The organism is Viridibacillus sp. FSL H8-0110 (genome assembly GCF_038003565.1).
Lineage (GTDB): Bacteria > Bacillota > Bacilli > Bacillales_A > Planococcaceae > Viridibacillus > Viridibacillus arenosi.
The window spans coordinates 2,710,560-2,825,902 of sequence record NZ_JBBOPJ010000001.1; the positions used below are offsets into that span (position 1 = coordinate 2,710,560).

General features: G+C 34.4%; 103 protein-coding genes, 4 tRNA genes, 3 pseudogenes and 1 riboswitch (2 of these 111 cut by a window edge). Of the genes and pseudogenes, 21 read left to right on the forward strand and 89 right to left on the reverse strand.

Annotated features, from left to right (window positions below; all coding sequences use genetic code 11):
• The 6 genes from MHH98_RS13615 to MHH98_RS13640 form a co-directional block, all read right to left on the reverse strand.
• Positions 1 to 721 carry the 5' portion of an ABC transporter ATP-binding protein gene (locus tag MHH98_RS13615; protein ID WP_038189413.1) on the reverse strand. Its footprint begins 293 nt before the window's first position, so only the first 721 of its 1,014 coding nucleotides appear in the window; the start codon lies at positions 719 to 721; the stop codon falls past the left edge of the window.
• An 18-nt stretch (positions 722 to 739) separates the two neighbouring features.
• Entirely contained in the window at positions 740 to 1,648 is a 909-nt protein-coding gene (locus MHH98_RS13620; protein ID WP_038189416.1) for an ABC transporter permease, read from the reverse strand.
• Between the two features lie 8 nt (positions 1,649 to 1,656).
• Positions 1,657 to 2,574: an ABC transporter permease gene (locus MHH98_RS13625; RefSeq protein ID WP_076035109.1), complete on the reverse strand. Its 918-nt coding sequence runs from the start codon at positions 2,572 to 2,574 to the stop codon at positions 1,657 to 1,659.
• Positions 2,575 to 2,673: 99 nt separating this feature from the next.
• Positions 2,674 to 4,224 carry an ABC transporter substrate-binding protein gene (locus tag MHH98_RS13630; protein ID WP_038189423.1) on the reverse strand — a complete coding sequence of 517 codons (1,551 nt, stop codon included), beginning with the start codon at positions 4,222 to 4,224 and terminating at the stop codon, positions 2,674 to 2,676.
• A gap of 16 nt (positions 4,225 to 4,240) precedes the next feature.
• Positions 4,241 to 4,675 (reverse strand): MarR family winged helix-turn-helix transcriptional regulator, encoded by a 435-nt coding sequence (locus MHH98_RS13635; protein WP_038189426.1) that lies wholly within the window; start codon positions 4,673 to 4,675, stop codon positions 4,241 to 4,243.
• A gap of 404 nt (positions 4,676 to 5,079) precedes the next feature.
• Entirely contained in the window at positions 5,080 to 6,549 is a 1,470-nt protein-coding gene (locus MHH98_RS13640; protein ID WP_038189430.1) for a UDP-N-acetylmuramoyl-L-alanyl-D-glutamate--2,6-diaminopimelate ligase, read from the reverse strand.
• Between the two features lie 281 nt (positions 6,550 to 6,830).
• Between MHH98_RS13640 and MHH98_RS13645 the strand changes: the two genes are divergently transcribed.
• From MHH98_RS13645 to MHH98_RS13660, 4 genes are all read left to right on the forward strand, one after another.
• Positions 6,831 to 7,361 carry a GNAT family N-acetyltransferase gene (locus MHH98_RS13645; protein ID WP_038189433.1) on the forward strand — a complete coding sequence of 177 codons (531 nt, stop codon included), beginning with the start codon at positions 6,831 to 6,833 and terminating at the stop codon, positions 7,359 to 7,361.
• A 278-nt stretch (positions 7,362 to 7,639) separates the two neighbouring features.
• Positions 7,640 to 8,626, forward strand: coding sequence for an alpha/beta fold hydrolase (locus MHH98_RS13650; protein WP_340713086.1), 987 nt, complete (start codon positions 7,640 to 7,642; stop codon positions 8,624 to 8,626).
• A 38-nt stretch (positions 8,627 to 8,664) separates the two neighbouring features.
• Entirely contained in the window at positions 8,665 to 9,336 is a 672-nt protein-coding gene (locus MHH98_RS13655; protein ID WP_038189438.1) for a response regulator transcription factor, read from the forward strand.
• Positions 9,333 to 10,331 carry a sensor histidine kinase gene (locus MHH98_RS13660; protein ID WP_038189441.1) on the forward strand — a complete coding sequence of 333 codons (999 nt, stop codon included), beginning with the start codon at positions 9,333 to 9,335 and terminating at the stop codon, positions 10,329 to 10,331. The genes MHH98_RS13655 and MHH98_RS13660 overlap by 4 nt, the downstream gene beginning before the upstream one ends.
• Before the next feature lie 87 nt (positions 10,332 to 10,418).
• Here the strand turns inward: MHH98_RS13660 and MHH98_RS13665 are convergent, their stop codons facing one another.
• From MHH98_RS13665 to MHH98_RS13675, 3 genes are all read right to left on the reverse strand, one after another.
• A complete protein-coding gene (locus tag MHH98_RS13665; protein WP_038189444.1) occupies positions 10,419 to 10,613 on the reverse strand; it encodes a YwbE family protein in 195 nt (64 codons plus the stop codon).
• Between the two features lie 117 nt (positions 10,614 to 10,730).
• Positions 10,731 to 10,970, reverse strand: a complete 240-nt coding sequence (locus tag MHH98_RS13670) for a DUF3784 domain-containing protein (protein ID WP_051448822.1) — start codon at positions 10,968 to 10,970, stop codon at positions 10,731 to 10,733.
• A gap of 273 nt (positions 10,971 to 11,243) precedes the next feature.
• A complete protein-coding gene (locus MHH98_RS13675) occupies positions 11,244 to 11,765 on the reverse strand; it encodes a dihydrofolate reductase family protein (protein WP_038189446.1) in 522 nt (173 codons plus the stop codon).
• 116 nt (positions 11,766 to 11,881) lie between these two features.
• Between MHH98_RS13675 and MHH98_RS22120 the strand changes: the two are divergent.
• A pseudogene (locus MHH98_RS22120) lies at positions 11,882 to 12,824 on the forward strand (WYL domain-containing protein).
• A gap of 141 nt (positions 12,825 to 12,965) precedes the next feature.
• On the opposite strand, the gene MHH98_RS13690 reads toward MHH98_RS22120, so the two are convergent.
• The 9 genes from MHH98_RS13690 to MHH98_RS13730 form a co-directional block, all read right to left on the reverse strand.
• Positions 12,966 to 14,384 carry an amidase gene (locus MHH98_RS13690; protein ID WP_143691074.1) on the reverse strand — a complete coding sequence of 473 codons (1,419 nt, stop codon included), beginning with the start codon at positions 14,382 to 14,384 and terminating at the stop codon, positions 12,966 to 12,968.
• A complete protein-coding gene (locus MHH98_RS13695) occupies positions 14,374 to 14,559 on the reverse strand; it encodes a hypothetical protein (protein WP_038189452.1) in 186 nt (61 codons plus the stop codon). Before MHH98_RS13695 ends, MHH98_RS13690 begins: the two co-directional genes overlap by 11 nt.
• 432 nt (positions 14,560 to 14,991) lie before the next feature.
• Entirely contained in the window at positions 14,992 to 15,861 is an 870-nt protein-coding gene (locus MHH98_RS13700; RefSeq protein ID WP_038189454.1) for a DUF4097 family beta strand repeat-containing protein, read from the reverse strand.
• A gap of 18 nt (positions 15,862 to 15,879) precedes the next feature.
• On the reverse strand, positions 15,880 to 16,584 hold the full coding sequence (locus MHH98_RS13705; protein ID WP_038189456.1) for an ABC transporter permease: 705 nt from the start codon (positions 16,582 to 16,584) through the stop codon (positions 15,880 to 15,882).
• Between the two features lie 78 nt (positions 16,585 to 16,662).
• On the reverse strand, positions 16,663 to 17,355 hold the full coding sequence (locus MHH98_RS13710) for an ABC transporter permease (protein WP_038189459.1): 693 nt from the start codon (positions 17,353 to 17,355) through the stop codon (positions 16,663 to 16,665).
• Positions 17,348 to 18,271, reverse strand: coding sequence for an ABC transporter ATP-binding protein (locus MHH98_RS13715; protein ID WP_038189462.1), 924 nt, complete (start codon positions 18,269 to 18,271; stop codon positions 17,348 to 17,350). The genes MHH98_RS13710 and MHH98_RS13715 overlap by 8 nt, the downstream gene beginning before the upstream one ends.
• 158 nt (positions 18,272 to 18,429) lie before the next feature.
• Positions 18,430 to 19,365 carry a sensor histidine kinase gene (locus MHH98_RS13720; RefSeq protein WP_038189466.1) on the reverse strand — a complete coding sequence of 312 codons (936 nt, stop codon included), beginning with the start codon at positions 19,363 to 19,365 and terminating at the stop codon, positions 18,430 to 18,432.
• A gap of 1 nt (position 19,366) precedes the next feature.
• On the reverse strand, positions 19,367 to 20,062 hold the full coding sequence (locus MHH98_RS13725) for a response regulator transcription factor (RefSeq protein ID WP_038189469.1): 696 nt from the start codon (positions 20,060 to 20,062) through the stop codon (positions 19,367 to 19,369).
• 434 nt (positions 20,063 to 20,496) lie between these two features.
• The gene (locus tag MHH98_RS13730; protein ID WP_143691536.1) at positions 20,497 to 20,859 is read right to left on the reverse strand and encodes a hypothetical protein; all 363 of its coding nucleotides are present in this window, start codon (positions 20,857 to 20,859) and stop codon (positions 20,497 to 20,499) included.
• A 349-nt stretch (positions 20,860 to 21,208) separates the two neighbouring features.
• Between MHH98_RS13730 and MHH98_RS13735 the strand changes: the two genes are divergently transcribed.
• Positions 21,209 to 21,661, forward strand: coding sequence for a hypothetical protein (locus MHH98_RS13735; protein ID WP_051448823.1), 453 nt, complete (start codon positions 21,209 to 21,211; stop codon positions 21,659 to 21,661).
• Between the two features lie 166 nt (positions 21,662 to 21,827).
• Here the strand turns inward: MHH98_RS13735 and MHH98_RS13740 are convergent, their stop codons facing one another.
• The 5 genes from MHH98_RS13740 to MHH98_RS13760 all read right to left on the reverse strand — a co-directional run bounded on the left by MHH98_RS13740 (position 21,828) and on the right by MHH98_RS13760 (position 26,821).
• The gene (locus MHH98_RS13740; RefSeq protein WP_038189473.1) at positions 21,828 to 22,760 is read right to left on the reverse strand and encodes an aldo/keto reductase; all 933 of its coding nucleotides are present in this window, start codon (positions 22,758 to 22,760) and stop codon (positions 21,828 to 21,830) included.
• Between the two features lie 21 nt (positions 22,761 to 22,781).
• Complete coding sequence (locus MHH98_RS13745; protein WP_038189474.1) at positions 22,782 to 23,531, reverse strand: IclR family transcriptional regulator; 750 nt, start codon at positions 23,529 to 23,531, stop codon at positions 22,782 to 22,784.
• A gap of 232 nt (positions 23,532 to 23,763) precedes the next feature.
• Positions 23,764 to 25,662, reverse strand: a complete 1,899-nt coding sequence (locus tag MHH98_RS13750; protein ID WP_076065841.1) for a vWA domain-containing protein — start codon at positions 25,660 to 25,662, stop codon at positions 23,764 to 23,766.
• A gap of 10 nt (positions 25,663 to 25,672) precedes the next feature.
• Positions 25,673 to 26,536 (reverse strand): ATP-binding protein, encoded by an 864-nt coding sequence (locus tag MHH98_RS13755; RefSeq protein ID WP_038189480.1) that lies wholly within the window; start codon positions 26,534 to 26,536, stop codon positions 25,673 to 25,675.
• Positions 26,537 to 26,623: 87 nt separating this feature from the next.
• Complete coding sequence (locus MHH98_RS13760) at positions 26,624 to 26,821, reverse strand: DUF6501 family protein (protein WP_038189483.1); 198 nt, start codon at positions 26,819 to 26,821, stop codon at positions 26,624 to 26,626.
• A 395-nt stretch (positions 26,822 to 27,216) separates the two neighbouring features.
• Here MHH98_RS13760 and MHH98_RS13765 point away from each other — a divergent pair, with 395 nt between their 5' ends.
• Positions 27,217 to 27,627 (forward strand): GNAT family N-acetyltransferase, encoded by a 411-nt coding sequence (locus tag MHH98_RS13765; RefSeq protein ID WP_038189486.1) that lies wholly within the window; start codon positions 27,217 to 27,219, stop codon positions 27,625 to 27,627.
• A 351-nt stretch (positions 27,628 to 27,978) separates the two neighbouring features.
• Here MHH98_RS13765 and MHH98_RS13770 read toward each other — a convergent pair whose 3' ends face one another.
• The 12 genes from MHH98_RS13770 to recQ all read right to left on the reverse strand — a co-directional run bounded on the left by MHH98_RS13770 (position 27,979) and on the right by recQ (position 41,543).
• Entirely contained in the window at positions 27,979 to 28,995 is a 1,017-nt protein-coding gene (locus MHH98_RS13770) for an asparaginase (RefSeq protein WP_340713087.1), read from the reverse strand.
• A 35-nt stretch (positions 28,996 to 29,030) separates the two neighbouring features.
• Positions 29,031 to 30,182: an ROK family transcriptional regulator gene (locus MHH98_RS13775; RefSeq protein ID WP_076065840.1), complete on the reverse strand. Its 1,152-nt coding sequence runs from the start codon at positions 30,180 to 30,182 to the stop codon at positions 29,031 to 29,033.
• 84 nt (positions 30,183 to 30,266) lie between these two features.
• A complete protein-coding gene (locus MHH98_RS13780; RefSeq protein ID WP_038189505.1) occupies positions 30,267 to 31,160 on the reverse strand; it encodes a sugar phosphate isomerase/epimerase family protein in 894 nt (297 codons plus the stop codon).
• Position 31,161: 1 nt separating this feature from the next.
• On the reverse strand, positions 31,162 to 32,220 hold the full coding sequence (locus MHH98_RS13785; RefSeq protein WP_340713088.1) for a Gfo/Idh/MocA family protein: 1,059 nt from the start codon (positions 32,218 to 32,220) through the stop codon (positions 31,162 to 31,164).
• 31 nt (positions 32,221 to 32,251) lie between these two features.
• Positions 32,252 to 33,130 carry a sugar phosphate isomerase/epimerase family protein gene (locus tag MHH98_RS13790; protein ID WP_340711372.1) on the reverse strand — a complete coding sequence of 293 codons (879 nt, stop codon included), beginning with the start codon at positions 33,128 to 33,130 and terminating at the stop codon, positions 32,252 to 32,254.
• 18 nt (positions 33,131 to 33,148) lie between these two features.
• Positions 33,149 to 34,120 carry an ABC transporter ATP-binding protein gene (locus tag MHH98_RS13795; protein ID WP_076065836.1) on the reverse strand — a complete coding sequence of 324 codons (972 nt, stop codon included), beginning with the start codon at positions 34,118 to 34,120 and terminating at the stop codon, positions 33,149 to 33,151.
• A 5-nt stretch (positions 34,121 to 34,125) separates the two neighbouring features.
• On the reverse strand, positions 34,126 to 35,106 hold the full coding sequence (locus MHH98_RS13800; RefSeq protein ID WP_076065835.1) for an ABC transporter ATP-binding protein: 981 nt from the start codon (positions 35,104 to 35,106) through the stop codon (positions 34,126 to 34,128).
• Positions 35,107 to 35,119: 13 nt separating this feature from the next.
• Positions 35,120 to 35,974: an ABC transporter permease subunit gene (locus MHH98_RS13805; protein WP_076065862.1), complete on the reverse strand. Its 855-nt coding sequence runs from the start codon at positions 35,972 to 35,974 to the stop codon at positions 35,120 to 35,122.
• 54 nt (positions 35,975 to 36,028) lie between these two features.
• Complete coding sequence (gene nikB, locus MHH98_RS13810; protein ID WP_038189530.1) at positions 36,029 to 36,952, reverse strand: nickel ABC transporter permease; 924 nt, start codon at positions 36,950 to 36,952, stop codon at positions 36,029 to 36,031.
• 121 nt (positions 36,953 to 37,073) lie between these two features.
• Positions 37,074 to 38,660: a glutathione ABC transporter substrate-binding protein gene (locus tag MHH98_RS13815; RefSeq protein WP_038189534.1), complete on the reverse strand. Its 1,587-nt coding sequence runs from the start codon at positions 38,658 to 38,660 to the stop codon at positions 37,074 to 37,076.
• Between the two features lie 688 nt (positions 38,661 to 39,348).
• Positions 39,349 to 39,534 (reverse strand): hypothetical protein, encoded by a 186-nt coding sequence (locus MHH98_RS13820; RefSeq protein ID WP_083669704.1) that lies wholly within the window; start codon positions 39,532 to 39,534, stop codon positions 39,349 to 39,351.
• A 239-nt stretch (positions 39,535 to 39,773) separates the two neighbouring features.
• Positions 39,774 to 41,543: a DNA helicase RecQ gene (recQ, locus tag MHH98_RS13825; protein ID WP_340713089.1), complete on the reverse strand. Its 1,770-nt coding sequence runs from the start codon at positions 41,541 to 41,543 to the stop codon at positions 39,774 to 39,776.
• 172 nt (positions 41,544 to 41,715) lie between these two features.
• Between recQ and MHH98_RS13830 the strand changes: the two genes are divergently transcribed.
• Both MHH98_RS13830 and MHH98_RS13835 read left to right on the forward strand, forming a co-directional pair.
• Entirely contained in the window at positions 41,716 to 42,747 is a 1,032-nt protein-coding gene (locus tag MHH98_RS13830; RefSeq protein ID WP_076065833.1) for a C40 family peptidase, read from the forward strand.
• Between the two features lie 58 nt (positions 42,748 to 42,805).
• A pseudogene (locus MHH98_RS13835) lies at positions 42,806 to 43,319 on the forward strand (DUF3916 domain-containing protein).
• Between the two features lie 189 nt (positions 43,320 to 43,508).
• On the opposite strand, the gene MHH98_RS13840 reads toward MHH98_RS13835, so the two are convergent.
• The 3 genes from MHH98_RS13840 to MHH98_RS13850 form a co-directional block, all read right to left on the reverse strand.
• On the reverse strand, positions 43,509 to 43,784 hold the full coding sequence (locus MHH98_RS13840; protein ID WP_076035104.1) for an FtsX-like permease family protein: 276 nt from the start codon (positions 43,782 to 43,784) through the stop codon (positions 43,509 to 43,511).
• A 208-nt stretch (positions 43,785 to 43,992) separates the two neighbouring features.
• The gene (locus MHH98_RS13845) at positions 43,993 to 44,427 is read right to left on the reverse strand and encodes a hypothetical protein (RefSeq protein WP_038189549.1); all 435 of its coding nucleotides are present in this window, start codon (positions 44,425 to 44,427) and stop codon (positions 43,993 to 43,995) included.
• 329 nt (positions 44,428 to 44,756) lie between these two features.
• The gene (locus MHH98_RS13850; RefSeq protein WP_340713090.1) at positions 44,757 to 44,912 is read right to left on the reverse strand and encodes a hypothetical protein; all 156 of its coding nucleotides are present in this window, start codon (positions 44,910 to 44,912) and stop codon (positions 44,757 to 44,759) included.
• Between the two features lie 447 nt (positions 44,913 to 45,359).
• On the opposite strand from MHH98_RS13850, the gene MHH98_RS13855 reads away from it, so the two are divergent.
• Together MHH98_RS13855 and MHH98_RS13860 are read left to right on the forward strand one after the other, a co-directional pair.
• Complete coding sequence (locus tag MHH98_RS13855; RefSeq protein WP_076035103.1) at positions 45,360 to 45,875, forward strand: nucleoside 2-deoxyribosyltransferase; 516 nt, start codon at positions 45,360 to 45,362, stop codon at positions 45,873 to 45,875.
• A 103-nt stretch (positions 45,876 to 45,978) separates the two neighbouring features.
• A complete protein-coding gene (locus MHH98_RS13860) occupies positions 45,979 to 46,425 on the forward strand; it encodes a DinB family protein (protein ID WP_076035102.1) in 447 nt (148 codons plus the stop codon).
• Positions 46,426 to 46,509: 84 nt separating this feature from the next.
• On the opposite strand, the gene uvrA is transcribed toward MHH98_RS13860, so the two are convergent.
• Positions 46,510 to 49,014, reverse strand: coding sequence for an excinuclease ABC subunit UvrA (uvrA, locus tag MHH98_RS13865; RefSeq protein WP_340713091.1), 2,505 nt, complete (start codon positions 49,012 to 49,014; stop codon positions 46,510 to 46,512).
• Between the two features lie 100 nt (positions 49,015 to 49,114).
• Positions 49,115 to 50,638, reverse strand: a complete 1,524-nt coding sequence (locus MHH98_RS13870; protein ID WP_340713092.1) for an MDR family MFS transporter — start codon at positions 50,636 to 50,638, stop codon at positions 49,115 to 49,117.
• A gap of 190 nt (positions 50,639 to 50,828) precedes the next feature.
• Between MHH98_RS13870 and MHH98_RS13875 the strand changes: the two genes are divergently transcribed.
• Entirely contained in the window at positions 50,829 to 51,275 is a 447-nt protein-coding gene (locus tag MHH98_RS13875) for a MarR family winged helix-turn-helix transcriptional regulator (RefSeq protein ID WP_168170731.1), read from the forward strand.
• 148 nt (positions 51,276 to 51,423) lie between these two features.
• Here the strand turns inward: MHH98_RS13875 and MHH98_RS13880 are convergent, their stop codons facing one another.
• Positions 51,424 to 51,786 (reverse strand): hypothetical protein, encoded by a 363-nt coding sequence (locus tag MHH98_RS13880; protein ID WP_143691075.1) that lies wholly within the window; start codon positions 51,784 to 51,786, stop codon positions 51,424 to 51,426.
• A 230-nt stretch (positions 51,787 to 52,016) separates the two neighbouring features.
• Here MHH98_RS13880 and MHH98_RS13885 point away from each other — a divergent pair, with 230 nt between their 5' ends.
• Positions 52,017 to 52,922, forward strand: a complete 906-nt coding sequence (locus MHH98_RS13885) for an EamA family transporter (protein ID WP_076065830.1) — start codon at positions 52,017 to 52,019, stop codon at positions 52,920 to 52,922.
• Between the two features lie 57 nt (positions 52,923 to 52,979).
• Here the strand turns inward: MHH98_RS13885 and MHH98_RS13890 are convergent, their stop codons facing one another.
• On the reverse strand, positions 52,980 to 53,420 hold the full coding sequence (locus MHH98_RS13890; protein WP_076035097.1) for a hypothetical protein: 441 nt from the start codon (positions 53,418 to 53,420) through the stop codon (positions 52,980 to 52,982).
• 206 nt (positions 53,421 to 53,626) lie between these two features.
• Here MHH98_RS13890 and MHH98_RS13895 point away from each other — a divergent pair, with 206 nt between their 5' ends.
• Entirely contained in the window at positions 53,627 to 54,661 is a 1,035-nt protein-coding gene (locus MHH98_RS13895; protein WP_076035096.1) for a PTS transporter subunit IIC, read from the forward strand.
• A gap of 193 nt (positions 54,662 to 54,854) precedes the next feature.
• Here the strand turns inward: MHH98_RS13895 and MHH98_RS13900 are convergent, their stop codons facing one another.
• The 3 genes from MHH98_RS13900 to MHH98_RS13910 are packed head-to-tail and all read right to left on the reverse strand — an operon-like array spanning position 54,855 to position 58,091.
• Complete coding sequence (locus tag MHH98_RS13900) at positions 54,855 to 55,199, reverse strand: hypothetical protein (RefSeq protein ID WP_340713094.1); 345 nt, start codon at positions 55,197 to 55,199, stop codon at positions 54,855 to 54,857.
• A 46-nt stretch (positions 55,200 to 55,245) separates the two neighbouring features.
• On the reverse strand, positions 55,246 to 56,604 hold the full coding sequence (locus MHH98_RS13905; protein ID WP_076035094.1) for an aspartate aminotransferase family protein: 1,359 nt from the start codon (positions 56,602 to 56,604) through the stop codon (positions 55,246 to 55,248).
• 20 nt (positions 56,605 to 56,624) lie between these two features.
• Complete coding sequence (locus MHH98_RS13910) at positions 56,625 to 58,091, reverse strand: CoA-acylating methylmalonate-semialdehyde dehydrogenase (RefSeq protein ID WP_340711387.1); 1,467 nt, start codon at positions 58,089 to 58,091, stop codon at positions 56,625 to 56,627.
• Positions 58,092 to 58,238: 147 nt separating this feature from the next.
• On the opposite strand from MHH98_RS13910, the gene MHH98_RS13915 reads away from it, so the two are divergent.
• Positions 58,239 to 59,894, forward strand: a complete 1,656-nt coding sequence (locus MHH98_RS13915) for a PucR family transcriptional regulator (protein WP_340713095.1) — start codon at positions 58,239 to 58,241, stop codon at positions 59,892 to 59,894.
• 29 nt (positions 59,895 to 59,923) lie between these two features.
• On the opposite strand, the gene MHH98_RS13920 is transcribed toward MHH98_RS13915, so the two are convergent.
• From MHH98_RS13920 to MHH98_RS13970, 11 genes are all read right to left on the reverse strand, one after another.
• Positions 59,924 to 60,748: an ABC transporter permease gene (locus MHH98_RS13920; RefSeq protein WP_076035092.1), complete on the reverse strand. Its 825-nt coding sequence runs from the start codon at positions 60,746 to 60,748 to the stop codon at positions 59,924 to 59,926.
• 10 nt (positions 60,749 to 60,758) lie between these two features.
• Positions 60,759 to 61,700: an ABC transporter permease gene (locus MHH98_RS13925; RefSeq protein WP_038189613.1), complete on the reverse strand. Its 942-nt coding sequence runs from the start codon at positions 61,698 to 61,700 to the stop codon at positions 60,759 to 60,761.
• Between the two features lie 15 nt (positions 61,701 to 61,715).
• Positions 61,716 to 63,254, reverse strand: a complete 1,539-nt coding sequence (locus tag MHH98_RS13930; protein WP_340713096.1) for an ABC transporter substrate-binding protein — start codon at positions 63,252 to 63,254, stop codon at positions 61,716 to 61,718.
• A gap of 33 nt (positions 63,255 to 63,287) precedes the next feature.
• Positions 63,288 to 64,277: a P1 family peptidase gene (locus MHH98_RS13935; RefSeq protein ID WP_340713097.1), complete on the reverse strand. Its 990-nt coding sequence runs from the start codon at positions 64,275 to 64,277 to the stop codon at positions 63,288 to 63,290.
• Positions 64,278 to 64,313: 36 nt separating this feature from the next.
• Entirely contained in the window at positions 64,314 to 65,351 is a 1,038-nt protein-coding gene (locus tag MHH98_RS13940; protein ID WP_038189620.1) for an ABC transporter ATP-binding protein, read from the reverse strand.
• Positions 65,348 to 66,379 carry an ABC transporter ATP-binding protein gene (locus tag MHH98_RS13945; RefSeq protein ID WP_051448824.1) on the reverse strand — a complete coding sequence of 344 codons (1,032 nt, stop codon included), beginning with the start codon at positions 66,377 to 66,379 and terminating at the stop codon, positions 65,348 to 65,350. The genes MHH98_RS13940 and MHH98_RS13945 overlap by 4 nt, the downstream gene beginning before the upstream one ends.
• A 21-nt stretch (positions 66,380 to 66,400) precedes the next feature.
• Complete coding sequence (locus tag MHH98_RS13950; RefSeq protein ID WP_340713098.1) at positions 66,401 to 67,846, reverse strand: aldehyde dehydrogenase family protein; 1,446 nt, start codon at positions 67,844 to 67,846, stop codon at positions 66,401 to 66,403.
• 21 nt (positions 67,847 to 67,867) lie between these two features.
• Positions 67,868 to 68,614, reverse strand: coding sequence for an SDR family NAD(P)-dependent oxidoreductase (locus MHH98_RS13955; RefSeq protein WP_076035089.1), 747 nt, complete (start codon positions 68,612 to 68,614; stop codon positions 67,868 to 67,870).
• Complete coding sequence (locus MHH98_RS13960) at positions 68,605 to 69,711, reverse strand: tartrate dehydrogenase (RefSeq protein WP_076035088.1); 1,107 nt, start codon at positions 69,709 to 69,711, stop codon at positions 68,605 to 68,607. The genes MHH98_RS13955 and MHH98_RS13960 overlap by 10 nt, the downstream gene beginning before the upstream one ends.
• The gene (locus MHH98_RS13965; protein ID WP_076035087.1) at positions 69,704 to 70,939 is read right to left on the reverse strand and encodes a M20 family metallopeptidase; all 1,236 of its coding nucleotides are present in this window, start codon (positions 70,937 to 70,939) and stop codon (positions 69,704 to 69,706) included. Before MHH98_RS13965 ends, MHH98_RS13960 begins: the two co-directional genes overlap by 8 nt.
• A gap of 300 nt (positions 70,940 to 71,239) precedes the next feature.
• A complete protein-coding gene (locus tag MHH98_RS13970; RefSeq protein WP_038189645.1) occupies positions 71,240 to 71,890 on the reverse strand; it encodes a TetR/AcrR family transcriptional regulator in 651 nt (216 codons plus the stop codon).
• Between the two features lie 213 nt (positions 71,891 to 72,103).
• Between MHH98_RS13970 and MHH98_RS13975 the strand changes: the two genes are divergently transcribed.
• The gene (locus MHH98_RS13975) at positions 72,104 to 73,339 is read left to right on the forward strand and encodes a YhgE/Pip domain-containing protein (protein ID WP_038189648.1); all 1,236 of its coding nucleotides are present in this window, start codon (positions 72,104 to 72,106) and stop codon (positions 73,337 to 73,339) included.
• Positions 73,340 to 73,524: 185 nt separating this feature from the next.
• Here MHH98_RS13975 and MHH98_RS13980 read toward each other — a convergent pair whose 3' ends face one another.
• The 5 genes from MHH98_RS13980 to MHH98_RS14000 form a co-directional block, all read right to left on the reverse strand.
• The gene (locus MHH98_RS13980; protein ID WP_340713099.1) at positions 73,525 to 74,358 is read right to left on the reverse strand and encodes a CPBP family intramembrane glutamic endopeptidase; all 834 of its coding nucleotides are present in this window, start codon (positions 74,356 to 74,358) and stop codon (positions 73,525 to 73,527) included.
• A gap of 109 nt (positions 74,359 to 74,467) precedes the next feature.
• On the reverse strand, positions 74,468 to 75,262 hold the full coding sequence (locus MHH98_RS13985) for a MerR family transcriptional regulator (protein WP_340713100.1): 795 nt from the start codon (positions 75,260 to 75,262) through the stop codon (positions 74,468 to 74,470).
• 305 nt (positions 75,263 to 75,567) lie between these two features.
• On the reverse strand, positions 75,568 to 77,277 hold the full coding sequence (locus MHH98_RS13990) for a methyl-accepting chemotaxis protein (protein ID WP_340713101.1): 1,710 nt from the start codon (positions 77,275 to 77,277) through the stop codon (positions 75,568 to 75,570).
• A 372-nt stretch (positions 77,278 to 77,649) separates the two neighbouring features.
• On the reverse strand, positions 77,650 to 79,752 hold the full coding sequence (locus MHH98_RS13995; protein ID WP_340713102.1) for a DUF2339 domain-containing protein: 2,103 nt from the start codon (positions 79,750 to 79,752) through the stop codon (positions 77,650 to 77,652).
• A gap of 261 nt (positions 79,753 to 80,013) precedes the next feature.
• The gene (locus tag MHH98_RS14000; RefSeq protein ID WP_246832150.1) at positions 80,014 to 80,220 is read right to left on the reverse strand and encodes a hypothetical protein; all 207 of its coding nucleotides are present in this window, start codon (positions 80,218 to 80,220) and stop codon (positions 80,014 to 80,016) included.
• Between MHH98_RS14000 and MHH98_RS14005 the strand changes: the two genes are divergently transcribed.
• Positions 80,219 to 80,314: a hypothetical protein gene (locus tag MHH98_RS14005; protein ID WP_235175772.1), complete on the forward strand. Its 96-nt coding sequence runs from the start codon at positions 80,219 to 80,221 to the stop codon at positions 80,312 to 80,314. The two genes, MHH98_RS14000 and MHH98_RS14005, sit on opposite strands and share 2 nt — an antisense overlap.
• 128 nt (positions 80,315 to 80,442) lie before the next feature.
• On the opposite strand, the gene MHH98_RS14010 is transcribed toward MHH98_RS14005, so the two are convergent.
• The 9 genes from MHH98_RS14010 to MHH98_RS14050 form a co-directional block, all read right to left on the reverse strand.
• Positions 80,443 to 80,515 (reverse strand) — tRNA-Phe (locus tag MHH98_RS14010).
• Between the two features lie 3 nt (positions 80,516 to 80,518).
• Positions 80,519 to 80,595: transfer RNA gene (locus MHH98_RS14015), tRNA-Met, on the reverse strand.
• Positions 80,596 to 80,627: 32 nt separating this feature from the next.
• Positions 80,628 to 80,720, reverse strand: a tRNA-Ser gene (locus MHH98_RS14020).
• 6 nt (positions 80,721 to 80,726) lie between these two features.
• A tRNA-Gly gene (locus tag MHH98_RS14025) sits at positions 80,727 to 80,801 on the reverse strand.
• A gap of 462 nt (positions 80,802 to 81,263) precedes the next feature.
• The gene (locus MHH98_RS14030) at positions 81,264 to 81,443 is read right to left on the reverse strand and encodes a hypothetical protein (RefSeq protein WP_340711396.1); all 180 of its coding nucleotides are present in this window, start codon (positions 81,441 to 81,443) and stop codon (positions 81,264 to 81,266) included.
• A 23-nt stretch (positions 81,444 to 81,466) separates the two neighbouring features.
• Positions 81,467 to 83,071, reverse strand: coding sequence for a M20/M25/M40 family metallo-hydrolase (locus MHH98_RS14035; RefSeq protein WP_340713104.1), 1,605 nt, complete (start codon positions 83,069 to 83,071; stop codon positions 81,467 to 81,469).
• Positions 83,071 to 84,501: an amino acid permease gene (locus tag MHH98_RS14040; RefSeq protein WP_076035083.1), complete on the reverse strand. Its 1,431-nt coding sequence runs from the start codon at positions 84,499 to 84,501 to the stop codon at positions 83,071 to 83,073. Before MHH98_RS14040 ends, MHH98_RS14035 begins: the two co-directional genes overlap by 1 nt.
• Before the next feature lie 24 nt (positions 84,502 to 84,525).
• A complete protein-coding gene (locus tag MHH98_RS14045; protein ID WP_076035082.1) occupies positions 84,526 to 85,287 on the reverse strand; it encodes a dimethylarginine dimethylaminohydrolase family protein in 762 nt (253 codons plus the stop codon).
• A 13-nt stretch (positions 85,288 to 85,300) separates the two neighbouring features.
• Positions 85,301 to 86,170 (reverse strand): dimethylarginine dimethylaminohydrolase family protein, encoded by an 870-nt coding sequence (locus MHH98_RS14050; protein ID WP_038189725.1) that lies wholly within the window; start codon positions 86,168 to 86,170, stop codon positions 85,301 to 85,303.
• A 135-nt stretch (positions 86,171 to 86,305) separates the two neighbouring features.
• Between MHH98_RS14050 and MHH98_RS14055 the strand changes: the two genes are divergently transcribed.
• Positions 86,306 to 87,037 carry an IclR family transcriptional regulator gene (locus MHH98_RS14055; RefSeq protein WP_038189727.1) on the forward strand — a complete coding sequence of 244 codons (732 nt, stop codon included), beginning with the start codon at positions 86,306 to 86,308 and terminating at the stop codon, positions 87,035 to 87,037.
• Positions 87,038 to 87,205: 168 nt separating this feature from the next.
• On the opposite strand, the gene MHH98_RS14060 is transcribed toward MHH98_RS14055, so the two are convergent.
• A complete protein-coding gene (locus tag MHH98_RS14060) occupies positions 87,206 to 87,505 on the reverse strand; it encodes a DUF3817 domain-containing protein (RefSeq protein WP_038189729.1) in 300 nt (99 codons plus the stop codon).
• A gap of 343 nt (positions 87,506 to 87,848) precedes the next feature.
• The gene (locus MHH98_RS14065) at positions 87,849 to 88,175 is read right to left on the reverse strand and encodes a nucleoside triphosphate pyrophosphohydrolase (RefSeq protein ID WP_340713106.1); all 327 of its coding nucleotides are present in this window, start codon (positions 88,173 to 88,175) and stop codon (positions 87,849 to 87,851) included.
• A gap of 280 nt (positions 88,176 to 88,455) precedes the next feature.
• Between MHH98_RS14065 and MHH98_RS22125 the strand changes: the two are divergent.
• Positions 88,456 to 88,703, forward strand: a pseudogene (locus tag MHH98_RS22125) (IS3 family transposase); the annotation flags it as partial.
• A 76-nt stretch (positions 88,704 to 88,779) separates the two neighbouring features.
• Here MHH98_RS22125 and MHH98_RS14075 read toward each other — a convergent pair.
• From MHH98_RS14075 to MHH98_RS14145, 15 genes are all read right to left on the reverse strand, one after another.
• Positions 88,780 to 90,429 carry a pyridoxal phosphate-dependent decarboxylase family protein gene (locus MHH98_RS14075; RefSeq protein ID WP_038189734.1) on the reverse strand — a complete coding sequence of 550 codons (1,650 nt, stop codon included), beginning with the start codon at positions 90,427 to 90,429 and terminating at the stop codon, positions 88,780 to 88,782.
• A 170-nt stretch (positions 90,430 to 90,599) separates the two neighbouring features.
• A complete protein-coding gene (locus MHH98_RS14080) occupies positions 90,600 to 90,848 on the reverse strand; it encodes a hypothetical protein (RefSeq protein ID WP_038189737.1) in 249 nt (82 codons plus the stop codon).
• Between the two features lie 200 nt (positions 90,849 to 91,048).
• Positions 91,049 to 92,170 carry a methyl-accepting chemotaxis protein gene (locus tag MHH98_RS14085; protein WP_235175773.1) on the reverse strand — a complete coding sequence of 374 codons (1,122 nt, stop codon included), beginning with the start codon at positions 92,168 to 92,170 and terminating at the stop codon, positions 91,049 to 91,051.
• A gap of 57 nt (positions 92,171 to 92,227) precedes the next feature.
• Positions 92,228 to 92,938, reverse strand: a complete 711-nt coding sequence (locus tag MHH98_RS14090; protein WP_340713107.1) for a hypothetical protein — start codon at positions 92,936 to 92,938, stop codon at positions 92,228 to 92,230.
• Positions 92,939 to 92,995: 57 nt separating this feature from the next.
• Positions 92,996 to 93,364, reverse strand: coding sequence for a hypothetical protein (locus MHH98_RS14095; RefSeq protein WP_038189755.1), 369 nt, complete (start codon positions 93,362 to 93,364; stop codon positions 92,996 to 92,998).
• A 128-nt stretch (positions 93,365 to 93,492) separates the two neighbouring features.
• Positions 93,493 to 93,579, reverse strand: a riboswitch (cyclic di-GMP riboswitch).
• A 659-nt stretch (positions 93,580 to 94,238) separates the two neighbouring features.
• Entirely contained in the window at positions 94,239 to 94,418 is a 180-nt protein-coding gene (locus MHH98_RS14100) for a MarR family transcriptional regulator (RefSeq protein WP_076035079.1), read from the reverse strand.
• A 260-nt stretch (positions 94,419 to 94,678) separates the two neighbouring features.
• Positions 94,679 to 95,125 (reverse strand): YfmQ family protein, encoded by a 447-nt coding sequence (locus MHH98_RS14105; protein ID WP_076035078.1) that lies wholly within the window; start codon positions 95,123 to 95,125, stop codon positions 94,679 to 94,681.
• Between the two features lie 395 nt (positions 95,126 to 95,520).
• Positions 95,521 to 96,951 (reverse strand): MocR-like pyridoxine biosynthesis transcription factor PdxR, encoded by a 1,431-nt coding sequence (gene pdxR, locus MHH98_RS14110; RefSeq protein WP_038189763.1) that lies wholly within the window; start codon positions 96,949 to 96,951, stop codon positions 95,521 to 95,523.
• A gap of 690 nt (positions 96,952 to 97,641) precedes the next feature.
• Complete coding sequence (locus tag MHH98_RS14115; protein ID WP_038189766.1) at positions 97,642 to 97,791, reverse strand: hypothetical protein; 150 nt, start codon at positions 97,789 to 97,791, stop codon at positions 97,642 to 97,644.
• Positions 97,792 to 98,163: 372 nt separating this feature from the next.
• Entirely contained in the window at positions 98,164 to 100,305 is a 2,142-nt protein-coding gene (locus tag MHH98_RS14120; protein WP_340713109.1) for a penicillin-binding protein, read from the reverse strand.
• A gap of 843 nt (positions 100,306 to 101,148) precedes the next feature.
• Positions 101,149 to 106,428 carry a DNA phosphorothioation-dependent restriction protein DptH gene (gene dptH / locus MHH98_RS14125; RefSeq protein ID WP_076065967.1) on the reverse strand — a complete coding sequence of 1,760 codons (5,280 nt, stop codon included), beginning with the start codon at positions 106,426 to 106,428 and terminating at the stop codon, positions 101,149 to 101,151.
• Positions 106,409 to 107,785 carry a DNA phosphorothioation-dependent restriction protein DptG gene (dptG, locus tag MHH98_RS14130; protein WP_076065966.1) on the reverse strand — a complete coding sequence of 459 codons (1,377 nt, stop codon included), beginning with the start codon at positions 107,783 to 107,785 and terminating at the stop codon, positions 106,409 to 106,411. The genes dptH and dptG overlap by 20 nt, the downstream gene beginning before the upstream one ends.
• Position 107,786: 1 nt before the next feature.
• On the reverse strand, positions 107,787 to 110,246 hold the full coding sequence (dptF, locus tag MHH98_RS14135; protein WP_340713111.1) for a DNA phosphorothioation-dependent restriction protein DptF: 2,460 nt from the start codon (positions 110,244 to 110,246) through the stop codon (positions 107,787 to 107,789).
• Between the two features lie 250 nt (positions 110,247 to 110,496).
• The gene (locus MHH98_RS14140) at positions 110,497 to 110,685 is read right to left on the reverse strand and encodes a hypothetical protein (RefSeq protein ID WP_038189771.1); all 189 of its coding nucleotides are present in this window, start codon (positions 110,683 to 110,685) and stop codon (positions 110,497 to 110,499) included.
• Between the two features lie 775 nt (positions 110,686 to 111,460).
• Entirely contained in the window at positions 111,461 to 112,204 is a 744-nt protein-coding gene (locus tag MHH98_RS14145) for an SDR family NAD(P)-dependent oxidoreductase (RefSeq protein WP_038189773.1), read from the reverse strand.
• 123 nt (positions 112,205 to 112,327) lie between these two features.
• Between MHH98_RS14145 and MHH98_RS14150 the strand changes: the two genes are divergently transcribed.
• Positions 112,328 to 113,218: a LysR family transcriptional regulator gene (locus MHH98_RS14150; protein WP_076035430.1), complete on the forward strand. Its 891-nt coding sequence runs from the start codon at positions 112,328 to 112,330 to the stop codon at positions 113,216 to 113,218.
• Between the two features lie 106 nt (positions 113,219 to 113,324).
• Here the strand turns inward: MHH98_RS14150 and MHH98_RS14155 are convergent, their stop codons facing one another.
• Entirely contained in the window at positions 113,325 to 114,017 is a 693-nt protein-coding gene (locus MHH98_RS14155) for a DUF3298 and DUF4163 domain-containing protein (RefSeq protein WP_038189778.1), read from the reverse strand.
• A 102-nt stretch (positions 114,018 to 114,119) separates the two neighbouring features.
• Positions 114,120 to 114,686, reverse strand: coding sequence for a helix-turn-helix domain-containing protein (locus MHH98_RS14160; RefSeq protein ID WP_038189780.1), 567 nt, complete (start codon positions 114,684 to 114,686; stop codon positions 114,120 to 114,122).
• A 170-nt stretch (positions 114,687 to 114,856) separates the two neighbouring features.
• On the opposite strand from MHH98_RS14160, the gene MHH98_RS14165 reads away from it, so the two are divergent.
• On the forward strand, positions 114,857 to 115,343 hold the 5' portion of the coding sequence (locus tag MHH98_RS14165; RefSeq protein WP_038189782.1) for a DMT family transporter. Its footprint extends 479 nt past the window's final position; only the first 487 of its 966 coding nucleotides appear in the window; it begins with the start codon at positions 114,857 to 114,859; its stop codon lies beyond the right edge, outside the window.

Below are 115,343 nucleotides of genomic sequence, written 5' to 3' on the forward strand. Positions count from 1 at the left end.
TTACTTCTGCCTCCTCTACTACTTCACCAGCATACATTACGACTACACGATCACACATTTCTGCAACAACACTTAAATCATGTGTAATCAGTATTAAACTCATATCATTCTTTCTTTTAATATTTTTTAGCAACTCTAATATCTGGGCTTGTATCGTAACATCTAAGGCTGTTGTAGGTTCATCTGCAATCATGAGCTTAGGCTGACACAACAAAGCAAGTGAAATCATCACCCTTTGTCTCATCCCTCCAGACAATTGATGTGGATATTCATCGATAATCTGCTCAGCTCTCGGAAGACCAACCTGCTTTAAAACTGCAATAATCGTTTCCCGTATTTTAGATTTAGACATCTTCTTATGTTGCCTTAAAGGTTCGCTCAGTTGTTTACCAATAGTAAATACAGGATTCAAGGAAGTCATGGGTTCTTGGAATATCATTGAAATCTCATTCCCGCGTAGTTTGCGAAACTCTCTTTCAGTTAATTTCGATAAATCTCTATCATTGAATAGAATTTCTCCAGAAACAATTTCGCTCGTTTTTTGCGGGAGAAGTCCCATAACAGATAGGGATGTCACACTTTTCCCGCATCCTGACTCACCTACAATGCCGAGGGTTTCTCCTTTATTCACATGAAAATATACCCCTCTTATAGGTTGGATTTTCTCTTTGCCATTATTAAATTGAATACGTAAGTCTTTTACTTGCAAGATTTTTTCCATTACAATCGTCCCTCCTCGCTATTCACCTTTCAATTCCGTATCCAATGTATCACGGAGCCAATCTCCAAAAAGGTTAACACCCAGAGCAGTAATCATAATGGCGATTCCGGGAAATGTGATTAGCCACCACGAACTGAAAATATAATCCTTACCTTCATTCAACATATTGCCCCATGCTGGTTCTGGAGGTTGAACACCAAAACCCAAGAAACTTACAGAGGCTTCTGCAATAATATAAGTCCCAATTTGAAGGGAAGACAGGATAATAATTGGTGTAAATAAGTTAGGAAGAATGTGTTTGAACAATATCCCAAATTTTGAAACACCTGTTGCCACACATGCAGTTATAAATTCTTGTTCACGTAATGCAAGAACTTCGCTCCGAATGACACGGGCAAAAATAACCCAGCCTCCAATAGCAAGTGAGATAATGATATTTCGAAGACCTGATCCTATAATAGCGTTAATTACTAAAACCAATAGAATAAAAGGAAAGCTTAATTGGACATCAACAATACGCATTAATACGACATCAACCCATCCCCTAAAGTAGCCTGAGATGATTCCAACAATTGTTCCAAATGTACCAGCAAGAAGCACAGTACTTAAACCTATAATCACGGATATTTTTGCTCCCATAATTATTCTAGAAAATATATCTCTTCCTAACTGATCCGTTCCTAACAGATGACCCCCAGTCATAGGAGGTAACAACTTTTTACTGAAATCTGCAAGAAGAGGATCAAAAGGAACAATCCATTGACCGAAAATGCTTATTAATAGCAAGATTAGTATGATAATAAATCCAATAATTCCTGTCCAACTTCTCATTAGATTTAAGAAAAAAGTAGTTATTGCCGATTGTCTATTTTTTCTAACACTCAGTAGCTTTGTTGTATGAGGTACTTTTGGAAAATTTACTGTCATTCACTCACCTACTTTACTCGAATTTGCGGATTAACATATGCGTACAATATATCCGCAATGAAATTAATCACTGCATAAATTAGGGCTACGATAAATACACCAGCAAGTACGATTGGAAAATCTCTATTCATAAGGGATTGCATTAATAACCTTCCAACCCCTGGCCATGCAAAAACGACTTCTGTAATAACAGCACCTCCGAGTAAGGTACCTAAATCAAGTGCTACCAACGTGATAATTGGAATAAGTGAATTTTTAAGTGCGTATCGCCCCACTAATCGAATAGTTGGCACCCCTGAAGCCTTCGCGGTTCGGATATAATCTTTTCTTAACACATCCAACATGGTGGATCTAGTGAAGCGAGTAAACCTTGCTACGCTATAAGCCGCTAGAGTTATCATTGGAAGAATTAAATGTACTATTGAACCTGCACCACCTGAAGGGAGTATATTTAGTTGAGCAGCAAAAAAGTAAATGAGTATTAGACCTAGCCAAAAGCTTGGGACAGCTTGACCTAGTACAGTAAAAGCGACACTAATTCTGTCAAAAACTGAATTTCTTTTATAAGCAGAAAGCACACCTAGAGGAATGGCAATCAATAAGGAAAGAATTAATGCTGATATTGCTAACTGAAATGTAGCAGGTAAACGACTCAATACGAGTGGTAAAGCATCTTCTCTACTACGTAAAGATTGGCCAAAATCACCTTGAACCGCATTCACCATAAATTCTCCATATTGAATATATATTGGACGATCAAACCCCAACATTTCTCTATATTCCTCAATTTGTTCCCTTGAAGCATCTGGGGGTAAGAACAGAGCTGTTGGATCACCAGATAAACGTATTAGAAAAAATACAACAGTAAGCGCTAATAAGACAACAACCACTACTTGAATCAGTCTTTTGATTATAAAATCAAGCATACTCAACCCCCTTAAATCAGATAAATATTTATTACCTATTTATTAAAAGAGAGGGAAACAACAAATCCCTCTTAATTCGCCCAATTTATAATAGAATTTTTAATTCCATGACATCTCATACGCTTGCATTTTCTCATCCACTCGAGCTTTGAAATTCAAGTCTTTTCGGACAGCATATAAGTCTGCCTGTTGCCATAAAGGAACCCAAGCAGCTTTTTTAACTAAACTATTTTGAAGTTCAGCAAATCCATCAAGTCTTTCCTCTTCATTAAACAAAGCGGTTGTTTTATAAATTTTTGTTTCAATGTCTTTGTCATAAAAACTGCTGTACGGTGCAACTTTTGTGAAGAGATCCTCAATTGTAGATTGCGGATCGAATGCTGGTCCCCATCCTAGAATAAACATGTCACCCATTTCTCTATTTCTTATTTTCTCCAAATGTGCTCCCCACTCGTTCACTTGAACATTGACCTTCACACCAATTCGCTGTAACTGAGCAGCAATAGCTTGAGCAACTTGGGAGTCCATAGGATAACGACCATTTGGTGTATCCAACGTTAAGGTTAAAGTTTCAGATTCATATCCTGCTTCTTTCAATAAGCTTTTTGCCTTTTCTTTATCGTAATCATAGCCTTTAGTTTCGATGTAGGCTGAATTGATTTCTGAAAGCGGACCTGTCATTTTTGTCCCATGGCCATTCAAAACCGAATTGAGTAATTCATCTACATCCACCGCATAATTTAATGCTTGACGAACTTTTTCATTTTTTAGTGGACCATCAAAAAATGTGTTTAAAGCAAGGTAATTAATACGTGCTGATGCAACTTCTTCTACTTTCGATTTATCATCACCTTCAATTTTCCCAACTGAATCCACTGGAATATTTTTAAACAAATCTACTTCTCCACTTAAGAAAGCAGATAAACGTGAACTATATTCTGGGATATAACGGAACTCTAATGTCTTAATTTGTGGTTTCCCTCTCCAATAATCCTCAAAAGCTTCTAATTTCAAATAGTTGTCTCTAGACCATTCAACAAATTTATAGGCTCCAGTTCCTACTGGTTTTTTTGCTGCTACTTCTGTTCCTACCTCGTTAACATAGCCTGGTTCCATTATTAGTAAATCTTCAGCAATACGCTGAATTATGCCTGGGAAAGGCTTACTTGTTTTGATCTCAACTTCCAACGGTGAAATAACTTTCACTTCTTTCACGTCCACCCATCGAGTTTTATAAAATGATTTATTCGCATCGTCCAAGATGTAGTCAATGCTGAATTTGACTGAATTGGCATCGAAATCAGCTCCATTATGAAATTTGACTCCTTCTTTTAAATTCAATCTCCAAGTCAATTCATCTACGTTTTCCCATTTTTCAGCAAGCTCAGGGACGAATTCCCCAGATTGACCATCCCGACCAATAAGGGCATCATAGACATTACGAATTTGTGTGTCAGTTACATAATTAACGTCTGTATTTGCCATTAAAGTTCCAGCATCAGCTTCAAATGCAATGACAAGGCTATCTTTATTTGATGAGGAAGTGTTACCTTCTTTACCTGAATTACTCGTACCTGCTGTACCCTCAGTACAAGCAGATAACATTAACAATAAACTTACTGCTAATAAAACAAAGATACTTTTTTTCATATAACGATGCTCCCCATTATTGAGTTTTTGAATATAATATCTCTTCGATTTTTTTCATCGATTCAACTAGGATTTCGATTTCTTCTTCAGAAATTTTATCAATCATACTTTGAACAGTGTTACTAGCCTTATCAGCAAGTGTTTTTAATGCCTCCTCTCCTATATCTGTGAGCTCTATATGTTGAATACGACGATCCAATTCAGAAAGCTTCTTTGCTATAAGACCATCTCGTTCAAAATGTTTTAGAATTCTACTTATATAGCTTTTGTCTAATAGAAAATAATTTGATAAATATGCAGCTGTACAGTCTTTCTTGTTGGAGATTTCAAATAGAATTAATGCTTCCGTAGCTGAATAAGGACTTTCATCGGTGTAAATGTTAAAAAGCCCCATGTGACGTGTGTAAAAACGATTAAACTTTTTTATATCTTGTATTATTTTTTCTGACATTTCTTAATTTTCATCCTATTCTGAATTTTAGATTTACTTTAAATTAGAAAGTGGCTTTAGTCAACTATTATTTTTATTAAAACCAGCAAATAAATTCTATATTTCTCGTAAGCGTATTAAAGTAAATTCTTTATATAACTTTTAAATAATGTTTAAGCAAATACACAAAAAAACTCCTTTTGATTAAATTTCAATCAAAAAGAGTTTTTAACATGTCTCAATTAAATTTAATGAGTTTATTTACTTCACTTGATGCGTTATACATTTTTGGACAAAATATTTTAGAATTAATTAATTTTGAGAAGGCTCTCAATTACATCGTTTAGGAAGATTGCATATCGTTTTATATTTTAAAATCCTATTGCATTTAACAATATCAATTCTTTCACGTTATTGCTTCTCCATTAATGAAGAGGCTCAAACCCTCCATTTGTTGCTTCATCAATTTTTTGAAAAAGAAACTGGACTGTTTCCTTATCAGAGGCTGTTGGCAAACGAAATTTTTGTTGGTAATCTTCTGCCCCTTTACCTGTTATACAAACCCAATCTCCTTTATGGGCATGCTCCAATACCTCTTTTATCGCTATTGTTCGATCAGAAATGACATACCCTCCATCACTTAATGCATAAAGAGCCTGCTCCATTTCTTCATAAGGAACATCATTCAAATCATCCAATGTTAGAATATGAACATCGCTTATTTCTTTGGAAACACTAACCATATCCCGTCTCTTTTCCTTATCCCTATCCCCTCTAAATCCAAAAACGTGAAATACACGATTGGCGCCTTCTTCTCTTGCCGTTTGAAGACACTGATAAAAGGCATCTGCTGTATGAGCATAATCTATTACAACTGTAGCTCCATTAGGATGTTGTAGCATTTCAAATCTACCGGGTACTCCCGGAAATTTTTCTAATGCATAAACAACTTTTTGTTGTGGAATACCTATCAATAAAGCAGTTAAAAAAGCCATAGAAGCATTCAGAATATTGTGCTTCCCTAAAATGTTAAGACTTAATTCGAAACTTTGATTCCCTTTAAGGGATACTGTTGATACACCTGATTTGAAATGAACGATTTGTAGATCATGGTAACTTTTGTCGCCTACCAAAAATATTTGATATCCTTTTGAAGTTAAAAGATCTGCTAGTCTCTTCCCCCAATTGTCCATATGGTTAATAATGGCTAGTCCATTAGGCTTTAATTGATCAAACAGGCTTGCCTTTACAGAGAAGTAAGCCTCCATATCACGATGATAATCAAGGTGTTCTTTATCTAAATTTGTAAATAAACAATAATCAAATTCTACACCCTCTACACGATATTGAGAAAGACCGTGTGATGAAACTTCCATTATTATAAATTCATCTTCACTCAGGGCAATTTGCTTTTGAAGTTCTAGTGCATCGGGGGTAGTATTTACAGAGGGTAAGGTTTTTCCATTAACAACATTCTGAACTGTACCAAATAAAGAACAAGATCTTCCGCAGCTTTCCAAAATATACTTAAGCATATAGGTAGTTGTGGTTTTACCATTCGTACCAGTAATACCAATTACAATCTTATTTCGTGAAGGGTTACCATAAAACTGACACGCTATTTGCGCAAGTGCTAAACGACTGTTAATTACTCGAACATAAGGTACAATCAAGTCTTTTAAGTCTTTCTCTCCAACCACTACACTCGCTCCCGCTTGAATAGCGGCATCTATAAACTGATGACCGTCTACACGATAGCCTGGAATTGCTACAAAAATGTCGTTAGGACGTACTAAAGAAGAATTTGTGGCGATCCCTTTTATATCTACATCAATATCAAGAAGATGTGAATTCACAGCTTTATCTACATGTTCCAATAGTATGTTTAATTTCATCTACGGCTCACTCCTAGGTTACAAAACGAGTCATTTATATTAATCCGCGCATTTTATTTATGACCTATTGTGAAATATTTATACTAAAAAGGCGCTCTAATATGTGAGCACCTTTTTACTGAAAAATTATAATTAATAACTGATAAGTAAAATGAGAACATTTTTATTTCATTGAATGAAGTGTTTTAAAACCAAGAACTTACAAAATGATTAAACGCTAAAAGAATTACGCTAAACTAAAGGTAAATATTAGAAAAGCGATGTATTTAGGAGTTGTAAAAATGAACATAACAATTAGACAAGAGCAATCTTCAGATTATAAATTCACAGAAAATGTTGTACAAAAAGCATTTGTGAACATGGAATTTAGTGATAAAACAGAACATGAGCTAGTGGACCGCTTAAGAAAAACTAATACATTCATCCCTCAATTATCTATAGTCGCAGTTGTTAATGATGAAGTTATTGGGCATATTCTTTTAACAAAAATTAAAATAATCAATGTGGATCAATCTACAGAGTCTCTTGCACTTGCCCCAGTTTCTGTATTACCTGAGTATCAAAACAAAGGCATTGGCAAGCTTTTAATAAACACAGCGTTAGAAAAAGCTAAAGAACTCGGTTACAAATCTGTTGTCGTATTAGGACACCCAGACTATTATCCGCAATTCGGATTTAAAAAAGCATCATCATGGAAAATAAAAGCACCTTTTGAAGTGCCGGATGATGCAATTATGGCATTTGAATTAAGTGATAACGCTCTTAGTAATGTTTCAGGTGTAGTTGAATACTCAAGTGCATTTTTTGAATAACATATCAATCAGATTAACATTGTCTAACTATCCCCCATTGGATTTTATTATCTAATGGGTTTTTTTGTGAAAAAAGCCCGTCAGAAATTGCATTAATGTGGTAATGTAAATACAATATTGCTCAATTTTTCATATTATATTTTTTCCAGTAAGCAAAACCAATAATCATTTCACCCAGTTCCTCTTTGATAAAATCACGAAAAATTAATTACTAGAAAATTAATTAGAAATTTATTTTTATATTATATCCTTTCAATATAAGTCGAAAGGAGAATACTATGCGAAAAATAATTAAAGTATTAATAAAACTATCTGTTCTGTTCATTATCTTAATGGTACTAGTAACCGCATCCATCTTTACCTACCATAATTATCTTTTAAAGAAAGAGTCGGCACTAATTAAAAATGCAGGTGCGTTAGTCGATTTTAATAGTAAAAAGATTAATGTTTACATTGAAGGTAGAGGTGGGGATACGTATGTATTTATGCCCGGCTCAGGAGTAGCTGCCCCTGTTTATGAAATGAAAGGTCTTTATAGCAAATTCTCAACAGAAAATAAAATTGCTGTAATTAATAGAGCGGGCTATGGTCTCAGTGATGTTTTTAACGATAACAGAGATATCGACACTATATTAGAACAAACTAGAAGCGCACTTATTCAGAGTGGTAATACACCACCATATATATTAGTACCACACTCTTTATCTGGATTAGAAGCTATTTACTGGGCGCAAAAATACCCAAATGAAGTGAAGGGAATTATTGCTTTAGATATTGGTTTACCCCAACAGTATGTAACTCATAAAATGAGCCTAGTTGATTCAATAACAGTAAGAGGAATGAATCTTTTATCAAAAGTGGGTATTCATCGACTCTTTCCTTCTTTAACATTTAATCCCGAAGTAATTAAACAGTCGTTTTTAACTGAACATGAAAAAGAAGTATTTAAAGCCATTTCATATAAACAGTTTTTTAATAACAATATGGAGCAAGAACTTTTACAGGTATACGAAAATGGTAAAAAATCAGTTGACCTACCGATACCAACAGAAACACCTATTTTATTTTTAGATGCAATTGCTGAAGAAAATAAAAATTCAAAATATACTAAGCAGAAAAATAAAGATTATGAAGAGTTTGCAGAACAACTATTAATATCCGATGTGCTAACTATAGAAGGAAAGCACAGCATTTATTTATATTCACCAGATAAGATTTATAACCTTGCCAAGGATTTTATTAATAATAGAGTAGAGAAAAATTAAACGATTTACATTAATTATGATACTGGAAGGTCAAACCAATGAAAGAATATAACATTTTAATTGTTGAAGACGATCTTATGATTGGTCATTTACTACAGAAGATTTTACGACGCGAAGAGTATAATGTTTGTTGGAAAACAAACGGTAAAGAAGTACTAGATGTAATCCATAAAATAGACTTAGTTATAATGGATGTCATGTTACCCGGTGAAGATGGTTATCAAATCACCAAAAAGATAAAAAATTTAGGTTTAAATATCCCGATTATTTTTCTATCTGCAAGGCAGGATATTGATAGCAAACTTCAAGGTTTGACAGTCGGTGAAGATTATATGATAAAGCCATTTGACCCTAGAGAGTTATTACTAAGAATTCAGAAAATGCTAGAGAATCAATACGGTACTTTTACACAAATCAAACATTTATATATTGATGCGGATCTTACTAGGGTTTTTAATAATAACTTAAATAATGAGGTTCCTTTTACATCTATTGAAAGAAAAATATTCTTTTATTTATATGATAATAGAGATCGCATTTTGACAAAAGAACATTTCTTTAATTATTTATGGCCATTAGATGATAGAAATCAAAATATCATAAACGTACACATGAAAAAAATTAGAACAAAGATTAATGATATTAATGGTGAGATTATACAAAATATATATGGAGAAGGGTATAGATTAAATACCTATATAAAAAAATGAATTTAAAAAAGAAATATCAGTTATTATTATTTTCTGCAATTATTAGTGTGCCCTTTTTGTTACTAGTGATTAGTGTGCTTATGTCAATAATTTATAATGCTACCTTTAAATCAAAACATCAAGACATCCCTTTTCATGAATCTTTTGCATATCCAACTATGCTGTTCCTATTTTTACTTTCTTTATTTTTGCTAGCCTTTTTATTTTCGAAATCTATTAACTCATTATTAAACAAAATTAATATTTTGAATAAAACTATTAGAAATTTGGCTAGTGATGAAAAAATCCCTGAAAAAATAGTTGTAACTAGAGATGATGAAATAGGTGAACTAATCAAGTCTGTAAATATATTAATCGAAAGAACGACGTATAGAGAATTAGAACTAAAGCAAAAAGAAGAAATAAAAAAAGAACTTTTAAATAAATTAAGGCATGATATAAATACACCGTTAACTACCGTTAGATTACAATTGTTTTATTTAGAAGACCAATTTACTGATCAAGTACCTATACTAGAATCACTCTACCAACAAATACAATACATTTCTGATTTAACAAATGAACTGAATATACATTCTACTGATTCGTTGGAGAATTCTTATATCCTAAATGATGAAGTGAATATGAATAATTTATTAGAAGTCATGTGCAAGAAGTGGAGTTATTTGTATAGCATTCATGATATTGATTTGATTTATAGTACATTAAATAAAGATTTAACATGGGTAAGTAACGATTTATGGCTTCAAAGATTGTTCGATAATATTTTCCAAAATACATTAAAACATTCAAATGCAACAAAACTAGAAATTATCGTAGACAATAATATTATTTCATTCCAAGATAATGGAATTGGTTTCAATATCGCTCATAATAATACGGGGCTAGGTTTAAAAATAATTGAAGATATATCTAGGTCATTGAATATAAAATATACTTTACAGTCAAATAAAAATGGAACGTTATTTAGTTTTACAACAGAATACAATGAATAAAGCCATGACACAATAGCATTTGTTTTCAAAACTACTTCAAGATAAAAAGCTGGGATGACCAAATCAGTCATTCCCAGCTTTTTATTTTTATTCGATGATGTCACATACACGGCCAATTTGACCATCTGTAAGACGAACTTTAATTCCATGAGGGTGGAAAGAAGAATTCGTCAATAAATCCTTTACGACACCTCTCGTTTTAATACCTGTTCGTTGATCTTTCTTCAAGATAATATCTACGACAAGTCCAGGTTTTACGTCACTTCGATTTTGTCCGTTCATTTGAAAATTCCCTTCTCTACTGCTTTGATGATTCATCTAGTATAGCATAACGATTTTAATGGATGGATAACAGGTAGCTATATACTATGTAGAGTTTTATTTCACACATAAGTCACATCAATTATTTCCAATATTAATCTTAATGACATTAAAAATGGAGCTTACAAAAATGACAATCGTCAATACCCACGCTACCCATTCACCAATTAACTGAATGCTAAAAGGAAATGCGATTCCAACAACACCTATAAATATCGAGAATATCCATATATCTTTTGCAAGTTTTTCCTTGTCCCCATTAAAATCAGATTCCTGGAAACCAGCGATTAAACTAAGCTTTTTCTTTTTCCATATCAATCATCCACAAAAGAACATAAGTAAACCAATGATTAAACAAATAGAAACAGCTATAAAAAACTCTATTTTTGAAATCATGAATTCTACATCCTCTTATTAATAGTTATTGATTATTGCTTATTTCGACATTTTGTTTGATAATGAATATAAGTAGAAAAACTCTTAATAGTGTTGTCTATTCCTCGTTATGCATATTTATGCACACTACTCTAAAATAGATAGAAGTTCCCTGTTTTTAATACTATTCTAAAATAGCAAAGAAATACATACTAGTTATTTCACTTTATAATGTAAATGGACAAATTGTCCAAAACGCTTTGTATCTATTAAAGTTAAATTGATTTGTGGGTTTTTTTCTTTAAATAATGGAATTCCAGATCCCAATATATGGGGTGTCACAGTTATAATATATTCGTCTATTAAATTTTCTTTAACAAAAGCATCGAGTATCCCCGAACCACCAACCATCCAAATTTTAGTGCCTTCTTGTTTTTTCAATTTTTTAGTAAACTCAACTACATCTTCTTTTACAAAATCTACATATTCAGTTGAACCTTTTTCAGAGGTAGAAAATACATAATTTTTCTTATCAGGATATGGAAATGATTCTGCGTGTTCCATCACGTAGTCATATGTTCTTTTTCCCATAATCGTTGTATCAATTGTTTCATACATTGCTGTATATCCAGTGTCACCCTCACCTTCAACTTCTTCTAACCACTGCAAATCATCATCTTCCTTAGCAATAAATCCATCTAAACTAACACCAATATATAAAATAACTTCTCGTGCCATATTCTTGTCTCCTTTTATTTTTAGTTTGTCCCTTATTGATAAAATCATTAGGTATTAACTATACTAACGATAAAACATGACAAGTAATGGCATGATTAAAAAGAAAAGGTGAAAAAATGTCAAAAGCAAAACGTCTACTAGATATTCTTATGTTTGCTAATGCAAAAAGAAAGTTCACAGCACAAGAAATTGCGGATGTCAAAAAGCGATATAAGAACGAATCTTATCGACTTTCACTTTGGCATCATTCGGAAGTGAACTATATAATTTATGTTCAACTGAGCTGATTTCGGTATCAAAAGGCAAGTTGCGATAATAATTTAGGGATTGAAAAGCAAAAAAAATTGAAACAGCTTCTTCCTCGGTAAATAAAATCGGAGGGAGCAGTCTGTTTGATAAAACTGTATATCCACCGTTCCGACCTTGCTCAGCATAAATTGGTAAACCCATATCACTCAAATCCAATATAAATATCGATGAACTGTACGAATGGAAATTTTAAATTCCCCTAAAAGGACAATTGATACTCCATTATTAAACGATGTATTAGAAGCTTCTATAGAAAATAGAAGTTTACATATTCAATATGAGTCTAAGGCAGGCATAAAAGCAAAACATATTCGCCCTATCGGTGTATATGCTCATGACGCACTATGGTATATGCCTGCTTATGATTTTAGTAAGCAGAAAATTTTGCTGTATCGTGTTGATCGTATTCTTTCAGTTTTATCAACTGAAAATAATAATGATGAATTCATGAATTTAGAAGAATGGTTTGACTCACATGATGTAAAAAGACCAATCCGATTGAATGTTCTTTTATCTATGGAGGGTGTACGTCAATGTAAAAGTGTGCCTAGTTTTGAAGGGCTTGTGAAAACAAAAGAAGATGGAACTGGATATATCGATTCTGACATTGACCAAGGTGAGATTAATTTTATAACTCCATTATTTTTTAGACTTGGAAAAGATGCGCTAGTATTAGAACCAAAGGAATTAATAGATAGCTTACGTTTAAAAGCTGAAGAAATTTTAACTATGTATCAACGTAATAATTAAAGTATTTACGTTATTATGCCCTTTCCAATAACTCCTTTTTCAATAATAGGCCACTAACCTCAAAAAACATACAAATAAAAGCAGAAGCTAAAATGCTCCTGCTTTTTCTATTTATTATTAAAAATCAATTTGTGTTTTGCATTATGCGTTAGTAAAAATAAGTGGTTTTCTTCCCTTTAAAGGTTGTGTTTGCTCAATTGCATAGCCTACATTTAATACTCTACCTTCACTGAAAGCTGGTCCCATGATTTGTATTCCTACTGGCATATCTCCTTTAAAACCACAAGGTACTGATAATGCAGGTAAACCCGTTAAATTCCCTGGACCAGTAAAACGTATAATATTATCTATTAAATCTACTTTTTCACCATTCAAGTCTGCAAAATTTTCGCCAATAGTTGGCGCTATAATTGGTAGTGTTGGTGATATTAATACATCAACCTTATTAAATACTTCGTTAAATTCATGTTTTAACTGTCTTCTAACTTGCTGTGCTTGTAAATAATCAACAGCCGAAGGAAGCTCTCCTAATTCAAATAAGAATCGAATATCATCACCAAAATCATCTGGTCGGTTCATTAAATCTGAGTGATGTATAGCAGAAGCTTCTGATAAAGAAGTGACTAATTCAGCCCATTCAGAATGTTGAAGTGTTGGAATTTTAACCGTTTCTACTTTAGCTCCTTGATCTACTAGTTTTTGAATACTAGCACGAACAAGTTTATTAATATCATCATCTACTTGATTAAAGAAGTAATCTTCATTAACTCCAATTACTATATCCTTCACCTCACCTGTAACTTGTCCTATATAGTTATCAATAGAGACATTTACAGAAGTAGGATCATTTCTGTCATAGCCAGAAATAATTTCTAACATCCCTGCTGCATCTTTAACTGTTTTTGTCATTGGTCCAATATGATCCAGAGACCAAGCAAGTGGATAACATCCATACTTACTAACTCGACCATGTGTTGGCTTAAGACCTACAATACCACATGCAGATGAAGGAATACGAATAGACCCCGCAGTATCAGTCCCTAACGACGCAATACTAGCACCTACTGCTACAGCAGCTCCTGAACCACCACTTGAACCCCCAGGAATTTTATTTAAATTCCAAGGATTTCTTACTGGACCATAGTGTGGATTATTATTTGTTATCCCCCATGCATATTCGTGCATGCTGAGTTTCCCAGTAAAAATAACACCTGCATCTCTTAATTTTCTAACTACTGTAGCGTCGTAATCAGAAACAAAATCCTTATGAATTTTTGAAGACATTGTTGTTATTTTATCTTTAAAATATAAATTATCTTTAAGTGCAATTGGCATACCATGATACATCCCACGATAATTACCTTGCATAATTTCTTGTTCTGCTTTTTTAGCAGCTTCTACTGCTTCTTCTCTATAAAAAGACATATATGAGTTAATCTTGTCCTGACTTTTTTCCGCATGATCTAGGACAGCTTTTGTTAGCTCAACTGGCGATAATGTTTTATTTTTAATTAACGGTGCAAGTTCATCAACTGACTTCAAAATTAGATCATTCATCAATGTGGTCACCTCCAGGAATATTCTTCAGACTAATGTCAGCATCATCAATATTAACTCCCTCTAAGTTCCCTCTTAGCGCTTGTATACCTTCCCATTTCTCTTGCAAACTTTCAAAATGGTCTTTCTTTACTTGAATCCCCTTGTTCTCTAACAATTCTTGAATCGACAATGACAAATGAATCACTCTCCTCAAAATTATTCATATATCTCAATAAGTCTATGACCTAATAAGATTGGACCAAAGTTTCTTAAATGTAGAAAGAAAAATATACGATTAACAATAGAATAGTAACCTCATATGAGGATTATTTTGTTAAAAATACGCTATGTTAAAATCAAATCATTCTCTTTAAATCAAAAAATTCATAATTTTCTAAATCATATTAAACATTACATGACTGGTAGATTATTGTCAATTGGATAAAAGGTTTTACTCTCCTAATAAAAATATTATCTATTTATTTGCATAAAAATAAACTAAGAGCTGACAGCTTTTAGTCTACTTTGCAAGCGTATTAAAAAAAATTTAAATATTTATTGTTTCTAAAGGGTAAGATCAATCGTTCTTTTTAAAGTTATAGAGTATACTACATTTCTCTATTTATTGTTACTCTGCATTGATAGTGCCATATTTACTTAAGAGCTCCAATTGATTTGATGCGTCGCCAATTGTGCCTACTTTTGATTTTTCAGTATCCGTGTCTAATTTCAAACTATCTAAATTTAGTGTTATATCAGATGAATTACTGTTAGCCGTAATTTTCAAGGAAGTCGGAACTTCTTTATAGGCCACAGTAATATCTCCTGACTTTGTTTCTACGAGTAATGTCTTTCCTTCTACTGCATCATTCACTGACACTTCACCATCTACTGAAGTAATATTCATATTAGGGCTATTCACATTCATTAAATAGTTATCACCAGAAGTAGAAGCTGATGTTAAATTTTTTAACGAACTTTCTTTCAAACTTAGTTCACCATCTTTTGACGTAAATCTACCTTTCTCGGCTGACAGTCCTTCAATTTTTGCCGTACCTGAGTCGTTTGAAATTATTACGTTTTTACTCTTAATATCATTCATTTTTATATCACCATAGCTATTATTTACTGTAAGCGTATCTAAAGCGTTCTGTGGGATTGAAATATGAATAATTCCTTTTTTTCCAAAGCTGAAGTTATCAGTAAACCCACCATCTTCATCTTGCTGACTAATTATTATCCTCTTGCTTTTGCTTTTGATTGTGACTGGATCATTCTTTTTGTCTTTTTGTTTACCTTCAAATGTGACAGTTAATTTATTGGATTCACTGTTATTAAACTCAAGATCCCAAGATTCATTGTTTATTACTAATTCTTTAATGCCCTCAATATCAAATGATTTTTCTCCCACAAATTTATCCAATCTTTTTTCCATCCCACTTAAAACTAATCCAAAAATAGCGATTAACATAATGGATGTTATTATGAATTTTTTCACTTCATTTCCTCATTCCTTTTAAACCAAATCTATTTTTTCAACTTTATGATAAGAGAGATAGCCGATTAAAAGGCCTAGAAGACATAGTGTAATTGGAACAACAATGAATTGTATAAGACTAACCTGAGTTCCACCACTTGATACATTTCCATTTATTAAGAAGCTAATTATTACGGCCGAGGTAATGGTTGTAGCAGTTGATTTTTTTCTCATTCCAAAGTACAGAGGAATCAGGCTTACTCCAGCAATCATAAAAGCACTAATAAAAGTTGTTGGAACTATTGCAACTATTTCACTTAAACTCATTGGTGTTGGAAAGAATTCTAAAATTGGATTTAAAAAATAAATTATCACACTAATGATAAAAGTAGCGATAATAATACTAAAAAAACAAAACCCAAAGACAATTGATAACTTAGCTTGCATTAATTTTTTTCGTTTCAACGGGTAGCTAAATAATAATTGAATCGTTTTATTCCTGTATTCATCAATTACTATTCTTGATAAAATAACACTCGAAAAAATGATAAATACGATTCTAATGAAAATATTCGTTAAAGACATGAATTCGGTATAATCTCGAAACATAAGATCATCCTCAACTTTAGATACCCACGCCATTAAACAAACAGCAGCTAAGATCCCCAATATACTAAATACTAACCCTTTAAAATAACTGGATAACTGATTTTTTTTCCATTCCAGTTTCATAAGTTTAAACATGTTGATTACCTCCAAGAAAGATTTTAAGAAAGACTATTTTTTCTATCCTGCAACGTTCTTTAAATACCTCTTTTAAAATTAAATTGCATCCTCTATCTCAATATTTCGAATCGATAAGAAAGCAATGATCACTCCAACAACTGCAAGGCCTAATTGAACCGGAATAAAAGTAACCATTGAGAATACTGGATTAGAAGAGCAAACAATTGACACTACTAAGAGAGATGACAATATAGTTGTAGGAACAGAATGTTTACGCATTCCAAAATACAATGGAATCAAGCTGATTCCTGCAGAGGCAAATGAATATGGGATCGTTTTCAAAACTTCAGCAATGTATTGACTTGCAGTTATTGAAAATGGAACAATGTTAAAAACATTACTAATGATTGAAAATAAACCCGCAACTACGATATTACTCAATAACATGGTTATAAAAGTTATAGCAGCAATAAAAAGCAATTTACTAGCAATTAATTTCTTACGATTAATTGGATATGAAAACATGATCAGTATGGTTTTGCTTTTATATTCACCAATCACTATTTTCGCGATTAATACCGAGGCAAACACAATAAATGTAGCTCTGACCATTGCACCAATTATTACGAAAAAGTCTAGATGCGTCGTAGCAATTATGTCACCTTCAATTTGAGAGATGTACATTACGAACCAAAGTAAGGCTATCATAAGGATGTTTGCTATTATTGCTCCTCTGAAATACCAGCCAAATTTATTTTTCACAAGTTCTAATTGCATTAATTTAAGCATGAATCCCCTCTCCGTTCATTAAATTCATGAAATATTCCTCCAAAGAGCTATGCTTTTTGTTGATACTTTCGATCTCAATATCATTCATAATTAGGGCTTTTGAAATCTCTTGCTGTGTTGCGGTCATCTCATATATGCGAATTGTTTGATCACTCACGATTTTATAATTTTTTAATCCTAGCTGATTATCTAAAATGAAAGCAGCCTTTTTGATATTTTGAACCTTCACCTCAATAAAATCTGTCTGTTCTCCTTTGATACTCTTCATAGAAACTTCTTTGATCAATTTTCCATTTTGAATGACTCCAATAGTGTCTGCCATTTGTTCCATTTCAGCTAATATATGGCTAGAAACTAATAAAGTAATGCCATATTCTTTGCAAAGCATTTTAAATAGCTCTCGCAATTCTTTAATACCGATTGGGTCTAAGCCATTGATAGGTTCATCTAAAATTAACAGTTCTGGTTTTGTCGTAATCGCTCTAGCTATTCCTAATCTTTGTTTCATTCCAAGTGAAAAATCTTTCACCTTTTTATCATCTACATTATTTAACTTCACAAGATCTAAAGCATGGTCAATTGACTTCTTGTCATAATAGCCCATGTATTCACAATGTAAGTAAAGATTTTCTCGAGCTGTTAGCTTCTCATAAAAAATAGGATATTCAATAATTGTCCCCATTCTTTTTAAGACTTCGTATGATGTATTCGTTAACTTTTGACCAAAAATTTCAATATCACCGCTCGTCGGTTTGATTAAATTTGTAATCATTTTCATAATCGTAGTTTTACCGGCCCCGTTTGGACCCAAAAATCCGTATATTTCACCTTGCTTCACATGCATATTGACCTCGGAAACAACCTCTTTTCCTTCAAATACTTTTGTTAGTTGATTTGTTTTTAATATATATGACATTTTGTCTTCCCCTTTCGCTGTCTATTTTTATTGTACGAAACGAACATCTCTTTTTTCTTACTCGATTCTTACAAATTTCTTAAGCCCTTCAAAAGCGAAGGGAGATATTCATTGTTGTGGCATGAAACAAAACAAAAAGCTTGTAGAATTTCTACAAGCTAATATTTCATTCTTTTTAACATAATTGTAAATGCTGTTTTATTATAAGGCTTACTTGAAAGATGAATTTCCCCACCTAAAGCTTCGACAAGCCGTTTCGTGATTGTCAGCCCAAGTCCACTACCTTGATATAAACGATTTCTTGAATCTTCTAATGTATACATTCGCTCAAAAACTTTATCGATATGTGACTCCGAAATACCTTTTCCTTTATCCCAAATATCAATGTACACTGTCTTGTCATCACTTCTCAAAGTTATTCCCAGTGTTTTTCCATCATCACCATACGTAATTGCATTCGATATTAAATTATTTAAAATTCTACTTAACACATCTGTATTTCCATGTGCATATAGTTGTTCATTCGGAATATCAATTTCAACCGAAAAGCCCTTCGCCATAAGTAAATCATAGAACGATAAAATATTTCCCTGACATACTTCGTTCATATTAACTCTCGTTAACTCGATTTCCTTATCTCCTGACTCCAGTTTGGATAAATCAAAAAATTTTTGAATAAGTTCCATTACTTCAATTGTTTTTATATGTACCTTTTCTAACAAAACTTGTCGTTCATCCTCGTTCATTGTTGGATCTGTATGTAATATCTCTATATAGCCGAGAACAACCGTAAGCGGTGTTTTCAAATCATGCGATATATTAGAGAGCATTTTACGCATTGATATTTCTACCTTTGCTTGATTTGCATTTGTTGTATGCTTTGCTACTAAGAATTGATTAATAACCACTAATAACTTTTGCAGTTCTTTATCATCAGTTACTACTAATAACTTTTCAGTTGTTTGCTTTTCTAAATTATTCTGTAGCTTCTCATAAATGTATCTTAAATCCTTATCTTTATTTTGCTGCATATTGTATTGGAAAACGATAAAACCTATTAATACGATAATTATCAATATTAAAAAAAACTCCATTTTACATCACTTCCAATTTATATCCGATTCCCCATAACGTTTTAATATACACTGGGTTTGATGGATCGTCCTCAATCTTCTCTCGCAGTCTTCTCATATGAACATTAATAACATTTTCATCACCATAATATTCTTCATTCCAAATGAGATTATAAATTTGAGCTTTCGAAAATACACGATTACGATTTTTTGCAAATAACTTTAATAGCTCAAACTCTTTAGATGTGAGTTTAATGACTTCACCTTTCTTCCAAGCTGTATAATTGATTGTATCTATTTTCAAGTCACCAATTTGAATAATTTTATCGTCTACCTTTGGAGGAACTGAATATTTTGTCGAACGACGAATTCCTGCCTTTACTCTTGCAGACAACTCAATCATCGAAAAGGGCTTGCAAATGTAATCATCTGCCCCAAGACCTAAGCCAATCGCCTTATCAACATCAGTATCCTTAGCAGACATCATTAAAATTGGAACAGCACTTTTTTCGCGAATCAATCTCACAACTTCTAAACCATCTATCTTCGGCATCATAATATCAAGAATGACTAGATCAAATGAACCTTGCATAAACTTCGCTAGCCCATCTTCTCCATCATAAGCCGTCGCTACTACAAAGCCTTCTTTTGTTAAGTAGCTTTCGACCATTTCTTGTATTGATATATCATCTTCAACTAGTAAAATATTAGATTTCATGCACTTCTCGCTCCTAGCTTTTACATATTCACACAAGTAATTATACCTCAATATGGATTTACTGATAATAAAAGGTTAAATTTTATTTAGAGTGGAAGCTAAATAATATAAGGCTATGATTAATTATGGAAAAAATAGAAAGTGATACTGAAATGTTCCTCTACTTTTCTTCTTTAGTGTCCCATACCCAATCTACAACTATTTGCATTAGTGCTAATGCCAAACAGAAGAGGAACCCTTTCATAAAAGGATCATCTTTATGAGTGAAGTAATCAATAATATTCCATGTAATAATGGCAACCAAGAATATAAAAATATACTTTTTAATAGATTTCATAAGCTCGGCACTTCCATTCTATGTACTATTTTTATACAAACATACCTCTTGAATAGACTTAATTGATTATTACCAGATAACTTCTTCGATATTTTCTTCAGTAAATTTTCCATAACGACCATAAAAAAATTATTAAACCGATAATTCCTAAGGTGGTACTTAGTAATGCTTTATATTTAGATGAAACATGAAACCATATTAGAACGCTATGTACAATTACTCCAATTGAAAATAGCAAACCGCTAATTATTTTCAAAAAAACTATGTCAACGATTCGTCCAATCATTAAAAGTAGAATACTAAGTGCTATCAAACTGTAAGTAGAGAGAACACTTTTTTTCGTCAACTCACCCACAAACCGTTTTCGATCTTCTTCTGACATTTTCATTAAAGACCTTCTCATCAAAAAAGTTGGTATCATAATAAATAATAGTAATTGTATAATGGCATCAATTTTCATCAATTTCTCCTTCTTCATAATACCTCTTAATTTATTATTTTACCTTATTTTGGAATAAATAACTATATCAAAATTATATACAGTATGGATGTAATATTATATAAATTTTTTTATTGGGCTATTATGATACTCATTGGAACTACTCCGCTTCAACAAACGTATATTCCATAAAGAAATTTATGATATTAATGAAAATCACTAATTTAAAGGTACTCCGTAATATTTGTAGAACTTATTATTAAAATAGAAATATCACTACTCGTACTTCAATTCAGTAAGTTGATTAGCTAGAGTAATAGCTATTTTTAAAATGCATTTTTGGAAATTATAGTAATTACTGTAGAAGAAGGTGAATAGAATAAAAAAAATTTATGTATTCATTATTATTGGATTAATTGTAATTTGTACATTTATTTTTGAACCTTTTCGTTCAGAACCGCCCACACCAAAAATAACGACTGGAAAAACTGTCATTCCTACTACACAAGGCTCATTTTGTTGGGATGGTCCTTTATTTACTAGATGTGTAGATAAGATTTATTCTTCCCCTTTAGAAATGGCAAAAGTACATAAACCAATGAAAGTCTCTCCTAATCAAGAAATAAGAATTAAATTTAAAAGAAAGCCTCTTGCCGGAACTTTACAAGTGGAAGAATGGAGAGATAAAAAAAATATAAAAAATATAAAAGTTAAAGATGCCAAAATTTTAGCGCCAAAAGAAAAAGGTGTGTACATTTATCACGTTATGGCTAATTGGAAAGATGGAAGTGGAAATCACGCCTTCTCAATAGAAGTAAAATAATCTTCAATGAACTAACAGCGACTATTCTAAAACCAAAGTATGATTCTACTGAGAAGAGCCGGTTCTTTTATTATTTCTGAATAATGATGAATTAAGGAATTAGATAATAAAAGCCGGATGACAAAAATGTTGTCATTCACGGCTTTTATGGCATTGAGTATTTGTCTTAAATAATCGCTTCAATACTAGCTAAATCTTCGGCTGTAAGTTTGATCTCACTTGCTTTTAAGTTTTCTAATAATTGATTTGTCTTTTTTCCTCCAGGTATAACAGCTGTTATACCTTTTTGTGCTAGTAACCACGCAATTGCTAAATTACCAACTGTCGTATCTTTCTTCAAGGCTATTTCTTTTAAACTTTCAACTTTTGTTAAATTAGCTTCAAAATTTCCAGCTTTAAAAAGATCTACACGATTTCGCCAGTCACCACTATCTAATTTCAAATCTTTTGTATATTTCCCTCCAAGAATACCAAAAGCAAGAGGTCCATATGCAACAACAGCAATTTGTTGCTCGATGCAATATGGTAAAATATCTTCTTCAATAGCACGGTTTAGCATATTGTATTCCAACTGGACAACATCAATATTCCCTGTACTATTAGCTTCTTTTAACTGCTCAAGCGTTACATTAGAAATACCAATTGCTCTAATTATCCCCTCTTGCTTCAACTTCACCAATTCAGCAACTGCTAACTCAAGTGAAGCACCTTGTTCTGGGAAATGGATATAGTAAATATCAATATAGTCTAAACCTAAACGTTTTAAACTAGCCTCACAAGCACTTCGTAGATAGTCAGGCGCGTTATTTGTGACTATTTCTCCCTGTTCATTCTGCATTCTCGCACCCTTTGTAGCTAATATGTATTGCTCACGTGGGAAACTTTGAAGTACTTCTCCAACTAATTCTTCTGAACGACCAGGCCCATATATATCTGCCGTATCAATAAGTGTAACCCCGTTGTTTAATGCTACTTTCACTAATTCTTTTCCATCTTCTTCATTCAAATTTTCGAACAAGTTATGACCACCGACCGCATTCGTGCCTAAACCAATTGTTGAAATGGAAATATCCTGTTTTTCAATTGTCGTATAGTTCATCCAAGATTCCTCCTTTTACATTTAGCGTGATAAGTGAATGAGTTCCTCAGCAACTAGTTGACTGTAATTGATGATTTTTTTTGATAGCTGATTAAATTTTCGACGTGATATATTCTCAGTTGAACCTGAGATTGCAAAGGCCGCTACTACTTCATGATTGATCAAAATCGGTGTTGCGATACAGCGCATACCAATTTCAGTTTCCTCATCATCTATAGCATAACCACGTTTGTTAATCTCTTGAATATGTCTTAGAAATAGATCCTTTTCTTGAAAAGTCTGAGAAGTCATTGGCGAAAAGTCGATGTTATTAATTATGTCTTTTTGATCTTCATCAGATGAAAAAGCCAGTAATACTTTACCTATGGCAGAATGATGCACCTTTGATTTTCTCTTCCTTGACTGTACATCAATCTCTATTCCTTCTCTATTCACAATTCGTTTCGTAATAAGTTGTTCATCTTCAATCACTGCAAGATAGACATTTTCTTGTATTTCTTTTACAACTTCAAATGGCGTTTTTAATTCTTGCCAAGGAATCTTTTTAGGATTCACAATGACCGTTTGAAAAAAGGCCTGATTCAATTGAAAATATGATTTTTCTTTCGAGATCAACTTGTATTCTTGTAAAATTGCTAAAATCCGATAAGTTGATGTTGAACTTAATCCAAGTGCATCCCCAATATCAGTCGCTTTCAATTTTGGATGCTGTTTTAATAACTCCAGCATCCTTAGTCCATTTTGCAATGTTCGCTGCTCTGTTGACTTCAACTCACTCACCTCACTACATATTTAGCATAAAGATTGATTGAGTAAATAGAAAATAATTATGCTTTATTTTCGTATATAGGGAAAATACGAGTTTGAATTGAATTTTTCCTGTAACCTTAAGCTTACTGTCGTCAATACTCTTAATATGTTTACTTAGAAGGAGAAAATGTAATTGTATAGCTTTCTCCTGCCACATCCAATCATTTATCTTTAATTATCCTATCAACATTTATCATCCAGACTGAATAACAAGTCCAATCATCTTCCTCAACAACCTCAACGTCACATCCGTAAACTTCTCCACACTATCTGCTGCAACAGATTGAGGTCCATAAATCATTCTGAATAACTGCAACTGCTCCTCACTTGGCATATCAGTATTCAAGAATAAATGCATGACATGAATGCCCTTCTTCTCTGCATCCATTACTGCTTCTGCTGTATCAACAATCCCATTTTGAGCATAGCCAAATGCTGAGGGTTCCCCATCGGAGAAAACAAGTAGAAATCGATGCTTTTCATCACGAGCTGCTAATCGTTTCGTCATCCAGCGAATTGCAAATCCATCGCGATTATCTTCATGCGCTTCCAACGCCATAATGGCAGAGCCACTATCCTTTGCACCGTCCTCTAATTTATGCACCCATTCAAATGTATTCGGTTGTATTTCTTCCGTTGCTTCGTAGGCATCTTCATAAAAAGAGACGATTTCATGTGTGATGCCCATTTTGCGCAAAACATCATGAAAAAGCAGAACTGCTTGCTTTGTTTCGTCCATTTTATCAATCATAGAAGCCGAGCCATCAACTAATAAACCAAACACTGCATCTAGAGGCTTCGCTGGTGAATTTTTCTTATAAAATGGTTTTGGTCTTTCATCGATTAAAAAGGTTGTTAGTTTGGAGGAAAGTCGACCTTTTGTTAAATGGTCACGTCTGGCAATTTCCTTTTGAGCCATACGCTTTCTGAATTCAGCCATTAATGCCTTCACATAAGGTTCTTGCGTAGTACGCCAAGTGACTAAATCATCCATTGAACCAGTTTCTCGGACCGTTTCAATTCTTCTCTCTTCATAGACGACATTTCGATGTTCTTCACCAAAATATTTGCCTGCTCGCTTTTTCTCAGGAGGCAATTTTTTTACATCGTCATTATCATCTTGTTGTACAGAATCCTTTTGATCTTGTGCTCCACCAATACCGACTTCGGAAATCTCTGCTCCTTCTCGTCCTTCTTCCGCTTCTGTTGACATTGCCTTTCCTTCATTACCATGCTCTAGTTCATAACGCATATGGACGCCATCGTCAGACTGTGACTCGCGATGCCAAGTGCGGAATAGCTCTTCAATCGTTTCTTTTGCCTCTTCTTTGTTACCTTGTTCTTGTTCTGTAACACCTTTATGTTCATTGAACTTTGCTGCTTCTGCTATAGAATCCATAACTGCATAGTAAGTGTGCATTAAGTCTTTTTCCATATGTTCTGCAATCATAGCCATTACGCGATAAACAACCTCAATGCTATCTTCAGTTGAACGAGTATCATAAAGAGACTGCCAAGTGAATTGTAATAGTTCAAAAAAGTCAGGCATACTAGATGTATCTAATTGCATAGAGCCTTCATGTGCCATGACGAATAAATAATTCAAAGTAGCATCTGCTAAAAAGCCCTTTTGTAAATTAACTTGAAGTTGCTGCTTATGAAACTCCAAATACACTCTACGTCTTACGTTAAATGCCTCACCAGTACCTGGGCGTTCCTTCTCGACCGCATCCATTAAACGGAATTCTTCTGCCATTAATACAAGTTGCTCAAATAATTGGGCATTAGGTTCCCCTTGTAAATCCTCAAGTAATTCTAAAAAGGGCTGCACTGAAAAATAGCGCCAAAAGCCAGCCGCTAGCAAATAGATATCCGATAATCGCCCAGCATGCATGATTGCCCGATCACGATGACGCCAAAAAACACTAATTGACAGTGCCTGCTCCTTAGGACGTAACTCTAGCACTTGTCTTTCTGTTAAAGATAAGTATGGTGCATGAGATAACGCTCGCGTTAATTGCTCATAATGAAGCATCTGGCGTGCATTAATCTGTTCATTATTAAATTGAATAAAGCGATTCATCTGTGACATGCAATCAACCTCACTTCACCCACGTTTTAGCTAATTCCATTACGAGCTCACGTTCTCCAACATCGTCCAATTTCTCAGCAACTGCATAGCGAATTGCGCGCAGTGGTTCAATATATTGAGCTAACTCAGTAGCGTCCATTAAACTACGGATAGATGCGGCTTCTTCACTTAGCAAGCCATTTTGCACCTGCCCCTTCAAATCCTCAGCTAAATTGTACATGACGTTTTTCAAACCTTGTGGTGCATTTGGGAAAGCACTTTCCCATAAATTCTTAAGCTGCTCACCAGCTAAGTATGGAATACTGTAGGAAATAAAACGGTTCTTCAGTGCCTCATTCATCGGTGCTGTTCCGATATAGCCTTCGTTAATAGCCGATATTACATTAAAATGTGGATGAGCTTCAATTACTTCTCCCGTAAACGGATTTGTTAACATACGTCGATAATCAAGAACACTGTGTAAAATCGGTAATGTCTCCGCCTTTGCCATATTGATTTCATCAATATATAGTAAGTGCCCTTCCTTCATCGCCTTAACAACAGGTCCTTCCACAAACTCAATTACTGTTTCTCCATCCTTTTGCACGATTGTCTTAAAGCCAAGTAAGCTTTCAGCATCTAAATCAACCGAGCAGTTGATACTATGCATGGGCTGTCCAAAATAAGCAGACACCGATTCAGCTAACTTTGTTTTACCTGAACCCGCAGGCCCTTTTAATAGCACTGGTTTTTGCAAAGCAACACTGATCAAGACATCTTGCCACAACGTCGGGTCTGGTGAAATATAGCCACCATTTCCAATAAGTAATGCCTGTTCTTCGCTATATACACGAGCAAGACGCTCATTCTTAATCTTTTCAACTAAATCATGCATGTCTAGTTCCTCCTTGTTGAGCTTACATATGATAAAAAACGGCTTTCGCATATTTTTGCGGAAGCCGTTTTTGTTTAATACTACTACTTATTCGAAGTATTCTTTGTAGAAGCCACCAATATTTCCTGAATTATCGATAACAAAAATGAATTCTTCTGTTTCATTTTTCACTTCATATTCTTTTCCAACTGTTAGTACATTTGATACAAGGTATTTCTTTGCATCTGTTTGTTTACAAGTAACTGTTTTAATCGTTGGTGCGTCTTTCCATTTTAAATGTAACATGGTATAAACAACCTCTCTTATTAGAAAATCCTTAATAAATACGTAAATAGATTACATTCTCCTATTTTAAACGATTTTCACTGGAATGTGCGAGAAAAGCGCATATTTTTTTGAGAAATTGTAACTGAATAATAAAGTGATTTATAAACGCAAGTCAATCTTAACTGCTTTTATTAGTGAAAGCTTTTCATATTTACTAAAAAATTTATATACAAAAATTCATCGTTTTTAACAATTATTTAAAAAATCTGATATAATTGATATGGAAAATATTCCTTAAAAAGATATATATTGATTAACCAAATACTGAAAGTAAATAATTTTGAAAGGAGGTATAAGACAGTGGATAAATTAAGAAGTAACTCTTCAAAATAAAATTTTGAGGAGGATAATAAATGGAATTAACATTTAAAAATAGTAAAACTATCGGTAATGAACAATTAAAAAATTTATATAACGATGTTGGTTGGACTGCTTATACAAAAGATATAGCATTGCTTCAACAAGCATTACTTCAATCTTTAGAGGTCGTATCTGCTTGGGATGATCACAACTTAGTGGGGTTAATTCGTATAGTTGGTGATGGTTTAACGATAATTTATATTCAGGACATACTAGTGTTAAAAGAGTATCAAAACAAAGGAATTGCTTCTCAATTAATACAAGATGTACTAAATAGATATGAAAGTGTTCGTCAAAAAGTACTATTAACTGAAGAAGCTCCTGATGTAAGACATTTTTATGAAAAACAAGGGTTTCAATCTTGTGATAAAGGCGATTTAGTATCGTTTGCTAAGTTGAATTAGTTGGTACTTGTCTAGTATTTAGTAATAATAATGTTACAAAAAAAGGTAGAGTTGATTCTATAACTCTACCTTTTCGTATTTAATCAATGATAAAATTTAAAATTGCATAAAATCTTGGATGGACTGCTGTGAAGTGATATTCAGCCGATTTATGGTATGCTTATACTATATAATTGTACTTTTCGCACTTGGAGGTGTCCTCATGTCCTTTGGTAGCTTACCGGGATGGTTTTTCGTCATCGCATTTGCCTTCTTCATTATCTTCTTTATCGTTGCAGAATGGAAAACACGAAAATAACATGATTAAAAGCGATATGAGATGCTGTCTCCTATCGCTTTTTTATTTAACAGTTATATAAACTTGAAATGGTTAACTACAAATGCTTCTTCGATATGGCCAACGAGTTCTCCAGCATCATTCTTAATGTAAGGAGGTCGTAATTCTTTTAAGTACTGGATCATGTTCTTATCTTTATAATTTATCTGCTCTAAAATTGAAGCAATAATATTAGGCCACACATCTTCTGAACCATTCATCAACTTTAGCGCAATACTGATTCTTTCCTCTTTTAAAGCAAAGCAATAAACTCCCTGTGCTCCTCCTTTTGCTACAATATTTGAACTTTTCAATAGCGTACTACATATGAAGTTTTCTGATGCAATCATATTATAATGTCGGTTCATAGCTGCAGTTAGTTTAACTACCGCTTTTCTTATTTCGATATCGTCAATCAAATCTGGACAACCTAATTTGAGAAAACAAATGGCCATATTTTTAAGAGGAATTGCAAATACCGGAACTCCACAACCATCAATACCAGTTTTAATTTGATCAACTGCCATATTTGATAGTTTGGCAAGTATATGTAGAATTTGCTGTTGTAGAGGATGATCTGGCTTCCAATACTCATCAACAGAGTAACCTAATTCTCGACAAACCGTGATAAAGCCCATATGTTTGCCCGCACAATTGTGATACAATTTACGCTTTTCTTTACCTTCTCTAATGACTTGCTGTTGTGGACTTTTATTTAATGGATAAGAAGGAGCACAATAAAGCTCCTCTTCTTTTACAGGTAGTTTTGACAGCATACTCTCTAATGCATCTACTTGATAAGATTCTCCTCGATGAGATGCCATAAACAAAGCACTTTCTTGTTCAGTCAATTGATACTTTTCGATAATATTCGTCATAAATACAGGAATTGCTTGTATCGGTTTAGCTGCCGAACGTAAGAAAACATATTGCTCCGTATCACCGATATGAAACGCAGTTTGCTGCTGGTCATTTACGCCGCAAATTATACCTGTATGAGTATTTTCAAGCATATTTGCTCGATATTCTTTTATCAAAATATCATAAGTCATTAGCAATCATCCACCTTACAAAGATATTCTTAAACTTATAAATCGAGTAAGACCTTTTGAGCTTGTATAGCAGCTCCCCTTACAACTCCTTCACTACCAAGCTTTGAGTATACAATTTTAAGATTTTGACGAATGGACTGCCATATATAACGGTCACATTTTTCTTCTATAAATTTGCCTATCCCCGGTAGCTCATCAATTAAATGCCCACTTAAAATGATATACTCTGGTTCATACAAACAAGCCATATTACTAACAGCAAGCGCTATATACGTAGTTACACGGTCCATTATATTACATGCCCATGTCTCCTTTGAACGATAGGCATCATACACTTCTTCTATAGAATTGATTGGTTTTACTTTATTGGCATCAGCAATAATGGCACTTTCAGAAATATACGTTGATAAGCAACCTACTTTTCCACAATGGCATATTACGCCATTAGGATCGATCACTGTATGACCAATTTCTCCAGCATTATTTGAAGTGCCACGGTGTACTTCACCATGAAGTAATATGGCTGCACCTATGCCTGATCCAATGCCTAGTAAAATACAATTATCAGAGTCTATTGATTGCCCTATTGTATTTTCAGCTATTATTTTCATCTTAAGCTCGTTATCAATAATGATATTATGAGTCGTTAATTCCTTTAAATCGTCTGCCAGTGGGATATTTTCCCACTGCAGTTGCTCGGAAATTTTAACGATACCTTTTTCATAATCAATAGAACCTGGTAATCCTACCCCTAAACCAATCACTTTTTTCATCTCAATATGGTTTTCATTAATGATTTGTACAGTTTTTTCTTGGATATTATTTAACGTTTCTTTATAACTCTCTTGTGATTTTCTCTGGAAAACTTTAAAGTCTACAAGCTCTCCTAGAAAATCGACTAAGCCCACTCTAACTATTCGACGATCTAGTTCCACACCTACTGTATATAAGACATCTGGACATAACTCTAACAATGTTGGCTTTCTTCCGATACTTGTTGATTCTATAAGTGATTCCCGAACAAAACCTTCTTCTTGTAGCTCTTGAACAATTCGAGTAATCGAAGTTGGACTCATCTTCGTTACTTTGGAAAGTTGTATGCGAGAGATAGGTGACATAGCTCTTATTAATTCTAAAACTAATAATCTATTTTGTTTTTTCATCAATAATTGATCTTGCTTTTCCATAAGACACACTTCCCTGTTCAAAAGTAAAATTCGTGAGAAACATTCCTTATGTTCATAGTAATGGAAATTACTAGAAAAATCACTTTATAGCTTATATTTGCGGACAAATTCTACAGCTTGAGAGATATCTGCTTCAGGAGCATCCTTTACTTCTCTCTCAATAGTTAAATAGCCTGTATAGTTAACTGCTTGAAGTGCTTTAAAATAGAGGTCAAAATTAACATCTCCCTTGCCTAATGGAAGTTCCCTGAAAAATTCTCCAGCAGCTACCATTTCAGCAATTTTACGATGATCTACCCCATCTCCGTATCCTACAAAACCATAGACATCTCTTGGGTCCGTCTTTTTTAACTGCACGCCATCCTTCACATGGGTATGAACAATATAGTCTTGTAGAATTTCCACCCCTGTAACCGGATCATCTCCTGTTACCATAACCATATTGGCTGGGTCAAAATTTACTGATACACCATTGGTACTTAGACTATCTAAAAACTGCTTTAAAGTCACAGCTTTTTCAGGTCCTGTTTCAATTGCAAAGTAAGCATCTAGACTTTTCGCGTATTGTCCTAGCTCCTCACATGCTTGCTGTAATGCGTAGTAAATTTCACTATTTGGATCTTCTGGGATGATACCTATATGTGTTGTCACAATATTAGTACCAAGTTCAACTGCCATATCTAGTATTCTTTTTGATTGTTCGACTTTGAGCGCATTGTCTTGTTTGTTTTGAAAACCGTGCCCCCCTAAATCACCGCATAAAGCGGATATGTCTAAATCTATTGATGTTAAATAATTTCTTAATTCTTTTCGAGCTGATGTAGACATATTCTCTGGTGCCATTTCACCCGAAACGGCATAGATTTGAACACCATCCGCTCCAATTTCTTTTGCTTTTTTTAAACCTTCATAGAGGGGTAATCCAAAGCTATCCACTATTACACCAATTTTATTGGATAGTTGTAAGGTTGATGTCATATTAGTAGCGCACCTCACTTTTTGTTTCTGCCGCTTTATAAATGCCTTCTAGAATTTTCATAATCTCAACTCCATCTTCAACAGGTGCTTGTGAAACTACGCCTGTTACACAGCTTTCAATAAATGAATTGATTTCATTTTGAAAAGCATTTTGGAAATCAAAAGTTAAGTGATCAATTTGAGGTTGCATATTCAAAATCGTATCGTTTTCTTCGCTAATAATAACTAGTTCTGGTTCTAATTCTGCCCCTCCTTTTGTTCCAAATAGTTTTATGCCTAATTCATCGTCTTTTGCATGTAAAGTATACGACACATCGACTAATAAAGAGGCACCATTTTCAAATGTAATCAATGCATTTGCTAAATCTTCCACAGTATTTTCTGTTTGATCATAATCCGCTGTTTTATAAAAACTTAGATTCTTTACATTTTTTCGATTACCTAAATGGTTGTACGTATTGCCAGAGATTGATTTTACTTTTGGTCTGCCCATCAAATACCAGCAAATATCGATGATGTGCACCCCGATGTCAATTAAAGGGCCCCCTCCGGACTTATTGATATCTACAAACCAACCACCAGGGTTTCCTAGGCGTCTCGTATAAGTCGCCTTAGCATAATAGATATCGCCTAGCTTTCCAGCATCAATAAAAGACTTTAATACTTTTGTGTTCGTACCAAATCGTCTCACAAATCCTACCTGAAATACTTTGTTATGCTTATCGGCTTCTTCTTGAATCGCATAGGCTTCTTCTACTGTCATACATAAAGGCTTCTCGACTAAGATGTGTAAATCATGCTTTAATGCTTCTATCGCAATTTCAGCATGCGTTTTATTCCAAGTACAGATGCTGACCGCGTCAACATTCGTATCTGAAAATAACTCTTCTAAACTTTTAAATACCTTTTTTGCATCATATTGTTCAGCCTTTTTTTGCGCTCTTTCATACACATAATCATAAACACCATATATCGTGACATCTGGATTATTTGCATACGCTTTAAAATGATGATCAGAAATTGTACCTGTTCCTATTACACAAACATTTATTTTCGACATAATTCCAGCTCCTTTTGATAAGGTTTATCTTTTAGCAATTTGCCTCATGCCATAATCGTTTAACATTATCCATCCCAATTTTCGAGCCAACTTCGCAATCTTCCATGCCTTCAAATTCAATGGTAAGATAACCGTCATATCCTGAAGACTTAACAATGTTCATGATTTCACGAATATTAATGTCGCCATGTCCTACAATTGCACCACGGATGTAATTATCGTTTACTGTTCTAAACCATTCGCCTGCTCCTGGATTTTCAAAATAAGGTCTAGTATAAAAATCTTTAAAATGCACTGTAGCAGCGTACGGGATATTTTTCTTTACCCCTACTAATGGTTCTTCATCTATACATAGGAAATTCCCTACATCTAATGTTGTTTTAAAATTCGGTCTATTTACAGCATGAATAACTTGTTGCACGCGATCACTCGTTTGAACATTAAAACCATGATTTTCAATCGTTGTTGTAATACCAAATTGTGCTGCATAATCTGCGAGGAGTTGGCTTCCTTTTACAAGTTTATCGAAGTGTTCATTAAAATAATGTATTGTCATATCCTCTTTTGGTAACGTAAAGGCTGTAACATCATGTCGCATAATTTTAATGCCCATTCGATTCACAATATCAACATGTCTCTTTAATCGTTCTACCTCTGCATAAAATTCCTCATCCGTCTCTTGAACAAAATTTGCAGGTAAAGAATACGCTGATAATTCAAGTCCAAGTTGTTGCGCCTTCTCTTTAATTTGATCAGCAAGTTCCGGATTATCTACAACTGTAAATTCATAAGGAACAAGTTCGACGTGCTCTCCACCATTATCTGCAACCCATTGAATGACATCTAATACATCCATGTTTCCTGTTCGCATTTTCTTTACTAAGCTGTAAGTACTTAATCCAACTTTCATATCGATCACCTCTTCAATTTATTGGTCTAACAAATGGCAAGATGCAAAATGATTTTCTTCTTGAAGCTGTTGTCTTTTTGGCTTCTCTTTCTTACAAACATCCATGGCAAAAGGACATCTTGTATGGAATGTACACCCTGATGGAGGGTTTTTCGGACTTGGTATATCCCCTTTTAGAATGATTTTCTCTTTTCTTAATCTAGGGTTTGCAACTGGTACAGAAGATAATAATGCTTTCGTGTACGGATGTTGAGGATTTGCAAAAACGGTGTCTTTAGGCCCTGATTCTACGATTGCACCTAAATACATGACACCTATATTGTCACTTATATGTTCAACAACACTTAAGTCATGTGAGATAAATAAATAAGAAATGCCATACTCTCTTTGTAAATCTTTTAATAGATTTAATATTTGAGATTGGATAGATACGTCCAAGGCAGAAACAGGTTCGTCGGCAATAATGAGCTGTGGCTTCATAATTAAAGCACGGGCAATACCAATTCTTTGTCTTTGTCCACCACTAAACTCATGAGCATATCTTTCAGCGTGATACTCACTTAACCCTACAACTTCTAGTATTTCTAACACCTTTTTCTGACGCTCACTAGTCGATAGATTAGTATGAATAATCAGCGGTTCAGCTATAATTTCTTTCACTTTCATGCGTGGATTCAATGAGGCATAAGGGTCTTGGAAAATCATTTGAACCGATTGCCTCATCTGCTTTAATTGCGATTCTTTTTTATTTGAAACTTCCATTCCATCAATCCAAATAGATCCTTCAGTAGGTTCTAATAATCTAGAGATGAGACGACCTGTTGTCGATTTACCACATCCACTTTCGCCAACAAGGCTAAATGTCTCGCCTTTTTGTATTTCAAATGACACATCACTTACTGCTTGTATCGTTTTTTTCTTCTCAAAAAATCCATTTGACAACTCAAAGGATTTTTTGAGTTTCTCAACTTTTAGTATTGTATTTGACATTCGCCTCACCTCGTTTCTAGTTCATATAGCCAACAACTGCATAACCTATCATTCTCTATTGCTAGACAAGCAGGTTCTTGTTCATGACAAATTGGCATCGCCATATTGCATCTAGGAGCAAACTTACAACCTTTTGGCATATTAGATGGATTTGGTACGTTTCCTTTTATAGAATCTAATTTATCTTTTTTCTCGCCTAATTTTGGAACAGATGCAATTAAACCTTTACTATATGGATGCTTCGGATTTTCGAATAATTCGTAAACAGATGCCTCTTCTACAACTTTACCTGCATACATGACAACTACTCTGTCACACATCTCAGCCACTACACCTAAATCATGTGTGATTAAAAGGATTGACATTTTTTCATCTTTTTGAAGCTTTTTCATAAGTTCCAATATTTGTGCTTGAATTGTTACATCGAGAGCAGTCGTAGGCTCGTCTGCAATAAGTAGATTAGGATTACATGACATCGCCATAGCAATCATCACACGTTGTCTCATTCCTCCAGAAAGTTGATGAGGATATTCATCTACAATTTCATCTGGCCTTGCAATCCCTACTTTAGTGAGCATTGCAATCGCATGTTCTCTAGCTTCACTTTTATTTAACTTTAAGTGCACGCGAATTGGTTCCGTGAGCTGCTTTCCTATTTTCATTACTGGATTTAATGAAGTCATCGGATCTTGGAAAATCATCGCCATTTGCTTGCCACGCAATTTACGCATTTCATAGTCTGATAGATTGACTAAATTCGAGTCATTGAAATAAATATTTCCATTAGTGATTTCACCTGTAGTCCCTTGAAACAAACGCATAATGGATAACGATGTTAAACTTTTTCCACAGCCAGATTCACCAACAAGACCTAACACTTCACCTTCATTGATGTGAAAGTTAACTCCATGCAATATTCTCGTCCTCTGCTTATCCCTCGTAAATTCAGTTTGTAATTCTTCAACCTGAAGTAGTTTTTTAGTCATATCCTGATTCCCCTTAATCGTTCTTCGTTTTCGGATCTAATACATCTCGTAATCCATCACCTATTAAATTAAAAGCAAGAACAGTTAAAAAGATGGCAATCCCAGGTACAATTACTACATGTGAAGCTGTGCCTAAATAATCTCTTCCTGTACTTAACATTACTCCCCACTCAGGTGTTTCAGGACTAGCACCTAAGCCTAAAAAACTTAAACTTGAAGCTGCTAAAATCGCTGTACCTATTCGCATTGTCACGAAAATGATAAGGCTACTTACAGTTTCCGGAAAAATATGTTTATACATAATACGACGATGTGGTGCCCCCATTGATTTTGCTGCTTCTACATAGGTGTTCTCTTTGGCCTCTAAAGTGGCCCCACGGACGAGTCTAGCAAATGAAGGTATACCAAAAACTGTTACTGCGATAATCACATTATTTAAACCTGGTCCTAGAATTGCCACAATAGCAATTGCTAAAAGCAAGTCTGGAAAAGAAAACAAGACATCACTTGAACGCATTATTATGCGATCCAACCAACCACCGAAATAGCCACTCATTAAGCCTAAAATGGTTCCTAAAATCATCCCTAAAAAAACCGATGCGAAGCTAACGCTCAATGAGATTCTCGTTCCCATGATTAGTCGACTTAATATATCTCTGCCATATTCATCAGTTCCTGCTAGATGTGATTTACTAGGAGGTTCTAACAAGGCATCATAATTTGGTTTATATGGATCGAAAGGTACGATATAAGGTGCTAAGATTGCTACAACAATTAGTAATAAAACAAAAACACTAGCGATAAATGCTACTTTTTGCTTTCTAAAGTTTTTCCAAAATTCTTTGACTGGAGAGTATTTTGGTTGCATAATCACTGTTTTTTCATTTTTGTCTATTGAAACGCTATTCATAAATACCCTCCTTTAGGACTGAACTTGAATTTTTGGATTTAGAACGCTGTATAATATATCTACTACTAAATTGACGATAATAAATTCAATCGCAAACAAGAGAAGTGCTGACTGAATCACAGGATAATCCCGAAATGCAATTGAATCGATGAGTAAACGGCCCATTCCAGGGAAACTAAAGACAGTCTCAACAACAACTGATCCACCTAAAAGAAATCCAAATTGTAAGCCTGCAATCGTTACAACAGGTATTAAAGAATTTCTTAATGCATGTTGTATAATGACAACTGATTCCTTCAATCCTTTAGCACGGCCAGTTCGTATATAGTCTGTCTGCAATGTTTCTAACAAAGATGATCTTGTAAATCTAGCAATCATCGACATAATACCTGCACCTAACGTCAATGAAGGCAGAATATAACTTTTGAAGCCTTCTGATCCACCAGTTGGGAGAATACCTAGTTGTACAGAAAACAATTGAATCAACAGTAACCCTAGCCAAAACCCCGGCAATGAAATACCAGATACTGCTGTTACCATTCCTAAATAATCAGGCCATTTGTTTTTAAATACAGCTGATAACGTTCCTATCAATAAACCAATAATAGTCGCCCAAATCATCGCAAAAAATGTTAAATAAATGGATGGCATGAAGCGCGATGTAAACATATCGGAGACTGGTAAACCCGTCTTTAATGATGTACCTAAATTACCTTGCAACAAATTTCCCATATAAGAAATGTATTGTTTCCATATAGGATCATTTAAACCTAACTCTTCTCGCACATTTTGGACATCTTCTAATGTCGCATCCTTACCTGCAACTAACCGTGCAGGGTCACCAGGAATAAAGTGAATAAACAAGAAAGACAGTATCGAAACTACAATAATTATTGGTAATATTTCTAACACTCGTTTTATGATATATCGAAGCATTTGTTCTCCCTCCATTTAAAAGGTGAATGCCGTGAAAATTCTATAAGTTATTAATCTAGCCATTTTTGATAAAGCAAGAAGCTGAAATTTGTTTCAGCCTCTTACCTACTATCTACAGTAATTATTTAAAATTAGCATCTTTTACATTTAATCCTCCAGGTGGATCTACGACAACGCCCTCTACATCAGATCGAACACCATACACAATTTCATCGACTCCTAGGAAGATCCATGGTGCATCTTTATAAACGGTTTCTTGGATTTTAGCGTATAATTCTTCTTGTTTTGCCTTATCTGAAATAGAGTTGGCTTCATCCATCCATTTATCCACGTCTTTATTGTTATAATAGGCTGTATTTGCACCGTTCGGTGGGAAAGAAGAGCTATGGAATAATGGTTTTGTTGCATTTGTAATATCTGAAGCATATGAAGACCAACTCACATACCACATTTGTAGTTTTGAATCGTCAGGCGTTTGCGCTCCATAGATTTCATCTGAAAGAGTTCCTTCTTCCATTGACTTAATTTCTACTTTTACGCCAATTTGTTTTAACTGTTGTTGGATGAATTGCATACCTTTCATCGTGTCAGAGTTTGTGTTACCCCAAATCTCGGCTTCAAAGCCATCAGCATAGCCAGCTTCTTTTAATAATTCTTTTGCTTTATTAATGTTTTGTTTATATGCTTCTTGTTGTTTATAGTAGATAGTTTTAGATGGAATAATTGAATCTAACGGAAGACCTAATCCAAAATTTACGACTTTTATAAATGCATCTTTATCCACTGCATAGTTAAATGCTTGTCGTACTCTTACATCATTAAAAGGCTTTTTATAAGTATTTATTGATACATATCGTGCGATCGTTGAAGGAATTTTGTTTACTTGGATATCTTTATTCCCTTCAACTTCCTTAATATTTTGAGATGGTACAGGATAAATAACTCCCGCCTCTCCCGTTTTTAACATCGCTACACGTGATCCATTTTCAGGTACTGGTTTAAAGATGATTTTCTTAACTCGTTCACCTTTTCCCCAATAATCATCAAATCTTTCTATTGATAAATGATCACCTTGAACCCACTCAACAAATTTAAAAGCGCCAGTACCTACAGGTTTTTTTGGAATATCTGCCAGATTTTCCTTCACTAATTTAGGGCTAATAATTTTAGCTACTCCAAAACGAGTGAGCATTGGGCTATATGTTTCCTTTAAAGTAATTATTATTTCGTATTCACTTGGTGTTTCAATTTTTTTAATTAAGCTAAAACCACGTGAATTTAATCGTAAACTCTTGTCTTTCATTATCCGTTCAAAATTCACTTTAACTGCTTCAGCATTAAAATCTTCTCCATCATGGAATTTAATACCTTGATGTAATTTAAAAGTATAAACAAGTGCGTCTTCACTTACTGAATAGTCTTCAGCTAGAACATTTATGATTTGACCTTCATCATCAAAACCTAGCAAGCCTTCTAACATAGCAGATTGTACTGAGTTAGAATTTGTATCCCCTGTATTATGAGGATCCATTGTAATGAAGTTTTCATTTACTGCGACAACCAGTTCTTCTTTCTTTTCAGTAGTTGGCTCTTTCTCCCCTTTGCCTTCACTACTATTTGTTTCTTTCTTGTCATTAGAACATGCAACCATAAAAATGGCGCAAAAAACGACTAACAACAGAACTTTCCAACCTTTCCTTTGCAGCATAAGCCCATCCCCCTTGTTCTCACTAATTCAAAGACTATTTCTATTAAAAAGATGAACGATTTCGAAATGATTAGTCTTGACTATGTGAGAAATTTTATAAAATAATTTCATAACAAAGCCTATGCAAGGAAAAATGATTTTAACACCATGAAAATAATTATTATATAATTCAGTTATTTTCAGCATATTTATATAGATTTTTATATTAATTACTCCATTGGTGAAAAAAACAAAAAAAGCGGGCTCTTCTTTTAAAGAAGAGCCCGCTTCAATGATTAATTGAATTAATCTGCGATTGTATTACTCATAATAATAGAGATAACAGTATTGATAACTACTAAAGATATGATTGCAAAAATTGTAATTCCCATTAAAGTAACCCTCCTCTTTTTCTACTTAAAAACTAATCCGATAAAGACAAGGATTTATAAACAATGTTTTCTCTATCATTATAGTAAATATCTATCGATTTATCAAAAAAATATTCTTATATGACTTAAATAACATGATTTTCTAGGTTATATTATCCTATTTTACACTAATTTAGATGTATTTATTGAATAGAATTGCATATTATACTTATTTTTCTCTATTGATTGATTAACAATACAATAAAAAAAAACAGATCCTTCCATTCTAGAAGAATCTGTTTAAATCTATATAAAATGCCTTTGCAATAGGCAGTATTTTAACCAATTAGAGCATGTTTTACTACTTCATAAGCTTGGCAAATTGCCTTTTTGTTTTCTTCAGGTTCACTTTCTAGCATTTCACATGCAAAATCGTATAAATTTGAATCTGCTCCAGAAGCAACAGCATACATTACTTCCTCTTGAAGTTTTTCAACGTAAAATATAATTTTCTGATCCATCATGAAAAAACTCCTTTTATTATATTAAATGCACCACCCAAGCCAAAGATGTGTATGGGCTATTGATGTATTATCTTTATTTATTTTATAAGGTCAGACATCTTACTTCTACTATGTTAATTCAATTTTAACACATAATTTGTCTATTAATTGACAGCAAATAATTCCTTTATAATTGGAGAGCTTGCATTAAAACACAAAAAAGAAGAGCCCTTTTCCAGGACACTTCTTTTTCTACATCATTATACATTTACTTCAAAATTAATAATTACATCCATAAAAGCAGTACCATATTTCTCTAGCTTGTTTGCTCCTACGCCGTTTACTTCTAAAAACTCGTTTGCAGTTTTTGGTCGTTTTGCACACATATCTTGCAATGATTTATCGGAGAAAATAACAAATGGAGGTACATTTGCTTCATCTGCCAATTGTTTTCGAATTTTACGTAGTTCTTCAAATAATGGATTGTTTTCAGCAATTTGTCTTGTGACAACAACACCTTTACGTTGCACTTTCACTTTACCAAGCAGTACATCTTTACCTTTTTCTGAAACGAAAATAGTCGGCATGTTTCCCTGTTTCACAGATAATAAATCCTCAGCAATCATGAACTCTATGAAATTGGATACTTCTTTAACTGTCATATTTTTCATAATGCCATATGTTGAAAGCCTATTTAAACCAAAGCTGATGACTTTTTGATTTTGTGATCCGATTAATACTTGAGCAATCATTGTTTTACCGAATTTCTGACCCATACGGATTACACAACTTAGTACCTTTTGAACATCTTCAGTAACATCAAAAATCTCTCGATCGTCTTTGCAATTTGCACACTTTCCACAAACTTCCGCATTTTCTTCACCGAAATATTTCACAATATACTGCTGTAAGCATTGCTCAGTATGGCAATAATCAGCCATTCCTTGTAATTTAGCAAGTTCTCCAGGAATACGTTCACGGTCCTGTGATTGGTCGATTAAAAAGCGTTGTGTTTGCACATCTTGAGAGGCATATAAAACAACACATTCACTCTGTAACCCATCACGACCTGCCCTCCCTGCTTCCTGATAATAACTTTCCATATTCTTCGGCAATTGATAATGAATAACATATCTGACGTTGGATTTATCGATACCCATACCAAAGGCATTTGTTGCAACCATTACTTGTGCTTCGTCTTTTAGGAAACGCGTTTGTTCCTGTTGACGGAAAGCCTCTGGTAAACCTGCATGATATTTTGCGACGGAAATACCAGCTTTCATCAACACATCATATACATGATCCACTGCTTTCCTTGTTGCTGCGTATATAATACCGACTTCATTAATATTTTGTTTTACAAAGTCTTTAATGTAACGGTCTTTGTCTTGTCCTAAAACAACTGAAAAAGAAAGATTACTACGGGCAAATCCAGTAATGACAGTATTTGCATCCGTTATTTGTAAAATGCGACAAATGTCTTCCCTTACTTCTGGTGTCGCAGTTGCTGTTAGTGCTAAGACAACGGGTTTCTCTTCAAAAACAGTCAACAATCGATTAATAGCACGATAGCTCGGACGGAAATCATGTCCCCATTGTGAAATACAATGCGCTTCATCTACAGCGATTAATGGCACTCGTATATTCTTTAGCTCAGACAAAAACTGAGGCGATTCTAGTCGTTCAGGAGCGATATATAAAAGCTGATATCTTCCTTCATGTAAGTTTTCCATTGTTTCACGTAATTCACTTGCAGATAATGTACTATTAATAAACGCCGCTGAAATACCGACTTCAAGCAGAGTATCCACTTGGTCTTGCATTAGAGAAATAAGTGGTGAAACAACAATAGTTGTACCCTCTAGTAACAGAGCTGGAATTTGATAACAAATTGATTTCCCTCCACCTGTTGGCATTACACACAAGCTCGATTTCTGTTCTAAAACATTCGAAACTATCTGTGCTTGTCCCTCGCGAAAATCGTCATAACCAAAATATTTTCCTAGCAGATGTTGTGCTTCTTCAAACATTCACCTACCCCCTTCAATACGTATATATGTCCTTCCATTGTAACATTTAATAGATTGAAAGGCTTTTAATTAGCTATTCTCCAATAAGTAAGATTAATAGATTATTAAATTTACATTTTAATGATATAATGCAAAAAAAAGGTGCGTTCACTAATTACAAAGGAGTCCTAATTTGAAAAAATACCTATTTGCATTTATTTGTTTTATCTTCTTCTATAGCTTTATATCGCCTCAATTAAAAGAAGCTAATGCAGTTACACTAGACAAAAGTAAGAATTGTATTCATGCAGTAAATAAAACAAAATACATTGTTAACGTTCCCGTTACTACATTATGGACATCACCTGTTCAAGTACGTCCTATGGATAAGCTTATTTTACAGAAAAACGCTAATGTAAGCTTATGGAACCAAAGCTTATCTTATTACCAAAAACTCGATACATTAGGACGTATTGATACCCAAGCATTATATGGCCAAGAGGTGAAATTAATAGAAAAACAAAAGGGTTGGCTGAAAATTGCTGTTATTGATCAGTTTTCTCCAAAAAGTATGCAAGGTTATAGAGGATGGGTTCCTGCTTCGCACATTATCACATCAAAAAAGGACACTTCTAATTGCAATATTGTTATCGTAAAAGAAAAAGTAGCAAATCTATATACTTCGACTAAAAACAGAAAGAAATCTTTGCAAATTAGCTTCAATACAATTCTACCAATCATAGATGAAACAAAAAGATGGTATGTAATCCAAACACCTACGGGTAAAAACCGTTATATAAAAAAATCAACAGCTTATAAATATCGTAATTATTCTAGCATCCCAAACCCTACTGCAAAGGACATCATTAAAACAGGTAAAGAATTTCTCGGTCTTCCTTATTTATGGGGTGGCATTTCAGCTTATGGTTTTGATTGTTCTGGATTTGTTTATAGTATTTACAAACAACATGGTATATTAATCCCGCGTGATTCATCAGTTCAAGCAGTACATGGCAAGCCCGTTTCTTTAAAGAATTTAAAACCAGGTGATTTATTATTTTTTGCCAATAATAATGGCAAAGGTAAAATCCATCACGTTGCCATGTATATTGGTAAAGGACAAATAATCCATTCACCTAACTATAATCGAAGTTTAGAAATTCAATCATTACAAACTCAGCCTTATCAAAATGAACTAGTGTCTGCACGTCGATATTTAAAATAAAATCAGACTCTTCTGCTATACTAAAATAGTAAAATACACACTATTTAGGAGAGTTGCAATGCGAGAAAAAAAAGCTAGAGGATTAAAGCGAAAAACAAATAGTATGATTAAACAAATTGAAGAAGAAACAATCGAATTTCCAACAGATTATTATCGTGGTTATTGGCATCTGCATTTACCTGTTGATGAGGCATTCATCGACTCAAATAAAACTCCCATTGGCATTAAAAGACTTTGCATGCAGACTATGATTAATCAAGTTGAGCATTTGATCCGTATTAAACCTAAATACGACGAAACTTTACGGGTTGTTGCTGCTATCGATTGGCCACGATTATTTAATTCTCAAATAATAGTATTTAAAGGCGAGGAACATTATAAAGTATAAAGGATTCTTCGATAGGAATAATGAACACCAAAAATGGACACTTCTATCCGACGAACGTGATTTAAAAAGAGAAATGGGTTTGTCCGTTCCTTCTAATTTACAAATTACAGGATTTAATGAACAGATTTCCGATGAGGATTCTTATCATGAGGGTGAAATTTGGTTTATTGGTGACGTGAGATAAGAAAACATAACTCTCAAAGCATTCTCGGATTATAACGATAGTAAGTAATTTTATATGCTTTCACTAGAAAAAATCTAAACAAATACAAGAGCATGCCGTGAACGTAGATCGTTCTAAACATGCTCTTATCAAAATTACAATCCCCTGACTGAATAACTTTTTTTAATTGCTACTAAATCACCTATTTAACTATTCTACGATTAATATTCGAGGCGATGTTTTTGAAATAACTCTTGTCGATAACCAACAGCCAAGACCAGCAGCCACTATACTTAAACACGCTACTACTGTACTCATACCCCAGTTCACAACAAGTGGTAGTTTGATTAATCCATACTGGGATAATATATTCTCCAAAACAAGTGGTAATAGCTTTACGCCTACAAACACTCCGAATAGTACACCAAATGCCGAAAGAATGACAATTCCCAAAGTGATTGACCACCTAATTTTGTTAGATGTCATTCCAATCGATTAATAAATTCCGTATGTGCTACTTTCTTTCCTAACGTTAATACGACAGATACTGAAAATAATGATAAATGTAACAGTTATAAACAAACGTTGTTAGAGTCTGTGTATAAAGAAGCGGTCGCAGTATTAATATTGCCTTTAAGTGTCATGGGAATATTCGGAAGGAATATGACTCTCAATTAATCCTTACTAAATTTCATTAAATATATTGATTTCGTATGAAAACGACCATTGTAATAGCAATGATACAGAAGATAATGACACCCACTGTCATTATCGTTCCCATAGATGCCCCGTACAATTTAAAAGGTTCTGGTGGCGCCTCATTAGACGGATCACTCGCTAAAAAACCCGCTACTGCCATCATATGTAAAAAGCGTTCTTGCGAAAAATTATTATGTAATTCAATTTGCTGTTCTGCTAAATAGCTTTGATTCCATTTAATTTCATCCTCTATAAACACTTTGCCATCATGAACCATCCAAACACCTAACTGTTGTTCGTTGATTTTGGTAATTGCTTTTGCCAGTTCTCCGTCATTATCTAGTGGATGATTCATTAGATAAATCCGTAATTGATGTTGAATTTCGGTTATATTATTACCTGCAAGAATTGTTTCGAGTTGAGTAGGCATTTTACTGTCTCCCTTTTCCAAATACTAAGCGTTTACATAATTGTAATATAGGTAGCTTTTTTTCGTAATAGGGTTCACTGAATAGCCTTATATTTACTTATGCTTTTGTCTTATTCTCTTCACAATATACAAATTTGCTATCCATTTTAATACAATTCCTATAACTGGATTAAATAATTTTTTGATAGTCTCAAATGTTTATTTCAATAAGTAAACATACAAATGCTATTAAAAAGTGATCGACACATAAAAGTAGCTAAAAAAATTAGAACAAAAAAAGAGTGTTATAAACCACTCTCTTTTAACCACTAAAAATATATAATCAATGGTTAACCGAAAATCATCGTTAAAAATTTTGCAACTAACCTATCTGCACCAGTAAGAGGATTAATGATAAACACCGCAACAAAAACTGCAGCAAGAAATGTACATATATTTCTTTTACACGAACTTTTCCTCGTTTCATTATTTTTCAAATAGTTCATTATACTGTACTCCTGTTCTTCAAAATCTTTCATATATCAACTTCTGGACACAGGCAACGTACACAACCATTTTGAGTTTCATCAAGGATGCACATGATCTTCTCTGTCTAGACAACTAAATTACTCTTATGAATTTTCTGCTTAAACATTATTTTTATCTATTATTTTACATTTATACTTTATTTTTGTAAACATCAAGATATATGCGGTACTCTAGTGATAAATTAACATCGTAATAGATCTTCCGCAAAAAAATAGAAAGTCCTTACAGCTCTCCTGCTATTCCATTTATTTCATAGATTTGAAGGCACTCCATTTTTGATAGAATTACTTACAACTTACCAATAGAATACTAATTGCAGTACGTATATTCATATAAACAATATGTATCTCATCTTCGAATGGTTATACTATATAAGAATGAAATGATTTTTGGGAGGAATTACTTTGACTACAAAAGGTTATTTAGCAAATGGATTATTTGGATTAGGCGACCGCTTAGTAAATGAAATGGTCGCAAAAGCAGTACGCGAGGCAGTACCAGGTTTGGATTTATATGTCCCTCAAGAAAATATGGCGATTAATGACAAGTCATCTTATGCTAATAGTTTAGCGATAGCAGGTGCTGATATTGAGGCTCTAAAAGCCAGTGATTTCTTAATTGCTGTCATTGATGGTGTTGAAATTGACTCTGGTGTTGCTGCTGAAATTGGTGCATTTTCGATGCTAGACCGCCCTATTTTCGCACTATACTCGGATACACGCCAACAAGGTAGAGATAATACAAAGAAAATCGATGCTTTAATCGCAGATGGAACTGAAAACCAGTTTGCCTACCGTAATCTGTTTGTCATTGGTTTAATCAAACAAAACGGTATGATTGCTGCTTCTATAGAAGATTTGATTGAAGGAATGCGAGAAAGAAACATAGCTCTAAAAGAAGTTCAATCAGTTAACAAGTAACTGGAATGAATCCTATCACATTAATAAAAAATCAATCTATTGCAGGAATATCCTTCACTCAATTGAATATACATAGAAAGATTTATTTTGGAGGATGATAGAGGTGAAAAATGTGATAGATGGTATCAGTTATTGGATTTATTACGTTCCTAAAGAAATTAAACGTATGTCTGAAATAGATGTGTCTAAAAAACCATCTCCAACTAAATGGTCAAAAAAAGAAATATTAGGACACCTTTGTGATTCAGCTATTATGAACATTGAACGATTCATTAAAATTCAATATGAAAAACAGCCATATGTACTTCCCACTTACAATCAAAATGAATGGGTAGCTAAGCAAAATTATCAAGATACTCCTATCGAGGAAATTTTGACTTTATTTTACGTTTTAAATAAACAAATCATCGCCATTATCAATAATATTCCTGATGAAAAACGCTCTTACTTATGTGACATTGGAAATAACGAACTTAAAACATTAGAGTGGCTCATTCAAGATTATTACGATCATATGGAACATCATCTTAAGAAACAGATTTTCAAGTAAAACATAAAAAATAGGTGCTTCAAAAGCCAACTATCTGGCTTTTAAAGCACCTTTTATGTTAAAAGATAACTAGTAATTTTCTAATTACAGTCCTTCAGTCAAAATTCGTTTCAAAAACATCCCTGTATGAGAAATTGGAACTTCGGCTACTTGCTCAGGTGTGCCCTCAGCTATAAGTTTACCGCCTGCTAATCCACCTTCTGGACCGATATCGATAACCCAGTCAGATTCACGTATCAGTTCCAGACTATGCTCTACAACGATAACAGTATTTCCTGCATCGACAAGTCTATTTAATAGAGAATGAAGCTGTTTAATATCAGTTGAATGGAGGCCTGTCGTCGGCTCATCCAACAGGTACAACGTATGATTTTTAGACGGCTTACTTAATTCTTTTGCCAACCTTATCCGTTGCCCTTCTCCCCCAGATAAAGTTTTAACCGATTGACCCCATTGTAGATAGCCAAGTCCAACTTCACATAGCATCTCTATCATGACCGAAATCTTTTTCTCCGATTTGAGAATCGGCAAGCTTTCCTCAACAGACATATTTAACAAATCAGAAATGGAGTAACCTTCATATTTAACTTGCAATACCTCATCAGTAAACCTTTTCCCTTTGCAGTCAGTACACTTCACTTCTAAATCGGGTAGGAAGTTCATGTCAACAGACAGCACGCCTAACCCCTGACATGTTTCACAACGCCCACCAGGGGAGTTAAATGAAAAATGCTTAGATGTTAACTTTCTTTCCTTTGCTTCTGGTAATCCTGCAAATAACTTACGTAAGTGCGTAAACATATCAGTATAAGTTGCGACATTAGAGCGCTGTACTCTTCCCATTGGCGATTGGTCAAAAATAACTATATCGCCGACATGTTCTAATCCAGTTATTTCCTTGCATCCTGTTTGTTCATGTGCTTTAGGACTTCCTTGTGCAAGAATATCAAATACAAGAGTTGATTTTCCAGAACCCGAAACGCCTGTGACAGACACTAGACAACCAAGCGGAATGGAAACAGTCGGGATATCGACATTTCGAAGCTGTGCTTGTTGGATAACGATATTCTGTCCGTTCCCTTTCCTACGAACGCGAGTTGGAGGTGGGAAACTCTCTTCTCTCAAATAGGTTCCAGTAACCGACAGCTCACTAGACATTAAGTCTTCTAGAGCCCCTTCACCTACAACAGTACCACCATTTACTCCTGCTCCTGGACCGATATCAATGATATGATCCGCTGCACGCATCATCTCTACATCATGTTCTATAACAAGTACTGTATTACCTAAATCACGCAATTCCTGAAGTACTCGGATAAGGCCGACTGTATCCTTCGCATGAAGACCCGTTGTAGGTTCATCCAGAATATATAGTACTCCAGTTAAAGCTGAACCAAGCAGCGTTGCAAGTCGAAGTCGTTGTGTTTCGCCTCCAGAAAGTGATACTGTCTGACGGTTTAATGAAAGATAGCCGAGTCCTACATCAATAAGCCGTTGAAGTCTTGTGAGCATATCTTGAAAAATGGGCTCGACCAATTGTAGACCATCCTGTGGTAATTCCGTTTGCAAACTTTTCGTCCATTCGAATACATCTTCGAGCGACCACTCAGAAATATCTGAGATAGTTGCATTTGCTACTTGCACTAAAAGAACTTCTTTTTTTAGACGAGCTCCGTGACAATCCGGGCAAAGTTGTTCATGAAAGAAGCTGCCTTCTTTTTCTTTAGAACCTGAGTCGCCATCTTTCTCTTTATAACGTCTCCATAAACCTGGGATTACTCCTTCAAATTTCGTCCCTGCAGCAGGCTTAACATTCGGATAATGACGTTTAAATTCCTCACTCTCGACTCCGTATAATAACAAATCGCGCTGAATATCACTGTAATTTTTCAAAGGGAGATCTGGGTCGAAATCAAAGCCATAATGCTTCCCTGCCGCTACTAAAATACGCATTTGAATGTCACGATGAACACCTTTTAGTGAAGCAACACCCCCATCACGCAAGCTAAGCTCCGGATTGAAAACCATCGCCTCGTTTATACTTGCCACATGACCTAGTCCACTACAAGTTTCGCATGCACCCTCCGGCTTGTTAAAAGAAAAGTGCAACATGCCAAGCTTCTCTTGCACTTCTCCACAATGCGGACAGCTGATTGATTGTGCTTCTATCTCCTGGTCTTCCGCTGTCAAAACTCCTGTTGGTTCAAAAGAAGGAGGAATACTGCCATTACAAGAAGAGCAAACTTGCTCTCCCAATCGGGCAAAAATAAAACGAATATACATATAAATGTCCGTCACGGTACCAACCGTCGAGCGTGGATTACGATTCGTAACATGCTGTCCAACACTGATGGACGGAGACAGTCCTCGAATGGACTCGACTTTTGGCTTGCTGATTGCGTCAGCCATCATTCCCATTGAGTCTAAATACTGTCTCTGACATTCCCTTTGAAGAGTATCCATAGCTAATGTTGACTTTCCTGATCCAGAAGGTCCTGTTAGAACAACTAGTTTGAATTTTGGAATCGAAAGTGACACATTCTTTAGATTGTTTTCCCAAGCACCTTTAATAAAAATGGTATCTTTCATGAATATCCTCCTCACTATAGTACATCCACTCGGTAAATGCCGAGACAATCTAATACATTTCGATTACTTCTAACTGAAATGTATACGTACTATACATTGATTAAATTTCTGGTTCATCTTTATCTGTAACAATTACTCTTGAATTCCCCATCATGTAGACGAAAACCACTGCAATGACAATTGGAATGAGTGCAAGTAGAAAGACGTGTGTAACTGAGTTAGACATTGCATTAACAATGACGTCAAGAATCTCAGCAGGTATTTTCTCACGTACACTTGGTTCAAAAATCTGTCTAATATCACCCACATTAAACATTGCTGAATTGGCGCTTTCACCCAAACTTTTGAATCCTTCAGCAAGTTTATTTGTAAATACATTATTTTGGATCGTACCAAAAATCGTAATTCCCATCGTCATTCCTAGCGTGCGAAGGAATGAATTAGTTGAATTCGCAGTTCCACGATAACGAGCATCTAGATTATGCTGAGAAGCAGTTGGTAATAATGAGAATGAGAAGCCCATTCCGAATCCTACTAGAATCATATACAGCGTCAGAAGAACTCGAGCAGTATCTGGTGTGAGTGTACTAAGTAAGAACATACCTCCGAAATATGAAATAACGGAAATAATCATTAAGTTACGGTAGCTTATTTTCGTTAAGAAAATACCACCAAATGCGCTTCCTGCAACAGAACCCAACATCATAGGCATGAGGATAAGGCCAGCATTTGTTGCTGAAGCGCCATATACAGCCTGAACATAAATAGGAATATATACCGTCAAAATAATAAAGGTACCACCATATAAGAATGCCAACATTTGCGAAGAAGCAAATAAACGACGCTTAAATAAGAAGAACGGAAGTATTGGTTCTTCTGCTTTTAGCTCCACGAAAAAGAACACAATAAAGAAAATAGCAAAACTAACAAACAATGAAATAATCGGTGCTGAGTTCCAATCATACTGTTTACCACCCAGTTCTAGTGCAAACATAAGGCTGATGACCGCAAGCACAAGCGTTGCCGCTCCCCACCAATCAATCTTTTGCTTCGTATGTACTGGAGATTCCTTATAATTCTTCATAATTAATAAGAATGAAATTATACCGATTGGCAAGTTAATATAAAATACCCATTCCCAACCAATATTATCTGTAATATAGGCACCTAAAAGCGGGCCAACAACACTAGCAATACCAAATACCGCGCCCAAAAGACCCGTCATTTTCCCTCGTTTATGAGGTGGGAATATGTCAAATACAATAGTAAATGCGATTGGCATTAAAGCACCGGCACCAATTCCCTGAATAGCTCTGTAAATACTAAGTTGCTCAATCGTTTGAGCAAAGCCACAAAGTGCAGAACCAATTACGAATACCGTTAATCCAAAAATAAAAAATCTCTTTCTGCCATACATATCGGATAATTTCCCGAAAATCGGCATACCTGCCATTGTTATAACCATATAAGCGGATGTAACCCAAACAAATTTGTCCATCCCACCTAATTGAGAAACGATGGTTCCCATAGCTGTCGCAACAATTGTATTGTCAATTGCCGACATAAAAATCGCTAGTAATAAGCCCGTTACAACTAGCTTTATGTTACTTTTTGATGCTTCCATTTATAAACCCCTTTGCAAATTATTAATGATTTCGATAGAATGAACTTGTATAATATCACACTCATCAAATATCTCGACAAACTAATATCTCGACCATCAAGATATTTTCTTATTTTAAAAGGAGGTTTATCCTTTGTCAAGTCATCAAGATGATCAAACTCTAGATCCTCAAGAACATTTCACTTCGCTAATGCGAGGTCTAGGAACACGAACAATATTACATCAGCAAAATGTAGCTGCCTCATTAGGGTTATACAATAATGATTTTATTTCTTTAGATATCCTACGTGAAACAGGTCCTATTACGGCAGGAGAGCTCTCAAAAAAAACTGGGCTCGCTACGGGTAGCATAACTTCCTTAGTAGATCGACTTGAAAAAATCGGTTATGTTCGGAGACAAAATGATTCCAATGACCGTCGCAGAGTCATTATTGTTCCAGAGTATGAATCCAAAGAAGAAATCCGTAATACGTACGAACCGCTTCATAAAGCAATGCTCAATCTAGCTTCCACCTATACACCTGAAGAACTTGCTCTCATTTCACAATTTATAGGGAACGCTAGCACAGTATTAGAAGAGCAGATTCAACATCTCAGCTCCACTACACGTAGCAAGTCTTCTAAAACAACACGTTAAAAAAGAAAAGGACAGTTTCCTAATAGTCGATTGGCTTAGGAATACGGTCCTTTTTTCTTTTTTGTTAATCCCAATGGAAAGGAACCCAAAGATACATGCTTGATTCATTAAGTCCAGTTCACAAACCTTTCGTTAATGCCAATCTACTTTACCCTTCCAATAACGCTTTATAATAAATTAATTCGCCATCCACTTCTGCAATCAGCATGAAAGTATCGTCATCCCCTACCGCAAATATCTTAGTTCCTTTAGCTAATTTACTTGCATAGAAATCTTTAAACAAAGAACCCGTAGTTTTGCGCTTGTTGATTTCACCTAAAAGATCGCCCTTACCAGCTTCAAACTCAATCATTTCTGTTTTCGAATAAATAATATCTTGATATTGCAAAATATCTATATCTGGATGCTCTTTCAATAGCTCTTTTGCAGTCGGGTTATGTGACCCTGTTGAACAGCCTACTAATACAACAAAAATGCTCATCAAAAAGATACAATATTTTATTGGAGTCATCATGTAACCACACTCTCCGTTTATTCTGCATTACTATTAAACTTCACTAACCAGATTCTATTTTGACTGTAAGAGTAGTATATTTCCCTTTATGAAAGGGTTAAATAATTTTAACATATTTTGTAATATGTATAAGTTTTATCAATATAGATAAACCGGTATTTTTCACAATAATCATCCATATATATTTGTATAGGAAATTATTAAATCCCGTTTAAAGGAGCACTCTTATGTGGTTTTTCTTCGCTTTACTAACCGCCCTAGCATGGGGTGGTGCAGATTTATTTTATAAAAAAGGTTCAGACAGCAAGGATAAATACAGTCATTTAAAAATTGTCGTCATGGTCGGTCTTGTGATGGGTATCCATGCAACTGGCTATATGCTGTATGAAGGTTTAATTTTCCGTCCTTCCGACATGCTAAAATATTTACCCGTTTCTTCTCTTTATATTTTATCTATGACAATCGGTTATATTGGGTTACGTTACTTAGAATTATCAATCGCCTCTCCCGTACAAAATTCATCTGGTGCTATTACAGCTGTTCTTGTCTTCATTTTCTTCCCTCAGCCAGTTGATACATTACATATTATTGGAATAATCATTATTTCACTTGGCGTTATTGGTATTGCAGTAGTTGAAAAACAAATCGAAAATGCAACATTACGATTAAACAATACCGAAATCGACAAAAAATATCAGCTTGGATTTATGGCGATTGTGTTCCCTATTGCCTATGCGTTGATCGATGGTGCTGGTACATTTGCTGATGCAATCTATTTAGATGAACTCAAATTAATGACTGAAGATGCTGCATTACTTGCTTATGAATATACATTTTTCATCTGTGCAGTTATCACTTATATTTATTTAAAAGTAATAAAAAAAGAGACTTTCTCTATTTTCAAAGAACGTGACAAAGCTTGTGCTGCAATTTTAGAAACAATCGGTCAATTCTTTTATGTATTTGCCATGTCATCATATGCGATTATTGCTGCTCCAATGATCGCATCTTATAGCATTTTCTCTATCATTCTTTCACGTATTTTCTTAAAAGAGAAACTATCGCCAAAACAATATATCGTTATAACTGTTGTAATGCTAGGGATTGTTTTATTAGGAATTGCGGATGCTTAAAATCATTTAATTAACTGACAAAAAAAGTACATCACTTCTTAAAAGTGATGTACTTTTTTAATTAGTTTGATCAAAATTATCATATTGGTCGGCGAAGGTTTGCATCTTATCTTTTTCAAATACATCTAATAACTTGTTGTACTCTTCATCTTCGATTACATAATAAAGCGGTACTCTCGCTATATAATCAGAATATAAAATGCGCTCATTTTCCTCATCTAACCACATATTATAATTCACTACAATTAGATTCTGCGTTCTATCCTTAAATTGAATATATTGATATGGTAACCGATTCACTTCATCATCGCTTAATTTTAAATTTGTACCATTATTGAAAATCTCCATTAATTCATTGTACTTCGGTTCAGTTTCAATCGATTTTTTTACAACTACATCGCCTTCCTCTGTTACATTCCCTAATTCAATTACATTATTTGATTTCATACAACCTGTTAGAACAAACATAATACAACTCAACATTAAAAGTTTCTTCATCACACTATCCCCTTTTAAAGGTATGAAAAGTTTTTCCGTAGTTGTATTATGTTTCCCAATTCCACTAAAAATATTACGTCTTACTAAACTTCATTTAACTATATTTCCAAAGTAATTTAAGTAACAATATAGAATTTTCTATTTACTTCGTCACTTTAAAGCGATAAACTATATTGATATCATGATTTTACTGGAGGAAGATTTTCTTGAAAGAATTCATTAATAAGCTGTTAACAGGAATGAGTATTGGGATTGTCGTATCTTTAATACCAAACGCTCTTCTCGGTGAACTATTAAAACTACTCATTCCACATTTTCCAGCTTTACAACAAATATTAGATATATCCGTTTTAGTGATGAGTATGTTACCAATAATGATTGGTGTTACTGTTGGTATGACATTTAAATTAACACCTATTCAGACAGCTAGTATTGGATTAGCAGCAGTTGTCGGTAGTGGAGTTGTGCAAATAAATGAAAGTGTTATGACATTACAAGGAATTGGTGTCGTGTTAAACACAGGTGTTACTGCCGGCTTAGCTGTACTTTTTGTTAAATATATTGGTGCAAAATTAAAAGATTACACAATCCTTCTATTGCCAACTTTAACTATTTTCTTCCCTGGATTATTTGGTTATATGATTTTGCCTTATGTAAAATCAGGTACAGGCATTATTGGAGTAGGGATTCAACAAGTAACAGATCTTCAACCTATTCTAATGGGTGCAATTATCGCTGTTATTTTCTGCGTACTCATTTTATCTCCTCTCTCGACTGTAGGAGTAGCAACGGTCATTATGCTTTCTGGTATTGGTGCTGGCGCGGCCAATTTAGGTATTGTTTCGGCAGGTATTGGTCTATGTATCGCTAGCTATAAATCAAACTCATTGGGCACAGCACTAGCCCACGTACTTGGTTCACCCAAAATTCAAATGCGTAATTTCTTTATGAAACCTAAAATAGCTTTTCCAATGCTTATTACAGCTGCGATTTTAGGTGCACTTGCTGGTGTATTTAATGTTCAAGGAACGTCTATGAGCGCCGGGTTTGGTCTATCTGGACTTATTGGACCATTAAACTATATCAACTTAACACCAGATGGCTGGACAACTTCGAATATAACAGTCATGATTGCAATGTTCTTCGTCATACCAACCGTTTTAAACGTTATCTTACTTCGCATCTTCTCAACGAATCTTAAAATGATTAAATCAGAAGATTATAAAATCCATATTGAATAAATTGATGCCATGTGAAGAATATTTTTCACATGGCATTTTTTTAGATTGATAGGATTAGTTGTTTTGTGAATAAATAGGATGTTGGTATTTGTTATATGTGATTTCAGGTTGTTGAGGGTGGTGAGTATGGATAATCTTGCTTTGAGTAGTGATAATCGTTTCCTGAGTAGCGACAATCGTTTCCTGAGTAGCGCTAATCTTCCTGAGTAGCGCCTATCCTTCCCCGAGTAGTGATAATCCCTCTCCCAGTAGCGCTAATCCCTCTCCCAGTAGCGATAATCCTTCCTCGAGTAGCGATAATCTTCCCGAGTAGCGATAATCTTTCCCCCAGTAGCGATAATCCTTCCCCCAGTAGCGCTAATTCATCCCCCAGTAGCGCTAATTCATCCCCCAGTAGCGCTAATTCATCCCTGAGTAGCGCTAATCCTTCCCCCAGTAGCGATAATCCTTCCTCAAGTAGCGCTAATCTCACTGAGTAGCGACAATTCCTCTCCCAGTAGCACCAATCTCCAAAGCTACTCCTCCCCCATAAAACCACAAAAAAACCACCCCAAATCAGCGGAGTGGCTTTTAATGGTTATATTCTATTCATTCTCTTTAAAAACTTTTTTAAGAACGGCTATCATAAATTCGAGATCCTCATCTGAGCAAGATAGTGGTGGGCTAATCGTAAGGATGTTGTTATAACCAGCTACAGTATCCCCGTTCTTACCAATGATTAAGCCATTTGCCTTACAATCAGAGACAATTTTCAATACACGTTCGTTAGATGCTGGTTCCATCGTTATTTTATCTTCAACCATTTCAATGCCTAGTAGAAATCCAAGGCCGCGAATATCGCCTACATAAGGATGATTACTTAATTCTTTCAGCTCTTTTTGAAGTCTATCACCTAGTTCTGCCGAGCGCTCGAATAAGTTTTCTCTCTCCATGATTTCGATATTTTTTAACGCCACTGCACATGCCGCCGGATTTCCTCCGAATGTATTGAGGTGACGTAGATGGCTATTTTCTTCTCCCGTGTTGAACTTTTCATAAATTTCTTTTCGAACAGCTGTCACTGAGAGTGGTAAATAGGCGCTAGTCAGTCCTTTTGCCATTGTAATAATATCCGGTTTTAAATTAAAATGCTGATGCCCAAACGCTTTACCGGTTCTTCCAAACCCACAGATTACTTCGTCAATAATTAGGAGTACCCCATGTTTGTTACAAATTTCTTGAACTTTCTCGAGATAGACAGGATGAGGAATTAAAATACCACCACCTGTAATAAGCGGCTCCATAATAATTCCTGCAATTGTCTCTTTTTGCTCCCAAATAATTTTATCTTCAAGTTCTTGGGCACGTTGGAGATTGTATTCTTTAATCGATTGCCCTTTTGGTCGGCGATAATTATCTGGTGGTGCTACATGTAAAAAACCGTGTGAAAGTGGTTCATATTTATATTTTCTAATCGCTTGCCCTGTAGCTGACAATGCCCCCATCGAACTGCCATGATAAGCTCTATAACGCGAGATAAATTTAAAGCGAGCTCCTTCACCGTTTTGCTGGTGATATTGACGAGCAATTTTAAATGCTACCTCATTTGCATCAGAGCCACTGTTCGAGTAAAAGAACATATAGTCTCCACCAAGCATGTCATTTAACTTGGCTGCTAGCTCGATTGCTGGTTCATGGCTTTGCGTCATCGGCACATAGGCTAATTTTTTCATTTGATCGTAAGCCACTTGTGCCAATTCTTCACGACCATACCCTACATTTACAGCCCATAACCCGGACATTCCATCGAGATATTTATTGCCATTGTGGTCGATGATCCAAGCTCCTTCACCTCTATCGACGATCATAGGCTGACTTTTTTCATTGTAAGCTGAGATATGATGCCAGACATTTTGAAGATCTTTTTCAACTAAAGATTGTGTTGGCTGTTTTACAGTTTCCATGCTTTCGCTTCCCTTCTATTTTAGAATTCATGACGAGCTGTTAGCATCTTTTTACGTGTGTAAAACTCAATTCCATCACGACCATTCGCATGTAGGTCTCCATAAAATGATTTTTTGTAACCTGAGAATGGGAAAAATGCCATCGGAGCTGGAACACCAAGGTTGACACCTAACATTCCTGCATCGATTTCTTCTCTAAACTGACGAATAGCTTTTGCACTATCAGTGAAAATACATGCTCCATTTGCGAAGTCAGATTTGTTTGCAAATGAGATTGCATCATCTAATGTATCTACTCGGACAATTGATAAAACAGGAGCGAATATTTCTTCCTTCCAGATTTTCATCTCTTGTGTTACATGATCGAAAATAGTTGGACCAACAAAATAACCACCATCAGAAGGTTGATCATTGCGACCATCTCGTAATAGCGTTGCACCTTCTTCAATGCCAGATTCAATATATTGGATTGTTCGATCCTTATGGGAATCTCGAATGACCGGACCGAGGAAAATACCCTCTTTCAGGCCGTCCCCTATTGTTAATTTATTTGATTCCTCTACTAATCTTGTTACTAGTTCGTCTGCAATGTCGCCAACTGCTACAACAACTGCACAAGCCATACATCTTTCCCCTGCTGATCCAAATGCTGCATTAATTATATTCGTTACTGTTAAGTCCATATCTGCATCTGGCAAAACAATTGTATGATTTTTGGCTCCAGCTAGTGCTTGAACTCGCTTACCATTTGACGTACCAGTTTTATAGACATATTCTGCCACAGGTTGGGATCCAACAAATGATACGGCTGGAATATCTGGATGACTAAGAATGCCATTCACGATATCATGTGCACCGTGGACAAGATTAAATACGCCTGCTGGTAGTCCTGCTTCATGTAACAATTCTGCTAGATAATTTGCTAGAAGTGGTGTTCTCTCAGAAGGTTTCAAGATGAACGTATTACCACTCGCAATTGCTAAAGGGAACATCCAGCATGGTACCATCATTGGGAAATTAAACGGCGTAATCCCCCCTACTATTCCTAGAGGATAGCGATACATACCAGATTCAATACTTGTTGCGATATCAGGTAACTGATGGCCCATCATTAGTGTAGGAGCGCCTGCTGCAAATTCTACGCACTCAATCCCTCGTTGTACTTCGCCATATGCTTCGGTATAGTTTTTACCATTTTCAACAGTTATAATTTTCGCTAATTCATCCCAGTTCTCTATTAATAATTGCTGATATTTAAATAAGATTCTAGCACGCTGAGGAACAGCAACTTTCTTCCATGAAGTAAAAGCTTGTTTTGCAGCCTCTACTGCTTTTTCCAAATCTTGTTGAGTTGAAATTGGAACTTCGGCTAATATTTCTCCAGTTGCGGGATTTGGCACTTCAATGTAGTTTTCTGTGGACGATTTTACCCATTGTCCATTAATAAAATTTGAAAGCGTTTTCTTTTCAGTGATTACCTTATTCATATACGTCCTCCTATTCTACTTTTCTTTAAAGTTGACGTTATTAACAATTAACCTCATAATTTATTTTACAGATTATTTAGAATAGTTACACTTTACATAAAGTACACTCATGTTAGACTTTTTTTAACTTATTGGGGGGCTATTGGAATGATTGAATTTGTTTTAACTATACAAGACATATTAGAAAGAAAATCGTTCAAATCAGCAAAAGTAATAGCAGGTTCAAAAGGTTTAAGTAATCAAGTGAAATGGTCGCATATTTTAGAAATAAAGGAATTCGAAACACTGATAAATGGGGGCGAACTAATTTTAACAACTGGTGTTGGACTTCAACTCGACCTTACTACTCAAATCAGTTACTTGGAAAATTTAATAGAAAAAAATGCAGCTGGTATGTGTATTGAAATCGGTCCTTATTTTAAAGAAATTCCTATTGAGCTTATAAAATTAGCAGATGAACATGATTTCCCTCTGATTATCTTTGAAGAGGTTGTACGTTTTGTCGACATTACTCAAGATTTACATACGTTAATAATTAACCAACATCACCAATGGCTTTCCCAACTTGATACACTGTCCACAAAATTTATCGATCTCTCATTAAGCCCTAACGGAATCCTGAAAATTCTTCAAGAATTGAATCATTACTTCCGACAAGGTGTTTTGTTTATAACGGATAATTCAAAATCATATTATTACCCTTCTGAAATAAAAGAGTTAGAAACTTCTATTCGTTCTTTTATAGAAAGTTCACCATCTGATATGACAGTACAAAGAAATTTCACTCTTTCTACTCAAACCTTTGCCCTTATGCCTGTAAAAGGATTGGGACAAGTTTGGGGGCATCTTTGCTTACAAGTACAACAACCCTTATCAAATGAGTTCTTCTTTCTTATTTTAGATCGAGCAGCCCTTGCCATTGCACAAATTCTGTTACGTAATAGAACTATTCAAGAACGCAAACAAAACATGGAAGATGAACTTGTACAAAACCTTATAAAAGGCAGAGACTATGAACAGGATGACGTCCAAACTTATTTACCTGCTGCAAGTCGAAATATGTACTTTAGAATATTTGTAATGCAGTTAAATTCCGAGGAGATCAACATTGTTGAAGAAGACTGGGAAGAGTTAAAGTTACAACGCTCAATGTTAGTTCGCTCCATTTTCAAAAGGCATGGATTTTTTCCAGCTGTTTCTTCTAAAAGGACTGAAATAGCAGTCATTGCATCGTTTATAGCAGCAGATCATTTGAAAGAGAAAACTGATAGATTTGATCAAATCATACAAAGTATCAAGGATATGAAAGATACTAGTACATTTTGCGGGAATGAATGTAAATTTGGCGTGAGTAGAGTATATAAGGATATAGCTCAAGTAAAAGAAGGTTATGTAGAGGCAAAGAAAGCCATTACATTAAAAAAATCTGACATTGTCAACACTTATTTCTATAATGATCTTGGTATCAATAGACTGCTACTATTGTTAATTGAGAGTAAACAACTTGAAAACTACGTTCACGATTATTTAGACGTTATTTTAAGCTTTGATCAAAAGTATGAAAGTGATTTATTTACAACACTTTGCATTTATTTAGAATGTAATGGGGTTAAGAATGAAACAGCAGATCGTCTCTTTATCGTAAGGCAAACGTTATATAATAGATTAGAAAAACTAGAAACACTTCTTGGTTCGAATTTTATGGAGCCATCCAACCGTCTTGCACTTGAAGTTGCTATTAAAGCCTATCAGTTACTACTTAAACAAAATAATAACGAAGGAAAACCGGTTTTTCTCGTATAGAGAAAACCGGTTTTATTATTTTCGCTAGATTAGTTGGACCTTGGATCTAAAATATCTCGGATTGCATTACTTAACATATAAAATCCTAATACCATGAATGTAATGGCAATGCCAGGCGCATAAGTGTACCATGGTGCACTTTTAAGAAAAGCTTGAGAGTCTTTTAACATTCTGCCCCAACTAGGATCTGGCGGTTTAACCCCTAATCCCAAATAACTAAGTGCAGCTTCAGCCAACATTGCTACACCAAAACTAACAGATGCCGCTACTATCAAAGGTGACGAAACATTAGGTAGTATATGACGGAACATAATTTTGAATGGTTTTACCCCGATTAACTTTGCTGATAAAACATACTCGTATTCTTTGTGTTGTACAAAACCACTACGAGCAATTCGGGCGATACTAGGAATGGCGATTAATCCAAGTGCAATCGATGTATTAACAATCCCTGAACCAAACACAGCTACTAGCATTAATGCCAGAATAATCCCTGGAAAAGCCATTAAAGCATCCATGATTCTCATGAAAACCTCATCTACCCAGCCACCAACATATCCAGCTATCCCACCAATAAGTGTTCCAAAGACAACACCAATCGTTACCGTTAATGTGCCTACAAAAAAGGCTGTTTGAGTGCCTTTCATAATGCGACTGAAGATATCTCTGCCGAATTCATCGGTTCCAAACCAATTCTCACTATTTGGTCCCTTTAACTTATTAGCGACATTCATAGCAGTTACATCATGTGGCGTATAGAAAAAACTCACGATCATTAATAGTAGAAAAGATATCAAAATGAAGAGGCCAATTATTAAATTAATATTTTTAGCATTACCCATTAATGTTTTCATATGGCCCTCCTTAATTTAACCTTATTCTTGGGTCTAAGACAGAATATAAAATATCTACGAAGAAATTGATAAATACTACTACAAATGTGATGTACATTACGATACCTTGTACTAACGGAAAATCACGATATCCAATCGAAGTGATTAATAATTGGCCAATTCCTGGAAGAGCAAAAACCTGTTCTACAATAATTGTTCCTGCAACAACTTCAGCTGTTATTAATCCGAATATCGTTAATATTGGAATCATCGAATTTCTTAAAACATGTTTATACATTACAAACTTTTCTGTAATTCCCTTACTACGTATTGTTCGAACATAATCCAACCTTAGCTGTTCCAATATCGCATTCCTAACATAGCGGAATTTTACAGCGATTTGAGGAATAGCAATTGTCAGCGCAGGTAATAATATTGCACCTAACGCCCCTGCTATACTTTCTGTCCAAGGTACATATCCACTAATTGAGAAGAAACTAAAATTCATTCCTAGGTATAAGATTAATAACATCCCCAACCAGAAAGAAGGGATAGCCATCCCTACCTGAGTGATGGAAGAAAATACAACATCACTCATTTTATTTTGTCTTTTAGCAACAAAAATACCTAAAGGGATAGCCACAATTATTACAATGAGCAGTGTAATCGCAGCTAATGAAATCGTGACTGGTAAGCGATCCATGAGCAATTCTTTTACTGGCATAGAAAATCGTATTGATTCACCTAAATCACCTGTAACTAAACCTTTTGCCCACTCAAAGTATTGAACATAAAGCGGTTGGTCCAAGCCGAGTTCTTTTCTCAATGTCTCTACTTGCACTTCATCTGCCTCTGTTCCTAACATTGTACGAATCGGATCACCCGGTAAAATTTGAAAAACTGCAAAAGTGATAAAAGATACCATTGCCATTGTCACAACAAATAATATAATTCTTCGGATGATATAGGCCATGTCTATTCTTCCCCTCTATTCAGTAAACTTCACTTCTGACATGTCGTGGAACCAGAATGGATAACTTTTTAGTCCTTCAATTTTTTTATTTGCAGCCCATAGCACTTGATAGTCAGCAATATATACTGCAGTAGATTGTTCACTTAAAATTTCTTGAGCACGTTTATACATCTCAATTTGTTTTTTCTGATCCGTTTCTTTTAATACATCTGCCATGACTTTATCAAACTCTTTATTGTTGAATCGGAAGAAGTTTTCTTTGTCATTTGTAGAAATATAATCATTTAAAATTTCATATGCTGACGGTTTTCCCGTTAAATCAATTGTTGTCATTTCATAATCTCTACCAAAATACACACGCTCTAGCCAAATTCCCCACTCTACAACTTCAATCTCAACATCGATGCCAATTTCTTTTAAGTTCTCTGCAGCAATTTGAGCGATATTAGAGTACATGTCATTATGAGAAGATACTGTGATTTTTGTTTTAAAACCTTTTGGATAGCCTGCTTCAGACAATAACTTTTTAGCTTTGTTAATATCACGTGCATAGACATCTTGTAATCCATCAAGATAGTAATCTCCCATTGCTGGACTCATATTAGAACCAAGACGAGTAGCGTATCCAGAATAGACAGAATCAATAACATCCTGTTTGTTAATCGCAATATTGATAGCTTGACGAACTTTTACATCATTAAATGGCTTTTTTTCTTCATTAAACGTAATGACTAAGGCTGAGTTGTTATTTTGGTGACTGATGTTAAAATCACTTTCAACCTCAGATAATCGGTGTCCACGAACTCCTGTTAAATCTACTTCTTTAGCTATCAAACTCATTACTGCAGAGTTATCATCTGATTGGAATGCGAATGTTACCTTATCTAGATAAGGTATGTTCTCTTGCCAGTAATCCGAATTTTTTTCTAAAACTAAATTCGATCCCGGTGTATACTTAACAAATTTGAATGGGCCAGTTCCAATTGGATTTTCATTTTGTTTGCCATCATTATCTTTAGGTACGATTGCAGATTGTAAAGCCGTTAGAGAATATAGGAAATTAGAATTTGGCTCTTTAAGCTTAATAACAACTGTAGACTCATCAGGAGCATTTACAGATTCTACATTGCCAAAGTTACCTGAAAGAGGCTTGCCATTTTTTGTCCCCATTAGGTGCTCAAATGTATAGAGGATATCATCTACTTTTAAGACGCTACCGTTATGGAATTTTACATTTTGTCGGATTTTGAATGTATAAGTCAAACCATCTTTTGATAATTCATAGCTTTCAGCAATTGCTGGTTTTAATGATCCGTCCGTTTCTGGAGCAAATAACCCTTCGAACATATTTAGAATCATTTGAAATGAAATGGAAGCTGTAGCTAAATGCGGGTCAAGAAAATCGGGATCATCATTTACCCTTACTTTGATTTCTTGTGTTTTCCCGTTACCTGAACTACCCTCTCCGCTTTCTTTTCCTCCCGAACAAGCACTGATTAAAAGCATACAGACAACAATCATTGCGACAATCATAAGCCTCTTTGTACTCTTCATGTTCAAATAGCCCCCTCTTTGAATAAAGATATTTTATGTCGGCATTTCCAAATTCTTTTTGCTGTTGTAGCTTAGATAGCTTGGTACACCTTCAACCTCATTTGCAGCTTTAATAGCAACGATTATAGCTTCTTCCATTACTTTTGCTGCCATATTACCCACGAAATCTACTGGATAAGACTCTCCTCCAGTAGCTAGCACGAAAACCGTATCCCCATCCAACATAGTATGTACTGGGAAAATGGTTCTAGCTAAGGCATTTTGAGTAATTTGAGCAACCTTTTTTGCTTCTGCTTTTGTTAATTTTGCATTGACTGCTACTAATCCAATTGTTGTATTAGATCCGGGTAGGGCATTACCCGATAAATTTTCTTCTATAAACTTAAGGCTATCAATAATAAGCCCTGTATTAGCATCGATTGGACCTGCTAGTATTTCTCTCGTCAGTGGATCCCTGACATCTCCAACCGCATTAACAGCAACTAGTGCACCTACAACGAAACCATTTTCTAATTCTATTGAAGTACTACCTAGACCACCTTTCATGCAATGTTCCGGTCCTGTAATCTTCCCCACTGTAGCACCACAACCAGCTCCTACATTTCCAAAAGAGAAAGTTCCCTTCTTGGCTTGCGTGGCCGCCTCGTAGCCCATTTTTTTATCGGGGCGAATATTTGGGCTACCAATTTGTAGATCAAAAAGCACTGCACCCGGAACAATTGGTACTTTTGCGACACCGACATCAAGTCCAACGCCTTGTTCTTCAAGATATTGCATAACACCTGAAGCTGCATCTAAACCGTATGCACTTCCACCCGATAAGCAAATACCATGAACTTCTTCAATTCTATTAATTGGATCAAGTAAATCTGTTTCTCGAGTACCTGGGGCTGATCCTCTTACGTCTACCCCACAAACAGCCCCACCTTCTGCAAGGATAATCGTGCACCCTGTTAATGCTTCTATATTTTCTACGTTACCAACCTTAATACCTGGTACATCTGTTATATTGCCAAAGCTCATGAACACGCCTCCTTGAACTGTTTTCGAAATATTCAATCAATTTAGTTTGGTTAATTCGAGAACTTTACTTTCTGCATTCGAAAACTTTTTATTATCTTCTTGTGAATATAGATGGCAGGCAACTTGCTGTCCGATTTCTATATGAATAAGTTCAGGACGTTCAACTTTACAACGATCAAACGCCTTCGGACATCTCGTATGAAACGCACAGCCCGTTGGAGGGTCAGATGGACTTGGAGGTTCTCCGCTTAGCTCAATTTTCTCCCTTTTCTTTTCGAAATTCACTACAGGAATTGCAGATAATAATGCCTGAGTATATGGATGTAGCGGATTATTATAAATATCATGCTTAGGTCCGATTTCAACAATTCTTCCTAAATACATAACACCTACACGATCGCTAATGTGTTTCACAACACTTAAGTCATGAGAAATAAATAAATAAGTCAAATTGAATTCTTCTTGTAGATCCAACATTAAGTTCAACACTTGCGATTGCACAGATACATCGAGTGCTGATACAGGCTCATCGGCAATAATAAATTTCGGATTCATCGACAATGCTCTAGCAATACCAATGCGCTGTCTTTGTCCTCCAGAAAATTCATGAGGAAATTTTGCGAGCGCTTCTTTTGGTAAGCCTACTTTTTCAATTAAACTCTCTACTTTTTTAGTTCTTTCAGCTTTTGATAAGATCTTCTGAACAGCTATAGGCTCTCCTACAAGTTGTTCCACACGCATTCTTGGATTCAAAGAAGCGAACGGGTCTTGAAAAACCATTTGCATATGTTGACGATGGTTTTGTAGTTGACGATTCCCTAAATGTTCTAGATGATTTCCTTCAAAAATGATTTCACCATCAGTAGGTTCAGTTAAACGTAGGATGGTTCTTCCTAAAGTGGATTTACCAGAACCTGACTCTCCTACAATCCCTAAAGTTTCACCTTTGAATACATCAAAACTAATATCATCGACTGCTTTTACAAGTCCTGCTTTCCCTTTAAAAAGAGTACCTTTAATCGGAAAATAGGTTTTTAAATGCTTTATCTCAAGTATTTTTTCTCTCTCGCTCATTCTACAGCTCCCCCTTCACTAGCATAGAGGTGGCATCTAACTTTATGGTTATTTTCGATTTCTAAAAGTCGAGGTATTTCTTCTAGGCATTTTGCCATTGCATGCGTGCATCGTGCTGCAAAACGACATCCTTTTGGAAATAAATGTGCAGGCGGTACATTCCCAGGTATTGATTCTAACCTTTTTAAGTCCACATCAATATTTGGAATTGTCCTTAATAATGCTGTTGTATAGGGATGCTTCGTTTTCAAGAAGAGATCTCTAACAGGTGCCTCTTCAACAATTTGCCCTCCATACATGACAAGCACCCTGTCTGCAGTTTCGGCTACAACACCCATATCGTGCGTGATGAGTAATATAGAAGATCCAAATTGTTCTTTCATATCAATCATTAAATTAAGAATTTGAGCTTGAACCGTTACATCTAGTGCAGTTGTCGGTTCATCTGCAATGAGTAGTTTCGGGTTATTGGACATTGCAATGGCAATCATAACCCGTTGTCTCATTCCACCTGATAATTGATGTGGATATTCTTTAATAATTTTTTCTGCTCTAGCAAATCCAACGATTTTCAATAAATCGACAGCTTTTTCGTAAGCTTCTTTTTTCTTTAATTTTTGATGTTTCATTAACGATTCGACGATTTGATTTCCAATCGTAAAAACTGGATCTAAAGAGGTCATTGGTTCTTGGAAAATCATACCTATCTCATTTCCTCGAACTTTCGTCATGTCATCTTCTGACAGCGAAAGTAAATCTCTTCCTTCAAGGGATATAGAACCTTCTACAATCTCACCTGGTGGACTAGGAATAAGTCTCATTATGGACAATGACGTGATACTCTTGCCGCTGCCAGACTCTCCAACTAACGCTACGGTTTCACCTTTTTTTATGGCAAAACTTACATCATCTACTGCTTTAGCTATTTTACCTTTTCCTATATGGAAATAAGTTTTTAACCCTTTGACTTCTAATAGTTGATCATTTGTACTTTTTGAAGGTTCAATGTGTAGTTGTGGACTTTCCATAAGTTCACCTCAATTTCAAGTTCAAATCGAAAACTTCACTGCTATGTTTTTCACTTGGGTGTAGTTTCTTAATGCGATGAAACCTTTCTCTCTTCCAATCCCACTTTTTTTATACCCACCAAAAGGCATCTGTACTCCTCCTGCAGCACCATAATTATTGATAAATACTTGGCCAGATTTCACCTTGGATGCAACATAATGAGCGACGTCTATATTTCGAGTCCAAATACCAGCGACCAGTCCATAATCCGTGCTATTCGCCAATGCTATTGCTTCTTCAATTGTTTCAAAAGTGAAAACTGTTAATACCGGTCCAAAAATCTCTTCCTTTGCTAGTGGATGATTATTGTCCAGCCCGTCTATAATAGTTGGTTGAATATAATAGCCACCTTCAGAACCACTAATAGTAACTGATTCTCCACCAGCGATTATATTCCCTGCTGGCTTTGCATCCTGTATCTTGTTAATAATTTGATCGAATTGCTTTTTATTTAAAATTGGTCCAATTTCTCTGTCATCAATACCTGGACCAATCGTCAATTCATTAAACTTAGCTGTTAATTTCCGTAAAAAATGTTCTTTATATTTTTCTTCAATAAGTAATCGAGACCCCGCAGAACATGTTTGCCCAGCATTTTGAATAATGGCTCTAACTATTCCTTCAAGAGCTAACTCTTCATTTGCATCAGCAAATACGATGTTTGGAGATTTACCACCAAGCTCAAGCGTCACGGGTACGACGTTTTCTGCAGCGGCTATCATTACAGAAATACCTGTGTTAACGGAGCCCGTAAAGGTAATATGGTGAATTCCTGGATGTCCCGCTAACGGCCCACCGACATCAGCACCTAGACCTGTAACATGTTGAAATATTCCTTTAGGTAATTCACTTTCTGCAAACCATTCTGCAATTGCATGTGTAGTAAGAGGCGTATCTTCTGCACTTTTTACAATAACAGCATTCCCTGTAGCAATTGCTGCAGCAACACTTCTCGCAGTGATTTGAAGAGGATAATTCCAAGGGACAATATGTGCTGTAACGCCAACTGGCTCTAAGACAGTCGCATTTAATATCCCCTCTTCAATCGGTATCGTATCTCCCATTACTTTATCTGCTGCTCCACCGTAAAATTCAAAGTATCTAGCGGCCGCTTCTACATCAGCTTTGGCTTGTGAAATTGGTTTCCCTACATCTTCACACTCCCACTTACTCCATTGCTCAGCATTATTTCTAATATGCGCTGCAAGCCTAACTAACAGTTGCCCTCGTTCATAAGGCTTTACCTTTTTCCATTCATCGCTTTCAAACGCCACTTGGGCTGCGTGCACTGCTTCATCCACATGTTCTTTTTTACCTTTAACTATCTCAGCAATCAGTTCTCCATTTGATGGATTGAAGACTGGTAACCACTCATTAGAGTCGTCACCAACCCATTTTCCATTGATTAGCATTGAAATCCGTTTCATCTTCTTCACAACCTCTCTTCATTACAGGCCTCTTCCGCCATCCACATTCAATGTTGCCCCTGTTACAATTTTCGCTCGATCGGATAATAAGTAAGTAACTGCATTCGCGATATCTTCAGGCTCGATTAATTCACCAAGAGGAACACTTTTTCTAAATACTTCCTCTTTGACGGTGCTGATATCAGCATCTTTGGCAGCAAATTGACCTAGCATATTGGTATCCGCTGGCCCTGGATTAATGGTATTTACTCTAATGGAATAAGGCGCCAATTCGATAGCCATTGCTCTTGAAAAACTTTCTGCTGCGCCTTTTGAAGCAATATATGACTGTAAACCTGGTCGTGGTCTTACAGCTGAAATCGATGCAATTATGACAATTGATCCTTGGCGATTCGGTTTCATATATTTGACTGCTTCCTTACATGAAATGAAAAGACTAGTCGCATTAATATCCATGAGTTTATGCCATTGACTCAATGTCACATCTTCAATAGGCGTTGCTGCTTGAGCAATACCAATCGCATTTACCAAGCCATCAATTTTTCCGAAGTCCTTGTGAACTTGAAAGAAAATTTCAGCAATCTGTTCTTCATCTAAGACACTCGCTGCATGTGTGTGAAGATTAGGATGTTGAATTGATTGTAATGATTCAGTTGATAAATCAACCCCAATAACATACGCTCCTAGTTCGAGCAGTTGAGAAACAATTGCTTTCCCCATTCCTCCACCAGCACCTGTCACAACTATAACTTTATTGTTTAAGTCCATATTTTCGACTCCTCATTCTCTTTAAGAGCATACTGTTCTATTATTTTCGCTGAGATGGCTGAACCCATTTGTGCCGTTGTAGCATTCCCACCAATATCTGCTGTTTTTATCTTCCCTTCAAGGAGTACCAGTTCAATCGCATTTATTATTTTTGTTGAAAGATCTTCTCTCCCTAGATGGTCAAGCATTAAAGCTGCTGACCAAATCTGCGCTATTGGATTAGCGATTCCCTTCCCTGCAATATCCGGTGCAGAGCCGTGAACAGGTTCAAACATAGAAGGAAACTGTTTTTCTGGATTAATGTTTGCTGAAGGAGAAAGGCCTAACCCCCCGACAATTCCTGAACCAAGATCTGATAAAATATCACCAAATAAATTGGAAGCGACTACAACTTCGAATGATTGTGGTCGTTGTACGAAATATGCAACTAGAGCATCAATATAAATCGATTCTAATATAAGGTTTTGATACTCGTTTTTTACTATTCTCTTAACATGTTCATCCCAAAGTTTCATAGAATGGATGATTGCGTTAGACTTCGTAGCACTCGTAACTTTCTTCTTACCATTTTTCTCTGCATATTCACATGCAGCTTTAACGATTCTTTCAATACCCGCTGTAGTCATAATGGTATTTTGAATGGCCATCTCTGATTGTTGAGACTCAAACATACGACCGCCACTATTTGAATATTCACCTTCTGCATTTTCACGGAAAATGACAAAATCGATATCATCCCCATTGCTAAGTGGTGATGTTATGCCAGGTAATGATTTCACAGGTCTAAAGTTTACATATTGCTGGAATTGCTTACGAATTGGCATTATTAATTCCCATATTGTTATGTCATCTGGTACTCTAGCATCACCAATAGCACCAAATAAAATAGCGTCATAGCTTTGTAGTGTTACAAGCCCATCCTCCGGCATCATTCTTCCATGTTCCAAATAATAATCCGAACTCCACTCGAAATTTTCCTTATGCAACACAAAATTCTGTTCATGTTCTTCGAGGACAGACAACACCTTTAATGCTTCCTCCATTACTTCAACACCAATTCCATCTCCAGGAATTACCGCAATTTTAAATTCAGTCATTTACATTACTCCCATCCTTTAAAAAGCGTAATGCTGCATCTCTAAAAATAGCCGTTGTAACCGCTAATTCCTCAATATCTACATACTCATTGATTTGGTGTGGAATTTCTCTATCTCCTGCCCCAATTGTGACAATCGGTACACCATGCATGTGTAAAAACGTACCATCTGTCGCTCCAGGCACCCCATTATAAATTGGTTCTTCTCCTGTCACTTCTTTGACAGCATCATAAACCGCTTGAACAACTGGATGATTTGTGTCAGTAAATGTAGATGGTCGGTTATCTAAAATCGTCAATTCTACATTAAAATCAGAGTCATCATTTTTTAATCTTGCGATGATTGCATTGATTTTATTTAATAATTCATCATGATCCTGTTTTGGAACGGTACGAATATCGAGTGTCATCATACAATGATCAGGAATAACATTAATCTGAGCATCCCCTTTTACAGGTGCTTGCAAAATTGTTGGCGTAATAGATGGCCATTTTAAGTAAGGGTCCTCCCCTAACCTTTCCTGCTCTTCCTTCTCAAGCTTTTCAAGTTCTACTATTAATCTCGCCATTCGCCAATTTGGATTAATTCCACTCCATGATATTGCTCCGTGTGCCATCTTGCCGTATACGTCTACTCTAATACGCATTGCCCCTCGTTGAGCGATACAGACATTATTTTCTTCAGGTTCACAAATAATAGCCCCGTCTACACCATCTGCCCAACCTTGTTTGATGAAGTGTTTAATGCCAAGCATCATCCCTTCTTCATCAACAGGTATGCACAAAATGATCTTTCCACAAAACTCTTCTTTATCTTTTAGAATCGATTGAACAGCGGTAATCATACACGCCAAGTTACCTTTTGTATCATTCGTTCCTCTTCCGTACATCCGTCCATCAACAATTTCAGCACTGAAAGGACCGTACGTCCAAGCATCAACATTTCCTTCTGTTACAACATCCGTATGCCCTTCAAAAAGAAGTGTTTTACCCGGTTTACCTGAATCGATGATGCCAATAACATTTGGTCTACCAGGTACTACTTCTTCAATATGTGTTTGAATACCAATATTCTTTAAATATTCGGCAACATATAACGCCACTTTTGTTTCATTTGCATCTGCAATACCTTCTCTATATACACTTGGAATTTGTACTAGCTCCCGCGTTAATTGAATAACAGCTTCTCGGTCTCGTAAATACGTCTCATTTTCTACTTTTAAATTCATGTAATCTCCCCTTCTTAATTGTTTTCAAATGTTCATAAGGAAAGCGAATACAAACTAAATAATAGTTATGAATATTCTGATATTAATTATATTTTGAAAACGTTTTCTATTAATTGGACAATATGTGTGTACTTCTTATACAAGAATAGACAAGATGTCTTATCTTTACTTTTCTATAATCAGGAAATTCAATTATAAAGGGATTTAAGTGGTTTTTTGAGGGAAGAAACATTCTGAACATAAAAAAAGAAACCTTCAAAATGAAGGAATCCAATGTAGGTTTGAAGTATAAGTGATTGCTTAATCGTTCTTAATATAGCTAAGGAAAATATTTTTTAGAATAAGTAATTGCGTCTCAGATGGTACATTTGATTCGAGCATAAGTATGCTTCTATGAAGTGATAATTTCTTCGCGAAAATACCGAACACATTTGACAATGTTGATAGCGTATCCGTAATCGGTATATCTGTTCGAATAGAGCCATCTGTTTTACCAGTTTCGATTATTTTATAATAGATATCTACAAGTTGCTTGGAAGCAGCATTATAGACCTCCATTCCTTCAAAAGGTTCAGTTGATTGGGCTACGTATGTTTCAAAACTTTCTATAAATTTAATCCGACTTTCCTTCTGTTCGTTAAAAGCTATAAATGTATCAAATAAATGCTCTATCTTTTCGTAACAAGTACCAGGTTTATCTAAAACTTCTTGAAAAACAACTAAATTAGATTCAAGTGATTTTGCGGCTACTGCAACAATAATCCTATCTTTTTTGGGAAAATATCGAAACAAAGTAGCTATGCCAATACTTGCTTCATCTGCGATGTCTTGCATTGTAGTCTTTTCAAGACCCTTTCTTGCAAATACTCGATCAGCTGCTTCTACCATTTCAATAATTCGTTTTTGTTTCCCTTCTAATCGTTCTTTTTCTAATCGAGATTTAGGATCCATAGTAGTACATTCTCCTTTTTACCGTTCTTCTAGACGCTAGTGATTCTATCAAATAGGATGATGAAAGTCAAAATCGTCATTCTATACTTTTTCATTGTAATATTATAGCTATTCATGATATTGTATTTATCACATTGATAGCAATACTATCATTATGATATTAATAGTATCAATAACAAAATTATTTTAACATGAAATCGAGGAGTATTATGTATGAAAAGATTTTTAAAGACTAAAAGTATGTGGACGCCTGTCTGGATGGTATCTGCACTGATGATTATTATGGCAGTCATCTACATTCCAATTTTCTCTAAAGCAACACCAAATGTTCAAAATTTCCCTATCGTTATTATTAATGAAGACGAAGGTGGAAAAGTGGACGGGCTGAAAATTGATATGGGCAAACTAATCAGTACAAATATTGCTAGTTCCAAGGACAGTACTGCTATTAAATGGAAGACTGCATCGAATAAAGAAGCAGGCTTAGCTATTCTTGAAGACAATAAAGCATACGCTGCATTAATCATTCCAAAGAATTACACAAAATCAATGCTTCAGTTACAAGGTCAATTATTACAAAATAAAAAGCATACAAAACAAGCAGAACTTGAATTAATTGTAAACAAAGCTGGAGGACAATTTGCTTCTGGGATAGCACAATCTTCTTTACAAGCAGTCGCAACAAGTATTTCCAAAAGTGTAACCGAGCAAATTTCAGGATCATTGAATAGCTCAAAATCTACCCTTTCACCAGAAAATGCACTCGTTTTAGCAAATCCTATTCAAATTAATGAAAAAAATATTTCTGTCGTCAAAAATGATAATGGGATGACACCTTTTATATTGGCATTATTATGCATGATTACAGGTATGATGGGGTCTCAAATGGTAAATGGTTATGTAGATTCAATGTATACAGCCTTAAAAACACATGGCATGAAAATAAAAAAACATGCAGTCTTAAATGCAGAAATAATATTTGGTATTTGTATGACTGCACTCATGTCAATTTTATTAGTAGTTTGTACTTTTGCAGTTTATAATGTTGGGCATACAGCAAATTTATTGTCGATATTAGGATTTCTTATTTTCGGTTCTATGACGATGTTCATGTTCTTCCAAGTATTCAATCTATACTTCGGTAGATGGAGTTTATTGATCGCCTTCCCTATTAATATGATGGGAATATTTGCAAGTGGCGGACCAATTCCAATCAATATTTTACCGTCTGTTCACCAATTCTTTAGTAACATTTTACCAACGCATTATTTAGTAGACGGTATGCGTTCACTGATTTATTACGATGGTAGAATGGCATCAGGTATGTCTTCTGCGCTAATCACCTTATCAATCTTTTTTGTTGTTAGTGTTGTACTTTGCTATATCATTAGTCAAGTAAAATTCAATAAAGATAATCGTAATCAATCCGAAGTAACAACAGCAGAGTAATTTATGTTTAAAAACTCCTTGAGAAACCTCTAAGCAAATAAAAGAGCATGTTATGAACGTCAAATGTTCAAAACATGCTCTTATTTAATGTAATAGATACATTTCTATATAATAAAGTTTGAAATTTCATTAAACCTTAATCAACAATGCTCTCGTTATTAAGTGTATAGCTGGACAAACTATCACTAAATCATGAAATGCTTTCGATTAATAACGTTTGTATATTCCCTTCCATACAATACTTTCTTTGGATTAATAACGATGATTAAAAGTGCTACTACTAAATAAAAAATTGCGTTATACATGATTAAATCGAATAAGTTTCCGTTTATAATGCCAATAAAAAAATTAAAAAATTGGTGGATGATGATTGGGATGATTAAATTCTGATTTAAGTTATAAAATGCTGTCATGACGATCTTAATGGATATGATTGAAATCATAAAGAATAAAATATATTTGATTAAATCAATGCCCACAAACCCTGTAGTAAACCATATGGGTAGATGCCACATACCCCACCAAAACCCTATGATTATCGATGCTTTTAATGGTGAATGCATCTTTTGGAGCTCAATTTGAGCGAAGCCTCTCCACCCTATTTCTTCACCTAGTGGCCCTGCAATAAGGTTTTTAAAAAAGAAATAGATCAACATGCCCCAAGAAGAAATAGTAAAAATAGAGTCTACCTCACTATTATTAGATACGAGAAACAAAATCATCAAAAATATGAAGATTTGAATCAAAATCACAGTAAGAATCACAGAAAATTTAAGTTTATTCTTAAATTTATCTTTTACAAATTGTATAAAACTTTGCCGAGGATAGATTTTTTTAAATAGGATGGCAAAAGCAAATGTCGAGGACCAAGATGATATACAGAACATTACATCAAAGACCCATGCAGGGTATTCTAACATGCTTATGGCTCCTACAAGAAAAAAAAGTGGCAAAAAAATGATATTGGTTAGTAGAATAAAACTTGCTACTGGTTTTTTTAGTTTCTTTTCCCTTTTCATACATAATCCCCGCTTCAAACTAAGTATTTCGTAAATATAATAGCGCTCATATTTACCGATACCTTCAGCTTAAACCTAGGGGTTACTCACAGGTCAATACATACCTGAATTATTTTATAGGTGCATAAATTTCTAAAAATGTACGTTCAAGTTCGTCTTCATAAGTGGTAAGTAATAGATTTATATAAACTATCCCTAAAAGTTCGTACCCTTTTTCTATTGCTACTTTTCTTAAATTTGCTTCAACGCTATGATCAATACTTTTTCCACCAGTTGACCATCTTCCATCTTCAATAACTGTATAAATACATTTTGGATGAGATAGAATTTCACCTTTTATTTCTTTATCATAGTCTTCTACTTCTCTTACAATTATAAATCCATCTTCAATCATACCTTCTTCATTGAAATTTATGACTCTTCTTAAAGAGGTTAGAGTAACTGCTTTTTTTAAGCTGTCTGTGTTCTTTTTTAGAGTTTCATATTCATCATACGCAGTAAAATGTTTTATTTCTCCTTTTATTTCTAAAGGCTTCATTTCTTGTACTGTATATTCCCCTAAAAACTGTTTAATTTTTTCGCAATCTTCCTTTACTATCTGAATCTTTTTTAAAAGAAGCTTTTTGTATTCTATTTCCTCTAAAACATCTTGTTCTTTCTCTTCTAATAATGATTTTATTCCCTCTATACTCTTACTTTTTCTTAATTCCTGGATTTTTTTAATTTCAATATCAATTTCTCTATAGAAATTTACTGTTGTTATATCATTTATATCAAAATGATTATATTTTCTATACCCATTCACAATATTTTGCTTAGGTTTTACTAATTCCTTTTCTTCATAAAATTTCAAGGTATCTCTAGATACACCTAAAAATTGAGCGACTTGTCCAATTGTGTACATTATATTCTCCTTTATCATTGCTACATATTCTATATAATATTTCATATTATCAGTACGTCGACAAATAATAATATTGGTTTTTGGTTTTATTATAATAACAAAGGTAAAGTATTAAAAAGTAAATAACTTACAAAACAAAAGACAAACAAAAATTCGTCCCTAATATAAATTTCCGTAGTACTTCTTTAATATTCTCACAAAACTTCTGAAGTTAAAGGCTTAAATATTCAAACAACGCAGCTCATTTTTAAAATACCCATAAAAAAAACCAGATTCTGGATATAGAACCTGGTTTTTTATGCAAATTACAATTTAAATTTCTGTACTTGTAAATTAAGTTCTTCTGCAAGTTCAGCTAGATGATCTGAGCTATTCGAAATTTCTTCCATCGAACTTGTTGTTTGTTGAACAGTTGCAGTAGTTTCCTCTACTCCTGCTGCAGACTCCTGAGAAACAGCAGCAATATCATCAATTGAGTGATTAATTTGTAAAGTTGTTTTAGAAATGTCACTTAAATTATTTGAAATGACATTAATATTATCAATCATATCACTAATAGCATTTGAAATATTGTTGAATGTCTCACCTGTAGAGGCGATTTGTTCTGTTCCTTGAATCACTTCCTCATAACCACTTTGGAGTGAAGTTGTTACATTTTTTGTTTCTTGTTGTATCTTTTGAACAATACCAGCTATATCAGTTACTGAGAACGTTACTTGTTCAGCTAACTTTCGTACTTCATCAGCTACGACAGCAAAACCTTTTCCTTGTTCACCAGCACGTGCTGCTTCAATTGCTGCGTTTAAAGCAAGTAAATTTGTTTGATCTGCAATACTTGTAATTACAGATACCAATTTTGAAATTTCTAAAGATTGCACTGCTAAATTCTCTACTTTTCGCACTGATTCTTGAACGATTCCATCAATTTTACGCATTTGTTCAGTAGAATCTATCATTAGTTTACTGCCTTCATGTGTAAGACTTTGAACATTCGAAGTATGATTGTTCATTTTCTCACCTTCATAATTTGCTTCTTTTACTTTTTGAGTAAATGACTCCATCACTGTTGCTAAATCACTTGCGTTACTTGCTTGGGATTCAGTTCCTTCAGCAATTTCTTGCATAGTTAATGCTATTTGTGTACTACCCGTTTTTACTTCTAATGCAGATTGTGCAAGTTCTTCACTATTTGAAGCAACTTGATTGGACACATCTTGAATATTACTCAATATTTCATGAACATTTTTACTCATTGAATTGGTCGCTTCAATTAATTGTCCAATCTCGTCTTCAGACGTTTTTGGAAGGTCTGGCTGACTTATATCACCTTGCGAAATCTCCGTCATGCGTTTTGCCACGAGTTTGATTGGTTTTACGATTATTCGAGCAGTTATAAAAGCTACAATCACTGAAATGATAGTAAGTAGTATAGTTGAAATAATACTTATTAATTGATTATTTTCTCCATTCTCAATCATCTCTTTACCTATTTTCTTAATAGCCTCTTCTCGAGTGTTCGCTAACTCTTCATAACCTTCCTGTATTTCACTGGCTTGTTCATCCACCGACTTCAGGTTATCTGCAGCTAGTTGCTTATTTCCACGATCATATTCTTCAAATACATCTTCTATTATATATGTACGCCACACTCTTGCTTTTTCAACTATTTCATCTAATTTTATCGAAGAAGTTAATCCTGCAACAATCGCCGCATTTTCTTCAGCGATATCTGTATATTCATCAAATTTTTCCTTATATTTTTTATCACCGGAAATAATATATCCTCTAGCTGCTGCCGTTCGATTTGCAAATGATGATGCCAACTCATCATCTGCTGCTAATATTTCTAACTCAATCTCAACAATCTCCTTCGTTGATTTAGTTGAGTTTTGCTGCATAACATAACTATAAACATTATATCCTGTCATTATAAGTACTACGATTATAAAGCCAAATGATATTTTTGCTCTTACTGTTTTGAAGTTTTTAAAACCTAATTTTTTCCCCAACTTCATTTGCACTTCCTTTGTTTGGTTTTAGTAATTCTATAAAAGATGGATACTTTTATATATCCATTTATTAAAAACCTCAATTTTCAGAACCATAATAAAAAGAATTTAGTGGTATTTAATCGATTATTGTTAAATAACCACTATATAGAATTATACATTATAAAACCAAAAAATATAGTATTAATTTACCATAACTTTATTCACAAAAAAATTAATGTATTCAGAAATTTACATACCATTAAACCTATCAACGTGCTTCATATATGAATACAAAGTTATACAAACCAAAAAAACTAACTCAAGATTGCACATCATGAGTTAGCCTGATTTTTAGTAAAAATATGTTACTTAATGAAAGAAACATACCTACCACTATCATTCTTCTTTTTGTAATAACTTATTCGACAACCACAAGCCAAATCCACCAATACTAATAAAGAGAATTGCTCGAATGAGTAAATCCAAATATGAAAGGTCAAAGAAGATTAATTTTGCTATTCCAAAAACTAATAGACTGTATCCAGTATACCGGATGAATTTTTGCTGTCCTTCCGAACTAATCCATAGGGCAATACATGCAGTAATAAGAATAATAATCGTATGCCCTGTATATAGGAATCTTTCACCGAAATAATAAACTGTATGAATTTGTGATAGCAATGTAATAACTGCAATCATATCTACAAGAAGTCCAATAGAAATAATTGGTCCCACGGATTTTCTTAATATTTCTTGCCATTTTCCAAAGTAATTTTTCCCGTTATAAATTGAATATAGTAAGTAACTAAATATAACTACATAAACTATTCTCAAGACAATATTTTTGACAACTACCTGGTCAGACAATTCATCTAAGGGGAATACATAAATCATTGAATAGCAGAAGCTAAATAGGAATACTACTGGTAAAAACCTTCCGATAAATTTCTCTTTTATAAATAGCATTGCAATAGTTGTAACAGCTAAGACAATTAATAAGAAGTATGGTAACTCACCTTCTATATGAAAATAGCCATAATCTACCTTAGCAAAATAGGAGAATACATAAAAGCTAATTAAAATCGGTACAATCTCTAATATTGCAAACTCTTCCATTGCTTTTTCAAAACGCCCTAATTTACCTTTTGGACGATTTGCAATTATAAATAAGACTAGCATATATACAATTATGAGTAATTGATTGATATTTTCGAAGCGCCAAAATGGATCGACTGAACTATCTAAAAAGACAAACAAAACAGTAAGAGTGAATATGAGCGAATTTGTTATTTTCATTAAGCTGGCACGTAAACGCAAAGCTAAAAGCAAACTTACAAATGCGGTAAATGGTAATAAGAACTCTTTCAAATTAGTTGCCAATTCTAACTGAACAACGAAATTCATCGCAGCAACTAATGCCACAGTAATGAAAACATCCAAAAGTCTTCTCTGCTTTTTCAAATAAGCATAACTTCCAAGTCCGATGAAACCAATCATGTAAACTAGTAAGAAAAAGCTATTATAATTAACTGCTAGTAGATTAATGAAAAATAAACTAATCATACTAATACCAAACAATAGACTCTCATATAATGTTGATATTTTTTGTTCAACTTCATAAAACCGAATCCAACTGAATATGAAGATTCCTAATACAATTAAAAATGTACAACCAAATGCAATCTCTTGATAATTATTCATAAAACCAACAATTAATACTGCCATTTGCGAAAAGAGTAACCCTGCATACAGTGCAATTATTTGTTGATGCTTCCAAATAACAATTTGTAAACAAGCAAATAATAAAACAATAAAGCCTAATATAATAGTCTCACCAAATGCCATATACTCAAGTAAATATGGCAGAAGTAGCGATGTGAATGCTACAAAAACAGTCAGTACTTCACTCTTTTTCATATAACTAATAACAATTCCGTATGCAATATATGACATTGCAACGAGCAGAGCAATCAGTAATGACAAAACATCATACAAAATGGCTCCAGCAGCCGTCGTCAAAATACCGATGATAAATGCACCACCATAAAGCGTAATATACAGTGCTTTTTGACGTTTCTTTTTATACTCCATAAAGTATGCTAACCCAACTAAAACAAGTGAGAATACGTAGGCTAATGCAATTTTAAAACCATTAGCTAGAATGCCATAATCACTGATTAACTTTAATCCCCATAAAACGCCAAATACTATCATAATCATAAAAACTTTTGGCAATGACCAAACTAGCATCTCTTCTATAGACATTTCTTTTTTAGGTTCTTGAAGTGGTGTTTTATTTACTTTCACTTTCTGCACAGGCTCCTGTTTAAGCGGCTCTTTCTTAATAGCAGGTTTTATTTCTGTATGTATGATTTCAGCTTTTTCTACTCTTTTGGTTCGTGGATTGATTTGATTTTGTAGCTGAGCCATATCCCTCTTTAATATGGAAACTTCCTGCTCTAACTCAATTAGTCTTTTCTCTAAATCATTTGAATGCACCCACACTCACCTCCTACTTAATATACACGTCATTATACACATTACCTTTACACAAAACAATAACTTTTGTTAAAAAAGATGTAAAATTACACTTTTTAAAAAGAGATGATATAGTTTTTATTAATAAACCTTAATAAAACCTCTTCTTAACATATGAAAAAGATTCCGACGATATATCGGAAGCTTTTCAAAATGTAATATAGTATTTTTATTCGATTAGATGCTATATCTAGTTATTCACATTAACTCTTAGATATTCTTTCAGTCAATTTCTAATGGCTTTGTAGAAGTTAAAATTATTCTTTCATCACTATCTACATGATCTTCTACATGATCCTCATATTTTGTGACCTTCCTCGTATCAGGTGCGAAAATTGCTAGAATTAGTGATAATAGTAACCCAACAATCATAAAGCTTCCGAATAATATCCAAGTTAGAAGAACATCCCTACTAATTAGTAGATGCATGCGTGGTACATTATACGACTGGCTGCTCTTCGGAGCAGATTACGACCTTGTTCAAGAGAGCGATCAATTTATTCGCATTTTCTTAGATGGATGAAGAAAGTAAATAGCAGTTATACTTCCTAAGTGTTTGTCGTACAGCTCTACATCACATTCAAAATCAGACAACAAAAAAGAGTTATCCTACAAGTCAATTAGACTATTAGGATAACTCTTAATTATGTATGGGTCAGGACGGAATCGAACCGCCGACACTTAGAGCTTCAATCTAATGCTCTACCAACTGAGCTACTGACCCGATTGGTTGCGGGGACAGGATTTGAACCTGTGACCTTCGGGTTATGAGCCCGACGAGCTACCGAACTGCTCCACCCCGCGATAATAATATTGAAAGCCCTATTTAGATAAAATGGAGGAGGAAGAGGGATTCGAACCCCCGCGCGGTATGACCCGCCTGTCGGTTTTCAAGACCGATCCCTTCAGCCAGACTTGGGTATTCCTCCGTACTTTGGAGCGGAAGACGAGGTTCGAACTCGCGACCCCCACCTTGGCAAGGTGGTGTTCTACCACTGAACTACTTCCGCATTTGTTATGTGCTCTTTAGTACATAAATTAATTTAACACATAATACATTTATCCGTCAACACTTAAATAATATGTTAGAATATTTAATTTTTAAGGTATATTAAAATAACAAATACATATTGATTCCCTTTGTGCTTCCACAAACATATTTTCTCCTAGAATATCGGCATGTTTACTATAGTTCTAGATGGTTTTTCTTTTATTCTATATCTCTATTTTATTCTTCTCGACGATACTTTTTAGTCTGGTCTTCGCATTTTTACTTATAACTGTATTATTGTTATATAGCAAAACATCTAAATGTATCAATATAAATTTCTGACTCTATTACTTTGCATGACTACTAAAATGCATTGGCTTTCAACTTTTCACTACATGATGTTCATATATATTAACCACAAAAAAACGTCTCATACATCAATTTTCTGATGATGAGACGTATCTTTCATTACGCTATTGCTTTAATGAGAAAAGCGATTTGCAAGTTCCTCAAAATACTGCACGCCATAAATTAGCGCTTTTTCATCGACTTTAAATTTAGAGTGATGCAATGGATACGCTTCACCCAATGCCTCGTTATTGACAACTATAAATAGCAGTGATGCAACGCCTTCAAAATCGGCAACAAAACCTATTTCCAAATTAATGTATCTAATTGGATTATTTAACTATTTATCTTGTTGCTTGAACTTACATACTGTAATAATTTGTATAACAATTCTGGCATTTCTTCAAAAGCACTTTTCACATGTAGACGCTCTGATATTTGATGTGCATCTTTTCCAAACGGCCCTACATTTAACACTGGTGCTGTGAATTGTTCCATTTCTTTAAATGGTATTGAATATGTTTGTCCCCAAACTGGCGTATTTTTTTCATACGTTTTCCAATCTTTATCTGCTGTAAATTGACAATAACTCAGGTCACAAATTCCATTGAAATAATGAATATGTTCTAATGGAATATCATATTTCTTAGCTTCTCCTAGCAATAATGAAATTGCTCCATTAATCAACGGATTTTCAGAAGAATTCGCCGGCGGATAATATGGTGGTGCAAACAGCAATACAACTGCTGGTGCTAATTCTTGACAGTGAATCATTAATTGGTCTGCAATGCGCAATGATTTCTCACGATCATCCCACTCTTCTTGACCAATTACTTCATCGATTATTGAAGTCACTTTTGCTTCACCCAGCTTTTCAAGTGCATGGCTTTGCAATTCCTCAAATTTGATAACTCGAATGTTACCTACACCGTCAATAGCCTGTTTTTGACAAAGTTCATCGTATCGCTTCTGGCATTTTGCCATCGCTTCATTTGCAACAGATTCAAAGATCGACATAATTTCACCCGCACTACGTTTCAATAAGAAGACGTTATACATTGCTACTGCACGATAAGGTGTTTGCGTTGAATATTGTGTTTTTAAATCTTTTAGCTGTAGCGAAACAGGAAGTGGTGTTTTTTCACCGTAATCTTCTTCACAGAATCGTTCATTCCATTCCATTTCCTGTGTTAAGAAAGAACTCATATAAGGAGCTGTAATACCTTTTAGTGGTTCTCCAACATGTGTCTCTTTACCATAGAAAAGGGCTGAAGGCATGATTTTACCAATCGTTCCAGAATAAATATATTCCTGTAAATCTGCCGGTCCTTGTGAAAATGATGGCTCGCTATTTAAAAATAAGACTAATTCTAGATTCTCTTTTTCTTGTAACTGTGTAATATGTTTTACCGCCTGACGCATACCAGCAGAGTTCACTTCCTCATCTGGTACAGTTATTAACAGTAAATTCAATTTCCATTGTTCTTCAATTGCACGCTCCATCAATTGCATATGAAGTGCCAGTCCCATCTTCATATCCATTACGCCTCGACCAAATAAATAATCACCTGATTGTAAATCCTTTTGTGCTGATTTAGGTAATAAACTTGGATTTGCTAAAAAGGCTTTTGTTAGCTCTTCAGGCATCGTTGCAAGTGGCATTAATGAACCGTACTCTTCAATCTGTACCGTATCAAAATGGCTGATTAAAACTACCGTTTCTTGTACTTCAGGATGCTTATATAAAGCAGATACAACTTGGCGCCCTTTATCAACATCACATAATTCAATATTCTCTGGATGCTGTTCAAAATAAGGTAGCTGTTGTAATTTAGCTTGTAACTTCCTTGAAAATTGTTGTTCACCAGTAGTCAATGTCTGGCTTTCCCAACTGACTAGTTCACATATTAATTCTCGTAACTGCTTGGATGTACCCCACATTATGTCTCGCTCCCCTTTTCAATAATCACTTTTTGATCTTCAGGTGCAAAGGACTTCCCCTTTAGCCTCACTTGATAAAAGATTAAACAAGCTATGAAAAACCCTACCCCGTAAGCTAAACCAACTCTTTGCGTGGAATCCCATGCAAGAAACCCTAAAATCAAGGCGCAAAATGCGATACAAAAAAGAGGAATAAATGGATAGTACTTTACTCGATAACCTAAATCCTTTAGTTGCCCACCGTTTTTTAAATAATGCTTTCTAAACATTAACTGCGATAGTGCAATACCCATCCATGAAATCGTAACTGAAATTCCAGCAATAGACATGAGCAATACAAACACAGTATCTGCTTCCATAACACTCGTTAAAAGTGACAACAATGAAAATACCATTGTAAATACAAGAGCATTAAAAGGAATTTTGTTTTTATTGACTTTTCCGAAAATTCTCGGTGCCATTCCTTCATTTGACATCGCCCATAATAACCGAGTTGATGCATAGAGACATGAATTTCCAACGGATAAAATAGCTGTTAATATAATGAAATTCATAATATCCGCTGCAAATGGAATTCCTACTAAATCTAACAGCGTTACAAATGGACTCTCTAATAGACCAAGTTCACTAGATGGGAAAATAGCAGATAGAACAATAATAGAAGCAATATAGAAAAGTATAATACGAACTAAAATCGTACGAATAGCTCTCGGAATATTCTTTTGAGGGTTTTCCGTTTCCCCTGCTGCAATACCTACTAATTCAGAACCTTGATATGAGAATATTACGTTCATCATCGTGACAAAAATAATAGCAATCCCAGCTGGGAATAACTGTGTTGGCGCTAAATTTGTTAAATGCGGAGCTGGACGATCTGCAATCGGAACCCAGCCGATGATGACAGCAATACCAATAATAATAAAAATCACAACTGCTACTACTTTAATACCTGAGAACCAAAATTCTGTTTCAGCAAATCCTCTTGTAGACAAGGCGTTTAAAGAAAACAGAAGTAACATAAAGAGTGCACACCATATCCAAACTGCTACATCTGGAAACCAATGTTGCATCAATATTCCAGCAGCTGTAAATTCAACACCTGCGGTTGCAGCTGAACCTACAAAGTACATCCAGCCAAGGGAAAAACCTGCAGATGGATGTATATATTTTGTTGCATACGTTTGGAATGAGCCTGTTACAGGCATATGCACGGCAAGCTCACCCAAACAAGTCATCACCATATACAAAATAAATCCACCAATTAAATAACCAATAATGGCACCACCAGCACCTGCTTGATTAATCGTATAACCAACGTTTAAAAACAAGCCTGTACCAATCACTCCCCCAAGTGAAAGCATCAATAAGTGACGGCTTTTCATGGATCTCTTTAATTGGTTTGACTCATTCACCCCTTGTTGATCGTTCATACCCATCCCACCCCATGTATGTTTTTAAAAGCGAAGTGACAAGCAGCTTAAGCCGCCATCTTGTTTTTGGAATTCACTCATCGGTAATTCAATAACGCTATATCCAGCTTGTTCTATTTTTTGTTTTGTCGCTGGGTAACCTGCAGGAATAATGACAAAATCATTGACTAAAATACAGTTCGCTGAATATTCATCTTCTTTCGGAATAACGATTTTGTCGTATGAAGAAAATAGTTCGTCTTCAACAAATTCACCAGCTAAAACCATTTTGTTGTCACCTAAATAAGCAATTCCTGTTTTCAAATGGAAGAACTCTTTAAGTGGTACAATATGAGCCACGTAATCTTCTTTTTCTAAAATAGCTTTTAATTGTTCAGCACCTTGTTGATTTGTACGCTCTGAAATACCAATGTAAAAAGTATTATCTGCTTGCAATACATCGCCACCATCTAATGTGCCAGGATTTTCGATGTAATAGATTTTTTCAAATAAACCTTTTAATACTTGTTCCATTTCGACAATTTCACCATTACGACTAGCTGCACCTGGGTTTGATACGACTGCAAAATCTTTTGTTAATACTGCAGTATCTTCTACAAAAGTAGAATCTGGGAATGCTTCATCTGCTTCTAAATAAGTAACCTCTACTCCACAAGTTTTTAACGCTTCAACATAAGCTTCATGTTGTACTAATAACCCTTCGTAATTTGGTGTACCTAAATCAGAAGTTGTTAACCCCTCTACATAACTTTTACCTGGTTTTTTTACAATAACATTTGAAAACATTTTATTATCCCCCTTAGTATCTTTCGACTGGGCAAGTTAAACACGTTGGCCCGCCTGTCCCTTTTACTGTGATTTCATCGCCTTTATACGTATAAACTGTTGCTCCTGACTCTTTCAATAGTTGTTCTGTAACTGGATTTCCAGCAGGTAAAACACATACTCTTGGTGCTAGCGCTAAAACATTACAACCAAGTGAATCGTATTCATCATTTGGCACCTCAAGTAGAGTAAAGCCTTTTTCTAAAAGCCATTGGCGCATGAAGACTGGCATTAGTCTTGAATGTACAACCGCTAAATCCTTGTCCACTATGCTGATGAAAGACATTAAATGCAAGCAAGCTTCTTCACCTAAATCATGTGGTAAAGGAACAATCATCACTTCATCTACAAAAGGTTTGAAGATTTCTTTAAGTTGACGAATCGCTTCATCATTCGTACGGTAGCCTCTCCCTATCGCTACTGTCCGCTCATTTAACCAGACAATATCTCCACCATCTGAAATAGCTTCCCCTTTTAAGCTACCGATGATTGGTATATTCTTTTCTGTCAAAAACTCATTAAACACATCTGCTTCAGGTTGTCGCAATTCTTTTCCTGAACGTAAGATGATAGCTCCGTGCGGTGTAAATTTCACTGGATCATGTGCATATAAAGAATCCAAACCTACAGTTTCGTTTTGTGGCAAGAAATCTATCTTTTCAACATGCTTTCTTAAAATATCTAGAAACGATTCGTACTCATTTATAGCTTCTTTAAAATTCGGCTCACTAAGATAAAAATATTTCTCCCAATTCCCTTGAAGATGCTGTTGGTTAATAAACGCAGCATCGGGACTTTTCACAATGACACGTTTCAAAGGTGCATACATTGAATCACAAAACATACTTCCCCCTCCTTCTTTCCGATGAACGGAAAATTTTTCCGTCAAAAGGAAACTATATATTTAGAATATATGAAAAATATATTATAATGTCAATATATTTTAATAAATCTGAAAATAATACTAGAGGTGAATTTTATGCAAACAATCGATCGTATAATGCAAGTAATTGGAATTGTTTCCAATGTAAAAGAAGAAGGCATTACCATTACCGAATTAACACAACAAACAAAATTACCACTTGCGACTTTGCACCGTATGCTCACTTCACTAATTGAACATAGACTAATAGTTCAAGATAACGAAACAAAAAAATACCAACTAGGAAATATTTGGCTAGAGTTCGGTCTTCAACTTTATGACCGTTTCGATTATGTAGCGTCCATTCGTCCTGAATTAGATCGATTGGCCAATATTGTCAATGAAAGCGTGTATTTAAGTAAACCAATTGGGACTGAAGCTATGGTGATTGAACGTATTGATGCGCCAAATAATCGAATACGAATTGTCGATCAATTGGGTATGAGAATACCGATGCATATTGGGGCCGCAAATAAATCGATGCTCGCCTGTATGTCAAAATCTCAAATACATGACTGTGTAAAGAAAGCACTGGCACCAAAGGAAATGGAAGAATTGTTTGAAAAGTTGTTAGTAATTCAGGCTAATGGTTATGCAATCAGCTATGAGGAGAAAACAGAAGGTACAGCTTCCATCGCAGCACCGATCCGCCAAAGAAATGGTGAAGTACTAGGCGCAGTAAGTATAGGCGTTCTACAATTTACACTTACAGAGGAACGTATTGAATTTTTAAAACAGGAATTGTTGCAAACTACAACGAGAATTTCACAACAACTTGGTTTTTTATAAAATTTAATTCTAGAACTAAACCTTTGGCTTCCCTTTTTTTACACAATTGCGTTAACAAGGAAATAAGCATACTTACTATTCTATAGAAGACATTTCGCTTAAGTTTTATATAAGTCTCTCAATTTAAAAACAACTACAAAAAAGCCTGACAATTAATTGTCAGGCTTTTTAATAACGCTGTTCAAGCTTTTTTAATTTGATATCATATATGAAATTTCCAAATGGTATAAATGCTACTGCAAATGCTAGCAATGACCAAACAATATTCCAACGAACACGAATTGTTACATATAATATAACTAAAACGTAAGCGACGAAAATGAATCCATGTGCTGCACCAGCAATACGAACAGCCATCGGAATATCTAACATATACTTCATAGGCATCGCTATAAATAATAATATTAATAGCGAAATGCCATCAAAATAGCCAGCTAATCTCAGCTGACCAACAGGGTTTTTTAGCATAATTTCTCTCCTACAAACAATTTACCACGATAAAATCCGAAGGTACTTCTAGCTTATCGAATTTTACAGTACCGTACAATATTGTTTGTTTAAAAAGAAAGTATGTTGTGTCTGATTAATGACTAAAGAATATCGATTAGTTTACAGACAAGATTGCGAGTGACTGCAAAAAGATTTGAATCGTTAATTTATTTCTTACACTTTTGCGTAATTTTCCAAAAAACAACTAACTATGTCTTGATATCATAATTCTACTTATAGTTGTAAACCTTCCACACTTAATAGAATAATTACATTGGATTTTATTTATTATTCAACTACATTTAAGAAAAACACTTGTAACTTATTCATCCTCTACTTCTATTAAATAGATCCCGTCTGAGAATCCACCTCGTTTTTCTTTTTTCGATAAACGAATTTGTTCCAGCTCCTCGTAAGAAACCCCATAAACAGCCAATGACGCATGAACTAACTCTAATATATCTGCAAGCTCCTCAACTGCGTCTTTTTGTACTTCTGCTTCATTAAATTCAAGTGCTTCTTCTGTCATTTTTAATTTCAATTCTAATAAATACTCTTTTGGTGCTAAAACTCTAGTTGAGTATTCTTTCCCAGTCTCCTCAATTATTTGCGGGATTAAATCTCTTACTAGTTTGTTGTATGTGTGCACTTTTGATCACTCCTTCTATGTTTTGCAATGAAGAAATAATTTCAATTACTAATACTGATATAGCAACAATTTTAAATACTTAAACTTACCTATTTTCTGAATTTACGAGAACAAATGAAGAAAGAAAATATCACTATAAAGAGGTTAGACCTACTCCAGAAACAATGGGAAAATTATTACCAAACATTATTATTAAATAGAACTTGCATAATGCATAAAAAAAGGTTTCAAATCCACAGTGTATATTGTGCAGCTACAATTATCTAAGCTACCAGAGGGTCGTATTCTACATAATGACCAAGGTTCAGTTTATACATCCTATGATTATCAAAAAGCAGTCAAAGAAAAGGGAATTACCATGAGCATGTCACGGAAAGGCACGCCAGCTGATAATCCCCAATCGAAACGTTCAATCTCGACAATATCTATCTCACACCGAACACATGTGTGATACAGATTATCGAAGAATACATTACTTATTATTATATTATCCGTATTCAAACGAAACTAAACATTCGACTTTTTTAGGAGAAGTTTCCATCATAAATCAACAATGTTACCTAAAAAAAGTATCTAATCTATTGATTATTCTTTTATTACCTCTTTACGATCTTATAATTACATTTTCACTACTTCTTGTTTTAAGAAAAAATTCTAGGTGTTCTTTTAGAAATCCAACATAACGTTCGACCTCTTCTATTGTTGTGTATGGCGAGATTGCAAAAAATTTATGTGCATATACGGATATCCGCTTGCTTGAGTTTGCTACTTCCACGAGACGTTGCTTTTTTGTATTTCCAAAGAAGACAGTATCTCGTTCGGCACCAATTACCTCTGCAAACTCGTCATTAAATTGATTGATTTCTGTTATTTCTTCTACGGTTAAAAGTCCGTTCAATTCATCATTCCATATTGTCTTTTCAGGATAAAAACGGAATGTTGTAATCGGCGAAACTTCATTCGTGATCACCACATTCGAAACTTCTTTTATTAACGTCTCTCTAAATGTAATATTGACACGAATATAGTTGGCTAAAAGCTCTTGATAGCCTTCGATTCCAAATGCCAATAAAGACGCATAAATCGTCAAAGCACTTCCCATTCGCGAACACTCGAGCGTGTAGCCAGTATGATAGCTACCATAACTGCGATTCCCAACATACGGCGTTTCCTCTGCATCTAAATCAACATACTTAAGATACTCTCTGTTTTTGATTAAAAACAAACTCGTGATATATGGCGTTTGTCCAAGCTTATGGAAATCAAAGACCATACTATCTGCAAGCTTGATATGTTTAAACTTCTGTTGATAGGATTTCAATACCTCATTAACGTTGTTTTCAAATCGCAGAGGATTACTTTCAAAGTCGTAATTATTAAAGAAAGTATACATGCCACCCATAGCAGAGTCTGCATGGATATAGATTGGATATATGCCATTAGTGCGTTCCAATTCTTCTGCTATCCGCTTAATTCCCTCAATGTCATCAACCCCAAATGTATCAGTAGTTCCCATTGTGGCAAGGACATAAAGTGGAATGCCGCCTTTTGCAATAACATGCTCCATTTTTTCTTTTAAATCTTCTAGATTCATAGAATGATCAGCATTGACTTTCACGCGTATCATGTTTTCTACGCCAATCCCAGTTGCTTCTACAGATTTATACAAACTGTAGTGTGATAGCTCTGAACAGAAACAATAGAGATTTTGCGGTACACCACTTTGATTAGAGGACGGCGCGTAACGGGCAATGGCAAGACGTAAAGAGTTAAAGACAGCCCCTTGTCCTCCCCAAGTTGTATATCCTGCACTGATGCTTTCATCGTATCCTATAAGTTTGGATAGCATACTAGTTACTTCAATTTCTGCTGTAGCCGCTGCTGGGCCTTCTACATCCCAAATATTGTTCCCATTGACAAGCACCATTACTAAATTCCCGATAATACTAGCAATATTCGGAAGAGGCGCTGCATTAGCTACATAATTTCTATTGACATACCGGTGTCCTTCTACCAATTTGAGAAGCTTCTGAATCACTTCCTCCATCGACACACCCGTTTTCGGAACATCAGCCTTTTGAATAACACGATTATAGTAATCCTCTGTGTACTCGGGCATTTCTCCTAGCGTTAGTTTGTTAGGGTCCTTTAATTCATCTATTTTCGTTAAAATTGTCCTAAAGTAAGACAATATTTCCTCTCTTTGAAAGTCATTCCCGTCCATACTAGGAAACAATTTTTGTACTTTCTTCATTGTTTTAGCTCCTTGATGTTTTACTAAAAGTAGTTTTATTTTTAAAAAATTTAAATCCCATCTGATAGACCTGCTGCATTAAGAACGATGATGATGGCAATTGGAACTATATATTTTAAGAGAAAATAACAACTGTAAAAGAATATGTATCTTAACATTCGATCCTTGTTTTAATTTCGGCAAACAAATCTTCTTTTGAAATATTCCAGGATACAAAAATCGCGATCAATAATGCACCTACCTAAAGGCATCGAGATATCGCTGACTGCATAATCCATCAGGTCAAAGATGATCTGTTGGACATCTGTTAGCGCACCATACGAAAGACAGGATGGGACTTCAACTATAAAAATGAGAATATCAATAAGCCAAATGGCTTTCATGCGCTTAATCGAATCATTTTTAGTAACTGCAGCCACACCTTGCCCCTTTTGCACTTTTTATCAGTTTTTGCCCAACATAAAAAAGAAGCTTTCCACAAGTTGAATCAACCTATGAGAAGCACTTTTATATTTATCAGAGAGCAAGGTGAAAATCTTTATACTGCTAAACTGACCTTATTTTCAGCATCTTAACCCACTTTAGTTTCCGCAGCTTCAAAACCATGATTCCATGTAAATTATAATTTGTTTACATCATCTTTTAACTCTACAAGACTCTCAGCTTCCAAAACAAGTTTTTGCATTGTATTTAGTTCATCATCACTAATTTCTATTAGTTCCTCAAACATTTCAACAGATTCTCGAGAGATAGAAGCTATCTCAACAATTGTTGTCATTATCTGATGAGAAGCAGAAGATAACTCTTCTGTACTTGCAGAAGAATATTCATTATTTTCTGCAATGACCTTTGTAGTAGATAGAATCTCTTCAAACATGGTTCCAACCTCTACAATGTTCGTATTTGTATCTTTAAATTCTTCAGTTCCCTGTTGCATTGACTTGACAACTATTTCAGTTTCTTCTTGAATATTCTTTACAATATTTGATACTTCAGAAGAAGACTGGCGTGATTGTTCGGCTAATTTTCGAACCTCATCAGCAACAACCGCAAATCCTTTACCATGTTCACCCGCACGGGCAGCTTCTATTGCCGCATTTAATGCCAATAAATTTATTTGTTCTGCAATCCCTGAAATCACTTTTACAATAGTGCCAATTTCGTGAGATTTTTCTCCGAGTTTATTTATTGCATCAAATGTTCCATTTATCGTTTGATTAAACTGATCCATTTTCCCTAAGGAATCCTTGAGCTTCTCGTTTCCTTCTTGCGTCAATTCTAAAGTAGTATTTGATTGAAATGAAATTTGATTTGATCTCACTGATAGATCTTCGATAGCCTGTGCCATTTCTTCCATAGACTCGGCACTTTCTTCTGTAGCTACTAATTGTTTCTGCAATCCTCTACCTACCTCATCGATTGCCGCTCTAACAATATCCCCTTTTTCAGAAGCATATTCTCCAATTTCAGCGAGATTTTCTCCTTTTTCATGTACATTTTTTGAAAATAAATATTTTTTTTCCCTTGTACTGCTGAAAAACTCAATTAGTTGATTAAATACAGCATGATTAGAACTTTTTTCATCAACTTTACTTGCGATATTACCTGCTGATATTTCTTTCATTCCATTTATTATTTCTTTATTAATATGAAGATGATGTTTTAGTGAAAAATATCGGTAAGCAAAATACACCGCTACCACCATTAAGATAACAATTATTCCTAGCATAACAGCTTCCATGATAAATATATCTCCTAACTCCTATTAATTATTGAATAAGACTCAATTATGATTATTTTAAAGCTCCTTTATAAGGATATATGTTCCATCCGCTACATTTGCAGGAATACCATTCAACTTACTATTATCCAGATATTTATGAACAATATAATTTCCGTCTATATCTTTATATTTTTTCATATTATGATATTTTTCCATTACACGTATCGACTTCGGATTTGTCGCTTCACCTAAAACGGCCTTCACCCCTTGTGATGATGCCTTTGTTAGCAATTCATTTCCTAATTGTTGAATAATTTCGTGACGTTCATGTTCAGCTGTCACTCCTAACATGAATAGGTGTAATAACTCTCCATCTTCAATTTCTTTTCCGTTTCGTTTTTTATAATCTTCCATGAAACGTTTATCCACATCTTCCAGAACACGCAGAATTACATTCATATCATAAAAAGAACCTTCAAATAAATCTTCTCCGATAATCTCTGGTGCATTTGTATCTCCAGCAAGCACACCAACAACATTATTATTAATATCCAGAGCGACTGCGCAATATCCCTGCTCTATTGTAGAGTCTAAATATTCCTTGGTAAACATATAGAAATCTTCATAACCTATATTTAATTGACCTACCATCGGTTCCTGAACCCATTTTCCTGAAACGTCCACTCCAATAAATGAGCGAGCCAGGCATTCAGCTGCTTTCTGAATTAAAGCTGTTTGTTCCTTCGTTATAATCTCATATGTATACAACTCTTGTGTTGTTTGCACTTATTGATCTTCCTTCCGAATTATAAAATAAAAATTTCTTTTCTATTGGACCTAACTTTACATAGAATGAGGTACTTTATCGATAAATGTACCTGTGAACTCAATTCTTTCAAGTGCATTCCTAATTTGCACTTGAGCAATTTTAGATGAAGGTTTTACTACAAGGATATCCTTAAAACCTAAGCTAGAATAAAATTGCATCGTTTGCTCCAACTGTGGTACAACCTTTGATGGAACAGTTGTTTGGTGAGTCCCATCGACAACAAACGTATAGTCTTTTCTTGATACTTTATTAATCGTATCCTGTAAATCTATCATATAACCTTCTGCATCTTCCTCTTTCATTAATCCATGCACCTGTACATGAACTTCCTTCGAAACCTCATGAATTGCCATTTTATATTTCTTTTTATCTACGACTATCATCTTTTAATTCCCTTCTTCTTTATGATCTGCTATACTACATTGTTAACATTTGCTCGTTCTTCTCGTAGGAGTGTAATAAAAAAAGCTATCCCAGATATAGATAAGATAGCCAAATAATCGTTATTATTCTTGGCAACCCGACTATCATTATCCAAGAGGATTTTAGATTCGTAGCTTTGCGTCCTTACCTTTCAATAAGTTTGCCTTTTTCAATTTTTATAAATAGTACTAATCTCATGCTCATATATTACTACAACATTATATATTACTTGTCATTTTTTGTCGAACTAGAATTACAAGAATTTTTTCTTAGTTTACATACGAAAAATGCCCCCCTCCTTATGAATGTTAAATTCCATATTTTGTAATATTAAAAAATCCATATTTTTCTAGAATAGTGTGTAGCTCTATTACTTACTTATTGTTCCTTTGGTATAGGATTACCTTGTAAATCTGCTCTACAGTGAGGGCGGATATCTGAACTGTAATCAAATAAATTATTTCCACTGGAAATTAGTAGTATAATCTATGATAAAGAATGAACTTTCGTTTTATAACAAAAGGGGAAGAGGTAAAATAGCCTTTTTCAACTAACAGGTACGTTAGTTAAATAAGAATTAAACAACTTATAAAAGCCTTACTACAATAAAGTGTAGTAAGGCTTTTATATTTTTATATCAAAATCAAATAAATTTATTATCACTTTACGGTCTTAAAGCCAATTTGTACTGTTTGAAATAAAGTCGAGATGTTATTTAGCTGTTGTTTTACCAATGTACTTTTTAATTTGCTGTTCTCCATCTATTGGAGGGAATGCTATGGGGACAGCATTCAATTGATATTTTTCTTGTAGTGCTAATTCAAGGTTAAAAGACTAATCTCTAGGATCGTTAATAACGATGTTCACGTAATTTTTTTCTTTGGCGTTCTTCAATAACTTCGAAACAGTAGGTCTAGACAGATCGAGAGCTTTAGCGATTTCACCTTGAGTCTTATCTAAATCGTAATACATCTTTGCTACATCTACACTAAGTAAATCTTTATCATTGAACATAATTAGCTCCTTTAATGTACTCGTAATAAATAATGATATGCTTCTTCAATGAAAGTCAGTTAAAAACCTTCATAGTATATGGTGTCCGTTGTCATTGGAATTGCAATATGAGGGCGTTTCGGAAATCAAAAACAACTTAACGCTTTACTTTATATTATCGTTCAAGCAATACCAAAGAAGTGATTTAATTTCATTATATGGCGACCTCAATTTGGAAAATACAATTCATGAAGTTATTGTAAACATCTTTAAAAGTATACTTACTCCACAGTTCTATTAGTTGACATATTAAATTTTTGTAGATCATCAGATCTAAGACTATAAGAAACAACTTTCTTCTTCCACTGCTTAACTACATCAACGTTATTTTCGGGATTATAAACAAAGTAATTAACATCTTTTTTGCCCCTTTTTAAGTTGATGACAAATGGAGTTACATTAGTCTCTGGATGTAGGAATAATTTTTCATTGCCTGGAAATATATAATGTTTTTTTAAAAAGTTAGCTTCATTAAAATACTCAATAAATCTAATTTTTTCTTCCTCTTCTAAATGCTTTCCATTAAATGTTACAGTAACATCTTCTGAATCAAGTTTTTGATGAAGTTCAAATTTATCTAAAAACCATGCCACAAGTGCATTTGGAGGACTCATTAACAATTTAAAAATAATTCCAATCACTATCATAATAGCAACTGTCCATGTCATATTATATCAACTCCTTCAATAATAATATCTGGTTACTATAGGCCAACATTTTAATAGTAAATAATATACTATCACAAAATAGTAATTTGCAAACAAGGGCTATTTTTAATAAGACACCATTACAACCCTCAAATCGGGCGCTAAAAACGTCCGATATCCCTTTGTATACAAATGTTAAATGAAAATCAATTCACTCACATAGCCACAAATAATTTTTAATTAGCCTATATGGATGTTTCATCAACTACCACTCAATGATAAAGGATTTATATTTTTATTAACCATCCAATTGGATTATTTTTTGACCATCCACTTATCTTAAGAATTAAATTTAAAATAAATGTTAATAACAAATTTCCTTAAAATATACGAGATGCTTCTCCAGAAGGAAATGTTTACAAACAATTAAGAGCTTCTGCAAACCTTTTGATTCCTTCATCAATCGAATCTTCATCTTCTCTTGCGAAAGTAAAACGAACAAATCCATTTTTAGATCCCATTGTAGAACCAGGAACATAAATGACGCCTTTTTTAATTGATTCTTCAAGTAATTGGATTTCATTAAAACTTTTAAGGATTTTACACCAAATATGAATACCACCTTGAGGAATAGAATATTCCACCTGGTCTTTTAAATATATATCAAGGCTTTTTATAATTTTATCTCTCCTTTTTTCTAATTCCTTAATTAAACGGTTTATATGAAAATTGAAATTTTCTGATTCTAAAAAATCATTTGCTATCCATTGTGTATAGCTAGAATGTCCAAAGTCAATTTGTTGCTTTGCATCGGATAATCTTTCAATCACCGATGTTGGGCCAATAATCCACCCTATTCTTAATCCTGAGGCAACAATTTTGGACAAAGAACTAATGTATAATACGTTTCCGTTCTTATCTATTGATTTAAGGGTAGGTATTTTATCTCCTGAAAAAGCTGTTAAACTATAAGGATCGTCCTCTACTACTGGAATCCCAAGCTTTGAGGATATATCTAAAATAGCTTCTCTTTTTTTTACATGCATTAAGGAACCCGTTGGATTTTGAAAATCTGGATTTAAAAAAATCATTTTAATACGGTGTTTTTTATATAATGACTGCAAATCTTCAGGGTTAATTCCATCCCTATCGACAGGTAGATAATGTATTTGTATACCTGCTGATTTAAAAATCGGAAGATTATAATTGTAAGAAGGATCTTCTATTGCTATTGAATCTCCAGGCTTTAACAAACATTGTACAATTAAATGTAATGCTTGTTGCGCTCCTGATGTTATAAGTATTGAAGAAGGATTAGTTTCGATTCCCCGACTTTTTTTTATATGTTTTGTAAGGGTTTTTCTTAGGATTTCACTCCCCTGTGGATGATCGTATCCTAGGCTTCCAATAAAAGAACGTGTAGAGGTTATCTCCCTTAAAAAGCTTTTTGGGAAAAGTTCTTCTGACAATTCACCTGTAGCTAAATTTATTAAATTATGTTCAACAGCTTCTTTTCTTATTTTTTGTGTCACAGGTAGATTAGGGAGAAAAGAACCTGCCCCAATATACCTATTCCAGCTAGGAATTCGTTTTTTTGTTATACCCCATATATCTTTACTAATGGTAGTACCACTTCCTCTATTTCTTTCAATTAGCCCATTCGATTCTAATTCGTCATATGCATTTACCACAGTACTTCTATTTATTTCTAAAATATTTGCTAAATTCCTCTCAGATGGCAATGGTTTATCAGGTGGGAATGTCCCATCTGCAATTCCCTTTTCAATATAATCTGCGAGTTGTTTATAGATAGCTTTTTTTGCTTTTCTATCAGGTTTCCAATCCATATATACTCACCTCACAATTTCTATTAAACTTGCTTAAAATTTTCCATTTATCTTTTAGCATTGCCATTAAAGATAAAAAAATTAATACTAATATAAATTTTACTTGTAATTAACCTTCCACTTTAAAATTCAATACACATTTTCTTATAAGAACCACATTGAAATGACATAGCCATTATTCAAAATAATAACGTTGTAAACAGGGGGTTCACCAGCTACAATTCAAGACAAGAATTACATGATTTGAACGGATTTTTCTGTTTTGATAAAAAGCGTAAAACCCTTATATATAAATGGTTAACCGCGTACTGTATGATATTACGAGTAAGCCACCTGAGTCCCCGGCAAGAGATTTTTAGGTTAGTGTACAGGACGCCTGCTTACTGGCTAATGATGTGTGAATCCTAAATAGGCAAGATACTCGCGTAGAAGCTTGAGTATTGGAGTTTCTGGACGAGGGTTCGACTCCCTCCGTCTCCATATTTAAAACTGTTATAAATGCAATTATTATTGTGTGACGTAAAGCATAAATTTCAAAATCAATTAGTGAGGAATGGATATCTGATGATGAGTTTTTTGTCACCGAATCTGCAATTTAGGATAATAATAAACTCTTTCATCAATTGAAAAAAAGAACTTCGAATAAGAAAAACATAGGGAGGTTTTAGTCTTCCTATGTTTTCATTCATATTATTTATCTGTTTGTTTTTGCTTTTTTTTCAAATACTCCGCACGTATTTTTTCAAGTTGCTGCTTTTTATCAAATTTGGCAGGCTTAAGTTTTTCATGATACTTTGCCACAGCCACCTGACCTTTGGTATCCAATTGATATTTCCCCACTTTGTTCACCTACTTTTCTTGTCTTTAAAGAGAATCTATTCAACAAATATAATATACATTATTTTACTGAAGTAAACCTTTTTACTTTATTAGTATACTGCCTAACCTTGCATATATCAGTAAAAACTTAGTAAAATAATTCATAGCCAAATGGTATTCATTATACTTATCTTTACGACCTTAAAATTGCTGATTCATTTTAAAGTCATCAATCAATTCGCTAATTTTAACTAAAATAAAAAACCTCTTCCAGTTATTTGTTATAAATAACTGGAAGAGAGTTTAATTTTTGAAATATAAATAGTTGTACGTTAATCATTGATTTAGTTCTTAACAAACTTCGTAGTCGTCTTATTCTCAATAATTTTTTAACTACTTGTAATGTTCCTCCGGTTTTTTCATTTTCAGAATAATCTTTTTGTTTCCATTTAATACACTACCAGCTTTAACACTTTGTTTTTGTACATAGCCTTCGCCGTTAATTTCTATATTAGCACCAGCCATTGTTTGATACGTTAAAACGTTGCGGAGTGACCAATCTGTAAAATCAGGTACAACTGAATCCCCATCTGTCTTCAAAAATACCAAACCACCAGATAAGACTTCTGATTTTTCTGTAGGATATTGATCCGTAATTTTATCACCATTACCTATAATAACTGTTTCGATTCCATTTCCTTCAAATTCTATTTCAACATCCTCAACAAGTTGACCATTTAAGTTTTCCATCGTTTGAGATTTCGTTTTCTTAATTTTTTGAGGCTTAATATTTAAGTACTTTAAACTACTTCCCATCACTGTATTAAACACTATTGATGTTGGCTCAGAGCCCACTTCTGTTGGCCCAAGTTTCGGTTTTCCCACGGCAATGTACATAACTAACTGAGGATCATCTGCAGGAGCCATGCCTAAAAACGAATACAGAAAATAATTTTTTCCCCTTTCGTCGTATTTGCCCGTTGATGGGTCTGGCATTTGCGCAGTACCTGTTTTACCTGATACTTCATATTCCTGACTTGCGAAATCTTTAGCGGTTCCATTTTCTGAAGTAATAGTAGTACTCAAAATCTTTCTAACTTCTTTTGACGTTTTCTTAGAAATTGGTTTACCTTTAATAGTCGGCTTGTTTTCTTTGACGATTTCCTTCGTATTCGGATTTACAATTTTCTCAATTACATACGGTTGCATCATTTTTCCATCGTTCGCAATGGCTGAAACAGCTTGTATTAATTGTATAGGTGTGACTGTAGAACCTTGTCCATAAGTTGTTGTTACACGGTTAATAGGATATTTATCTAAGATTTGTCCTGTAGCTTCATTTGGTAAATCTATTCCTGTTTTTTCACCAAACCCAAATTTGTTTACATAAGAAATGAATTTATCATCTCCTATTAGTTTTAAAAGATGAGCCATTCCTACATTGGATGAGCGCTGAATTCCTTCTAAATAGGTGATTGGCCCCCAACCTTGTCTGTCATTATGATCTCCAATTGGTACATTTCCTACCATGTATTGACCAGACTGAAACTTCGCGTTTGGAAACCATTTTCCTTCTTCTATAGCAGCTGCTAATGTAAAAGTTTTCATTGTAGAACCTGGCTCTATCGTCAACTCTGTCAGTTGGTTTAACCAACTATTTTCAAGTCCAGTACCGTCTTGTGGGTTGTATGTAGGTCTTTGCGACACAGCAAGTATTTCTCCGGTTTTCGGATTGGCAACGACTGCTACCATCGATTCAGGATTATATTTTTTGTAAACTTTGGACATAGAATCTTCTAAAAAGTTTTGTATAGTCTTATCAATCGTGAGATATACATCCGCACCATCTTTCGCAGGTTCTACCATCTTATTGCTATTAGGTAGCAAATACCCCCATAAATCACTCTTATATTGAACCCTTCCATCAGTACCGGATAATTCTTTGTTATAGATGGATTCTAATCCCATTTTCCCTACCGTTCTAGATTGTCCGTCTTCTTGAGTATCCCTTTGAGCTAAGCCTATTAAATTCGATGCAAAGATACCGTTTGGATAAAATCGCTTTGTTTCTTCCATGAAAATGATACCTGGTAGCTTTTCACTACTAATGTTCTCCATTACTAAATGACTAATATTACGACCCGCAGCACCAAATTCTACTTGGCGAATTTCATTACCTTGTGCATTCTTCACCTTTGTATTTAATTTATCAAATATATCTTTTTCGCTAACAGGAAGATATTTTGCTAATATATTAGCAGTCTTCTCTTTATCTGCAACGTGCATAAGAGTTTTAGTTCCTTCAGATGCCTTAGGACTAATTACAGCTACTAAGCGATAGTTAATAGTATCTTCTGCAATAACTTGTCCTTGCCGATCGAGAATGTTCCCTCTATTAGCTGTAATTACTTTTGATCTTTCGTATTTTGCTGCCGCTTTTGCCGCCAAAGCTTGCCCCTCTACCTGACCTGAAGCTTGAATAAAAAATATACGGAAAAACATGGCAAAAAAGAGGCCACCGTAAACGATTAGCATTAGAAAAGCTCCCCATTGAAATCGAAATTTTCTTTTCATTGTCCAGACACTACTTTCACAAATTTTTTGTTTCGCTTCAAGCCTAATGAGTTCGTAACTGACAATAATGAAATTAAGATTATTATGGCACGGAGAACACTTTCTCCCTTAGACAATATTCTTTTAGAAGGTCTAGGTGTTAGCTGCTGGATGTACTTTTCTTGATACCGATTATGTAATGCCAATTAATCACTTCCTTTTTTTCTTAAATTAATTCTGCTATTCTTATTTTTGCAGAGCGGGCTCGATTACGATTCCATCCTGGTTGAAGCGTAGAAACGCTCCTATTATTTAAGATGACTTCTCTTTTTTATTATTGTTTTTCTTCTCCACTTAAAAATCCCAAATTAGAAATACCACCCAAAAAAATAATGACTACTAAAAGTGAATAGTGTCTATATTCATTAGGAAGAAAAGCAATTAATAGTATAGTAGTTAGTAGAAATGGTGGCGTAAGTATCCAATACTCTTATTTTGAAAGTGTTTAATTACAGTTCCCTCTTTTTCATTTGGTTATAGTACATTAATTTTAACATATATATCCAATAAAAAATCACCTCTTAGAAAAACTAAAGAGGTGATTTTATCAAACTAGAATAAACGATCAATCATTTCCCATTTATCTCTTAAACCTTACTACATAAAATAATTCTTTTTATCATCAGGAGTTAGTATAGATGTAGACAAAAAAGGCCAAAATCCTATTTTAAAGGATTTTGACCTTCAATGACATTAACTAGTATCTCTGATTTGATTGATTAAAAAACTTGTCCAATCATAAAAGTATTTAATCTTTATAAATTTTTATTTGATTTCTGGAACTTTCACCTTTAAGGATTTTGGTTCACTTAAATTACCGTCCTCCATAAACTGACCTTGAATAATGCATTCGCCCTTTTGCAGGTAACGCAATTCATCCTGATTTGTAATATTCATTTTCCTCGCTACTAAGCTTAATTCACTCTCAGCTGGCTTAAAGAAAATCGAAGTAGCTGCATTTTCTAAAACTGTACGCTCTGCTTGCGTGAAATTACTAAACGTTTGAGTAGCAAACCATGCCGACAAGCCAAACTTTCTACCCTCACGTAAAATCTTTTCAGAAGGCGAATTGCTTCCAAAGTCTAGATTTTGCGCTTCATCTAAAACAATTGGTAATGGCTTGTCTACATTACCACTTTGAGCAAAGGAGAATAAATCCCATAGAATAAATTCAGTCATCAGCTTTTTAATATCATCCTGATCAAATCCTTCAAACTGAATAACGAATACTTTGCCGTCAGCTGTGAAATAATCGTCCCAAGTAAATTCATTTTCATAATCAAATGGATCAATATCAACAAATACATTCAATTTACTAACGATCGAGGCAACAACAGAGGCTGACGTGTCAGGTAATTCCTGTAGCACCTCTAGCATTAGCTCCAAACTTGCCTTATCTCCATACATCTCAATGCATTTCTTCGCTGAACGATAAATGGCACTTTGCTGCTGATCACCAAATTGTTTGTACACTGATGCAAATACATTTCGAATTCGTGAGGCTGTATCAGTTACCTTTTCCTCAAACTTTTTGCCGGCAATGATTTTCTCTCTGCGACGGAATGGATTTATTGGGAAGCCTTCATAATAGACAATACGCTCCTCCAAACGATCTCCTAGTAAATTTAAAAATTTCGGATTCAGTTGGCTTCTCGTATAACTGCTAGAGAAGTCTACGATTAATGCAGATTGTCCATTTTCCACAAGCTGTTTCAATACCGATTGAATAAAGTATGTTTTTCCTTGTCCAGAACGGCCACCAATAACTAAATGCCTGTTTGACAGTAATGTAGAACCATACTCCCAATATACCGGCTTCTCTCTATCATAACCAAAGAGTGGCTCATTTCTTTTTAGTGATTGGCTTAGTGACACCGAATCCGATGATAATACTATTGATTTTTCATCAAATTTCACCTCATTCACTGGTGCACTATCCATTTGATACAGCTCTTTAGACTCTGCAGCCTCCATGCTATCGCTTTGTATTGCTTGGGGTTCCAGAACAGTACCGTTTATTTCCTCAGTAATTGGTTCTTCTACTACTTCCAACTGTTGGGAGCCGTCATCCGCATGAGATTTCTGTTCTACTACTTGTTCCGATTGATCTTCATCTACATCAATAAATGCGGGTAAAGGAATAAGCTGAATAGTTTCTTCTTTAAATTCAACTTCAGTCACTAGACTAAAATCATTGTTCTTTAAATCCTCCATCCTAACACCAAGTGAACGATATGCTACATTTTCTGGAATTTCATGTATTAGTACCATATTATCTCGATTACGTGTCGGATTAATTAAATTCTTTTTGAAAGAAATAATTGCGCCTACACCGTGTTCAGCAACCATTTCATCACTAATAGTAAAGTCATCATTCAGTAGCTTTTCTAAAACATCTTCAGCAATTACATATGATTGCTCGGGCCAAAAATCATTTTCCCGTATCTTATTTGCGTTAATAATAAACATACGAGCAAAGAAATTACGTAAAAACTTAGCATCAAATGTTTGGTCATGAATAAGATTATCTTTAATTCGTGTATTTAGTTCCTTCACTTGCTTAATGCCTTTTTCAATTACATCATTACTGTTAATTCCGATTTTCACTTCAACAGGATAAAAATGAAGTTTCAAATTACTTTCCACCTGCTCAAGCCCAATTAATAATAAATCATCACTACAGTTGCCTGTTTTACCAATTGTTTTTCCCGAGAAAATACCATCTTTACGACTCAATCGAATACTGCCCGCTACACGAACAATTTCCTCCATCGAAATCGGTACCCATAAAATATTCGTTTGGTTAAAGTACAGTAAAGCATGCTTTATTGCTGCAACTATGCTAATTTTTTCACGCTTATCATGTCCTTGATTTTGAACCGCGCGTAAGAGCCATTCACCATTAAATGTGTTAAATGATTTAATAATATGATCAATATTCTCTTCTGGTACGCTTACTCCCTGTGTTTGAAGAAATCCATCAATAACATTAAAATACTGCTTAGATTTATCGGTTACTGTGATGGCATCATATTTACTGCTTGAAGAAAGCTGATCTGAGTAATGGACGATAACTAGGTTATCTGAACTTTCTTGGAAATAGCGTAAATCTACAGCAGGATCAATAAATGTCAACCATGTAGTATTGCTATATAGTTTTTTTAAATAGTGCTCATCATCTTCGTCGATATGAAGGGAAATAACATTATCTTTTTTGTAAGGATCCCTCCCGGCATTTTTCATGTTAGCACTTAGCTCATTAATTAAAGCAGTAAATCTTGTTAAAAGCGCTCGATTAATATCCGAAGATCCCACACCAAAGCCAATACGATAGCCACCATTTTCTGTACTCTGCGATACAGGCGATACAAATAATCCATTTAAATTCATTGCATTTGGGGCATTTTGCATAATTTGCTTAGACATTTGCTCCTTATTTTGCATTTTATAGAATGTTAAATGGCTATAGCGTGGCTCCTCTAGTATCGATACTTTTGAGAAACTTAAATGCTTTTGAATTTCTAATAAAACATCCTCTGCGTCAAATTGCTTTGTCGCACACTCAACATCAAAAATATCCTTCACTTCTGCTGGTGAATTTAGTGTATTAAATAATTCAAATGCACTCATTAAATGTAAGTTTGGTTCATAGCTTGTTACTTCTAATTCAAACATCGTTGATAATGAACCTGTTTGCGTAATCCAATCCTTGAACCACTTTAAAATACCCTTTAGTATTTCCTGATCATTCGTTAAGTTAATAATATTTATATATAATTTAGGCTTACTACTAATCGTAAATAAGTAATCATAATACATTATAAATTGCTTTAGCTTTTCACGAATGACATTTGCTAAATATGCATTAGTTTCTCCAATTTGTACCTCCGTTTGTTGCTGGAAGCAATGCCATTCAGAAAGTGCATTTAAGGAGTCTGGCTTTAAATAGTTGTCATCTATAGGACTAACTAAATACGGTAAGAGGAATGATGGATTCAAACGCTTTAAAATATTTTCATCGACTATTTGACCATCTACTTCCGCGATTATTTCTAATTGGTACGCTACATTCAACGGAGAAAAAGGCGACATATAAATAGTGCTATCATGTCGTAGTGTACCAAGATATAAAAGATTTTTTTGAGCGCTTGTTAAATAGTCATTATCCTTAATCGATTGAATCTCTTCTAAATAGGCTTCAATATACGCCTTAGCCGCATTACGAAGCTCTTCATCGTAATAGGTCAATGATGGAATCGACTTTCTTTTACCTATAGCTTGTAAAAATGCATTATAGGTTTGTTCTATTTTTTCAGGCAAATCCATCGGCATGGCTGTTAAAGTTTGCAGGTGATACGTTGCTGCTCGCATATTATTTTCTAGCCATTGCTGCTCTATTAAATAAAACATACGCTCTTCATCTGCAATTTTATATGGCTGCTGACCAATATTTATTTTTTTTGCTTCGTCAGACAAAATAAAAGTCTCTTTAAGATTTATCTTACGCAGCCAAATTTTTTGAGAGGTAATGTCTTTCGTTTTCAATACTTCATCACTAACGATGACCGGTAACTTACAGCCATTGTGCAAAATGTCGAATTGTATAGAACATGTATCATCATCTAATAAACCTAGATTAAAGGAGATTTCTACCCCGTCGCCTTCTGCAATTACAATCTCAGCTTCATTTTCAATGACAACTTGGTTCGAACCATCTCCTAAGATGACATTTTCATCAGATAGATTTAAAGAAAGTCTTCCAGCCGCAGTTAGACCATAAGTTAATTCATAGTGACTTAGCCATTCTTGTTCTTCCTTAAGCACCATAATACGGAAAGTAAAGGCACTTGAGGTCATATTTTCATGACGATATGAAATATTTTTGAAGGTTATATTCCCTTCCTCTAATGCGATATTTGCGTATAACGATTGCCCTTTTGACGAAACAAATTGAGCTGATCTCTTTAATATATAGGAGTCACTTGTATAACGACTAAACGGCAGTTTTACTTCTATCTCTTCTGAAGGCTCATATTCTGGATGAAAAATAATTAATTCATACGTACGCTTCTTTGGACTTTTTTGCCAAAACGTTTTGATTTTGGTATTTGTCTTTTTGTGGTGCACTACTATTTCATCTGCTTTAAGAAAGATATCTTTGCGGTCCGCTACCTTATCCTTTGCTTTTAAAATGTCAGCTAAATCAATACCATCATCATCTTTGTAAAGCTTTTTTCCAAAATCATCAAAAAGATCAATTAATCGGTCCTCACCATTGCCAAGTTCTCTAAGGCGAGATACTTCGTCAAACAATTCAACATTTTGCGTTAGTCGCTTTTCAATCTCTTTTTGAATTTTTTTGTATTTACCGCTATTCTCCACTTCCATATCACGTGAATCGATTAAATCTGTCAGCACAAAATCTTTAAAATATCCAAGTGCCTTATAATCATCATCCTGCATTTCAGAACCATTTGTCCAAGTTAATACCTCTTCAAAATCCAAGAATGAAGACTGATTTAAATAGTGCGTACCTTCAGTTTCAGCTAAATAATGTAAAAGAATTTCCTTATCCTTACCTATTAACGCACTATTTTTAACGTGCTCTTCTAAATTATTGACGATTTGACTAACATGCAAAGGCATACCCTCTGACGTTAAATCCTTACTACCACCCTGAATTGAATCAAGAAGATTGTCGGATATTATAACGAGAGAGGTATTTTTCCATTCACCTTTTTGTTCACTCATTAAATTTCGCAGTGTCACAAGAAAATCAATATGCGTTCCGTCTAAAGTTGTGGCCAATACATACGTTTGCTTACCATATCGTAATGCATCTGCAGTATATGATTCGGATGTACCTGGAAGCTTATAAGAAAATGTAGTTGCTGCAGGTAATGTAGCTACTGCATCTAGTACATCCTTTACATATCCCTCAGAAGGCAATGAAAGAAAATAGCGATTTACAATTCCCTGTTTTGCTTCGCTAGCAAAATAACCAGACAGTTGATCTGCTACATGATTATAAAATGGCTTTGACATATTGAGCATCCCCACTATCACTTTTTTTATCTAGATAGTTTAAATTATCTAGCATTTTAACAACCTCTTCTTTCGAATATTTATCGAAAAATACGCCACGAACCTCTAATTCAATCCATAGCTTATTTAGCTCTAATTGATTACCACGCGGGCCTACTGAAACAGCAATTAATGCAATAATTTGGTCTAAATTTAATGCCAAAATATTACCTAAGGAGCCTCCCGCTTTTCGATAAAAACGTGTAGCAATCGTTTCGAAAGCTACACTATAACGTGAATTGATCTCCTCTTTCACATTTTTTCGAAGGGTATCATATAAATCTCTAAATGCAGTTTGTAAATCCTGCCCTTCATATGTAATACGCTGCGTTGATGGGAAATATAGTACATACTCTTCGTTAATCCAATAATAAATGGATTGAATAAACTCTGTCTGTGCATCCGGTCCTTGCTTTTCAAAGAAATCAGCATAATCCTTATAGAACCAATTTCCATCCTGTATAAATGTATTATTACCTAGCACATTTAAAGTATGTTCATGGGCGAAGAATGTGCGAATTTCCTCACGTAGTAGGCGTAATCCTTCATTGTAAAAATCACGTCGTTTCGATCCTTTTTCACTCATATTTAAAAACACAATGCGATGTAATTTATCCGTCTGTGCAAATGTGATCTTATTCGTCTGAATAACTATCTGCGCCATCGCAATAAAAGTATAATGTAATGCCAAGTCAGCAAAGTGCTGAATTAAAAATGCTGGGTTTGAAGCAAGCGTACGAACATCCTGTAAAAATTGTTCCTTCAAGCCTGGAAAGAGCATTTTATATTTTCTCATAAACGATTTACTTTCCTTTTCAACCGAAATACGGATAATTTCACTGAGTAAATCTTCACTCTTAAGTTCACTAAAGATCTCTTGGAATTCTTCTTCATTGTCTCTAATATATAAATCATAAAAGAAATGAAAGAAACCAATTTCACCCTTTTTCTCATCTTTATGATCAATAAACGGGATATTTTTAAAATGCTCGACTCTCGTAATAGTCGAGTTTTCAATATCCTTCAATTCATTTTCAATAAATAACTTAAACATTTCCTCGGTTTCAGCAGAATCAAACTTGCCGCCATCAATAATCGAGTCAATTGAATCATCATTCTTCTCGTATTCTAAATTTTCACCATCGAGCACACGTAACGTTGCCCCAACAATCGCAACATAACCATTTTCAAATTTTGCACGCTCTGGCTTACGTGTAGGTAAGGGTAGCACATACGTATTAGCTCGACGTCGATACGTATAGGCACCGTTTTTTTCAACAAAATCTTTTATCTTTTGCGTATCTAATTGAAAAGTCATGTTATACCCTCTTTACATCGAATTTCGCCTTAGAGAACCTCGGCTTAGAAATTTCATAGTATGAATTTGTTTGAACATGCACAAGCAATAATTTCTTTTCCTTATCCTCAAAATATTCAACAATTTTATTATAGAAATCTTCAAATTGAATGGCCTGTCCAGCTTCGTATAGATTCGGTCTACGTCCATTACTTACATGCCTTAAAATCTCAAATAGCTTGAGATCCAGTTCAAAATTAATGTCATTAAAACCTATCGTAATATAATGATTTGCCGCATGGATATCTCCATCTTCTACACTTCCAAATACTTCTTGATCCAATGTTCTATCTAAATCCATCGGTATCGCCATACGAAATTCCTTTTTAAGATTGTTTGTTAGATAAGCATAAGATTCTTTTGGAGAACCCTTCCACTGAAAAACAACCTTTTCAAGTATTGTAAATACTTCCTCAATTACATCACCATCACCCTTAAAGAATGCATATAAATATCGTATAAAATGACTAAAATCAGTGTTTGCATCCTCTTCATTCAATAATTCCTTTAATCGAATAACAAAGCCTGCTACTTCTAAATGCTCGTTAATAGCAATCGCATTTTTCCAATGGCTATCAAAAGGAATTTGATCTTGAATTTGAAATGCATCCTTTAGGTATATTTCTAAATTTGGATGCATAAAGATGCTTGCAATTAATTCATCATTCAAGCTATTTTTTATTAACACAGGATCTAATTCATTAAATCCTAACAAAATAGCAGAGCGCTCTGGATGATTAAATAATAAGTTTGGCAATGAATTATTCAACGAGAAGGCCGTACTCTGAGGACTTAATAAAATTTCTGGAGGTACAATTAAATCCACAATTAAATTGTAAAATTCACGCGTAGAAACAATTAATTTATTTCGGATAATTACATGAATTAGCTTTTCTACAATACGCTTTCTTACTTGCTCGTTCATAACGAAAGCATAGTTTTCATGTGCAATCGTCCATTTATTATTCTCTTTATCTAGAAGCCAGGCTTTGTAAATTTCATTTGATTCATTTTGAGCTGCAATTTTCTCCAAAATACTAGTGAAAAATACAGAATACACGCCTTTTTCATTAATGCTATAGTACTTCTCTTTCGAAAAATCGACTGTATGGAAATTTTCAAAAGTAAGATTTGCTTTAGAATCCTTAACATTTTTAAAGATATTCAGTGAATCGATATAGCTTCTAAAACACTGGAATTTCTCCTTTTCTTCCTGCATTAAATAAAAATTATGCAGTTTACCATAATTAATAGCTATGACAATGTGTTGTTTTGGTTCTTGACCATCCTCAAAAGGTGCAAGAATTCTTTCTAATGTTTCCTCTGCAGGGCGTGTACGTGAATGTGATTCCGTAGCATCATTATGAATATATACATTTTCAAAAAGTTCTGGCTTGGTCGACTTTAAATAAGCTAAAAGGTGGCTTTTCCCATCCCCTACACTACCAAGAAGCAATAGTAACTGCGGGCTACTTGCGGACTGCATTTCCTTCAGCATTTCTACCGTATCCCGTTCAATTTTTCTTTCTATATGCATATAGTTTTGAAAATCTCCGAGCTCATTTGCATTAACTACCGTTTCATTCGAAGATTTTTGTAAACCTTTTATTTTTTGAAGGAACATCGATCCAAATTTGATTGGCTGGTTTTCAGGCACACTATTCACGATTGTTTCAGGAGTTAAATTTCCACTCATAATATTAATCAATTCCGCACTGCGCTCTTCTATCAAAGTAGTCGCTGCACTTTCTTCTAAAACTTCATTTTTTGTCGATAATTGAGACTCTTCTAATTGTAAAGATAAAATATGATCTTGGAAGCTTTCATTTTGGTTTGGATTTTGTTTTATCTCTTTTGTGTTTTTTATTTGCAGCTCTTTCACTTCCTGTGAAGCAAAATTCGAATTAAATATACGCTCTATACTTTGCTGCTTTTTAACAGCATAAAACAATTCAGTAACAAGCTTTTCAAAGGAATTAAAACCCGCTAATAAAATATTTTTAGGTACTTGTTCATGCTTTATTAATTTTAGGATTGCCTTTGCCTCTTGATACTCTGAAACTGACAAACCATATATGCTGTACATCGTTTCCCATAGTTGTTCCGTTGCTACTAGAGCAAACTTTTTATCGTCTATAAACGCCTCATCTATCTCCATAGACTTTTCTTCCGCTAAGTAATTCAGACATGCTTGGCCTAAAGCCCTAAATAAAATTTTCATATTTTTTAATGCACCGTCTGGATTATAACGAACCATAGTTTTGATTAACTCGTAGCTAAATTTATGTATTTCTAGTTCGTAATGAACAATGAAAACTTCCCAAAAGCTTTCTAAAGTAGCTTCATCCATTTTTGTCGGCGTAGATAAATTATCGATAGAAGGGAATAGATTATAGCTATGTTTTTCATCTAAGGTTGTCAACTTAATATCCACCTACTCTTTCATAATTAAAGGCTATTTTTCAAGAGGCTCTTTTGCTATTAGAGCTTTAATAACATCTGCAAGACTTGTGATTGCAGCATATAAGTTACTTGTATTAGGCATTGTCGTTCTATCTAAAAACTTTAGCAATTCAAAAGCCTGCTTATACACTGAAAATGAAATAAGATAACACCGCTTTAATAACAGAATGTCCCTGCGAGTTGCAAGTATTAATTCAAAAAAACTTCTATTATATTTTTAGTTGTTTAGTTTTAAATTTGATATCTTCAAAAAACTGATTTTTAATCCCTGTTACCATATCTTTTAATCGTAATATTACTGTAGCATTACTATCCCCTACCGTATTATAGTTTTTTTGGAAGCTGTACATTATCTTTGATAAATCATGTTGATTGATATAAGAATTCAAATTTTGCATATGTACCCCCCCCATCTTAAAACAAACGGTTTCTATTAGATTATTAATAATTTTACCCTATATAATCTAATTGGACTATACAAAACTTTAAATTAGTCTCATTAATCACTAGGTATTAATAAATATGTAATTTGTTATTATTAATTTTTAGTAAAATCATACCTTTATTTTCATTTTTTTATTATATGATTGGGGTTTATTTTTGAATGTTATAAATTCAATGTATAGTTTTCTTGGACTACTGATAACGGCTTTTAAACGAACTTTATTTACTACGATGGTTTTCCTTATGTGACCTCACAATTTTTTCAATTTAGAATAGAGAAATTAGAGAATTCTTATACTTACACCGCACTCAATAAATTAGAAAAAATCACAAAAACACTTATGTTGCTTAGGTTAAGATAAACTAATTGTTTGTTTGCTCAGCCTTGAGAGATCTAAGTTTGAGTATAGACGGAGGGACACAGAATCAATTTCGAGAAATACTAATTTTTTCGTCTCTTGGAGTCCTATTTATTCATTTATTAATCACTTAATCCTGGGAAAACTTTAAAACAAATGCTTGTGTATCAAATTTATTTTTTATTCAAAGATGAAACCTGCAGAAGATTTAGAAGGAAATAAGAATGCACACGATACAATTACAAGATTTAATAAGTCGGTTAGCGACAATTAGGCGCCTCTTTTCATATATGCACACAAAAAAACGTAGTCAAAAAGACATTCATTCCTGTCTTTTTAACTACGTTTTTAATATTTATATCATCGATTGTTATTGTGCAGTATATCCACCATCAACTAATAATGTCGTACCTGTTACAAATGAAGAATCTTCACTTGCTAGGAATAGTACTGCTTTTGCTACTTCTTCTGGTGTGCCAAGGCGGCCCATTGGATGTAGAGCGATTAAATGTTGGTTAGTTGCTTCGTTTCGTCCTTTAATAAGTGGTGTATCGATGTAACCTGGGCATACTGCATTTACGCGGATACCTTCTTTAGCGTAATCTAGGCTAAGAGATTGGGTTAACAGTTTAACGCCACCTTTTGCTGATGCGTAAGCAGTTACGCCCGCTTTACCTGCATGGCTATGAATCGATCCACAGTTAACGATTACGCCTCGATTTTCTTGTTTTAGCATTTGTTCAATAGCAAATTTATCACTTAAGAAAATACCAGATAAGTTGATGTCGATTGTTTTTTGCCATTTTTCTACTGATAGTTCGTGAATCGGTCCATCCTGAGCAATTCCCGCATTTGCATACATGACATCTAATGATCCAAAAGTTTCAACTGTTTTAGCTACCATGTTTTTGACGTCTTCTTCACTTGTCACATCTGTTTTTACAAATAAAGCTTCAAATCCTTGTGCTTTTAAATCCGCAACTACTTCTTCGCCACGTTCAGAGAAATCGGCAATGACTACTTTTGCGCCTTCTTGTGCAAATAAACGGACAGTTGCTTCACCAATACCACTTGCTCCACCAGTTACTACTGCTACTTTATTTTCTAATTTCATTGTTTTTACCCTCTTCCTCAATTAGTACTTGTGTAATATGGCATTATTGTAACACTCCTATTGTTTTAGTAAAATTTAATTATATTTAATCTAACTTTAATAATTCTTAAGGATGTGCAGAATTTGAAATTAGAGCAATTGGAGTACATAGTTGAAATTGCGAACTGTGGATCTTTGACAAAGGCTTCAGAGAAACTACATGTGACGCTTTCTGCTGTTAGTCAGTCGTTATCTACATTAGAAAATGAGCTACAAATTACTATTTTCCACCGTTCTCGCCAAGGTACTGTCCCGACTGAGGAAGGAAAGAAGATACTAGAAAAAGCAAATCAAATTATTCAGCTTATGAAAGAAATGGAATCAGAAGTGGAAAATCTACAAAATGAGCTTACCGGACAATTGCGTATTGCGACAATTCCAAGCCCTATGCACCTATTTGTAAGTGCTGTTTCTAATTTTAAGAAGGTGTACCCAAAAGTAGACATAGATATTTTCGAAGGTGGTTCAAAGGATATTCTCTCAGATTTACTACAAGATCGAATTGATATTGGCGTCCTCATTTTGTATGAAAAAGTACTCGATAAACTAAATGGTCTTACCATTGAAAAGCTTCGTGATTGTAAATTGGTCGTAGGTGTTTCTTCTGATTCACCATTAGCAATGCAAAAAAGCATCACCCCTGAACAGCTGCTTCAATATCCACTCGTTGTTTATCGCGATGATTTTATCTTATGGTACTTAAACAACATCATTGCCCGCTATGGTAAACCTGATGTCCTCTTTAATACGAATAATACCGTTGCAATTCATAATGCTGTTAAAGACGGTGCACTAACATTTGGCTTGGATTACTCTTTTCAAGATCATGGTGGAATGATTGAATCTTCTATGGTTACAATTGATTTGAATATTGCAAACTTTTCTTTTATCCAATTAGGTATTGTTCATATGAAGAATCGTTATATGTCTCCAGCAGTGAGTAAATTTATAAAATTGCTCCAAGAAAAGATATAATGTGCATTTATTGAAAAAAATAATTTTAAAAGCCCTTTAATCATATACAGTGATTAAATGGCTTTTAGTTTTAAATAATTCAACATCAATATAAATTTACTAACTCCTATTCACATGTTGTTTCCATTGGTAATTCTATTTGACCAGATGAATAAGGAGCGATTTCGTATATTTGGAAAATGAGATTAATCCCTGATTTTGAATTCGTCCAATAATAAGGCGTCAAAGTTAAATTCAAATTTTTATCAGCTAATGGGTATTTTTCTTTATCGGTAAGGATTTTCTTCACTGTGCAAGTAGCCGCTTTTTTATATGCAGCAGTGGTTTTGAAATTTTGTTTCAGTGTCACTTCTTTACCAGAGTTCGTATTATAATTATAGCTTTCACTGTAATACTCACCATGCGCACCGCCAGTATAGTAATACTTTGTTTTCACGATACTAACTTTGTTATTCTGATTGTATTTGACTGTAAAAAAAGTTTTGTACTCATATGGAGCATACTCTTTTTTTGATAACCCAAGTTCTTTTCGATCTTTGTCGTATCTTTTTAGTATCTTCTTTCGTTCTTTATAATCTTGCTTAGCTAATTTTTTGAAGTTTAAATTGATTTGTTTTTGTCGTTTTTTATTCTTCATACCACTTATTTGCGGGTATTTTATATTGTTATTAAACATAAATTTGTGAGTCTTTACCGTCACTGCTTTTTTCGTTTCAGCATGCATTGTTAAAGGACTCAATGTAAATATTAGTACCATCGCAATTAGTAAACTACACACCATAGTAAGTGATCTTTTCATACGTCACAGCCTCTCACGGTTAATGTATTAACAGTATACCCTTATTTATTTTTACGATGATATTCATACAGCCAATTTTATCTATACAATTATGTACATCAATCATTTATAATTTATCGCTAAATGGAGTACGGCCTGTTCATCTGTTAAGTTTGTGTAAGAGTGCTTTTCGCTCGCAACAAATTGAATTGAGTCAAACTTATTAAGTGTATAGGATGACTCTCCTATCGTTATTTCGACTTCTCCTGCCATAACCGTCGCAATTTCTATAGCTCCTGGATGATGGGCTTCAGGTTCATACTTACAACGAGGTTTTAAGTATGCACGATACATTTCCGTACTTCCTCTAACGTCATTAAATAAGGGCTCAATTACCCACTCTTGATCATTTCCAAATAATTTTGGTCCTTGTCCCGCACGTAAAATATTGATATTATTTTCCGGTTTTAATAGCGCCATTAAAGGTACTGAAAGACCATTCGCAACTTTCCATATCATTCCTAATGTAGGGTTTGTTTCACCACGTTCAATGTTACCTAGTGTTAATTTACTTACTCCTGTTTTAGCTGCCAAGTCCTCTAAACTTAATTTTTGTTCCTTTCTTAGTTCACGAAGTTTCGTTCCCACAAATTGAATCAATTGTTGTGTTTCATCCTTATTTGAACTCATATTTATTCACTCCTTTTATATTTATACTTAACTTTTTATAATATTTAATAAATTATAACATACCTTTTCGAGTCAAAATAAACTATATTACAGTATATTATACTTTACTTTATTTAGAAAAAGGTATAGTATTTATCACCGTGAAAGAATTTAAATTGAGGTGATAAATTATGAAAGCAGTAGTAGTTGGGATTTTGTCTTCCCTATTTTTTTCAGCTACATTTATAATAAATCGAGCAATGAATCTTGATGGAACAAGTTGGGCATGGACAGCTTCTTTACGATTTATATTGGCCATTCCATTCCTTCTTCTCATCGTAGCATTCAGAAAAAATTTAGGACAATTATTTCGTGAAATGAGAAAAAACCCTTTTCAATGGTTATTATGGGGAACACTCGGTGGAGTAGGTTTTTATTCATTATTAAGTTTTGCAGCCGTTTATGGTCCATCGTGGTTAACATCCGGTACTTGGCAAGTTACTATTTTAGCAGGTGCATTACTTTCTCCGTTGTTCTTTGTAACGGTACCGAACGTTGATGGAGATAAAAAAGTCCGACAAAAGATTCCTTTTAAAAGTTTACGTGTATCTGTCATTATTTTAATTGGAGTAATTTTAATGCAAGTAAATCAAGCGGGGCATATAAGTGTTAAAGCAT

Excerpts from the sequence above, each read along its gene's own strand:
- MHH98_RS13665 (WP_038189444.1), bottom strand. The coding sequence starts at position 10,613 with ATGAACGGACAAAATCGAAGTGACGTAAAACCTGGACTTGTCGTAGAT.
- MHH98_RS14005 (WP_235175772.1), top strand. The coding sequence starts at position 80,219 with ATGCGTGGTACATTATACGACTGGCTGCTCTTCGGAGCAGATTACGAC.
- MHH98_RS13925 (WP_038189613.1), bottom strand. The coding sequence starts at position 61,700 with ATGGCCTATATCATCCGAAGAATTATATTATTTGTTGTGACAATGGCA.
- MHH98_RS13890 (WP_076035097.1), bottom strand. The coding sequence starts at position 53,420 with ATGAAGAAACTTTTAATGTTGAGTTGTATTATGTTTGTTCTAACAGGT.
- MHH98_RS13660 (WP_038189441.1), top strand. The coding sequence starts at position 9,333 with ATGAATTTAAAAAAGAAATATCAGTTATTATTATTTTCTGCAATTATT.
- MHH98_RS13775 (WP_076065840.1), bottom strand. The coding sequence starts at position 30,182 with ATGGAAAAGCAAGATCAATTATTGATGAAAAAACAAAATAGATTATTA.
- MHH98_RS13635 (WP_038189426.1), bottom strand. The coding sequence starts at position 4,675 with ATGTCAGAAAAAATAATACAAGATATAAAAAAGTTTAATCGTTTTTAC.
- MHH98_RS14055 (WP_038189727.1), top strand. The coding sequence starts at position 86,306 with ATGCAAACAATCGATCGTATAATGCAAGTAATTGGAATTGTTTCCAAT.
- pdxR (WP_038189763.1), bottom strand. The coding sequence starts at position 96,951 with ATGGATTGGAAACCTGATAGAAAAGCAAAAAAAGCTATCTATAAACAA.
- MHH98_RS13910 (WP_340711387.1), bottom strand. The coding sequence starts at position 58,091 with ATGAATAAGGTAATCACTGAAAAGAAAACGCTTTCAAATTTTATTAAT.
- dptH (WP_076065967.1), bottom strand. The coding sequence starts at position 106,428 with ATGTCAAAGCCATTTTATAATCATGTAGCAGATCAACTGTCTGGTTAT.
- MHH98_RS14075 (WP_038189734.1), bottom strand. The coding sequence starts at position 90,429 with ATGAAGAAAGTACAAAAATTGTTTCCTAGTATGGACGGGAATGACTTT.
- MHH98_RS13620 (WP_038189416.1), bottom strand. The coding sequence starts at position 1,648 with ATGACAGTAAATTTTCCAAAAGTACCTCATACAACAAAGCTACTGAGT.
- MHH98_RS13755 (WP_038189480.1), bottom strand. The coding sequence starts at position 26,536 with ATGCATGATTTAGTTGAAAAGATTAAGAATGAGCGTCTTGCTCGTGTA.
- MHH98_RS14000 (WP_246832150.1), bottom strand. The coding sequence starts at position 80,220 with ATGCATCTACTAATTAGTAGGGATGTTCTTCTAACTTGGATATTATTC.
- MHH98_RS13985 (WP_340713100.1), bottom strand. The coding sequence starts at position 75,262 with ATGTACACAATTGGACAAGTCGCTCAATTTTTAGGTGTATCTAGAGAT.
- MHH98_RS13875 (WP_168170731.1), top strand. The coding sequence starts at position 50,829 with ATGCGAGGTCTAGGAACACGAACAATATTACATCAGCAAAATGTAGCT.
- MHH98_RS13850 (WP_340713090.1), bottom strand. The coding sequence starts at position 44,912 with ATGAACTATTTGAAAAATAATGAAACGAGGAAAAGTTCGTGTAAAAGA.
- MHH98_RS13765 (WP_038189486.1), top strand. The coding sequence starts at position 27,217 with ATGGAATTAACATTTAAAAATAGTAAAACTATCGGTAATGAACAATTA.
- MHH98_RS13980 (WP_340713099.1), bottom strand. The coding sequence starts at position 74,358 with ATGAAAAGGGAAAAGAAACTAAAAAAACCAGTAGCAAGTTTTATTCTA.
- MHH98_RS14105 (WP_076035078.1), bottom strand. The coding sequence starts at position 95,125 with ATGACATGGACAGTTGCTATTATGATAGTGATTGGAATTATTTTTAAA.
- MHH98_RS13675 (WP_038189446.1), bottom strand. The coding sequence starts at position 11,765 with ATGGCACGAGAAGTTATTTTATATATTGGTGTTAGTTTAGATGGATTT.
- MHH98_RS13885 (WP_076065830.1), top strand. The coding sequence starts at position 52,017 with ATGTGGTTTTTCTTCGCTTTACTAACCGCCCTAGCATGGGGTGGTGCA.
- MHH98_RS13770 (WP_340713087.1), bottom strand. The coding sequence starts at position 28,995 with ATGACTTATGATATTTTGATAAAAGAATATCGAGCAAATATGCTTGAA.
- MHH98_RS13990 (WP_340713101.1), bottom strand. The coding sequence starts at position 77,277 with ATGAAGTTGGGGAAAAAATTAGGTTTTAAAAACTTCAAAACAGTAAGA.
- MHH98_RS13760 (WP_038189483.1), bottom strand. The coding sequence starts at position 26,821 with ATGTTACATTTAAAATGGAAAGACGCACCAACGATTAAAACAGTTACT.
- MHH98_RS13960 (WP_076035088.1), bottom strand. The coding sequence starts at position 69,711 with ATGACTGAATTTAAAATTGCGGTAATTCCTGGAGATGGAATTGGTGTT.
- MHH98_RS14120 (WP_340713109.1), bottom strand. The coding sequence starts at position 100,305 with ATGCTAATCGTTTACGGTGGCCTCTTTTTTGCCATGTTTTTCCGTATA.
- MHH98_RS14160 (WP_038189780.1), bottom strand. The coding sequence starts at position 114,686 with ATGAGTTCAAATAAGGATGAAACACAACAATTGATTCAATTTGTGGGA.
- MHH98_RS13930 (WP_340713096.1), bottom strand. The coding sequence starts at position 63,254 with ATGAAGAGTACAAAGAGGCTTATGATTGTCGCAATGATTGTTGTCTGT.
- MHH98_RS13945 (WP_051448824.1), bottom strand. The coding sequence starts at position 66,379 with ATGGAAAGTCCACAACTACACATTGAACCTTCAAAAAGTACAAATGAT.
- MHH98_RS14045 (WP_076035082.1), bottom strand. The coding sequence starts at position 85,287 with ATGTTTTCAAATGTTATTGTAAAAAAACCAGGTAAAAGTTATGTAGAG.
- MHH98_RS13950 (WP_340713098.1), bottom strand. The coding sequence starts at position 67,846 with ATGAAACGGATTTCAATGCTAATCAATGGAAAATGGGTTGGTGACGAC.
- MHH98_RS13625 (WP_076035109.1), bottom strand. The coding sequence starts at position 2,574 with ATGCTTGATTTTATAATCAAAAGACTGATTCAAGTAGTGGTTGTTGTC.
- MHH98_RS13970 (WP_038189645.1), bottom strand. The coding sequence starts at position 71,890 with ATGGATCCTAAATCTCGATTAGAAAAAGAACGATTAGAAGGGAAACAA.
- MHH98_RS13940 (WP_038189620.1), bottom strand. The coding sequence starts at position 65,351 with ATGAGCGAGAGAGAAAAAATACTTGAGATAAAGCATTTAAAAACCTAT.
- nikB (WP_038189530.1), bottom strand. The coding sequence starts at position 36,952 with ATGCTTCGATATATCATAAAACGAGTGTTAGAAATATTACCAATAATT.
- MHH98_RS14035 (WP_340713104.1), bottom strand. The coding sequence starts at position 83,071 with ATGTGGGGTACATCCAAGCAGTTACGAGAATTAATATGTGAACTAGTC.
- MHH98_RS13805 (WP_076065862.1), bottom strand. The coding sequence starts at position 35,974 with ATGCAACCAAAATACTCTCCAGTCAAAGAATTTTGGAAAAACTTTAGA.
- MHH98_RS13870 (WP_340713092.1), bottom strand. The coding sequence starts at position 50,638 with ATGGAAGCATCAAAAAGTAACATAAAGCTAGTTGTAACGGGCTTATTA.
- MHH98_RS14145 (WP_038189773.1), bottom strand. The coding sequence starts at position 112,204 with ATGAAATTAGAAAATAAAGTAGCAGTAGTAACTGGTGGAGCAAGTGGT.
- MHH98_RS13645 (WP_038189433.1), top strand. The coding sequence starts at position 6,831 with ATGAACATAACAATTAGACAAGAGCAATCTTCAGATTATAAATTCACA.
- MHH98_RS13720 (WP_038189466.1), bottom strand. The coding sequence starts at position 19,365 with ATGGAGTTTTTTTTAATATTGATAATTATCGTATTAATAGGTTTTATC.
- MHH98_RS13845 (WP_038189549.1), bottom strand. The coding sequence starts at position 44,427 with ATGCCTACTCAACTCGAAACAATTCTTGCAGGTAATAATATAACCGAA.
- MHH98_RS13640 (WP_038189430.1), bottom strand. The coding sequence starts at position 6,549 with ATGAAATTAAACATACTATTGGAACATGTAGATAAAGCTGTGAATTCA.
- MHH98_RS13650 (WP_340713086.1), top strand. The coding sequence starts at position 7,640 with ATGCGAAAAATAATTAAAGTATTAATAAAACTATCTGTTCTGTTCATT.
- MHH98_RS13880 (WP_143691075.1), bottom strand. The coding sequence starts at position 51,786 with ATGACTCCAATAAAATATTGTATCTTTTTGATGAGCATTTTTGTTGTA.
- recQ (WP_340713089.1), bottom strand. The coding sequence starts at position 41,543 with ATGTTTGAAGAAGCACAACATCTGCTAGGAAAATATTTTGGTTATGAC.
- MHH98_RS13965 (WP_076035087.1), bottom strand. The coding sequence starts at position 70,939 with ATGAATTTAAAAGTAGAAAATGAGACGTATTTACGAGACCGAGAAGCT.
- MHH98_RS13655 (WP_038189438.1), top strand. The coding sequence starts at position 8,665 with ATGAAAGAATATAACATTTTAATTGTTGAAGACGATCTTATGATTGGT.
- MHH98_RS13705 (WP_038189456.1), bottom strand. The coding sequence starts at position 16,584 with ATGTTTAAACTTATGAAACTGGAATGGAAAAAAAATCAGTTATCCAGT.
- MHH98_RS13790 (WP_340711372.1), bottom strand. The coding sequence starts at position 33,130 with ATGAAAGTTGGATTAAGTACTTACAGCTTAGTAAAGAAAATGCGAACA.
- MHH98_RS13740 (WP_038189473.1), bottom strand. The coding sequence starts at position 22,760 with ATGAACTATACGACAATTGAAAAACAGGATATTTCCATTTCAACAATT.
- MHH98_RS13840 (WP_076035104.1), bottom strand. The coding sequence starts at position 43,784 with ATGACATCTAACAAAATTAGGTGGTCAATCACTTTGGGAATTGTCATT.
- MHH98_RS13725 (WP_038189469.1), bottom strand. The coding sequence starts at position 20,062 with ATGAAATCTAATATTTTACTAGTTGAAGATGATATATCAATACAAGAA.
- MHH98_RS13975 (WP_038189648.1), top strand. The coding sequence starts at position 72,104 with ATGAAAAGATTTTTAAAGACTAAAAGTATGTGGACGCCTGTCTGGATG.
- MHH98_RS14095 (WP_038189755.1), bottom strand. The coding sequence starts at position 93,364 with ATGATAGTCGTAGATAAAAAGAAATATAAAATGGCAATTCATGAGGTT.
- MHH98_RS13815 (WP_038189534.1), bottom strand. The coding sequence starts at position 38,660 with ATGCTGCAAAGGAAAGGTTGGAAAGTTCTGTTGTTAGTCGTTTTTTGC.
- MHH98_RS14140 (WP_038189771.1), bottom strand. The coding sequence starts at position 110,685 with ATGCAAAATTTGAATTCTTATATCAATCAACATGATTTATCAAAGATA.
- MHH98_RS13785 (WP_340713088.1), bottom strand. The coding sequence starts at position 32,220 with ATGTCGAAAATAAATGTTTGTGTAATAGGAACAGGTACAATTTCTGAT.
- MHH98_RS14060 (WP_038189729.1), bottom strand. The coding sequence starts at position 87,505 with ATGCTAAAAAACCCTGTTGGTCAGCTGAGATTAGCTGGCTATTTTGAT.
- MHH98_RS14100 (WP_076035079.1), bottom strand. The coding sequence starts at position 94,418 with ATGTTCAATGATAAAGATTTACTTAGTGTAGATGTAGCAAAGATGTAT.
- MHH98_RS13795 (WP_076065836.1), bottom strand. The coding sequence starts at position 34,120 with ATGTCAAATACAATACTAAAAGTTGAGAAACTCAAAAAATCCTTTGAG.
- MHH98_RS13750 (WP_076065841.1), bottom strand. The coding sequence starts at position 25,662 with ATGTCACAGATGAATCGCTTTATTCAATTTAATAATGAACAGATTAAT.
- MHH98_RS14085 (WP_235175773.1), bottom strand. The coding sequence starts at position 92,170 with ATGGAAGCTGTTATGCTAGGAATAATTGTTATCTTAATGGTGGTAGCG.
- MHH98_RS13730 (WP_143691536.1), bottom strand. The coding sequence starts at position 20,859 with ATGAAAATTGATGCCATTATACAATTACTATTATTTATTATGATACCA.
- MHH98_RS13800 (WP_076065835.1), bottom strand. The coding sequence starts at position 35,106 with ATGACTAAAAAACTACTTCAGGTTGAAGAATTACAAACTGAATTTACG.
- MHH98_RS13820 (WP_083669704.1), bottom strand. The coding sequence starts at position 39,534 with ATGATGGATCAGAAAATTATATTTTACGTTGAAAAACTTCAAGAGGAA.
- MHH98_RS14040 (WP_076035083.1), bottom strand. The coding sequence starts at position 84,501 with ATGAACGATCAACAAGGGGTGAATGAGTCAAACCAATTAAAGAGATCC.
- MHH98_RS13935 (WP_340713097.1), bottom strand. The coding sequence starts at position 64,277 with ATGAGCTTTGGCAATATAACAGATGTACCAGGTATTAAGGTTGGTAAC.
- MHH98_RS14050 (WP_038189725.1), bottom strand. The coding sequence starts at position 86,170 with ATGTTTTGTGATTCAATGTATGCACCTTTGAAACGTGTCATTGTGAAA.
- MHH98_RS14155 (WP_038189778.1), bottom strand. The coding sequence starts at position 114,017 with ATGAAAAGATCACTTACTATGGTGTGTAGTTTACTAATTGCGATGGTA.
- dptG (WP_076065966.1), bottom strand. The coding sequence starts at position 107,785 with ATGACTTTTCAATTAGATACGCAAAAGATAAAAGATTTTGTTGAAAAA.
- MHH98_RS13780 (WP_038189505.1), bottom strand. The coding sequence starts at position 31,160 with ATGACATCAACCTTACAACTATCCAATAAAATTGGTGTAATAGTGGAT.
- MHH98_RS13630 (WP_038189423.1), bottom strand. The coding sequence starts at position 4,224 with ATGAAAAAAAGTATCTTTGTTTTATTAGCAGTAAGTTTATTGTTAATG.
- uvrA (WP_340713091.1), bottom strand. The coding sequence starts at position 49,014 with ATGAAAGATACCATTTTTATTAAAGGTGCTTGGGAAAACAATCTAAAG.
- MHH98_RS13715 (WP_038189462.1), bottom strand. The coding sequence starts at position 18,271 with ATGTCATATATATTAAAAACAAATCAACTAACAAAAGTATTTGAAGGA.
- MHH98_RS13920 (WP_076035092.1), bottom strand. The coding sequence starts at position 60,748 with ATGAAAACATTAATGGGTAATGCTAAAAATATTAATTTAATAATTGGC.
- MHH98_RS13710 (WP_038189459.1), bottom strand. The coding sequence starts at position 17,355 with ATGCTTAAATTAATGCAATTAGAACTTGTGAAAAATAAATTTGGCTGG.
- MHH98_RS13905 (WP_076035094.1), bottom strand. The coding sequence starts at position 56,604 with ATGGAAACTGTAAAACAGCCAACACAATCTTTAGTTGAAAAAGATCTT.
- MHH98_RS13955 (WP_076035089.1), bottom strand. The coding sequence starts at position 68,614 with ATGGACTTAAACAATAAAGTTATAGTTGTGACAGGTGCTGGTGGAGGA.
- MHH98_RS13915 (WP_340713095.1), top strand. The coding sequence starts at position 58,239 with ATGATTGAATTTGTTTTAACTATACAAGACATATTAGAAAGAAAATCG.